The sequence below is a fragment of the Kaistella soli genome, from assembly GCF_019038595.1.
Classification (GTDB): Bacteria; Bacteroidota; Bacteroidia; order Flavobacteriales; family Weeksellaceae; genus Kaistella; species Kaistella soli.
This window is the reverse complement of record NZ_JAHOPF010000002.1, coordinates 346,028-461,370: the sequence shown is the minus strand read 5'-3', so window position 1 is coordinate 461,370 and position 115,343 is coordinate 346,028. Positions and strand designations below refer to the sequence as shown.

General features: G+C 39.3%; 102 protein-coding genes and 1 tRNA gene (2 of these 103 running past the window's edge). 58 read left to right on the top strand and 45 right to left on the bottom strand.

Annotated features, from left to right (window positions below):
* From KSK37_RS05190 to KSK37_RS05180, 3 genes are all read right to left on the bottom strand, one after another.
* On the bottom strand, positions 1-2,303 hold the 5' portion of the coding sequence (locus tag KSK37_RS05190; protein WP_217199837.1) for a phosphatidylglycerol lysyltransferase domain-containing protein. It extends 277 nt beyond the left edge of the window; 2,303 of the gene's 2,580 nt are visible here — the first part of the coding sequence; it begins with the start codon at positions 2,301-2,303; its stop codon lies off the left edge, out of view.
* Positions 2,281-2,925: an MFS transporter gene (locus KSK37_RS05185; RefSeq protein ID WP_217199835.1), complete on the bottom strand. Its 645-nt coding sequence runs from the start codon at positions 2,923-2,925 to the stop codon at positions 2,281-2,283. Before KSK37_RS05185 ends, KSK37_RS05190 begins: the two co-directional genes overlap by 23 nt.
* Before the next feature lie 62 nt (positions 2,926-2,987).
* Positions 2,988-6,425, bottom strand: coding sequence for a trifunctional glycoside hydrolase family 18/polysaccharide deacetylase/glycosyltransferase family 2 protein (locus KSK37_RS05180; protein WP_217199833.1), 3,438 nt, complete (start codon positions 6,423-6,425; stop codon positions 2,988-2,990).
* Between the two features lie 646 nt (positions 6,426-7,071).
* Between KSK37_RS05180 and KSK37_RS05175 the strand changes: the two genes are divergently transcribed.
* Positions 7,072-7,398, top strand: a complete 327-nt coding sequence (locus tag KSK37_RS05175; RefSeq protein WP_217199831.1) for a helix-turn-helix domain-containing protein — start codon at positions 7,072-7,074, stop codon at positions 7,396-7,398.
* A 78-nt stretch (positions 7,399-7,476) separates the two neighbouring features.
* Here KSK37_RS05175 and KSK37_RS05170 read toward each other — a convergent pair whose 3' ends face one another.
* The 9 genes from KSK37_RS05170 to KSK37_RS05130 all read right to left on the bottom strand — a co-directional run bounded on the left by KSK37_RS05170 (position 7,477) and on the right by KSK37_RS05130 (position 17,126).
* Entirely contained in the window at positions 7,477-7,932 is a 456-nt protein-coding gene (locus KSK37_RS05170; protein WP_088360079.1) for a DUF4265 domain-containing protein, read from the bottom strand.
* Positions 7,933-8,023: 91 nt separating this feature from the next.
* Complete coding sequence (locus KSK37_RS05165) at positions 8,024-8,398, bottom strand: hypothetical protein (RefSeq protein ID WP_088360078.1); 375 nt, start codon at positions 8,396-8,398, stop codon at positions 8,024-8,026.
* 116 nt (positions 8,399-8,514) lie between these two features.
* On the bottom strand, positions 8,515-10,305 hold the full coding sequence (locus KSK37_RS05160) for an acyl-CoA dehydrogenase family protein (protein ID WP_088360077.1): 1,791 nt from the start codon (positions 10,303-10,305) through the stop codon (positions 8,515-8,517).
* Positions 10,306-10,325: 20 nt separating this feature from the next.
* Positions 10,326-11,507, bottom strand: coding sequence for an acetyl-CoA C-acyltransferase (locus KSK37_RS05155; RefSeq protein WP_217199829.1), 1,182 nt, complete (start codon positions 11,505-11,507; stop codon positions 10,326-10,328).
* Positions 11,508-11,525: 18 nt separating this feature from the next.
* Positions 11,526-13,919 carry a 3-hydroxyacyl-CoA dehydrogenase/enoyl-CoA hydratase family protein gene (locus tag KSK37_RS05150; RefSeq protein WP_217199827.1) on the bottom strand — a complete coding sequence of 798 codons (2,394 nt, stop codon included), beginning with the start codon at positions 13,917-13,919 and terminating at the stop codon, positions 11,526-11,528.
* Between the two features lie 48 nt (positions 13,920-13,967).
* Positions 13,968-14,426: a MarR family winged helix-turn-helix transcriptional regulator gene (locus tag KSK37_RS05145; RefSeq protein ID WP_088360074.1), complete on the bottom strand. Its 459-nt coding sequence runs from the start codon at positions 14,424-14,426 to the stop codon at positions 13,968-13,970.
* 163 nt (positions 14,427-14,589) lie between these two features.
* A complete protein-coding gene (locus tag KSK37_RS05140; protein WP_217199826.1) occupies positions 14,590-15,513 on the bottom strand; it encodes an ABC transporter ATP-binding protein in 924 nt (307 codons plus the stop codon).
* A 4-nt stretch (positions 15,514-15,517) separates the two neighbouring features.
* Positions 15,518-16,495 carry an iron ABC transporter permease gene (locus KSK37_RS05135; RefSeq protein ID WP_088360072.1) on the bottom strand — a complete coding sequence of 326 codons (978 nt, stop codon included), beginning with the start codon at positions 16,493-16,495 and terminating at the stop codon, positions 15,518-15,520.
* Between the two features lie 58 nt (positions 16,496-16,553).
* On the bottom strand, positions 16,554-17,126 hold the full coding sequence (locus KSK37_RS05130) for a TlpA family protein disulfide reductase (protein ID WP_088360071.1): 573 nt from the start codon (positions 17,124-17,126) through the stop codon (positions 16,554-16,556).
* 32 nt (positions 17,127-17,158) lie between these two features.
* Between KSK37_RS05130 and KSK37_RS05125 the strand changes: the two genes are divergently transcribed.
* From KSK37_RS05125 to KSK37_RS05030, 20 genes are all read left to right on the top strand, one after another.
* On the top strand, positions 17,159-18,283 hold the full coding sequence (locus tag KSK37_RS05125; protein WP_217199824.1) for a 2Fe-2S iron-sulfur cluster-binding protein: 1,125 nt from the start codon (positions 17,159-17,161) through the stop codon (positions 18,281-18,283).
* A gap of 78 nt (positions 18,284-18,361) precedes the next feature.
* Positions 18,362-18,919 (top strand): SanA/YdcF family protein, encoded by a 558-nt coding sequence (locus KSK37_RS05120; protein ID WP_088360223.1) that lies wholly within the window; start codon positions 18,362-18,364, stop codon positions 18,917-18,919.
* Positions 18,920-19,002: 83 nt separating this feature from the next.
* Positions 19,003-19,620 carry a uridine kinase gene (gene udk / locus KSK37_RS05115; protein ID WP_088360069.1) on the top strand — a complete coding sequence of 206 codons (618 nt, stop codon included), beginning with the start codon at positions 19,003-19,005 and terminating at the stop codon, positions 19,618-19,620.
* Between the two features lie 53 nt (positions 19,621-19,673).
* A complete protein-coding gene (locus KSK37_RS05110; protein WP_088360222.1) occupies positions 19,674-20,027 on the top strand; it encodes an FtsB family cell division protein in 354 nt (117 codons plus the stop codon).
* A gap of 3 nt (positions 20,028-20,030) precedes the next feature.
* A complete protein-coding gene (locus KSK37_RS05105) occupies positions 20,031-21,197 on the top strand; it encodes a methylmalonyl-CoA mutase family protein (RefSeq protein ID WP_217199823.1) in 1,167 nt (388 codons plus the stop codon).
* A gap of 4 nt (positions 21,198-21,201) precedes the next feature.
* Positions 21,202-22,356 carry a class I SAM-dependent methyltransferase gene (locus KSK37_RS05100; protein WP_425513999.1) on the top strand — a complete coding sequence of 385 codons (1,155 nt, stop codon included), beginning with the start codon at positions 21,202-21,204 and terminating at the stop codon, positions 22,354-22,356.
* Between the two features lie 149 nt (positions 22,357-22,505).
* Positions 22,506-22,781 carry a hypothetical protein gene (locus KSK37_RS05095; RefSeq protein WP_217199819.1) on the top strand — a complete coding sequence of 92 codons (276 nt, stop codon included), beginning with the start codon at positions 22,506-22,508 and terminating at the stop codon, positions 22,779-22,781.
* A gap of 102 nt (positions 22,782-22,883) precedes the next feature.
* The gene (locus KSK37_RS05090; RefSeq protein ID WP_217199817.1) at positions 22,884-24,263 is read left to right on the top strand and encodes a dipeptidase; all 1,380 of its coding nucleotides are present in this window, start codon (positions 22,884-22,886) and stop codon (positions 24,261-24,263) included.
* Positions 24,264-24,427: 164 nt separating this feature from the next.
* The gene (locus KSK37_RS05085) at positions 24,428-25,354 is read left to right on the top strand and encodes a T9SS type A sorting domain-containing protein (RefSeq protein ID WP_217199814.1); all 927 of its coding nucleotides are present in this window, start codon (positions 24,428-24,430) and stop codon (positions 25,352-25,354) included.
* Positions 25,355-25,431: 77 nt separating this feature from the next.
* Positions 25,432-26,139, top strand: a complete 708-nt coding sequence (locus KSK37_RS05080; RefSeq protein ID WP_217199812.1) for an SDR family oxidoreductase — start codon at positions 25,432-25,434, stop codon at positions 26,137-26,139.
* Positions 26,140-26,280: 141 nt separating this feature from the next.
* Positions 26,281-27,027: an electron transfer flavoprotein subunit beta/FixA family protein gene (locus KSK37_RS05075; RefSeq protein ID WP_217199810.1), complete on the top strand. Its 747-nt coding sequence runs from the start codon at positions 26,281-26,283 to the stop codon at positions 27,025-27,027.
* Positions 27,028-27,057: 30 nt separating this feature from the next.
* On the top strand, positions 27,058-28,005 hold the full coding sequence (locus KSK37_RS05070) for an electron transfer flavoprotein subunit alpha/FixB family protein (RefSeq protein ID WP_088360062.1): 948 nt from the start codon (positions 27,058-27,060) through the stop codon (positions 28,003-28,005).
* Positions 28,006-28,158: 153 nt separating this feature from the next.
* The gene (locus KSK37_RS05065) at positions 28,159-29,529 is read left to right on the top strand and encodes a sensor histidine kinase (RefSeq protein WP_088360061.1); all 1,371 of its coding nucleotides are present in this window, start codon (positions 28,159-28,161) and stop codon (positions 29,527-29,529) included.
* A gap of 87 nt (positions 29,530-29,616) precedes the next feature.
* Positions 29,617-30,210, top strand: coding sequence for a bifunctional nuclease family protein (locus tag KSK37_RS05060; RefSeq protein ID WP_217199808.1), 594 nt, complete (start codon positions 29,617-29,619; stop codon positions 30,208-30,210).
* Between the two features lie 20 nt (positions 30,211-30,230).
* Positions 30,231-31,490: a nucleoside permease gene (locus tag KSK37_RS05055; protein ID WP_088360059.1), complete on the top strand. Its 1,260-nt coding sequence runs from the start codon at positions 30,231-30,233 to the stop codon at positions 31,488-31,490.
* An 89-nt stretch (positions 31,491-31,579) separates the two neighbouring features.
* Positions 31,580-32,758: an acetyl-CoA C-acyltransferase gene (locus KSK37_RS05050; RefSeq protein WP_217199806.1), complete on the top strand. Its 1,179-nt coding sequence runs from the start codon at positions 31,580-31,582 to the stop codon at positions 32,756-32,758.
* Between the two features lie 102 nt (positions 32,759-32,860).
* Complete coding sequence (locus tag KSK37_RS05045; RefSeq protein WP_088360057.1) at positions 32,861-34,345, top strand: MFS transporter; 1,485 nt, start codon at positions 32,861-32,863, stop codon at positions 34,343-34,345.
* 116 nt (positions 34,346-34,461) lie between these two features.
* Positions 34,462-35,388: a mevalonate kinase family protein gene (locus KSK37_RS05040; protein ID WP_088360056.1), complete on the top strand. Its 927-nt coding sequence runs from the start codon at positions 34,462-34,464 to the stop codon at positions 35,386-35,388.
* A 44-nt stretch (positions 35,389-35,432) separates the two neighbouring features.
* Positions 35,433-36,323 carry a UbiA family prenyltransferase gene (locus tag KSK37_RS05035; RefSeq protein ID WP_088360055.1) on the top strand — a complete coding sequence of 297 codons (891 nt, stop codon included), beginning with the start codon at positions 35,433-35,435 and terminating at the stop codon, positions 36,321-36,323.
* Between the two features lie 120 nt (positions 36,324-36,443).
* On the top strand, positions 36,444-37,559 hold the full coding sequence (locus KSK37_RS05030; protein ID WP_217199804.1) for a pseudouridine synthase: 1,116 nt from the start codon (positions 36,444-36,446) through the stop codon (positions 37,557-37,559).
* 88 nt (positions 37,560-37,647) lie between these two features.
* On the opposite strand, the gene rclC is transcribed toward KSK37_RS05030, so the two are convergent.
* The 3 genes from rclC to KSK37_RS05015 all read right to left on the bottom strand — a co-directional run bounded on the left by rclC (position 37,648) and on the right by KSK37_RS05015 (position 41,491).
* The gene (rclC, locus tag KSK37_RS05025) at positions 37,648-38,214 is read right to left on the bottom strand and encodes a reactive chlorine resistance membrane protein RclC (protein ID WP_217199803.1); all 567 of its coding nucleotides are present in this window, start codon (positions 38,212-38,214) and stop codon (positions 37,648-37,650) included.
* Positions 38,215-38,276: 62 nt separating this feature from the next.
* The gene (locus KSK37_RS05020; RefSeq protein ID WP_217199801.1) at positions 38,277-39,113 is read right to left on the bottom strand and encodes a helix-turn-helix domain-containing protein; all 837 of its coding nucleotides are present in this window, start codon (positions 39,111-39,113) and stop codon (positions 38,277-38,279) included.
* A gap of 158 nt (positions 39,114-39,271) precedes the next feature.
* Complete coding sequence (locus KSK37_RS05015; RefSeq protein WP_217199799.1) at positions 39,272-41,491, bottom strand: NADP-dependent isocitrate dehydrogenase; 2,220 nt, start codon at positions 41,489-41,491, stop codon at positions 39,272-39,274.
* Between the two features lie 158 nt (positions 41,492-41,649).
* On the opposite strand from KSK37_RS05015, the gene tpx reads away from it, so the two are divergent.
* The 13 genes from tpx to gcvP all read left to right on the top strand — a co-directional run bounded on the left by tpx (position 41,650) and on the right by gcvP (position 51,565).
* On the top strand, positions 41,650-42,147 hold the full coding sequence (tpx, locus tag KSK37_RS05010; protein ID WP_088360051.1) for a thiol peroxidase: 498 nt from the start codon (positions 41,650-41,652) through the stop codon (positions 42,145-42,147).
* A 157-nt stretch (positions 42,148-42,304) separates the two neighbouring features.
* The gene (locus KSK37_RS05005) at positions 42,305-42,829 is read left to right on the top strand and encodes a DinB family protein (RefSeq protein WP_088360050.1); all 525 of its coding nucleotides are present in this window, start codon (positions 42,305-42,307) and stop codon (positions 42,827-42,829) included.
* Between the two features lie 44 nt (positions 42,830-42,873).
* Positions 42,874-43,233 carry a nuclear transport factor 2 family protein gene (locus tag KSK37_RS05000; RefSeq protein ID WP_217199797.1) on the top strand — a complete coding sequence of 120 codons (360 nt, stop codon included), beginning with the start codon at positions 42,874-42,876 and terminating at the stop codon, positions 43,231-43,233.
* Between the two features lie 62 nt (positions 43,234-43,295).
* On the top strand, positions 43,296-43,712 hold the full coding sequence (locus tag KSK37_RS04995) for an SRPBCC domain-containing protein (RefSeq protein ID WP_217199795.1): 417 nt from the start codon (positions 43,296-43,298) through the stop codon (positions 43,710-43,712).
* 54 nt (positions 43,713-43,766) lie between these two features.
* Positions 43,767-44,108 carry an iron chaperone gene (locus KSK37_RS04990; RefSeq protein WP_217199793.1) on the top strand — a complete coding sequence of 114 codons (342 nt, stop codon included), beginning with the start codon at positions 43,767-43,769 and terminating at the stop codon, positions 44,106-44,108.
* A 43-nt stretch (positions 44,109-44,151) separates the two neighbouring features.
* The gene (locus KSK37_RS04985) at positions 44,152-45,015 is read left to right on the top strand and encodes a VOC family protein (protein WP_217199791.1); all 864 of its coding nucleotides are present in this window, start codon (positions 44,152-44,154) and stop codon (positions 45,013-45,015) included.
* 15 nt (positions 45,016-45,030) lie between these two features.
* Positions 45,031-45,456, top strand: a complete 426-nt coding sequence (locus KSK37_RS04980; RefSeq protein WP_088360045.1) for an SRPBCC family protein — start codon at positions 45,031-45,033, stop codon at positions 45,454-45,456.
* Between the two features lie 19 nt (positions 45,457-45,475).
* On the top strand, positions 45,476-45,916 hold the full coding sequence (locus KSK37_RS04975) for an SRPBCC family protein (protein ID WP_217199789.1): 441 nt from the start codon (positions 45,476-45,478) through the stop codon (positions 45,914-45,916).
* A 265-nt stretch (positions 45,917-46,181) separates the two neighbouring features.
* Positions 46,182-46,736: an RNA polymerase sigma factor gene (locus KSK37_RS04970; RefSeq protein ID WP_217199786.1), complete on the top strand. Its 555-nt coding sequence runs from the start codon at positions 46,182-46,184 to the stop codon at positions 46,734-46,736.
* A gap of 52 nt (positions 46,737-46,788) precedes the next feature.
* Positions 46,789-47,118 carry a hypothetical protein gene (locus KSK37_RS04965; RefSeq protein ID WP_217199784.1) on the top strand — a complete coding sequence of 110 codons (330 nt, stop codon included), beginning with the start codon at positions 46,789-46,791 and terminating at the stop codon, positions 47,116-47,118.
* Positions 47,119-47,299: 181 nt separating this feature from the next.
* The gene (locus KSK37_RS04960) at positions 47,300-47,560 is read left to right on the top strand and encodes a hypothetical protein (RefSeq protein WP_088360041.1); all 261 of its coding nucleotides are present in this window, start codon (positions 47,300-47,302) and stop codon (positions 47,558-47,560) included.
* Between the two features lie 154 nt (positions 47,561-47,714).
* Positions 47,715-48,365, top strand: a complete 651-nt coding sequence (locus tag KSK37_RS04955; RefSeq protein ID WP_217199782.1) for a J domain-containing protein — start codon at positions 47,715-47,717, stop codon at positions 48,363-48,365.
* A 341-nt stretch (positions 48,366-48,706) separates the two neighbouring features.
* Positions 48,707-51,565, top strand: coding sequence for an aminomethyl-transferring glycine dehydrogenase (gene gcvP / locus KSK37_RS04950; protein WP_217199780.1), 2,859 nt, complete (start codon positions 48,707-48,709; stop codon positions 51,563-51,565).
* Between the two features lie 96 nt (positions 51,566-51,661).
* Here gcvP and KSK37_RS04945 read toward each other — a convergent pair whose 3' ends face one another.
* Together KSK37_RS04945 and KSK37_RS04940 are read right to left on the bottom strand one after the other, a co-directional pair.
* The gene (locus KSK37_RS04945; RefSeq protein WP_217199778.1) at positions 51,662-52,579 is read right to left on the bottom strand and encodes a T9SS type A sorting domain-containing protein; all 918 of its coding nucleotides are present in this window, start codon (positions 52,577-52,579) and stop codon (positions 51,662-51,664) included.
* Positions 52,580-52,697: 118 nt separating this feature from the next.
* Entirely contained in the window at positions 52,698-53,444 is a 747-nt protein-coding gene (locus tag KSK37_RS04940) for an endonuclease (RefSeq protein WP_217199776.1), read from the bottom strand.
* Between the two features lie 77 nt (positions 53,445-53,521).
* On the opposite strand from KSK37_RS04940, the gene dgt reads away from it, so the two are divergent.
* Positions 53,522-54,877 carry a dGTP triphosphohydrolase gene (gene dgt, locus KSK37_RS04935; protein WP_217199775.1) on the top strand — a complete coding sequence of 452 codons (1,356 nt, stop codon included), beginning with the start codon at positions 53,522-53,524 and terminating at the stop codon, positions 54,875-54,877.
* A 166-nt stretch (positions 54,878-55,043) separates the two neighbouring features.
* Positions 55,044-55,976 (top strand): SPFH domain-containing protein, encoded by a 933-nt coding sequence (locus tag KSK37_RS04930; RefSeq protein ID WP_217199774.1) that lies wholly within the window; start codon positions 55,044-55,046, stop codon positions 55,974-55,976.
* 141 nt (positions 55,977-56,117) lie between these two features.
* On the opposite strand, the gene KSK37_RS04925 is transcribed toward KSK37_RS04930, so the two are convergent.
* The gene (locus KSK37_RS04925; RefSeq protein ID WP_088360034.1) at positions 56,118-56,744 is read right to left on the bottom strand and encodes a hypothetical protein; all 627 of its coding nucleotides are present in this window, start codon (positions 56,742-56,744) and stop codon (positions 56,118-56,120) included.
* 68 nt (positions 56,745-56,812) lie between these two features.
* On the opposite strand from KSK37_RS04925, the gene KSK37_RS04920 reads away from it, so the two are divergent.
* Positions 56,813-57,433 carry a hypothetical protein gene (locus KSK37_RS04920; protein WP_217199773.1) on the top strand — a complete coding sequence of 207 codons (621 nt, stop codon included), beginning with the start codon at positions 56,813-56,815 and terminating at the stop codon, positions 57,431-57,433.
* Between the two features lie 33 nt (positions 57,434-57,466).
* Here KSK37_RS04920 and KSK37_RS04915 read toward each other — a convergent pair whose 3' ends face one another.
* The 4 genes from KSK37_RS04915 to KSK37_RS04900 form a co-directional block, all read right to left on the bottom strand.
* Positions 57,467-57,778, bottom strand: a complete 312-nt coding sequence (locus KSK37_RS04915; protein WP_217199772.1) for an Mpo1-like protein — start codon at positions 57,776-57,778, stop codon at positions 57,467-57,469.
* 5 nt (positions 57,779-57,783) lie between these two features.
* A complete protein-coding gene (locus KSK37_RS04910; protein WP_217200075.1) occupies positions 57,784-59,472 on the bottom strand; it encodes an APC family permease in 1,689 nt (562 codons plus the stop codon).
* A 269-nt stretch (positions 59,473-59,741) separates the two neighbouring features.
* Positions 59,742-60,077 carry a plastocyanin/azurin family copper-binding protein gene (locus KSK37_RS04905; protein WP_217199771.1) on the bottom strand — a complete coding sequence of 112 codons (336 nt, stop codon included), beginning with the start codon at positions 60,075-60,077 and terminating at the stop codon, positions 59,742-59,744.
* A gap of 130 nt (positions 60,078-60,207) precedes the next feature.
* A complete protein-coding gene (locus tag KSK37_RS04900; RefSeq protein WP_246566240.1) occupies positions 60,208-60,753 on the bottom strand; it encodes a DUF4142 domain-containing protein in 546 nt (181 codons plus the stop codon).
* Between the two features lie 933 nt (positions 60,754-61,686).
* Here KSK37_RS04900 and KSK37_RS04895 point away from each other — a divergent pair.
* The 4 genes from KSK37_RS04895 to KSK37_RS04880 all read left to right on the top strand — a co-directional run bounded on the left by KSK37_RS04895 (position 61,687) and on the right by KSK37_RS04880 (position 70,322).
* Positions 61,687-65,238 (top strand): T9SS type B sorting domain-containing protein, encoded by a 3,552-nt coding sequence (locus KSK37_RS04895; protein ID WP_217199770.1) that lies wholly within the window; start codon positions 61,687-61,689, stop codon positions 65,236-65,238.
* Between the two features lie 200 nt (positions 65,239-65,438).
* Complete coding sequence (locus KSK37_RS04890; RefSeq protein ID WP_217199768.1) at positions 65,439-68,399, top strand: tetratricopeptide repeat protein; 2,961 nt, start codon at positions 65,439-65,441, stop codon at positions 68,397-68,399.
* 60 nt (positions 68,400-68,459) lie between these two features.
* Positions 68,460-70,238 (top strand): porin family protein, encoded by a 1,779-nt coding sequence (locus tag KSK37_RS04885; RefSeq protein ID WP_217199767.1) that lies wholly within the window; start codon positions 68,460-68,462, stop codon positions 70,236-70,238.
* Positions 70,239-70,248: 10 nt separating this feature from the next.
* Positions 70,249-70,322: transfer RNA gene (locus KSK37_RS04880), tRNA-Arg, on the top strand.
* 134 nt (positions 70,323-70,456) lie between these two features.
* Here KSK37_RS04880 and fsa read toward each other — a convergent pair.
* Positions 70,457-71,110: a fructose-6-phosphate aldolase gene (fsa, locus tag KSK37_RS04875; protein ID WP_217199766.1), complete on the bottom strand. Its 654-nt coding sequence runs from the start codon at positions 71,108-71,110 to the stop codon at positions 70,457-70,459.
* 293 nt (positions 71,111-71,403) lie between these two features.
* Between fsa and KSK37_RS04870 the strand changes: the two genes are divergently transcribed.
* Positions 71,404-72,657 (top strand): YCF48-related protein, encoded by a 1,254-nt coding sequence (locus KSK37_RS04870; RefSeq protein WP_217199765.1) that lies wholly within the window; start codon positions 71,404-71,406, stop codon positions 72,655-72,657.
* A 70-nt stretch (positions 72,658-72,727) separates the two neighbouring features.
* On the opposite strand, the gene KSK37_RS04865 is transcribed toward KSK37_RS04870, so the two are convergent.
* The 17 genes from KSK37_RS04865 to KSK37_RS04785 all read right to left on the bottom strand — a co-directional run bounded on the left by KSK37_RS04865 (position 72,728) and on the right by KSK37_RS04785 (position 90,529).
* A complete protein-coding gene (locus KSK37_RS04865) occupies positions 72,728-73,168 on the bottom strand; it encodes a hypothetical protein (RefSeq protein WP_088360024.1) in 441 nt (146 codons plus the stop codon).
* Between the two features lie 319 nt (positions 73,169-73,487).
* Positions 73,488-73,742 (bottom strand): acyl carrier protein, encoded by a 255-nt coding sequence (locus tag KSK37_RS04860; RefSeq protein ID WP_088360023.1) that lies wholly within the window; start codon positions 73,740-73,742, stop codon positions 73,488-73,490.
* A gap of 14 nt (positions 73,743-73,756) precedes the next feature.
* Positions 73,757-75,031, bottom strand: a complete 1,275-nt coding sequence (locus KSK37_RS04855; RefSeq protein ID WP_217199764.1) for a beta-ketoacyl-[acyl-carrier-protein] synthase family protein — start codon at positions 75,029-75,031, stop codon at positions 73,757-73,759.
* A gap of 7 nt (positions 75,032-75,038) precedes the next feature.
* Positions 75,039-75,467, bottom strand: coding sequence for a 3-hydroxyacyl-ACP dehydratase FabZ family protein (locus tag KSK37_RS04850; RefSeq protein ID WP_217199763.1), 429 nt, complete (start codon positions 75,465-75,467; stop codon positions 75,039-75,041).
* On the bottom strand, positions 75,467-76,264 hold the full coding sequence (locus KSK37_RS04845) for an SDR family oxidoreductase (protein WP_217199762.1): 798 nt from the start codon (positions 76,262-76,264) through the stop codon (positions 75,467-75,469). Before KSK37_RS04845 ends, KSK37_RS04850 begins: the two co-directional genes overlap by 1 nt.
* Positions 76,258-77,310 (bottom strand): type III polyketide synthase, encoded by a 1,053-nt coding sequence (locus tag KSK37_RS04840; protein ID WP_217199761.1) that lies wholly within the window; start codon positions 77,308-77,310, stop codon positions 76,258-76,260. The genes KSK37_RS04845 and KSK37_RS04840 overlap by 7 nt, the downstream gene beginning before the upstream one ends.
* 43 nt (positions 77,311-77,353) lie before the next feature.
* Positions 77,354-78,064 (bottom strand): methyltransferase domain-containing protein, encoded by a 711-nt coding sequence (locus KSK37_RS04835; RefSeq protein WP_217199760.1) that lies wholly within the window; start codon positions 78,062-78,064, stop codon positions 77,354-77,356.
* Between the two features lie 2 nt (positions 78,065-78,066).
* Positions 78,067-79,203, bottom strand: coding sequence for an NAD(P)/FAD-dependent oxidoreductase (locus KSK37_RS04830; protein WP_088360017.1), 1,137 nt, complete (start codon positions 79,201-79,203; stop codon positions 78,067-78,069).
* Between the two features lie 133 nt (positions 79,204-79,336).
* A complete protein-coding gene (acs, locus tag KSK37_RS04825) occupies positions 79,337-81,268 on the bottom strand; it encodes an acetate--CoA ligase (protein ID WP_343216977.1) in 1,932 nt (643 codons plus the stop codon).
* A gap of 173 nt (positions 81,269-81,441) precedes the next feature.
* Positions 81,442-83,343 (bottom strand): AMP-binding protein, encoded by a 1,902-nt coding sequence (locus tag KSK37_RS04820; protein WP_088360016.1) that lies wholly within the window; start codon positions 83,341-83,343, stop codon positions 81,442-81,444.
* A 46-nt stretch (positions 83,344-83,389) separates the two neighbouring features.
* Positions 83,390-83,752, bottom strand: a complete 363-nt coding sequence (locus KSK37_RS04815; RefSeq protein WP_088360015.1) for a response regulator transcription factor — start codon at positions 83,750-83,752, stop codon at positions 83,390-83,392.
* Positions 83,749-86,403 (bottom strand): ATP-binding protein, encoded by a 2,655-nt coding sequence (locus KSK37_RS04810; protein WP_217199759.1) that lies wholly within the window; start codon positions 86,401-86,403, stop codon positions 83,749-83,751. Before KSK37_RS04810 ends, KSK37_RS04815 begins: the two co-directional genes overlap by 4 nt.
* On the bottom strand, positions 86,396-86,590 hold the full coding sequence (locus KSK37_RS04805) for a hypothetical protein (protein ID WP_088360013.1): 195 nt from the start codon (positions 86,588-86,590) through the stop codon (positions 86,396-86,398). The genes KSK37_RS04810 and KSK37_RS04805 overlap by 8 nt, the downstream gene beginning before the upstream one ends.
* Positions 86,591-86,670: 80 nt before the next feature.
* On the bottom strand, positions 86,671-86,898 hold the full coding sequence (locus tag KSK37_RS04800) for a DUF6814 family protein (RefSeq protein WP_088360012.1): 228 nt from the start codon (positions 86,896-86,898) through the stop codon (positions 86,671-86,673).
* Between the two features lie 85 nt (positions 86,899-86,983).
* Positions 86,984-88,579 carry an MFS transporter gene (locus tag KSK37_RS04795; protein ID WP_246566236.1) on the bottom strand — a complete coding sequence of 532 codons (1,596 nt, stop codon included), beginning with the start codon at positions 88,577-88,579 and terminating at the stop codon, positions 86,984-86,986.
* 54 nt (positions 88,580-88,633) lie between these two features.
* The gene (locus tag KSK37_RS04790; RefSeq protein ID WP_217199758.1) at positions 88,634-89,953 is read right to left on the bottom strand and encodes a hypothetical protein; all 1,320 of its coding nucleotides are present in this window, start codon (positions 89,951-89,953) and stop codon (positions 88,634-88,636) included.
* A gap of 159 nt (positions 89,954-90,112) precedes the next feature.
* Positions 90,113-90,529, bottom strand: a complete 417-nt coding sequence (locus KSK37_RS04785; RefSeq protein WP_217199756.1) for an IS1/IS1595 family N-terminal zinc-binding domain-containing protein — start codon at positions 90,527-90,529, stop codon at positions 90,113-90,115.
* Positions 90,530-90,900: 371 nt separating this feature from the next.
* Between KSK37_RS04785 and KSK37_RS04780 the strand changes: the two genes are divergently transcribed.
* From KSK37_RS04780 to KSK37_RS04750, 7 genes are all read left to right on the top strand, one after another.
* Entirely contained in the window at positions 90,901-91,791 is an 891-nt protein-coding gene (locus KSK37_RS04780; RefSeq protein ID WP_217199754.1) for an aspartate carbamoyltransferase catalytic subunit, read from the top strand.
* Positions 91,792-91,839: 48 nt separating this feature from the next.
* Positions 91,840-92,916, top strand: coding sequence for a glutamine-hydrolyzing carbamoyl-phosphate synthase small subunit (gene carA / locus KSK37_RS04775; protein WP_217199752.1), 1,077 nt, complete (start codon positions 91,840-91,842; stop codon positions 92,914-92,916).
* A gap of 17 nt (positions 92,917-92,933) precedes the next feature.
* Positions 92,934-96,116 carry a carbamoyl-phosphate synthase large subunit gene (carB, locus tag KSK37_RS04770; protein ID WP_217199750.1) on the top strand — a complete coding sequence of 1,061 codons (3,183 nt, stop codon included), beginning with the start codon at positions 92,934-92,936 and terminating at the stop codon, positions 96,114-96,116.
* A 112-nt stretch (positions 96,117-96,228) separates the two neighbouring features.
* The gene (locus KSK37_RS04765) at positions 96,229-96,828 is read left to right on the top strand and encodes a DUF2911 domain-containing protein (RefSeq protein WP_217199749.1); all 600 of its coding nucleotides are present in this window, start codon (positions 96,229-96,231) and stop codon (positions 96,826-96,828) included.
* A gap of 18 nt (positions 96,829-96,846) precedes the next feature.
* Positions 96,847-97,278, top strand: coding sequence for a lipocalin family protein (locus KSK37_RS04760; RefSeq protein WP_144264873.1), 432 nt, complete (start codon positions 96,847-96,849; stop codon positions 97,276-97,278).
* A gap of 114 nt (positions 97,279-97,392) precedes the next feature.
* Positions 97,393-98,436 carry a bifunctional transcriptional activator/DNA repair enzyme AdaA gene (locus KSK37_RS14145; RefSeq protein ID WP_217199748.1) on the top strand — a complete coding sequence of 348 codons (1,044 nt, stop codon included), beginning with the start codon at positions 97,393-97,395 and terminating at the stop codon, positions 98,434-98,436.
* 64 nt (positions 98,437-98,500) lie between these two features.
* Positions 98,501-99,031, top strand: coding sequence for a GNAT family N-acetyltransferase (locus KSK37_RS04750; protein WP_217199747.1), 531 nt, complete (start codon positions 98,501-98,503; stop codon positions 99,029-99,031).
* Here KSK37_RS04750 and KSK37_RS04745 read toward each other — a convergent pair.
* Positions 99,028-99,189: a hypothetical protein gene (locus KSK37_RS04745; protein WP_217199746.1), complete on the bottom strand. Its 162-nt coding sequence runs from the start codon at positions 99,187-99,189 to the stop codon at positions 99,028-99,030. The genes KSK37_RS04750 and KSK37_RS04745 overlap by 4 nt on opposite strands.
* Positions 99,190-99,379: 190 nt before the next feature.
* Here KSK37_RS04745 and amaB point away from each other — a divergent pair, with 190 nt between their 5' ends.
* The 3 genes from amaB to KSK37_RS04730 all read left to right on the top strand — a co-directional run bounded on the left by amaB (position 99,380) and on the right by KSK37_RS04730 (position 102,746).
* The gene (gene amaB / locus KSK37_RS04740; RefSeq protein ID WP_088360002.1) at positions 99,380-100,930 is read left to right on the top strand and encodes an L-piperidine-6-carboxylate dehydrogenase; all 1,551 of its coding nucleotides are present in this window, start codon (positions 99,380-99,382) and stop codon (positions 100,928-100,930) included.
* A 103-nt stretch (positions 100,931-101,033) separates the two neighbouring features.
* The gene (gene lat, locus KSK37_RS04735; RefSeq protein WP_217199744.1) at positions 101,034-102,368 is read left to right on the top strand and encodes an L-lysine 6-transaminase; all 1,335 of its coding nucleotides are present in this window, start codon (positions 101,034-101,036) and stop codon (positions 102,366-102,368) included.
* Between the two features lie 126 nt (positions 102,369-102,494).
* The gene (locus KSK37_RS04730; RefSeq protein ID WP_217199741.1) at positions 102,495-102,746 is read left to right on the top strand and encodes a putative signal transducing protein; all 252 of its coding nucleotides are present in this window, start codon (positions 102,495-102,497) and stop codon (positions 102,744-102,746) included.
* A gap of 93 nt (positions 102,747-102,839) precedes the next feature.
* Here KSK37_RS04730 and KSK37_RS04725 read toward each other — a convergent pair whose 3' ends face one another.
* Entirely contained in the window at positions 102,840-104,489 is a 1,650-nt protein-coding gene (locus KSK37_RS04725) for a helix-turn-helix domain-containing protein (protein ID WP_217199739.1), read from the bottom strand.
* 276 nt (positions 104,490-104,765) lie between these two features.
* On the opposite strand from KSK37_RS04725, the gene KSK37_RS04720 reads away from it, so the two are divergent.
* The 6 genes from KSK37_RS04720 to KSK37_RS04695 all read left to right on the top strand — a co-directional run bounded on the left by KSK37_RS04720 (position 104,766) and on the right by KSK37_RS04695 (position 112,642).
* Complete coding sequence (locus tag KSK37_RS04720) at positions 104,766-104,996, top strand: hypothetical protein (protein ID WP_217199737.1); 231 nt, start codon at positions 104,766-104,768, stop codon at positions 104,994-104,996.
* 158 nt (positions 104,997-105,154) lie between these two features.
* Positions 105,155-107,584: an alpha-ketoacid dehydrogenase subunit alpha/beta gene (locus KSK37_RS04715; protein ID WP_217199735.1), complete on the top strand. Its 2,430-nt coding sequence runs from the start codon at positions 105,155-105,157 to the stop codon at positions 107,582-107,584.
* A gap of 84 nt (positions 107,585-107,668) precedes the next feature.
* Positions 107,669-108,274, top strand: coding sequence for a DUF305 domain-containing protein (locus KSK37_RS04710; RefSeq protein ID WP_217199733.1), 606 nt, complete (start codon positions 107,669-107,671; stop codon positions 108,272-108,274).
* Between the two features lie 98 nt (positions 108,275-108,372).
* Positions 108,373-109,764, top strand: a complete 1,392-nt coding sequence (gene lpdA / locus KSK37_RS04705; protein ID WP_217199732.1) for a dihydrolipoyl dehydrogenase — start codon at positions 108,373-108,375, stop codon at positions 109,762-109,764.
* Between the two features lie 86 nt (positions 109,765-109,850).
* Positions 109,851-111,794: a S9 family peptidase gene (locus tag KSK37_RS04700; RefSeq protein WP_217199731.1), complete on the top strand. Its 1,944-nt coding sequence runs from the start codon at positions 109,851-109,853 to the stop codon at positions 111,792-111,794.
* A gap of 71 nt (positions 111,795-111,865) precedes the next feature.
* Positions 111,866-112,642, top strand: coding sequence for a patatin-like phospholipase family protein (locus KSK37_RS04695; RefSeq protein ID WP_246566234.1), 777 nt, complete (start codon positions 111,866-111,868; stop codon positions 112,640-112,642).
* Here the strand turns inward: KSK37_RS04695 and KSK37_RS04690 are convergent.
* The 3 genes in view from KSK37_RS04690 to KSK37_RS04680 are tightly spaced (at most 50 nt apart) and all read right to left on the bottom strand, a layout consistent with a single transcriptional unit that may run on beyond the window.
* A complete protein-coding gene (locus KSK37_RS04690; RefSeq protein ID WP_217199729.1) occupies positions 112,639-112,992 on the bottom strand; it encodes a diacylglycerol kinase in 354 nt (117 codons plus the stop codon). The two genes, KSK37_RS04695 and KSK37_RS04690, sit on opposite strands and share 4 nt — an antisense overlap.
* Complete coding sequence (locus KSK37_RS04685; protein WP_217199726.1) at positions 112,992-114,356, bottom strand: M20/M25/M40 family metallo-hydrolase; 1,365 nt, start codon at positions 114,354-114,356, stop codon at positions 112,992-112,994. The genes KSK37_RS04690 and KSK37_RS04685 overlap by 1 nt, the downstream gene beginning before the upstream one ends.
* Positions 114,357-114,406: 50 nt before the next feature.
* Positions 114,407-115,343, bottom strand: the 3' portion of a protein-coding gene (locus KSK37_RS04680) for a DUF1015 domain-containing protein (protein WP_217199724.1). It continues 308 nt past the right edge of the window; the window shows 937 of its 1,245 coding nt (coding positions 309-1,245); the start codon falls outside the window, past its right edge — the gene reads right to left on this strand; it ends in the stop codon at positions 114,407-114,409.

Here is a 115,343-nt window from a genome sequence, read left to right as displayed (position 1 = left end):
GCATCCATGCTGCCGTTCGGTGCATTGGCTGTTCTGCGGATTAAATCATAAGTGCATTCGTCAGCTGCAAAATCCGGGATAATATTGAGGAATGCTTCGATTTCACCATTTTCGTTTTTTAGAATAATTAAATCCTGACCGCTAATTTCTTTGGCATCGAACATTCCCTGTGAGAAAACCATTTCCTCCTTGTCAAATTCCTTCAGCCATTCCTCCGAAATTTTTTGGATCTGACTGATGACACCGCTTTTCTGCGGATGAAAGAGAATTTCAGTAGTGTATCCTTTTTTGGATAAAGAATTTAAGCCGTTGCGCAGCGATTTTTTCTGTTTTCCTTCCAGCGTGAAGTTTTCCACGTTCATAATCGCTTCCTGACCGATAAATAAATGTTGTTTTTTAAAAGATTTAAAATAAAAAAGACTGTCTCTGTCAATTCTGTAATAGGCAGATTTCAATCCGTTCTTTTTACAGTAATTTTCAAATTCGGCGATAACGGTTAATTTATTTTCTTCGGCGCACACCGGTTCTTCCAATGCCACCGCGAAATTATTAGCGATACGGTAAGAAACAAAACCTTCCGCTTCTTCAGAAAAATACAGCAGCTTTTCCCTGGAAATTTTAAAAAAGTCCAAAGCGGAATCTCCGTACATTTTCACCAGGTTTCCGGCTTCTTCAAAGTCTTCCTCATCTTTATCGTCAGTGACCAGTTTTCTTACATTGAACAGCGAAAAAATCAGCAAAAGCCAGGAAGCAATTCCGAGGAAATAATTGATGTATTCAAAATCGCGGGCAAAACCGGTTTTTGCGTTCAGGCCATTATCTGTAAAAAGCAGAAAGTTCTGAAGGGTGTAATAAATGGCTTCGTGCCAAGTAAAATCAATTCCGAAATGCCTTTTGTCAATGAAATAAAAACTTAAGAAATTAAAGATAAAGATGGCAGCTAAAGTTCCCAAAAGCCATGAAAACCCTGTTCTTAAAAATTTTCTGTTCGACTGTAAAATGTATTCTTTCCGGCTGTAAATCAACAGTGCAATAATACTCATCGAAATGAGTGCTTCTTCATAATCAAGTCCTTTCAGCAGATTACCGAAAAGAGATACGATGGCGAGTCCGAGTGCAAAATACCAGCCTCGTTTTAAACCGCGAATCAGATAGGCGGAAGTAACGATCAATAAAATTCCTGCAATCAGTGTTAAAATTTTTGACAGATGCAGCGTGCCGTCCAAAAAATAACTTTTTTCGAGGTGAAGTCTTGCGGCAAGCGGAGGAGTCATGACGGAGATAATATTGATGATTCCCAGAAAAAAGATTGAAATTGCCGGAAGAATTCTGGTGATAATTTTGCGGCCGTTCCATAAAAAGGCGAAAATACCGAATACCAAAGGCAGCCAGAATTCAAAAGTCCTGTAAAGAAGGGTAATTCCCAAGCCTTGAGTGTGGCTGTATCCGAAATTGGCGAGAATGTAGATCAGGGAAAATTCCACCGCTCCCAAACCTCGTAAGAACGGGGAAACCAGCATCAGCAGAACTGAAATTGTATATCCGATTGCCGCGGCCGAAAAAGAAGGTTCCGCACCGAAGGCATACATTGCAATAAGCAGGTGAAAAATCCCGCAGAATTCAATAAGTACAGAAATAAAGATGGTGAGATAAAAATATTTTCTGTCGATTTCGCCGCCGAAAATTTCGTCAATCTGCGGAATCTTTTTTGGAAAGTATTTTTCCAGCACTTTAAAAAACATTCCTTTCTGACGGAGCGAATTCATCATCCAGAAAATGAGAGCGATAAAAATTCCGACAGCTAAAAGCCAAAGGCCGGAATTTCCTAAGTTTTTATTGAATACCGCAGCATAAGCAACTACCGGAATGCCGACTAAAAACACCGTTAAAATTCCAATGAACCCGAAAATTGCACTTGCTTTATGAATACTCTGTTTGCCGCCGTTTTTGCGCTGAATCTGTTTAGGTGTAAAAGCCAGAGAACTGATGCCGCCCGCAGGAAGAAATACGCTGAGGAAATTTCTTTTCAGAAAAAGTTCCACGGCGTCGGGAAGGGAAAGTTTTGCGCCCACCGTACGGAAACTCGTGATATACATCAGCGCCTGCAGCAGGACATAGACGAAAGTTAAAGCAACTCCTGCGACCACCCAGACGGTTTTGGCGTGTTCGATCTGCGGGATGATGGAAGCCATTTCTTTTCTTTCGCTGCGGAAAAACACGAAAGCCAGGAACAGTATCAGCACTGCTAAAATTTCTTTCCAGCGGATCTTTTTAATTATTTTATTCAGGTTGAGTTTCGTCATCTACGGTTTTTTGAATTTCTGTTTTAGGTTCGGTAATGGAAATAATCATTGAAATTGCTGAAGCAGTGATCATGAAAATTCCGCCGCTCATTATTGTTTTTATCATTTCGCCATGAAACAAACTTTTCGTCATGAATGCCAGCAAAAATGCTGCAATTGCCTGAGGAATGAAGGTGGAAAAATTAAATACCGAATAATACTTTTCGCTTTCTTCATCCGGAGCCATTTCGCCGACCAGCAGATAAGGCGTTGTCGAAATACTGCTCCAGGCAATTCCAATAAAAACAAATGACAGCAGCAAAAGGTATTTTGAATGGATAAAATTCATGGAAATTAAACCAAGTCCGCCAAAAAATAAAGCTACGGAATGTACGGCATATTTTGACTTTCTTTTTAATATTTTATGCAAAGCGAAGGTGAGGCTTGCCCCCAAAACGCTGTACAGTGCGAAGCAGATTCCGACCCATTGTGTTCCTTTTTCGAAATCGATGCTTTCAGCATTTACGGTGTTGAAGAAATATTTGGAAATAACTGGCGTTGCATAAATCCACAGCGAAAATAAACCCAGCCACGTGAAAAACTGCACCAGAAATAAAGGTAAGAGCTTTTTGTATTTTAACATGATTTCAATCCTGTGCGTTGGTGACTGTTAAAAATAATGATTATAAAAAAATCAGCGGACTTTTAAGCTGTTTTTACGTTTCCGGTTCTGTTGAGTACGCCCCAGTTCTGTATTTCGCCCTTCACTGCTTTGCGGACAGATTTGAATAAGATATAATACATCAGCTGCCGGTAAACCAATCGCTGCGGAATCATCCATACCAATTTTCTGAAATCTTCTTTTTCAAAGGCAAAAGCCAGTGATGCTCCGGCAATATCAACCAGGGAGAAGATGAAATAGTAAAGGATAATATGAGTCGGATCTGCCACAATCAGTCCCAATCCCGATAAGATCAAACTTACCACGAGGAGCAGATCTGCGAGCGGTGCCAGAAAAGGAAGCAAAATCTGATAGAGCAAAATATTGGGTAAAGCCACTTTCCCGAAGTTTTTATATTTGGTTCTGAAGATGGCATCGCGGTGTTTCCAGAAGCTCTGAAGAATCCCGAAACTCCATCTGAATCTCTGTTTCAGAAACTGACCGATGGTTTCCGGTGCTTCGGTGTAAGATATCGCATCGTTACAATTTGCGACAATGTAACCCGCTTTGTGAAGGCGCATCGTAAGGTCGCAGTCCTCCGCAAGAGTATCGGTCGTAAATCCGCCTGCTTCCAGAACCGCTTTTCTGCGGAATGCCCCCAAAGCGCCGGGAACTACCGTGATACAGTTCAGTAACGAAAAAGCGCGCCTGTCAAAGTTTTGAGAAGTGATATATTCAATGCTCTGCCATTTGGTGATCATATTGATTTCGTTGCCCACTTTTACATTTCCCGCTACAGCGCCTACGTCCTGAGGATTTCCCTCCAGATAAAAACTGTTCATGAGTTTGGAAACGGCATCGCTTTTCAGTTGCGTGTCTGCATCAATACAGATGACAAATTCAGCGTCGGTATGGGAAATACCGTAGTTTAAAGCGGAAGCTTTGCCGCCGTTCGGTTTGGTGAGAACCTGTACTTGCGGGTTTCCTTCAAATGCTTTTCTTACGTTTTCAAAGGTTTTGTCTTTACTGCCGTCATCCACAAAAACTACCGTAAGATCTCGGTAATCCTGTTTCAGTAAAGAATCCACGGTTCTTGAAGCATTGATCTCTTCATTGTAAGCAGGAACGATCACGGCCACCTTTAAGCCATCAGGAATTCCTTTGAAATCAGCCAGCAGTTTTTTCTCTTTTCTGGTTTGAAGATAGGCGAGAACTGCCATCAGAATCATTCTTCCAATGGAAAGGAAAATCCCCACCAGAAAAAGGGAATAGATGATCTGGCCAAGCCAGTAACTTGCGGAAGCGAAAAAGAAATTCAGATCGTTTTTCCAGTTTCTTTTCACCGGCGGCATCAGCTGAGTTTCAGGAACATTCATTAAGTCGGCTACTGTTGTGAAAACACAGCCTTTATCTTTGAAATATTTAATGATTGCCGGCAGTGCATCCACGGTAGGTTGGCGGGTATCTCCGCCGGAATCGTGCAGGAGAATAATACTCGCGTTGTTTTGAGTGGCAAAACGGATGGTGCGGTTGATGATGGAATCTTTGGTCATTTTCGGGTCCCAGTCGTTCGGATCTATGCTTTCTCCTACGGCGATGTAGTTTTCTTTTTTGCTTCTTGCGAGCGGTTCCAGCTCTTCATAAGTCTGAGGTTCTGAATCGGCATTGTAAGGGGCGCGGAAGAGGACTGTAGATTTTCCCGTAATACATTCGATCAGTGAGCGGGTGGTTTTGAGTTCGAGGGCGGCCCGTTCGGGAGACATTTTCGCTAAATTACCGTGAGTGAAAGTGTGATTCCCGATTTCGAAACCGTCGCGGTTGATCCGCTGTACGAGCGGAATATTCGCTTCGGCATTTTCGCCGATCAAAAAGAAGGTTGCCGGTACTTTCTCTCTTTCCAGAATATCTAAAATTTTCGGCGTGAATTCAGCATTGGGACCGTCATCGAAAGTGAGAATGATTTTGTGGCCGGGTCCTATCTTGGTGCTGTCTTCTGCAAATTTTTCATAAAGAAATCCTGAGGGCAGCTGAGTATAGGTTTCGCCAGCGATCAGATTTTCGGCTTTGTCGGTTTCAATTTTCAGTCTTCCCTGTTCAGGGGAGTAGAGGATGTTGATCATTTCGCCGCTGCCTATTGCCGTGGGTTTTGCATTGAAATTTTGCGGCATCATTTCCAGGATGGAGTACAGGAAAGGTTGTTTCGCCAGTGCTTTTGAACTCAGGTCGCGTCCGTAAAAGCTCCAGATGCGGGGATCTTCGCTGCCCAGACGCCATAATGCGGTTCCGGCGTTGCGGTAGTCATCGGAAAATCTTAAAATATTATAAGCCGTGGCGGCGTCCGTAAACCACACATCATTTTTTGAGGCGAATTCATAGGCGCTTCCGGAGAAGTTGTACATGTAGTGCAGATTGTAGGAATTGTCATCAAAATGGATATTCGATTTCGATATTTTTGCCCTGTCGATCGCCTGGCTGTAGGTAATGTCTTCGGTATGCGTTCCGTTTTCATCGGTGATCCACTGTCTTCCGTACGCACCTACGCCGAGAATGAGTTTTTCGGAAGGGATGTCCTTCGCAATCTGATCCAGCTGTTTTTCAATCCATTTCTGGTCGCTGATGGGGCCGGCCTGTGAAGAATCGTTGAACTGGTCATAGGCCATGATGATAAAATAGTCGGTATAATCTTTTAAATATTTAATATTATAATCGGAGTTATCCGCCATTACATCGATGGATACAATAAGGCCGCTGCTTTTGAACTGTGTGTAAAGATTCTTCATGAAAGCGTTCAGATACTCATCCGAATTTTCATTCATTTCCTCGAAATCGATATTGATCCCCTGAAGTTTGTTGGCTTTCAGAGTAGTGATGATCTGGGCAATCAGCTGATTCTGTATTTTTTGATCGTGCAGAACGGTATGCAGCAGATCAGCGTTGAATTTTCCCTGTTTGCCGGGAACCGATATAAAGTTGTTAAGAATCGGCTGAATGCTCAATCCGTAATGTTTCATCACCGAAAGCGCTTCCTTGTCGATCCGGGAATCTAACTGAAAAGTCTTTGGATTGATGAAAAACCATTCCGGATAAATGGTGTTGAGTTTGCCGCCGTTGGTCCGCAGATCCTGCAGGGAAAGCGGGCTCCAAGGAACATAAAATGCCGAACGGATCAGTTTCGCATCCGTTACACTCCGGTTTTTTTCTTCATAGGCAATCCGTTTGTTGAGAAAATCTTTGAAACCTTTGAACTTTTTGTTCAGCGGCGTGGCGAGGGTGAAAGTATTGGAAGGATCCACTTTAGATTTAAACGAACTTCCTATGGATTTCATCGTCGGCATCAGCGGGTTTTTCCCGTTATAAACCGCCACTCCCACAATAAGGAGAATAAGTATTAAAACAGCTGAAACAATACGGATCGTCCATTGCGTGGTTCTGTACCGTGTTGCATTATCGGTTTGAAATACCTGTCTGGAATGATCAGCCATCAAAAATAGTTTTAAACAAATTTAGTTTTATAAATGAATCGGTATCAGATTTCTGACATTAAAATTTTGTTAAAATTTTAAGTTTAAAAACCGCTGTCAGGCAGATTGCTTTGTACACCATCAACCCATGTTGAAATTAAAACGGAAATTTTTGCCTGTTTAATTATCCTCAAAAAATGTTTGAATTTTTGGCGATTCAATAATTAGAGTAGGCATAGGGTGTCTATAAGGTCTGTATAGGGCGTCTGTAAGGGGACATTAGGAAACCTCCATTATGAATATTTAAAAATAAAGTCGGTTTTTTTGCGAACCGTTAAAATAGGGTTGTGGCGGTAGGAGAAGTGGAGATTTGGAGGGGATTTTTGATGAGGCTGGTGCAATTTATATTCATTTAATGGTCCGGATGCTTTGATTAAGGTAATAAATGCATCTCTTTAGAGGTAATTTAATAGGTAAGATTGTAAAATAACAGTCTAAGATGTTAACAAATATCTTCTAAACTGATAAAATGGAGTCTAAAGCTTCTATTGATTAGTCTAAAATGCAAATGAATAGGTGTAAGATGTAAATGAATAGGTTTAAGATCTATATTTATTAATCTTAGTTATATATTTATTATCTTTAAACCTCATTAAATCATTGAGTTATGATGTCTTCACACACTTACCTGAAACCCGGTGCCCATCCTTACCCGCATATTGGGCAGTTTATCCGGGCGAAACTCCGCGAACTGCATATTTCAACGACTGAAGCGGCAAGAAGACTGGGCGTTACCACCAGCGCGGTGCACGCGTATTATAACCAGCCCTCGCTGCAGTTTGGGATCATCTGGAAACTTTCGATGGCGCTGAATTACGATCTGCTGTCGGATCTTATCGCCCGTTACCCGGAAAATTTCCCCGTAAAGCCCAACCCAAAACTGGCCGAACTGGAAAAGGAAGTGGAGATTTTGAGGGGATTGTTGAGGAGGTAGGCACTTTATTGTTTTCCACGCGAAGGGATTGACTTTTTCGAATTTTATTTCGCGCGTGAGTGGTGATGCTGCTATTTTTCAGTAATAATGGTTTTCAGCTAAATTTGGTTCAGCGTAACCAATTTTTTCTTGCTCTTCTAATTCTACTAATTTTTTTCTAATGGGTTTATAATCTAAATGTTTTGGAACCTCAATTACAAAATACCCTTCACTGAACTTTTCAGATTCGCATCCTAAAGAATTAAAAGTTTCACGCAAATCATTTGTAACAATAGTTTTGTCCATGACCACCACTTGAATCGTGGAGTTTCCAGATTGCTCAATCGTTTTTCTGTAAATTAATCTTTGTTCATCTTCATCATATTCTGCGTAAACTATGTCATCACAAGATACAGAAGCATAAAATGGAATATTCGCAAGTTTGTATAAGCCTTTTTCTGCATCTACGGTCTCTGCCCACATTGTTTCCACTGTCCATTCTTCTAAAACATCGCTAAAAAATCTAAACAATATTTTTACGTTTTCGTCTTTCATTTGCAGGGTTTAAGGTAGTTTCACATGACTGCCAAATATACACAAGTTTATTAATTATGATAGTGGCTGCCTGATTCCGACATGTTAGCCTTTATCTTATTAAATATTTTGAAAATGTATAATACAAGCTGTCAGATTTATATATATTATAATTATTTGTAGTGTATAGGTAATTCTCAAAAATTACCAGAGTTGAACTATTGTATTCTTTATCAAAATCGATTTTATAAGATTTATTATCATTTATGCGAATCAATTCAGTTTCGTGAATCCATGGAAGAAGTGTCTTACTACTTTCTATTTTAAATTTTGCAGGTTCATTCAAATCATAAAATTCATTTTCAAAAATTTTATCCTTTACTTCTCTTGGAAGGTCAGAATATTTAATATCAGATTTAATTAATGTTAAATCATTACATCCGATTAAAATTAAACTTGAAATTGCAATGTAAATTATTGTTTTCATTTTCGAAAAGGTCTCAGCTAACTTCAAATATACACAACTTTACTAATTTTCAAAAAGTTGCTAAAAAAACGCCCCGGTTTCCCGAGGCGTTTCATTTGTATTTTTAGAACTCTATTCTAATAATGACCTTTCTCCACATAATGCGCTGCGATTTTTTCTGTCAGTGCGATTACGTTCGGTTGGTTGGTGTATTTGGTAAATCTTCTGAGACCGGAAAGCATCATGCGCTGCTCGTCGCCTTCCGCGAAAGAAACGATGCCTTCTTTGGCTGCTGCGATGATCTTTTCTGTGGCTTTGTAAAGGTTCAGCTGAGCCATCGCCACTTCCACAGAATCTGCGCTGAAATGCTTTTCGGCTCTCAACACCGCTGATTCTGCCATGTAGATCTGGTTCAGGATTTCAGAAGCATTCAGTAACAGATGCTGCTGTTTCTCGATTTCCATCATGTATTTCTGAAGGGCAGCACCGGAAACCATTAAGAATACTTTTTTCAGATTGCTGATCAAAGCTTTTTCTTCGCTTAACAGTTCGGAATAATCAGGCACCTCGAAAGAAGGGATTCCCATCAGCTCTTTTCCGACTGCCATTGCAGGTTTCAGAAGATCGATCTCGCCTTTCATTGTTTTTTTAATCAGCATTCCTACCGCTAAGAGACGGTTGATCTCATTGGTTCCTTCATAGATCCGCGCAATTCTGGAGTCGCGCCATGCAGCTTCCATCGGTGCATCTTCCGAGAAGCCCATTCCGCCGTAGATCTGGATTCCTTCGTCTGCGGTATGCTGGGTAAGATCTGAAACGAAAACTTTAAGAATAGAAGCTTCCACTGCATATTCTTCAACGCCTTTGAGTTCTGCTTCCTGGTGATTCATTCCGCCTGCCGATAATTCATCGATCTTATCCTGAACGTCTTTTGCAACGCGGTAAGAGCCGGCTTCGGAAACGAAAATTCCTGTTGCCATCTCTGCGATTTTCTTTCTGATGGCTCCGAAAGTGGAAATCGCTACCCCAAACTGTTTTCTTTCGTTGGCGTACTGGGTGGCGTGTGCCAGGATGCGTCTCTGTCCGTCAAGGTTTGCAGCGGCTAATTTGATACGGCCAACATTCAGCGCGTTCAAAGCGATCTTGAAACCGTTGTTTCTTTCTCCGAGAAGATTTTCCACAGGCACTTTCATGTCGTTGAAGAAAACCTGACGGGTAGAGGAGGAGCGGATCCCGAGTTTGTGTTCTTCCTCACCGAAAGTCATGCTTGCGGGATCTTCCAGTTCGGAACGGTTGATCACAAAACCGGTAATGTTTTTGTCATCATCTATTTTGGCGAAGAACGTGAAAGTGTCCGCAAATCCTGCGTTGGAGATCCACATTTTCTGTCCGTTGATGATGTAATGTTTGCCGTCTTCAGAAAGTTTTGCTTTCGTTTTCCCGGAGTTGGCGTCAGATCCTGCATCGGGTTCTGTTAAACAGTATGCACCGAATTTGGTTCCTGCGGCTAAATCGGGAAGGTACTTTTTCTTAAGCTCTTCAGTTCCGTAAAGTAAGATCGGTAAAGTTCCGATCCCGGTATGCGCTCCGTAAGCCGTAGCAAGCGATCCGTTAGCACCGGACGCCATATCGCAGGCTAACATCGTGGTAATAAAACCCATTCCCAGACCGCCATACTCTTCAGGCACCGCAACTCCGAGCACGCCCATGTCGCCAAGTTTGCGCATCATTTCTTCGGTTAGCGCGTAATCTTTATGTTCGAAGCGTTCATGGTTAGGAACTACTTCTTTGTCAATAAATTCTCTGATGGAATCGCGGAGCATTTTCTGCTCATCGCTCAGTTCTTCAAGCGTGAAAATTTCACTTGCCGGAATATCTTTGATGATGAATTCACCACCTTTCAAATTGTTTGTAACTGTATCGCTCATTTTATTTATGTTTTTATGGTTTATAGTAATTCGAAAATTGATGCTGCTCCCTGGCCGGTTCCCACGCACATGGAAACCATACCGTATTTGTTGCCGCGCTTTCTCATTTCGTCCAGCAGCTGCACGGTAAGTTTGGTTCCGGTACAGCCCAGCGGGTGGCCCAATGCGATGGCACCGCCGTTGACATTCAGAATATCAGGATTCAGGTTTAATTCTTTTTTAATCGCTACTGACTGAGAGGCGAAAGCTTCGTTCAGTTCAATTAAGTCGATATCTTTTAATTCTAAACCTGCCTGTTTTAAAGCTTTTGGGATCGCATAGATAGGACCCATTCCCATGATTCTTGGTTCTAAACCTGCTGCAGCGTAGGCAACCAGTCTTGCTTCAGGTTCCAGACCTAATTCTTTTACCATTTCTTCGGACATCACGATCACGAAAGCCGCACCGTCACTCATCTGTGAAGAGTTTCCTGCGGTCACTGATCCGCCGTTTGCAAAAACGGGACGAAGCTTGGCTAAGCCTTCAATTGAAGTGTCTTTTCTCGGACCTTCATCTACATTAAAATCGAATTTCTTCGTCTGCATTTTCTGGTTTTCATCCAGAAAATTATATTCTACCGGAATGGAAACGATCTGGTTCGCGAATTTCCCTTCTTCATTGGCTTTTAAAGCTTTCATGTGGGATTCGAAAGCGAACTGATCCTGCTCTTCACGGGAAATTTTGTACTGGTTCGCAACTTCTTCTGCAGTGTAACCCATTCCCCAATAATAATCAGGGTTTGTTTTTGCGATTTCAGTTTCCGGAACCGGTTTGTAACCGCCCATTGGAATGTAGCTCATGGATTCTGTTCCGCCTGCGATGATACAGTCGGCCATTCCCGCCTGAATTTTCGCTGATGCGATTGCGATGGCTTCAGAACCTGAGGCACAGTAACGGTTTACCGTAACTCCGGGAACTTTGTCAGTATTTAATCCCATTAAGGAAATTAAACGCGCCACATTTAAGCCCTGTTCAGCTTCCGGCATGGCGTTTCCTACGATGAGGTCATCGATTCTGTCTTTGTCGAGTTGCGGAACTGCAGCCATTAATTTTTCAATGACTGTTGCAGCCAGAACATCGGGTCTTGTAAATCTCAGACTGCCTTTTGGCGCTTTGCCTACAGCCGTTCTGAAACCTTTTATGATATATGCTTGTCTTGACATTTTTCTTAAATTTTAAAATTAGTTTCTCAACGGTTTTCCATTCTGTAACATGTACTGAATTCTTTCCAGTGTTTTTCTTTCACCACAAAGCTGAAGGAAAGTTTCTCTTTCAAGGTTCAGTAAATACTGCTCGGTAACCACGGTTGGTTCGGAAAGATTTCCGCCTACCAGAACGTTGGCAAGTTTGTCGGCAATCTTTTTGTCGTGCTCAGAAATGTATTTTCCGGTCAGCATTTGATCGGTTCCAACATAGAACATTCCGAGTGCGTCTTTTCCAAGAACTTTTACTTTCTGTTCGATCGGCTGGGTATAACCCTGATCTGCCATAAGTTTAGCCACTTTTTTAGCTTCCAGAATCTGAGTGTTTTTGTTCACGACTACAATGTCTTTATGGTTTTCTAGAATACCCATATCGTAAGCTTCGTAAGCTGAAGTTGCCACTTTACCCATTGCGATATTCATGAAAGCATCTCGCAGACGGTTGTTTTTAACATCATCGCTGTGGAATTCCCTTGAAGTTCTGATCGCGAATTCTTTGGTACCGCCACCGCCAGGAATTACACCAACTCCGGTTTCAACCAGTCCGATGTAAGTTTCTGCAGCTGCAACCACTTTATCTGCATGCATGGTCATTTCGCAACCGCCTCCTAAAGTCATTCCGTGAGGAGCAACAACGACAGGAATTGAGGAATAACGAACTCTCATCATGGATTTCTGGAAGTAGGCGATTGCCATGTTCAGATCATCCCAATCCTGTTCGATGGCCATCATTAAAATCATTGCTAAATTCGCTCCCACGGAGAAATTTGCGCCCTGATTTCCGATGACCAATCCATCATATTCTTTCTCAGCTAAATCGATTGCTCTGTTTAATCCATCGAGAACTTCTCCTCCCAAAGAATTCATTTTGGAACGGATTTCAAAATTGATGATTCCGTCACCTAAATCCTGAATCGCAGAACCTGAATTGCTCCAAAGGGTTTTGTTTTTTCTGATATTGTCTAGAATGATAAATGCTTCCTGACCCGGAATATTATTATAATTTCCTGAGTTTTTATCGAAATAAATACTTTGGCCTTCGTCGTTAACTTTATAGAAGGTTTCAACTGTTTTCACCCAGTCGGAAACTTCATAACCTGCTTCTTTAGCCAGATCGATTCCTTTCTGAACGCCCACTGCATCCCAAATTTCGAAAGGACCGTTTTCCCAGCCGAAGCCGGCGCGCATTGCGTCATCGATTTTGTATACTTCGTCAGAAATTTCAGGTACTTTGTGCGAAACATAGGCGAATAAAGCTCCGAGGGATTTTCTGTACAATTCGCCTGCTTTATCTTTTCCGCCAATCAGAACTTTGAAACGGTCGATTGGTTTGTCGATATTTTTAGTCAGTTCAAGAGTAGGGAAGCTTGATTTGCCCTGAAGTTCGTACTCCATGGTATCCAGATTCAATCCGTGAATTTCAGATTTACCCTCAACGTTTTTAGTTTTCTTGTAGAATCCCTGCTGAGATTTTGATCCCAACCAGTTATTATCCACCATTTTCTGGATGTAATCAGGAAGCGCAAAAACATTGTTGAAATCATTGGCTTCAGCGCCGCTCTGACGGACACCGTTTGCCACGTGAACCAAGGTATCTAACCCCACAACATCAGCTGTTCTGAATGTCGCTGATTTCGGACGGCCGATTACCGGACCGGTTAATTTATCAATATCGGTAACATTCAGTCCTAAACCTTTTACCTCGTGCAAAAGATTCATTATCGAGAATACACCGATTCTGTTGGCAATGAATGCAGGAGTGTCTTTGGCTAAAACAGTTGTTTTTCCTAAGAATTTCGCGCCGAAATCCATATAGAATTTCACGATTTCAGGATCGGTTTCCGGAGTCGGAATGATTTCTAAAAGCGGTAAATATCTTACCGGATTGAAGAAGTGCGTTCCGGCGAAGTATTTCTGGAAATCATCGCTTCTGCCTTCTATCAGAAAGTGAATAGGGATTCCGGACGTGTTGGATGAAACCAAAGTTCCTGGTTTTCTGAACTGCTCAATTTTTTCGTACACCGATTTCTTGATGTCGAGTCTTTCCACAACCACTTCGATGATCCAGTCGGTCTTTTTGATTTTTTCCAGATCGTCATCGAAGTTTCCAACGGTGATTCTGTCGGCAAATTTCGGGGTGTACAAAAGAGCAGGGCTTGCTTTTTTAAGCTTTTCGAAATTTTCGGAAGCTATTCTGTTCCTTACTGCTTTGTCCTCCCGTGTTAATCCTTTTTTCTGCTCGGTTTCATTGAGTTCAAACGGGACGATATCGAGGAGAAGAACTTCAATGCCAATATTGGCAAAGTGCGCTGCAATACCTGTTCCCATTATTCCTGAACCAAGAACCGTAACGTGTTTGATTCTTCTTTTCATCTGCTGATTTTTTAGTTAATTTTTAGTTGTCAGAGGTAACCTTTCGGCTCATGCTTTATTTTTATTATTCAGTTCATTGGCAATTTTCAGAATGTCGTGCATTACTTCTTTGAAAATTTCCATTTTTTCGGGCGTTACTTTTTCAACCACTTTTCTGTTGAAATTCACCACTACTTCTTTTGATAAATTCCGGCTGTTCAGCCCTTTATCGGTAAGCTTAATGATAACCTCCCTTTTGTCATTGGGTGTTTTTTCCTTGTAGATATAGCCATTGTCTTCCAGGAGTTTAATAATCCTTGTTAAAGAGGTCGGCTCGATCGCCATTTTAGGACCCAGGTTTGTACTTCTTGTACCTTCCTTAGGATCGATTTTCAACAGGGTAAGTGCCTGAACTGCAGTTGCATCGTGATCCTGTGCGAACTCGGAATACATTTTAGAAACGGCCAGCCAGGTCGATTTCAAAATAAGGTCAATATTATCGACCCTCTCCACAATTTTGTTTTCCATAATTTTTCGGTGATGTGATTTACACAAATATAACAAAAAATACTATGCATGCATAGTATTTTTAAGCTATAGTGTAATGTATTGAATATCAATGTAATAATTGATATGAACTGCATAATACTATGCATGCATAATAAATTAAACGATTTCTGGGAATGCTGAATTAATGAAGGTTTTCAATTAAATCTGAAATCTCTTCAAAGGAATTGCATTTCTGTTGTAAATCAGCTGCAGAAACCTCCCAAAATTGATCTTTAAACTCAAATTTAAGTTGAGAGAGGTTTTTGGAGAAGTTTTTTTGAAGAAAAGAATAAAGCATTTCTTTCTCTAAAACCGGCGCGGTGATTTTTGGAGGGACAAATTCAGCATTGAAATGAAAAAGCTGAGGATTGAGCAGTTCATTATGTTTTAACAGTATTTCTTCGGTAATTCCGGCATCCAGTTTTGAATCGTTTACCAGCCAGATTTGATCCGCGAATTCCTTTGAAAGCCGCCAGTCGTGGGAGGAGAACAGGATGAGCTTGTTCTGTGTTTTAGCTAATTTTCTTAATAATTTAAGAATAATGATTTTGTTTTCCTCATCCAGATGCGTTGTAGGTTCATCAAGAATAATCATCGGTGAATTCTGCGCCAAAGCCCTGCCGATAAATGCTTTCTGAAGATTTCCGTCAGAGAGTTTCTGCAGGGGAAAGTTTTTATATTGGGAGAGATTTAAGCTTTCAATAATCTCTTCAACTTCCTGCTGATCGCTTTGTGACAGTTCAAAATAATAAGGATAGTGAATGTATTTTCCTAGGGAGACCAAATCGGTCAGCGTATAATTTGCCGGAATCTGAGATTTGGAAAAAACCACCGCAACCCGTTCTGCGATTTCTTTATTGGAAAGTATTTTAGCTTTTTTGTTCTGAAGGAAAATTTCCCCTTCCAGAACCGGAATCTGGTTGAGGAGGCTTTTGATTAACGTCGTTTTGCCAACGCCGTTATTTCCGATCAGAAGACAGATTTCGCCCGGCTGCAGAGCAGTTGAAACACCTTTTATTAAAGGGGTTTTATAGCCGAAAGTTGTATTTCTTAGTTCTAAAAACATTGCTTTACACGGTTCTTTTATTGCTAAGCATCATTGCCAAAATTACCGGAATACCAAATAATGAGGTAATCACATTTAAGGGAAACTGCGATGTTTCTGAAATAATCGAGAAAAACTCCATGATGAAAATTCCGAGAATCATGTTCAGAATCCATTGCTGCCAGAGTTTCGCGGGATTATAAATCATCCGGCAGAAGTGGGGAACTACAATTCCGATAAACAGAATGGGTCCCAAAAACGCCGTCACAGAAGCCGAAAGCAGGGAAGAAGTGATGATGACCAGAAACTTCAGCTGTTTTAAATTAACGCCCAAACTTTGGGCATACGATGTTCCCAGAGAATTCCCGATCAATGGTTTTATGGATTTGAATCCCAAAATTAATCCCAAAATTACGATAATACTTAAAACCCAAATCTGGTTCGTTGAAACCTGATTGTTCGCGCCAAAACTCCAAAGGATATAATTTTTTAAACTCTGGTTTTCTGCGTAAAACTGTAATATTGAAACCACTGCTCCTGCTAAGGCAGAGATTAAAAATCCGAAAATAATCAGGAAAGATTTATCCTGAAACCGGCTGGAAAAGGCGAGTAAAATCAGCATTAAAACCAAACTCCCGCCAATCGCCGAAATGCTCAGGAAGCTGTTCTGCAGAAACTCGGGAAGCACTAAATCCTGAGAAAAAAAGATATAAAAGGCAACACTTAAACTCGCCACAGAAGTAATTCCCAAAACTGACGGCCCAGCCAACGGATTCTGAAAATATTCCTGCAAAAGAAAACCTGAAGTAGGAATTGAAATTCCCGCCAAAAGCATTGCTAAAACCCGGTTGACGCGGAGTTGTGCGATTTGGGAGTTTTCAGATCCGGAAGAAATAAAATCAATGATGTTCAGTTTTAGAAAACCAATATTCAGGTTGATAAGGACCGAAATAATGATTCCGATTATAATACTCAGACAGATAAATTTAAAGCTGTTTTTCACGGAATGCCGCCAGAATTATTACTCAAGAACACAAAAAACGCTGCGAACTGTGGAGATCTTATTTAAATGAATTAATCTTTTCGCTCAACATTTCTTTGCTCATCATTCCCACCGTTTCATCGGTTTTGTCACCTTTTCTAATCAAAGTAAACGGAATAGAGCCGCCGTCCCACTGCTTGAAATTCGCATGGAAAAATTCTGGCGTCAGTTTTTCGCCATCTACGAGCACGATGTTTTTGGACAGGTTATTCTTTTCAGCAAAGTCTTTTACTTTCGTTCCCCAATCTTCTTTCGGATCCAGATTCACAAAAGTGAATTTTACCGGCTGAGTATTCAGCTCTGCCATTTTTTCTTTAAAATGAGGGATTTCTCTCATGCACGGGCCGCACCAGGTAGCGAAAAAATTAGTGACGTATAAGGTATCGCTGTTTTGCTTTGCGAGAATTTTTGAAGTCTGATCAGTATTGAGTTCAATCTGTTTAAACGGAATCACCGCTTCCGAAACTTCGTTGGACTCAGGAACAGTAACGGAATCAGTCTGCGTGCTGTCCTCGTTTTCTGAGATTTTGGCTTCTTTCGTACAGGCGGAAACCGCTGCTAAAACCATGATACTTAAAACTAATTTTTTCATTTTATTTTTATTATTTTTGAATCATATTTGATATGGAAAATCTTTTACCCAAGGCAAGACAAGCCGAATTTCACCTGCTAAAATTAGCGAAAAAGCAACAACTGACCAAAAACACCTTCGCTTTGGAATTCGAAATTCCCGAATTGCTGAAAGGGAATTATAAGTTTCAGGCAGGGCAGTATGTTACTGTAAAATACCTTTCCAAAGGAGAAGTTTTTCAGAATGATTTTTCCATGACTTCCGCGCCATTTGAAGGGAAAATTGCTCTGGGAATTAAGATCAATAACGAGGAAAGTTCCACCAAAGATCTATATGATGGCTTTGAAGTAGGCGATGAAGTTGAAGTTTCGGAACCGAAAGGCCGTTTTACCTTAATTTCGAAACCGCATGAATTCCGTACCATCATTGGTTTTGCAGGCGGAATAGGAATTACACCTCTGATTAGCCATTTTAAAAATATTCTTCATACAGAACCGCGGACAAGGCTTTTCCTGTTCTACGGCAACCGGAAAACAGAAGAAATTGCTTTTAAAAACGAACTCGATGCATTGGCCAAGAAATATAGTGAAAGGCTGCAGATCTTTTATTTCTTTTCGCAGGAACCTACTACAGATAATCTGTTTCACGGCAGACTGGATGAAAGAAAACTGAAGTTAATCATCAACCAGATTCTGCATCTGGACGATACGGATGAAGAAAGTACGATTTGGGACGCCGTGGATGAAGTGCTGATCTGCGGAAAAGGGGACATGATAAAATCCCTTGCAAATGCCTGTTATAACAACGGAATTAGAAAGAAAAATATTCATTTTGAGCTTTTCGAAGAGTATAATGAAGATATTTATCCTCAGGAAAAAGACTTTCCTTTGGTGGAAGATATCGAAGTAGACTTTAAGCTGTTCAGCAAAAATTATTCAACACAGCTGAATGATAACAGAATAAAACTTTTACAGCAGCTTTTAATTCAGGGTTTTCCTGTTCCTTATTCCTGTAAATCGGGGATCTGCGGCAGCTGTGAATGTATCCTGGAGGAAGGCGAAGTGGAACTTCTGGAAAATGAATATTTAACAGAAAAAGAAGAAAAATCGGGGAAAATCCTCGCCTGTATGTCGGTAGTTTTGAGTAAAAAAATAAAAGTTAATTTTGATTTGATTTAAATTCAACACCAATTGCTGAAAAGAATTTTAGACATATTAAAATCATTTTTCACCTCGGTTGAAATTGCTGTTTTGCTGATGATTTTGGCAAATGTTTGGGTTGTTGCGTTAACCAACGGCCGTACATTTACCCGTATCTCTAAAATTCCGCCTCGGGAAACCGCGCTTGTTCTGGGAACTTCGCCGAGAATGAAATCGGGAATTTCCAATCCGTATTTTACCAAAAGAATGGAAGCTACGGCATTGCTTTATCACCACGGAAAAATTAAGAAAATCATTGTAAGCGGGGAAAAAAGTAAAGGATATGATGAACCTTCGGCGATGAAAAACTATCTTGTTTATCAGGAAGGTGTTCCGGAAAATATTATCACAGAAGATCCCAAAGGCTTTAAAACTCAGACGAGCATCAGCAACTGCAAAAATGTTTATCACCAAAATAACGTCATTATCGTTTCCCAGGGTTTCCATAATTTGCGAGCACTTTTTTATGCACGTAATAACGATATGAATGCTTTAGGCTTCGATGCTCAGGACGTTCTGAGTAACCAGAGTTATTACAGAAATCAGTCGCGGGAATTTTTAGCACGGGTGAGTGCAGTAATTTATTTTGTACTTGGGATCGAGAAAAAAGGTTGATTTTTAAAATTTAACACTGAAATTCCCTGCCGAAATTTTCTGAGGATTCGCGCAAAACTCTATCTTTGCACAAACAAAAATTTATGCTCGTTATCGGAATTGCAGGCGGCACAGGCTCTGGAAAAACTACTGTTGTAAACAAAATTCTTCAACAACTTAATGCCGAAGGCGTTAATGTTCTCTCGCAGGATAATTATTATCATGATAATCAGCAGCTTACTCTTTCCGAGAGGGAGGTTTTGAATTATGATCACCCGAAATCCATCGATTTTGATTTGCTGATTAAGCACGTAAAGGCTCTGAAAAACGGAGAAAATATCGAGCAGCCGCTTTATTCATTCGTTACGCATTCCCGAACCGGTGACCATGTTTTAATTGAACCTAAAAATGTTTTAATCGTTGAAGGAATTCTGGTTTTAACCAATTCCGAACTTTTAAAGGAATATGATTTAAAGGTATTTGTGCATGCTGATTCCGACGAAAGATTAATCAGAAGAATCCGTCGCGATACACAGGAAAGAGGCCGCGATCTGCAGGAAGTTCTGCACCGTTACCAAACCACTTTGAAACCGATGCATCAGGAATTTATAGAACCTTCAAAAAACGAAGCCGACCTTATCGTTCCGAACATGAAGCAAAATACCGTTGCAATTGATTTTCTTTCTACGGTGATTAACAATACGCTGAAAAAAACGCATTAATTGCATATAATTCAGGAATTCCGTTTATCTTTAAAAATTATAATCACATGGAAATGAAAGATTTAATTAAAGACATTAAACCTAAAACCCCGGCGTTTAAATTTTTTCAGAAATATGTGCTGAACAAATATTTTATTACGGTTTTTCTGTTTTTGGTTTGGATGGTATTTTTTGATAATACCTCTTTTCTGGTTGTAAATGAACTGAACGGCGAAATAAAAAAGTACGAGCAGCAGCTTGCTTATTATAAGGAAGAATACCGGAAAAATGATGATTTTTACAAAAAACTGATGAACAACAAATCTGAGAAAGAGAAATTCGCGAGGGAAAACTATTTCATGAAAAAACCGAACGAAGAAATCTTTATCCTAGTTGTAGACAGTACAAATCTGAAAAAAGCACAATAAGAAATGTTTGCAAAAGTATCAGTCAAAGAGTGGGAGAATTTGGTTCAGAAACAACTGAAAACAGAAGATATTTACGAAATTCTGTCCAAAGAGAATCTGGAAGGGATAGAAGTGAAGCCTTATTATGACGCTGTTCCCAAGTCTTTAAAAAATCTGCCGAAAGTTGAAGAATCAACCCATTTGGTGGCGCAATATCAGGAAAATTTGGAAGAGAATGTTTTTGCATTTTTGCTGAATGAAAATGTAGAAAATTTAGAAGAGAAAATCCTTTTTATCAATAATAAAGATTTGGCTGAACATATTTCGGTGGAGGAAAGCAACCGGTATTTCAGTTTGATCGATATTTTTTCTGAGGATAAAAACGGAATTATAAATGAACAGCTCGGGAAAGAACTTTTAGCAAAAAATTTCGACCGAAATATCTGTGTTGATGTCTCACTTCATCAGAATGCCGGTGCTGCAATTTATCAACAACTGGGAATTGCGTTGGCAAAAACCAAAGATTTAACCGAACTTTTTGGTGCAGAAATTCTGAAAAAATTAATTTTTAAATTCGCTGTCGGCGCAAATTATTTCTTTGAAATCGCTAAAATCAGAGCTTTTAAACTGTTATTCAATCAGCTTTCGAAAGAATATCGAATGAACGATATTCCATACATTTTTGCCGAAACGTCTTTGAGAAACAAATCGACAAAAGATCCGGAAAATAATTTAATCCGTTCCGCATTAGAACTTTCCGCAGCCATGATTGGCGGTGCCGATGCGGTTTTCAGCAATGATTTCCGAATCGAAGATTCCGATACACTTTCGGAGGAAATATCTTTCAAACAGCAGATTGTTCTGGCGTATGAAAGCATCATCAATGTGTTTGACGATGCGGGAAACGGAAGTTATTATATTGAAAATATTACGCAGCAGTTTTGTGAAAAATCCTGGAAATTATTTCTTGAAACTGAGGAAGCCGGAGGATATTCAGCATTGCTGAAAAGCGGTTTAATACAGAACCAAATCTACGGTCACGCTGTTGAAGAACAGAAATGGACAGAAGAAGGAAAGCTGAAATTAATCGGTGTGAATCTTTATCCCAAACTGGAGAAGACCAAATCTGTCGAAGAAATGTATGATTCATCAGTGATTAAAGCTGTGAGACTTGCGGAAATGTTCGAATAAAATTGTGACTTTGAAAGAAATTCTCAATAAAGACATCCAGAACTATATCAATGCAAATCTAAATACCGATTTGCATTCTTTGTTATTAAAGAAACCGCCTTTTCCTGAGTTTACAATGGCTGAAATTGTTCAGCAGATCAAAGGGAAGAAAGTCGCGCAGAAAAAGTTTCCTTTCTTAAATAAGGAGAATGTCGTTTTTCCGCCGAATCTTAATTTGGAGCAGGCTTCTTCGCAATCTACAGCTGAATTTAAAGCCCGGTATTTAAAAGGCAGAAAGTTTGTTGATCTTACTTCCGGTTTTGGGATTGACGCTTATTTTCTGTCTCAGAATTTTGAAGAAGTTACTTTAGTGGAACAGAATACGGAGCTTTTGGAGATTGTAAAACACAACTGGGAAGTTTTGGGAAGAAATGCATATTTTATAAATTCGAATTTAGAGACATTTTTAGAAGAAAACACAGAGAGATTCGACTTGGTTTATCTCGATCCTGCGAGGCGTGACAGTCAAAAAAACAAAAAATTCCTACTTGAAGATCTTTCTCCAAACCTGCTTGAAATTCAAAATAAATTAAGTGAAATTTCAGACCGGATTATGATTAAACTTTCGCCGCTAATTGATATTTCTTACCTGATTTCGGTGTTGGATGATATTTCCAAAATTCAAATCATTGCGGTTAAAAATGAGGTGAAAGAGCTTTTGGTCTTCATTAGTTCAACAGCAAAAACTGAAGGTGTTGAAATTTCCTGCGTTAATCTTGAAAGTGGAGACTCGGAATTTAACTTTAATTTTAAAGAAGAAAAAGCGGCCGTCTCGGAATTTTCGGAGCCTTTGAAATTTCTTTATATTCCAAATAATGCCGTTCTGAAATCGGGAGGTTTTAATTTGGTTTCCGAAAATTTCAATGTAAAAAAACTTCATCCGAATTCTCATTTTTATACTTCTGATGAACGTTTGGAATCATTTCCCGGAAGAGTTCTGGAAATTGAAACTGTTGAAGCGAAACAGATCAATAAAGGAGAAAAGTTCAATATCATTTCAAAAAACCATCCTTTGTCGCCGGAAGAAATCAAGAAGAAATATAAAATTTCTGATGGCGGAAAAGAGTATTTGATTTTTACCCAAACCAAAAAGGGAAAAATTATTTTGAAATCTGTTTAGAAATGATTCAAATTCTTTGTGGCAAATCGTAATATTTCTTACTTTTGGGCAATCAAAAATTTATATGAAATCGCCACAATATATAAAAGCTAAAAACTGTGGAAATTCAGCGATTGCATATGACCTGTAAAAAACAATAGATTTTACTTATGAAAAAAATTATTTTAGGTGTTGCGCTTGCAAGTTTGGTAATCAGCTGTAAAAAAATTCAGGCCGGTTCAAATAAAGGAGTTCTTAAAATGGAAGAAGGTGCAGAAAGATACAGCGATGATGTGATTCATGGTGATGGAATGCTTGCTGCAACTCACGAAACTACGGTTGCGGAAAACGATTCTGTTAAATTGGCAGGAGCAAAAGAAACGGCTGTGAAAACTGACACTGCGAAAGTGGAAGCAAAACCTGCTGCTGCAAATTCTGGAAAATAAAAAATCAAGTTGAATATAAACTGCTAAAATGTCTTGCTTCTGCAGGACATTTTTTTTATTTTTACAAGATTCGATTTTTAATAATTTTTAATAAAAAATAAAATGCAAGAAACGTTAAATTACATTCAGGAAAACAAACAGCGTTTTGTTGATGAACTTTTTGAACTCCTGAAGATTGCGTCGATTTCCGCTGATCCAGCCTATAAAGATGAAGTTTTGAAGTGTGCAGATGCAGTGGCAAAATTCCTGAAAGATGCAGGAGCTGATCAGGTGGAAGTATGTGAAACAAAAGGCTATCCCATTGTTTACGGAGAGAAAATAACAGATAAGAATTTGCCGACTGTTTTGGTGTACGGGCATTACGATGTACAGCCGCCGGATCCTTTGGAACTGTGGACCAAACCGCCTTTCGAACCGTATATTGAAAAGACCGAAATTCATCCCGAGGGCGCTATTTTTGCCAGAGGTTCAGCTGATGACAAAGGTCAGTTTTTCATGCATCTGAAAGCTTTTGAAGCGATGATGAAAACAAACACTCTGCCGTGTAACGTGAAATTTATTATTGAAGGAGAGGAAGAAGTAGGCTCAAAAAGGCTTGAAGCTTTCGTGAATGAAAATAAAGAAAAGCTTTCCTGCGATGTAATCCTGATTTCTGATACACACATTTATTCCAACGAACAGCCTACTGTTACTACCGGTTTAAGGGGGTTGAGTTATGTAGAAGTGGAAGTGGAAGGTCCTAACCGAGATCTGCATTCCGGGCTTTACGGTGGTGCGGTTCCGAACCCGATTCATGTGCTTTCACGCATGATTGCCAACTTAATTGACGAAGACGGACATATCACCATCGACGGTTTTTATGATAATGTAGATGTGGTTTCTGACGAAGAAAGAGCAGAAATGAACAAGCTGAAAGACGATCCCGAAGGTTTCAAAAAATCGATCGGTCTGAATGGAGTTGAAGGTGAAAAAGGATATACTACATTGGAACGAACGTCTATCCGTCCGACTTTAGACTGCAACGGAATTTGGGGCGGTTATACAGGTGAAGGCGCTAAAACAGTGATTCCTTCAAAAGCATTCGCAAAAATTTCAATGCGTTTGGTGCCTTATCAGACTCCGGATGAAATCACAGAGAAATTCACGAAATATTTCGAGAAAATTGCTCCGACAAACGTAAAAGTGAAAGTAAATCCTCATCATGGTGGAATGCCTTACGTTCTGCCGAGCGATACTAAAGAATTCCGCGCTGCAAAGAAAGCCATGGAAACCGCTTTCGGAAAAGAAGTTCTTCCGTACAGAAGTGGGGGAAGTATTCCGATCACAGCGATGTTTGAGCAGGTTTTGGGAGCGAAATCTGTACTGATGGGATTCGGTCTTGATTCTGATGCAATACACTCGCCGAATGAACATTACGGATTATTTAATTTCTATAAAGGAATTGAAAGTATTCCGCTTTTCTTTGAGAATTATTCGAAATAGTTTTAATAAAATATAAATTCCGCTAGTGAGCGGAATTTTTTTTGAAATAGCATCTTGCAACTATTAATAAAATCAATAGTTAACAGTATAGATTTTGGGTTTTTTGACTTGTGAATTTAATACGGAAGTAATGTAATTTTGTTCTGTAATTAAAAATAAAAGTCATGAAATTACTTTATTTTTTTGCAGTAATCTTCTCAGTAAATTTAAATTCTCAGATTATATATCAGGAGAATTTCGATACTTTAAATACTGGACCAATTGTCGGTCAGGGAAGCTACGTAAATTATCTTTCCGCTGGTGGAGAAGACGATTTTAATTATGAAATTATTAATTCATTAAATGGAAAAGCTTTGAGTCTTAAAGGATTTGAGGCAGAAATAAGTAAGGAAAAACTGACGCCAAATAGAAATCCAGGAAATGATTTTATTCAGATTGAATATGATTATTACACAGGTTCCCCCAGCGACAATACTTCCAAAGGCGGAGTAATGCTTATTGATGATTATTATGATTCCAGGATAGGTCTTCAAATGGAGATTGGCTCGAAAAGAATATTTGCAGCAGCGAGATATTGGGGTGTACCTACAGGGGAGAATCCTATAGGCGCTGGAAATAATGAAGTTTTTCTTCCGGCAGATTCGTGGGTCCGCTTAGGCTTTGCCTGTAAAATAGGAACCAATGCCTGTACGTTTAAAGGTCCCGGATTTTACAAAACCATTTCATGGGGTTCAAATCCATTATATCAGGATTTATACATTGTGTATTGGGTGACGAGCGCAGCATCAAATCCTGCTCATATATTTGATAATGTGGTTGTTAGGGCAGTCGCCAATGAGTCGCTACTGAAAACTGATGAAACTTTTCAAAATTTGCAAATAGAAATATACCCCAATCCCGTTGAAGATTATATATATGTCAAAGCCAAAGAAAGGATTCTGAATGTGTACATCTATGACACTTCAGGAGTCAGAAAATCTTCAGATATTATTGGTGGAAAGATTAATATGAAAGATTTTCCGGCAGGATCTTATATATTAGGACTTAAAACAAGCGGTGGCTTCTATTCAAAAAAGGTAATTAAAAAATAATTCTAAACTGCTAAAATTCTAAAAAAAACGCTCAAATAGGGCGTTTTTTTTTATCTTTATACGCAAAATAAATAGTGATGAATGATTTAAAAGTAGCTTATATTACAGGCGGAACCAAAGGTATTGGTTTTGGAGTTGCACAGGTTTTACTGAAAAACGGAATCAGAGTTGCGGTTTCAGGAAGAAAACAGGAAGATGCGGAAGAAGCAGCAAGAATTTTATCGGAAGATGACACAAAGGTTTTCGGAATTGCTTCTGATGTTAAGAATTTTGATGATGAAAAAAATGCTGTTTCAGAAATAATAAAAAAATTCGGAAGGTTAGATTATGTCATTGCCAATGCAGGATTAGGCGTTTTCAAACCGGTAGATGAACTTGAACTGGAGGAGTGGAATGATATGATCGACACCAATCTTAGCGGGGTTTTCCATACTTTAAAAGCGTCGGTTAAGGAACTGAAAAAATCTGAAGGATATTTTATCAGCATTTCAAGTTTGGCCGGAACGAATTTCTTTGAAAACGGTTCGGGTTATAATGCTTCAAAATTTGGGGTAGTAGGCTTTACCCAGGCCGCAATGATCGACTTAAGGAAATACAATATTAAAGTTTCCACCATTATGCCGGGCTCAGTTTCCACCAATTTCGATGGAAATGAACCGTCAGAAAAAGACGCCTGGAAAATTCAGCCGGAAGATATCGGAGAATTGGTCATCGACCTTTTTAAAATGAATCCACGGACGCTTCCGAGCAAAGTAGAGCTTAGACCGTCGAAACCAAACAGTTAAATTATGTATAAAATATAAAATCTGAATAATACTATGCATGCATAATATTTAATTTTTTATCTTAGCAAAAATTAAAACAGCAAATTTTATCACATCAAACCAAAGGGTGAATGTGAATGTAATTATAAAAATAAATTAAACATGAAAATATTAGTTTGTATCAGTAGTGTTCCGGATACTACTTCAAAAATTAATTTTACGGCGGACAAATCCGCTTTCGACAAGAACGGAATCCAGTGGGTAATCAATCCGTTGGATGAGTTTGCTTTAACAAAGGCAATTAAACTACAGGAATCTCAGGGAGCTACAGTAACAGTGGTGAATGTTGGAGATGTTGCCACTGAAGCTGTGATCAGAAAAGCTTTGGCAATCGGAGCAAATGATGCAGTAAGAGTAAATGCTGAACCTAAAGACAGTTTTTCTGTTGCAAAAGAAATCGCAAACATCGCTCAAACCGGAGGATACGATTTAATCCTTTGCGGAAAAGAATCGATTGATTACAACGGCGGAGCGGTTCCGGGAATGGTAGCTCAGCTGCTGAACCAGCCTTTTGTAAATGCGTGTGTAGGCTTGGATGTTAACGGTTCTGAGGCGACTGCAGTACGTGAAATCGAAGGCGGTAAGGAAACAATTTCTGTAAAACTTCCGGCAGTGATTGCGGGACAGAAAGGAATGGTGGATGAAAAAGATTTAATCATTCCGAATATGAGAGGAATTATGTCCGCAAGAACAAAACCTCTGCACATACAGGAAGCGGTGTCTTCTGAGGTAAGAGTAGAAGGAGTTTCTTATGATTCTGTGCCGGCGAGAGCGGCTGTGAAAATGGTTGCTGCTGATAATCTTGACGAGTTGGTAAGATTACTACATGAAGAAGCAAAAGTGATTTAATTTAAAATTCAACATTTAAAATTTCAAAAAATGGCAGTATTCGTATACGCAGAAAATATAAACGGAATTTATAAAAAAGCAGCTTTTGAAGCCGTTTCTTATGCAAAAGCAGTTGCTGAGAAAATGGGGGAAAAGGTGAGTGCTATTACCGTAAACCCTTCAGACTCTTCAGATCTTTTGTATAAATATGGCGCAGACAATGTAATCAGTATTAAAGATGACGGTCTGAAAAACTTCAGTGCAAAAGCCTATGCACAGGCGGTAAATGAAGTGGCAAACGGAAATATTATTGTTTTTCCTCACACCACGGATGCTTCCTCTATTGCTCCAATGCTGGCGATTATGAACAATTATTCATTAATTACCAATGTATTGGAAGCTCCGGAAAGTATTTCTCCTTTCCAGGTGAAAAGAAGAGCGTTTTCCGGAAAAGGATTTATGCATGCAAAAGCTGATGCGCAGGGAGTAATTATAACGGTTTCTCAAAATGCTTTCGGGGTGAAAGAAAATCCGGTCGCAGGAACTGAAGAGGTGAAAAACCTGTCGGTTGCCAATGAGGATACCAAAGTGATTTCTCATGAGCAGAGCTCAGGAAAACTGGATCTTAAGGAAGCGGAAATTGTAGTTTCCGCAGGCCGTGGAATGAAAGCTCCTGAAAACTGGGGAATGATCGAAGATCTTGCCGGTCTTTTGGGCGCGGCAACAGCCTGTTCAAAACCGGTTTCAGATATTGGCTGGAGGCCGCACTCAGAACACGTTGGACAGACCGGAAAAGCAATTTCTCCGAATCTGTATATCGCAGTGGGGATTTCCGGAGCGATACAGCATTTGGCGGGAGTAAATTCCTCCAAAACAATTGTGGTCATCAACAGTGATCCTGAAGCACCGTTCTTCAAATCTGCCGATTATGGCGTAGTTGGAGATGCTTTCCAGATTATACCTGAACTGACTCAGAAAATCAAAGCACTGAAAGGATAGTTTAATATCTTTTTACAATAAACTGAAAGGCCGGAATTTTTAATTCCGGCTTTTTATTTTTTAAGTCATTTTTAGGGAAATTAAAATAATAACCGAATCAATCGAAAAAAAGACTAATTTAGTATAAACCAAATGTGAATTAAAATTTTAGTGATGGAAATGTTCGTCTGGAACATGGCAATCTCATTTCAGCTGCTCTTTATTATTATAAGCAGTGTGATTTTTATCTACCTGAGAGCCAACAGTTTCAAATATTACGCGCTGTACAATATTTTCCTCATTATTTATGTACTGAGCCGAAGCGACGGTATTTATGACAGTTTTGAAGGCTTCATGATGCGGTTTTTAGGGCACGCCAACGCTATTGTTTTCACACAGATTGTGAATTTCTTAATACAGATCGTTTTCTATACTTTCTATACCATTTTTGCACTTTATTTTCTTGATTTGGACAGGCGTACAAAGAAATACTTCGGCCGGGTGATGTTGTTTCTCAAATTTATTTCTGTGCTGTTTTTGGTTTTCGCAGTTTTGAGTTATATCCTGAAAAATTCAGATCTTTTTGTGTCGCTGTATCTTTATATTTTTGTACCGTTAATGCTTTTGGTTTTTGTTCTGTCTGTGGTAAAAACCATCACGCATTCAGGTAAGCACAAATATTTTTTTCTCACAGGGGTTTTCGCTTTCGTGGGATGTGCGCTGGTTGCATTAGTAGGAAGTTTTGTTCCGTCACTGCATATGAAGAACCCGATTATATTCTTCTTTATCGGAAATATTATTGAAACCATTTTTTTCAGTCTTGGTTTAGCCTATAAAATAAAGCTCATTAACGATGAAAAGAATAGAATAGAACATCAGGTGATCAAGCATAAACACAGACAGCAGATCGGCAAACTGCACGGTTTGCTGGAAGGCGAAGAGAAAGAAAGAAAAAGAATAGCTGAAGAACTTCACGACGGTATTGCGGGAGATTTATCTGCAATAAAATTCAACCTCGCGTATTTAAATCTGAAGAACCGAAACCCCGAAAATGTTGGAATTTTAAAGGAGTTAACCGAAATTATTGATAAATCGAGCCTCCAGATCAGAGAAATTTCCCATAATCTTTCTCCTTCTTCCATTACTAATTTCGGCCTCATTACCGCGCTGAAAAATATGTGTTTAAAGGTTGAAAACCTTTATGGAATAAAAATCAAGTTCGAATTTTCAGGGGACAGCATCGAACTCAGCAAAACTGCCGAAACCCATATTTACAGAATCGTACAGGAACTGATAAATAATGTGGTAAACCATGCTGAAGCGACGCAGGCAGAAGTTGATATTGTACACCATGCGCCTTGCATCAGTATTATGATTAAAGATAACGGAAAAGGTTTTGAACTGGGCAAAAGTTACCACGGAATTGGCTTAAGCAATGTCGATTCCCGGATCCGTTATCTGAATGCCGAATTAAAAAAAAGCAGCTCCGAAAAAGGCTGCCAGTTTCACATTAATATCAATACCCATCGAATTCCGCAAACATAGATGATAATTGTCGTTTTTAGAGAAATATTTTCAATTTATAATTAAAAATAAAATGTTGAATCTAAAAAATCAATTATATTTGTAGCTATGGATTACAAAAGATTAATCATACGCGGAATTTCGTACAGCCAAACACAATCCGGAGCTTATGCACTCCTTTTGGAACACGAGGAAACCAACGTAAAATTACCCGTAGTAATAGGAAATTTCGAAGCGCAGTCAATTTCTTTAGGTTTGGAGAAGGACATACATCCGCCCAGACCGTTAACCCACGATTTATTTTCAAAATTTGTGGTTTCTGCAAACTTCACCCTTACATCCGTTATCATTTATCAGATCATTGACGGCGTGTTTTTTTCAAATATCAATTTCAAAAATAATTCAAACGGCGAAGAACTTATTCTGGATGCCCGCACCTCGGATGCTGTGGCAATGGCAGTACGTTTTGATGCGCCCATTTATACCACTTCTCAGGTCCTGAGTGAAGCAGGAATCCTTCTTGAACTTGATGAGCCTGCGACCGCTGAGGAAAGTTTCGAAGCTGCGTCAGAAGGAGATTTGGCTTCTTTGACTTTGGAAGATTTACAGAAATTACTGGAAGATGCCGTAAAAGATGAAGACTTCGATGCCGCGATGGAGCTGCAACAGGAAATCAAAAGACGAAATAAAAAAATAGAATAAAAAATTATTATAAATAAATTATGAATTTGAAATTACGACTTACCATTGTAAGCTTCCTGCAGTTTTTTGTTTGGGGCGCATGGCTGATTACCATCGGTGTTTACTGGTTCGGCACAAAACAATGGGGCGGTGAAGAATTTGGAAAAGTTTTTGCCACGTTAGGAATTGCTTCCATCATCATGCCTGCTCTCACAGGAATTATTGCAGACAGGTGGATTAATGCAGAAAGGCTTTATGGGATCCTCCATATTCTTTACGGGATTACACTCTTTTTTCTTCCTCAAATTACAACACCTGAAAACTTCTTCTGGGTAATGCTCATAGCGATGATGTTTTATATGCCTACCATTTCGCTTTCGAATTCCATTGCATATTACATCCTGAAAAACAATAATTTTGACGTAGTTAAAGTATTTCCGCCTATCAGGGTTTGGGGAACAATTGGCTTTATTGCAGCCATGTGGATCACCAATCTTTCAGGAAATAAGGATTCCGGAAACCAGTTTTATATTGCAGCAGTTTTTGCCATCATATTAGGGATTTATGCCTTTACATTACCAAAATGCCCGCCTCAGAATTTAATTTCAAAAGATGCAACCTTATCCGAGAAATTGGGTCTCAATGCCTTCTCCCTTTTGAAGGATTATAAAATGGCTCTTTTCTTTCTGTTTTCACTTTTCCTTGGTGCGGCTTTACAGTTAACCAATATGTATGGTGATACTTATCTTTCAGATTTTGGTAAAATTCCCGAATACGCTGAGAGTTTTGTCGTAAAAAGGTCAACGCTGATCATGTCGATTTCGCAGATCTCGGAAACACTTTTCATTCTTGCAATTCCGTTCTTTTTGAAAAAATACGGTATTAAGAATGTGATGCTCATCTCCATGTTCGCCTGGGTATTGCGTTTCGGATTATTTGCCTACGGAGTTCCGGTTGGTCTTGGTTTAGGAATGATCATTCTTTCATGCATCGTGTACGGGATGGCTTTTGATTTCTTTAATATTTCTGGCTCCCTTTTCGTTGAGACCACTACAGATTATAAAATCCGTTCCTCTGCTCAGGGCTTATTTATGATGATGACCAATGGTTTCGGCGCTATCATGGGAAGTTTGGCAAGTGGCTGGATGATTCAGAAATATTTTACGCATGCAAACGGAGACAAGATGTGGCATGAGATATGGCTTGTTTTTTCGGTTTATGCATTAGTTGTTGCGGTATTGTTTGCGATAATGTTTAAACACAAGCATAATCCGGAAGATGTTGCCGATTTGAAACATTAAAAATTCCTTTTATAATAAATGAAAACACAGTTCCCCGAAACTGTGTTTTTTTTTGTAATTTGCAGTATTAAAAATATTAAAAACATAACATGCAAGAAGTATTCATCGTATCCGCAGCGCGAACTCCTATGGGAAGCTTTATGGGAAGTCTGTCCACGGTTCCGGCTACAAAATTAGGTTCAACAGCCATCAAAGGTGCTTTAGACAAAATAGGTCTTGATCCGAATTTGGTTCAGGAAGTTTATATGGGAAATGTTTTGCAGGCAGGTGAAGGCCAGGCTCCGGCACGTCAGGCAGCATTGGGGGCAGGTTTATCAAATGAAACTCCGTCTACAACCATCAATAAGGTTTGTGCTTCCGGAATGAAAGCTGTGATGATGGCAGCCCAGTCAATAAAATCTGGCGATCAGGATATCATCGTTGCCGGCGGAATGGAAAATATGTCTTCTGTTCCGCATTATTTTAACGCCAGAAACGCTACAAAATTAGGTGACGTTAAAATGTTGGACGGAATGCTGGTTGACGGATTAACCGACGTTTACAATAAAGTTCACATGGGAGTTTGCGCAGAAAAATGTGCTGCGAAATATGAAATAACAAGAGAAGATCAGGATAACTTTGCCATTGAGTCTTACAAACGTTCTGCGAAAGCCTGGAGCGAAGGTAAATTCAATGAAGAAATTGTTTCGGTAGAAATTCCGCAGAGAAAAGGTGACCCAATAATTTTTTCGGAAGATGAAGAATATAAATCGGTAAACTTTGACAGAATAGGTACTTTACCAACTGTTTTCCAGAAAGAAAACGGAACAGTAACGGCAGCAAATGCATCCACCTTGAACGACGGCGCTTCAGCTTTGGTCTTAATGTCTAAAGAAAAAATGGAAGAACTGGGCCTGAAACCTTTATCAAAAATCGTTTCTTACGCCGATGCGGCACAGGAACCGGAATGGTTTACGACAGCTCCTTCCAAAGCATTGCCAATCGCTTTAAAAAAAGCAGGTCTTGAAATTTCAGATATTGATTTTTTCGAGTTCAATGAAGCTTTTTCGGTGGTGGGTTTAGCGAACAATAAAATTTTGGGCCTTGATGCAGGAAAAGTGAATGTTAACGGAGGTGCAGTCGCCCTTGGTCATCCGCTTGGAAGTTCAGGTTCTAGGATTATTGTCAGTCTGATCAACATCCTTAAACAGAACAACGGAAAGTACGGCGCTGCTGCAATCTGTAACGGTGGAGGCGGAGCAAGCGCGATTGTGATCGAGAATGTTTAAAACCAAATAACTTTTAAATCAGCCATTAAGAATTATTAATGAATTTTTTCATCAGATTCTTAATGGTTTTTTTATTTTTGTTCCACTAATTACATTTTTCAAATGCCTGAAAACGAAAATTTACAGACTCCAAACATCAAGAACAACCCGAAAATCATGAAAGCATGGGCTTTGTATGATTGGGCAAACTCAGTATATTCCCTTGTTATAACTTCCACTATTTTTCCGATTTACTATTCTATTCTGACGACAGCTTCCGAAAAAAGCGAGTATGTAGAGGAAACCGGGCAATGGATCAAAGTGCCTGTGAGACACATGATCACCATTTTTGGAAAAGAATATCAGCCCGATGCGATTTACGGTTATTCACTTACGATTTCTTTCTTAATTGTCGTTCTGCTTTCGCCGATTCTGTCATCTTTGGCGGATACGATCGGTAATAAAAAATCGTTTCTTCAGTTTTTCTGCTATCTGGGAGCTACTTCATGTATGGGGTTAGCGATGTTTACAGGCATGCAGAATGTTTTTCTGGGACTTCTTTTCAGCATTACAGCGAGTGTGGGTTTTTGGGGCAGTTTGGTTTTCTATAACTCCTTTCTACCCGATATTGCCACACGCGACAAACAGGACGCACTTTCAGCCAAAGGTTACGTTTATGGTTATATAGGTTCTGTAGTATTGGTGGTCATTTGTCTTGTGCTGATTCAGGTATTCGCGCAGACTCCCGAGGAAGCTAAATTATATACCAGAATTTCTTTCTTACTCACAGGTGCGTGGTGGTTTGGGTTTTCTCAGTATACCTTCAAACATTTGCCTCAGTTCGGGAACGTAAAAGAGCAGCTACCGAAAGACCTGGTTTTGCTGAACTATAAAAATATTTTTAAAAAACATGAGGATCAAGGCGGATTTTGGGTGGTTTTTAAAGATAATTTTAACTTTTACCGCGATATAGCCAAAGAAAGTTTCCACGAACTTTTCAAAGTGGGAAGAACCCTTTTTGCAGACCGTAATCTGAAGTTCTTTCTTTCGAGTTTTTTCTTTTACAGTGTCGGAATGCAGACGATTTTCTTAATGGCAACGCTGTTTGGAAAAAGTGAAATCAATCTTCAGCAGGACAAATTGATTTTAACCCTTTTGCTGATTCAGATCGAAGCGATTATTGGGGCATTATTTTTCTCGTGGCTGTCCAGGAAAATCGGAAATAAAAATGTGATTTCGATCGCAATTTCGCTTTGGATTGTAGCTTGTCTTTCCGCATATTATCTCAACAAGGAAAACCCGAATGTGGAATATCAGTTTTACGGAATAGCAGGGATTATCGGTTTGGTAATGGGCGGTTTACAGGCGATGTCGCGTTCCACTTATTCCAAACTTTTACCGGAAGATTCCATGGATAATACCACATTCTTCAGTTTTTATGATGTTTTGGAAAAACTGGCAATTATTTTAGGAACTTTTATTTTTGCAACAATGATAGAGAAATACCATAATATGCGTTTTGCAGCACTGTCAATGTCGCTGTTTTTCTTCCTGGGATTGGTATTGATCAGGTTTTTGAAAGTAAAAATGGGAAAAGAAAAGGCATAAAAAGCTATTAAAAAATTCAAAATAAACTGGCTTAAATTTTGTTAATACTTAAAGGTTGTAAGTCCGTTAAATATTTAATAACTTTGCAACTGAAAATCAACGGATTAAATTAAACTATGACCAATCCATTATTTTACGCAAAAATCCTTCTGTTCGGTGAATACGGCATTATTGAAGATTCACAGGGTCTTACCTTGCCTTACAGTTTTTACAAGGGAACGCTGAAGTTTTCTGATCTGGAGAGCGATTTCGAAAAGAAATCCAATCTTTCGCTTCAAAAATATTCAGCTTATTTAATGGATTTGGAATTGCCGGAAAATTTTAAAATCAATATTGCTGATTTTCAGAAAGACATCAAAAGAGGACTTTTCTTTGATTCTAACATTCCTCAGGGTTATGGAGTAGGAAGTTCAGGAGCTCTCGTGGCTGCGATTTTCGAAAAATACTCGCTTAAAAAATATACTCCGGAAAATATTGCTAGAAACGAACTGAAGGACCTCAAAAAGGTTTTCGGCTTGTTGGAAAGTTATTTTCATGGGAAAAGTTCAGGCATAGATCCTTTGATCTGCTACATGAATCTTCCGATTCTCATTGAAAATAAAGAGAACGTTGACCGGGTTTCGATCCCTAAAAGTGAGGAAGGAAAAGGCGCGATTTTTTTAATTGATTCCGGAATGACAGGCGAAACCGGACCTATGGTTCAGATTTTCTTTGAGAAAATGAAGACTGAAGGTTTCCGCAAAACGCTTAAAGAGGAATTTATCCGTTACAACAACGCCTGTATCGACGCCTTCCTGAAAAAAGAAATGAATCCTTTTTTCAGAAATCTTAAAAGTCTTTCCGTTTGGGCTTACGAACATTTCAAACCGATGATTCCGGAAAGCATCTACAATGCATGGAAAAACGGACTGGATACCAATGCGTATTATCTTAAACTCTGTGGCAGCGGTGGCGGAGGTTATATTTTAGGCTTCACGAAAGATTACGAAAAAGCAGAAAAAATGCTTGAAGGCTTTCACAAAGAAGTCATTTACAGATTCTAAAAATTAAGTCGGGAAATTTAAACTGTTTTAGTTCGGCTTAATTTATGAACAATCCCATCCTTTACAGAATTTCGCAGTTTGTCGGTTTCCTTTTGGGAGCGCGCGTCTTCGTTGGATTACTGCTCACATTTGCATTGTATGTTTCTACGTTTTTTCTGTTTAATCAGGAAGAAAGTTTAAGAAATTTTGTTTTCGATTTTAAAGTACACGGCATTATTTTCTGTACGGTTTTAAGCATTTTTGCCGGCGGAATTATCAATCAGTTTTACGACCGCGAAAAAGATCAGCTTACAAAGCCTTTCCGCACAAAACTCCAGAGTTTCTTAAAACAGAAATATTTTCTTTACGCGTATCTTACGTTAAACTTAATCTCCTTGGGAATTGCTTTTCTGATCTCTCCGCGGGTTTTTGTTTTTTTTCTCACTTATCAGTTTTCCATGTGGTTTTACAGTCATAAACTGAGTAAGATTCTCATTTTAAATAATTTAACTTTTGTCAGTTTAACGCTGTATCCCTTTTTTGGGATGATGGTTTATTACCGTACTTTTTCGGTGCGTCTTTTTCTGATGGCTGTTTTCCTGTTTGTGATCCTTTTAATCATTGATATTACCAAAGATTTCCTGACCAAAAACGCTGATAAAATTTTCGGTTACGTCACGATCCCGAATTTTTTCGGAACTGCTATTTCTAAATTTGTTATCGTTTTTCTCTCTATACTTTTACTGATTGTTTCAATGCTGATCGTAAATAAAACCGGAATTCACAGCATCCTGAATCTCTATTTTGCTGGCGGATTATTTGTGATCATACTTTCCGTCTATTTAATTCTAAGCACTCTGAAAAAATCGAATTTTTTCGTTCTGAATATTTTAAGGGTCTGGGTTTTTATAGGAATATTGGCGATGCTACTCGACGGAATTATTAAAAGATTTTAATAAATCACGAAACTTTTCCTCACCGATAAAATACATAATTAAGTTCGAAAAATGGCGGTTTGAAAAGAATTGTCGATATATCAGCGAATTAGTTTTATCTTTGCAAAAATTTTTCAGACAATGAGCCGAGACAGAAACAGCAACGACAAACCTAAAAAAGTACGAATTTCAAAAATTTCCAACTCCGGAAGTTCAAGACCTGCTCCTTCCCGTGCACGCGCTCCAAAACCTGAAAATTCCGAGAAAAAAGCTCCCAAAGAACCGAAAGCACCAAGAGAGCCAAGATTAATGTCACAGTCTGAAGCGAAATCTTACGAGAAAACTTTCGACAGACCCGCTTCAAGAAAACCTGCAGGAAAAAGAACCGGAAAATCCTTTGATAAAAGCGCTAAGTTTGTGAAAGGTGGCGGTAGTTCGCGTCCTACAAAGCTTTTCAAAAATTATGAAAGACCGCAGGATGACGGTGAAAAGACACGTTCTTATGTTCAGAAAAGAAGATTGGAAAAGCTGTCCAAAGAAGTTCCGAAAGAAACCATCCGTTTGAATAAATATATCGCCAATTCCGGAATCTGTTCCCGAAGAGAAGCGGACGAACTGATTACTCAGGGTTTGGTAGAAGTAAACGGAAAAGTGGTGACCGAAATGGGGTATCAGGTGCAGAAAACCGACAGAGTAATCTTCGACGGTCAGGGAATTACCCCGGAAAAACCGGTTTACGTTCTTTTAAATAAACCTAAAGGGTATATCTCCACAACAAAAGATGAAAAAGCAAGAAAAACCGTAATGGATCTGGTGGCAAACGCTTCTCCGTACAGAGTTTTCCCTGTAGGAAGATTGGACCGTTCCACAACAGGTGTTATTTTGTTGACCAATGACGGTCACATGACAAAAAAACTTACGCATCCATCTTTCAACATGAAGAAAATATATCATGTAACTTTAGATAGAAAACTTGACAGGGCAGATCTAAACGCTATCGCTGAAGGAATCCGTCTTGAAGAAGGTGTTGCAGAGGTGGACAGCATCTCCTACATCGAAGGAAAACCTAAAAATGAAGTTGGTATTGAAATCCATATCGGATGGAACAGGGTAGTGCGCAGAATTTTCCAGAGATTGGGTTATGAAGTGGAAGCTCTGGACCGGGTTATGTTTGCAGGTTTAACAAAGAAAAACATCAAACGCGGACACTGGAGAATCCTTACCGAGTTAGAGGTGAACAACCTTAAAATGATGTAATAACATTTTTATACAGAAAAATCAAAACTTCCCAAAGTGATTCACTTTGGGAAGTTTCTTTAAACATAAAAAACACAAACTATGAAAACTATTTATTTTTAAGCGTAAGAAGCCGTTTGGCTGAGTCTGAAGCGATAACCAAACCGCCTGCAAGCATGATAACATCTTTTACAACGAGTCTTCCGGCAGCAGAAAGAAATGGAAATCCGAAATCAGGTCCGCCGAGATTAGGTACCCACGTTTCGGGTGTTGTGACCAGAAAACTTAAAGTGACGATAGACATTCCGAACGTTAGAATTCCTCCGGCAAGGCCAATTTTGGGAAACCAAATTCCAAGCAATACCAGCATTCCAATGGTGAAGATCACGGTTCCCAAACCGTAAGAAAACACATAAGTTCCGTTCGATTCATGCCATTTGATGTTTTCGGGAACCACTTCTCCTTCTTTGTTTTTGTGAAGTTTATAGTTGTCGGCATCCGAAACGTCATGCTTTAATAAAAAACTCATAAAGGGCGAATTTGCCACAAAAGGAATAATTCCGTCCGCTTCATACTGGAAAGCTTTTAAACCGCCGATCCAGGCCATTACAATAAAAATACTGATTCTGAGAAGGTGAATGAACTTCCTTTGTGAGTTCGCTAAAAATTCTAACATAAATATTTGATTTACAGGCAAATTTAAGTCAGAAAGAAAGTTGGTGAAATGGAAATTTCCGGCTATTGCTTGTACAGATCTGCCACAATTGAAATTCCGGCCTCTTCACGGAACTGGGTCGGGGAAATTCCGGTGTGCTTTTTAAAATATTTGCTGAAATAATACTCGTCTTCAAAATGGAGTTCTGCAGCGATTTCTTTCATCGTTTTCCTCGTCAGATGAATCTGTTTCTTGGCTTCCAGAATCACCCTTTCCTGAATGATTTGCGAAGGTGTTTTCGAGAATTCGGTTTTAATTTTCTTGCTTAAAGTATTGGGCGAAATGTGAAGTAAATCAGCATAAAAAGCCGGACTTTTTTCCTCAAGAAAGTGCTGCTCCACAAGATTCTGAAAATCTTTTAGTCCCGTAAAATCTTTCTCTATCAGTCCTTTTTCAGGAAGAAATTTACTTTTTACCTTACTGCTGATCGCCAGAATCAATTGCAGGTAAGAACGTAAAACTGCGACTGAGAAATCTTCTGAAAGATTGATGCTTTTGATCTTTCTAAAATATTCCGCGATTTCGTCATAAGTACTTTCAGCTAAAGAAAAATGCGGGAAAAGATAAATATTGTTGAACAGCAAACCGTTGCAGGCCACTTCTTTTTTATGAAATTCAATGCAGTAAAAATCGCCGTGGAAACTCAGCATTTGGATGTCAATCGTGTTTTTGCTAAGAATCTGGATATTCTGAAAAGGTGAAGTAAAGAAAACGGTTTTGCCCTTGAACTCATATTCTACAAAATCGACCTGAATTTTTCCTTCACCATCGAACAGGAAAATATGATAAAAAGCGTCACTGAACACCTTTTCAAAATCGCTGTTTAACTTTTGAAGGACTGAAAAATTTTTGTTTTCCATTCTGTAAAAATACGAATTTGATAGGTTAATGAATTTGAAATATTTTGTTAAAACTGTTGAAATAGTTAAGAGTTCAAAGCAAAAAAAAACTTCCCGAAGATTTCCGGGAAGTTTTTATGAATATAAGTTTCTTATTTGAAAATTAAAAAACTTAAATATTAAATAGAATTAATAATTCCGTTCAGCGTTTCTGAAGGTCGCATTGCAGCATCAGTTTTACCTGAATTTGGCTGATAATAACCGCCAATATCCTGAGGTTTTCCCTGTGCACCGATTAATTCTTCATTAATTTTTGCTTCGTTTTCAAACATTGCTTTTGCAACAGGTTTGAAGGTATCAGCAATGTCGGCATCTTTAGTCTGATTAGCCAAGGCTTCAGCCCAATACATGGCCAGGTAAAAGTGCGAACCTCTGTTATCGATAGATCCTACTTTTCTTGCCGGAGATTTGTCTTCTGCTAAGAATTTCTCGTTAGCTACATCCAGAGCATCAGCTAAAACCTGTGCTTTTGCATTGTTTTGGGTTTGAGCCAAATGTTCCAGACTCGCCTGCAGAGCCATGAATTCTCCTAAAGAATCCCATCTTAAATATCCTTCTTCAATAAACTGTTCGATATGTTTTGGTGCAGAACCTCCCGCGCCGGTTTCGAAAAGTCCGCCTCCGTTCATCAGTGGAACAATGGACAGCATTTTTGCCGAAGTTCCAAGTTCTAAAATCGGGAAAAGATCGGTTAAATAATCTCTCAAAACGTTTCCTGAAACTGAAATCGTATCTAATCCTTTTCTTATTCTTTCTAAAGTTAAAGTCATCGCATCTTTTACACTCAGAATCTGAATATCAAGTCCGTTAGTATCGTAATCTTTAAGGTATTTTTCTACTTTCTTGATCATTTCGCGGTCGTGCGCTCTTTGATCATCAAGCCAGAAAATAGCCGGAGTGTCAGAAAGTCTCGCTCTGTTCACCGCTAATTTCACCCAATCCTGGATTGGCGCGTCTTTAACCTGACACATTCTGAAAATATCTCCTTTCTGAACGTCCTGTTCCATGAAAACATTTCCTTCAGCATCTGAAACTTTTACTTTTCCGTCCGCGGCGATCTGGAATGTTTTATCGTGGGAACCATATTCTTCAGCTTTTTGGGCCATTAAACCGACGTTCGGGACAGATCCCATTGTACGCGGGTCGAGCGTTCCGTTTTTGATCATGTCATCAATAGCAGCCTGGTAAAAGCCTGCGTAACTTCTGTCCGGAATCATCGCGATGGTATCTTCTTCCTGTCCCGCTTTGTTCCACATCTTACCGCCGCCTCTGATTAAAGCTGCCATAGAAGCATCTACAATCACATCCGAAGGCACATGGAAATTGGTAATTCCTTTATCTGAATTTACCATGGCAACGGCTGGTCCGTTTTCCAAAGCTTTTTCGATATCGGCTTTAATTTCTGCTTCTTTCTCATTGCCTGAGATTTTGTCGAATAAATCCTGAAGACCGTTATTTGGATTAATATCTAATTCATCGAATAAACCGGCATATTTTTCAAAAACGTCTTTAAAGAAAACCTGAACAATTGCTCCGAAGATAACAGGATCAGAAATTTTCATCATTGTCGCTTTCAAATGGGCTGAAAGAAGAACGTTTGCAGATTTAGCTTCAGCAATAGCATCTGCAGTAAAACTTTTCAGTGCTGAAAGGCTCATCACAGAAGTATCTATAATTTCTCCTGCTTTTAAAGGAGAAAGACCTTTCAGTTCTTTCACCGAACCGTCATTTCCAAAAAGCTCTATTTTAAACTGAGAATCGTTTTCTACAGTGACTGATTTTTCCGTTCCGTAGAAGTCGCTGCTGCTCATGTGAGCTACTTTTGTTTTTGAATCCGGGCTCCAGATACCCATTTTGTGAGGGTTTGCTTTCGCGTAATTTTTTACGGCTTTTGGTGCTCTTCTGTCAGAGTTTCCTTCACGGAGTACCGGATTTACGGCACTTCCCAAAACTTTTGCGTATTTTGCCTTGATGGCTTCTTCCTCTGCATTTTTCGGTTCAGCAGGATAATTCGGAACAGCGAAACCGTGTTTCTGCAGTTCAGCAATTGCTGCATCCAGCTGTGGTGCGGAGGCTGAAATATTAGGTAATTTGATGATATTTGCTTCAGGAGTGGTGGCTAATTTTCCAAGTTCGGCCAAAGCGTCTTCCGTTTTTTGGTCCTCTTTCAGAAATTCCGGGAAATTGGCTAAGATTCTTCCCGAAAGTGAAATGTCTTTAGGCGAAATTTCAATCGCTGCGGTTTTGGTAAAAGCTTCAACAATCGGTAAGAAAGAATGGGTTGCCAACATTGGCGCTTCGTCTGTCAAAGTATAGACGATTTTGGATTTTTCTGCCATTATATAATTTTTTATTTTTTGAATTCGGGAAGCACAAATTTAAGGAATTTAATAGGAGTATGAAAGAGCGCAGCGGCTAACTTTAAGATTAATTTAACCTTTATTTAAAATGAAATTCAGCTTTTAATCGCTATTTTTGAGAAACTAAAAAATAAATTATGGCAGATATTACACTGAAAGGAAATGAAATTCATTCCATAGGTCACTTACCTGAAATTGGTTTAACAGTAAAGGATTTCGCTCTTGTGAATGATAAGCTTGAAGTAAAAACGCTTTCAGATTATGAGGGCAAAAAAAAGATTTTCAATATTTTCCCTAGTATTGATACCGGTATCTGTGCAGCGTCTGCCAGAAAATTCAACTGGGAAGCGGGTAACCTCGAGAATACAGTCGTGATCAATGTGTCCAAAGATTTGCCGTTTGCATTGGGCAGGTTCTGCGCAGCAGAAGGGTTGGATCATGTGGAATCTTTATCAGATTTCCGTGGTTCTTTTGGCGATGATTATGGAGTGACTTTAGTAGATTCCCCAATGAAAGGGCTGCTGAGCAGAGCGGTGATTGTGACTGATGAACACGGTAAAGTAATCTATACAGAACAGGTACCGGAAATTGTTCAGGAACCGGATTATGACAAAGCTTTAAACGCTTTAAAATAACTCTTGAAAAAAAAACGCAAAGCAATTTGCGTTTTTTTTTGAATATATTCAAGCCGGATACTGCAAGAAATTTCAGTAAAACAATATACGATCTTAGAAAAGATTTACTTCATATTTTTGCCTTAACTTTGGATAACTGTCTCAAATATAAAACGTTATGGATAATTCAAAATCTCAAAAACTCGAAATCGTCATTCCTGCCTACAGGATGCATTCCCAAAGTTTTAAAAACGCTTTGGACGGAATTTCAGAAGCTGACGCGCTGAAAAGAATTGACAACAACACCAACCATGTGATTTGGATGGCAGGTAATATAGTAAACTGCCGGTACTGGATTGGAGGTTTGCTCGGAATTGAAGATAAAGATCCGCACGAAGAACTTTTTAAAGAAGGTAAAGCACTGGACCAAAATCTCAATTATCCCTCGCTTGAAACGCTGAAGAAAAATTTTGCACAGATTTCCCCCAAAGTATACCAAAAACTTTTGGATGCTACCGATCAACAATTGGAAGAACCCATTTCTTTTGGAATGAATATTCCTTTCGTTAAAGAAAATGTCCTAAATATGATTGGGATGTGTATTGGCCGTGAAGACTATCTTTTGGGACAGATCGGTTTGATGCGGAAAATTCTTGGTTTAAAGGGAATGAGTTATGAACTGGATGGAAATTTACAATATTAATGAACTTCCGGTGAAAGTGAAACTTCTAAAAAACCAAAATTACCATGGATAACAAACAATTGGCAAAACAGTTTTTCGAAAATCTGTTTGTAGATAATGACAAAGCTTACGAAGTTTTGGCTGACGATATAAGGGTAAACTGGCCGGGTTTCGGGATGGATGACATTGTAGGAAAAGAAAGTCTGCGCAAATTTCTTGATGAAGGCGGACCGGACCGGGTGTTAAATCTGAACATCCACAACCTTATAGAAGAAGGAGATACGGTAATCGCGGACGGAAGGATCATTACCGAAAAAGATGGGAAGGAAGAAACCTCCCATTTTGCAGATGTTTACAAAATAAAAGAGGGCAAGATTGGATCTCTCAGCAGCTATATGGTTTTTGATAAATCAAAGGAAAAGTAGTATTAGCAGCGGGCGGATTTTTAAAATCCGTTCTTTTTCATTAAATTTAAAAAAAAATGAAAATGAAAGATCCTTTAACCATCAAAATTACCATTCTAAAGCCTATCAACAAAGTCTGGGACTGTTTTTATAATCCGAAACATATCGTAAAGTGGAATTTTCCTACCACCAATTGGCACTGCCCAAAAGCGCAAAGTGATTTCCGGGAAGGAGGAAGGTTTAATTACCGCCTGGAATATAAAGACAAGAGTTTTGGTTATGATTTTGCCGGTTATATTGACGAGATCAAGCTTTTGGAATCGGTGAAAAGCCATCTGGATGACGGAAGAAAGATCGAAGTTTTCTTTAATAAAATTGACGAAAACACCACAGAGGTAGTTGAAGTTTTCGAGCCCGAAGTTCAGAATTCCGTAGAAATGCAGCGGGTGGGCTGGTACGCGATTTTAGACCGTTTTCATAAGTACGTTGAAAATAATTAGTCTGTTTTAGCAGTCATTCTGAAATAAAGGGTCGCAATTTTTAATTATTTTAAAATGAATGCGGTAGAACAATATATTGAACAGTTCCCCGAAAATGTTCAGCACATCATGCTGAAGATCAGAACTGTGATTCTGAGCGAAGTTCCCGATGCAGAAGAGAAAATCAGTTACGGGATGCCGGGTTATTTTCTGAATAAGAAACCTTTAGTTTATTTTGCCGGATATAAAAATCATATCGGTTTTTATGCAACTCCAAACGGACATGAGCAATTTGCAGAAAAACTTTCTGTTTATAAACAGGGTAAAGGTTCGGTACAGTTTCCTTTGGATAAAGAGATTCCGTATGATTTGATTGCGGAAATCGTGAAATTCCGGAAAGAAAGCAGTTTCATTTAAAATTAAATTCAGCTACTTTTACTTAAATTTTAAAACTAAAAATATGAATAACGATATTTTCCCCTGCCTTTGGTTCAACGGCGACGGTACAGAGGCTGCTAAGTTTTACACCGATACTTTCGGTGGGAAAATTACGGTAGACACTCCGGTGGTCATCAATTTTGAACTGTTTGGCCAGAAATTAATGATTCTTAATGCCGGTCCTCAGTTTGAAAAAAATGCATCTGTTTCTTTTATGGTTTTATGCGAAACCGAAGAAGAGGTAGAAAAATACTGGAAAACACTGTCGGAAGGCGGAATTGTTTTAATGGAACTCGGAGAATATCCGTGGAGTAAAAAATACGGCTGGGTTCGCGACCGTTTTGGGGTGACTTGGCAGCTTTATCTTGGAGAAAGGCAGGGCGACCAGAAAATTGTTCCGACCTTGATGTACATCCACGGAAATAATGGCAAAGCTAAGGAAGCAATGGAGCTGTACACCGGAATTTTCCCGAACTCCAAAATTGGCGGCGTGATGAAATACGGTGACGGCGTAGGAAATGAAACCCATGAAGTTCCCGAAAATGTGCAGCACGCGCAGTTCGAGCTTGATGGATACACTTTTTTCTGCATGGATAATTCTTATGACCATCAGTTTGATTTCAGCGAAGGAATTTCAATGGTGGTGATGACCGATAATCAGGAAGAAACAGATCATTTATGGAATTCGTTGACGGCAAATGGCGGCAGGGAAAGTATGTGCGGCTGGCTGAAAGACAGGTTTGGATTCAGTTGGCAGATTGTTCCCAAAAGACTTATTGAACTAATGAATGATTCTGACCCGGAAAAGGCACAGAAAGTAATGGAAGCCATGATGAAAATGCAGAAAATTGTCATCGCAGATCTTGAGAAAGCTTATTATGATTAAAAAAAACAAACACTTATGAAATTATTAGAATTTACAAAGCAGATTAACGCAGCGCCTGAGAAAGTATGGGAAGTCCTTTTTACTCAGGATGGTTATAGAAAATGGTCATCTGCAATGAACGAAGGAACTTACTTCGAAGGAAATTGGGAACAGGGAAGCATTATGCGGTTTCTGGATCCTAAAAATAACGGAATGTACAATTTGGTAGAAGAAAATATTCCCAATAAGGTTTTAAAAATGAAACATTTAGGTTGGATTTTAGATGGTGAACTCAGCCCGCAGGGATGGGAAGATTCTACAGTACATTACCTGCTTGAACCAAACGAAAACGGTACACTTCTGACTGCGCAGGTGAATTCCTTAGACGAATTTGTTGATTTCTTTAACACCAAATATCCTCAGAATTTCGAGAACATCAAAAAACTCTCGGAATCTGAATAACATTTAAATTCTACTAACCATGGAAACATTAGATTACGAAGTAATGATCAACGCGCCCATTCAGAAAGTATGGGATCTGCTTTGGAGTGACGAGACTTATGGGCAATGGACACAGTTTTTCAGCCCGGGTTCACAGCTTAAAACCGACTGGAAAGTTAACGGCAAAACCTATTTCTTTGATGCAAGCGGCGAAGGAATGGTTTCTACCATTAAGAGTCTGCAGGAACCAAATGAGGTGGTTTTCAGTCATTTGGGATTCTTAAAAGACGGAGTTGAAAATATCAAAGGTAAAGATGTGGAGGAATGGAGCGGCAGTGAAGAATCCTACTTTTTAAGAGCTGTAGACGAAAATACAACGGAGCTCCGTGCGGTAGTTCATACGATGAAAGATTATTCGGAAATGATGAATAACGGCTTTCACAAAGGCTTTGCACTTCTGAAAAAATTGGCTGAAGAATAAATCCTGTCAAAGCTTACAATGAAAAAACGGAAACTATTTCCGTTTTTTTATTTCAGTGAGAGGTGCCGGCGAAGAATATAGATACTTAAATTATAGCCCGGATTGCAGTGTAAATCCTGCCATTGCAAAATGGCAGATTGCAACGGAAAGCCGGCCTGCAAGTGGGAAGACAAACAGACTGATGTTGCTCCTAAAAAAAATAAAAAATTTAAAGTAAAATGAAGCTCCAAACGTCATCCTTTGTATGGAGCTGGAAATAATACCGATGTCTCAAACCGAAAAAGACAGCCTGATTGCGCAAACCGTAAAGAATTACGGAGGAAAGCTGCTGTCTTTTATCCGGCCGAAAGTGAATAATACGGAAGATGCGGAAGATATTCTGCAGGAAGTGTGGTATCAGTTCACCAACCTGACCAATATTTCGGAGATCCTGAATGTGGGCGCCTGGCTTTATCAGGTCTCGCGAAACAAAATCACCGACAGTTACCGGAAAAAGAAGACTGAAAATCTGGAAGATTTCGTATACGAAGATGAGGACGGCAGTTTTTCGGTAAAAGATATTTTGCTTTTGGACGATTCTGAAAATCCTGAGCTGCTGGCTTTCCGGGAGGAAGTTTGGAAGGAGCTGTTTGCAGCTTTGGAAGAATTGCCGGAGAAACAGCGGTCTGCATTTGTAGAAAACGAAATTGAAGGAAAGAAACTGCAGGAAATTGCTGACGCACAGGGCGAAAACATAAAAACCATTATCAGCCGGAAAAATTATGCGGTGAAACATTTAAGGAAAAGAATGAACGGCTTATATCTGGATTTAAAAAGTTAACCGCAGATCAAAGAAAATCCTGTGAAAACGGGAATTAAAAGTAATAAAAGTTATGAGAAATAAATTGAAAGGGAAAATTGCACTTTTTGCGTTGGCGGGGATCGCCATGGTTTTTGCAGTTTCCGGTATTGTAATGTGGCTCTGGAACTGTCTTCTGCCCGAAATTATCGGCGTGAAAGCCATCACATTCTGGCAGGCAATGGGAATTTTGGTGTTGAGCAAAATACTGTTCGGAGGTTTTGGAGGAAAGGGTTTCCATAAAGATAAATTCAGAAGACTGAAGGAAGAAAGAATGAGCGCAATGTCACCCGAGGAAAAAGAGAGATTTAAAGAAATTTGGAAACAGCGCTGTGAACGCGGTTTTTTCAGGGACAAATGTTAATGAAACAACGGTAAAAATGAAAGGAGCGGGCTTTAGCCCGTTTTTTTTTTGAATTTTCAAAAAGTTTATTTTGGGGTATTATTTTTCAGCTAAATCTTTTTCTTTTTTAAAGTAAAACTAACGCTGCTTCGTCTACCATAAAAAGAACGTTGGTTCAAAGTAAAATTTAAAAATTTAAAAAATGAAAAATTCAGGTTTAAAAGGTGCATTGGGTGCACTTGCAGTAGTAGGAGTTGCTTTGGCAGCAAGAAAGATTTCCGAAAAGAGAAAATTCATGAAAGGAATTTTCGAAGAATACGACATCAAAGAAAGAACACCTTTCGGCTTTGCAGATAAAATCAGAGAAATGGATGATGAGAAGTATGCAGAACTTAAAAACAAAATGAAAGAAAAATTCGCCTCAAAATGCTGTCACAACAGTTGTAGAAAGGAGAATGCTTAAGAAAATTCAACTCAACTAAATTATTGTTCAAAACGGAAAGGATCTATTCTTTCCGTTTTTTTTATTTTAAGTAATTGAAAAGTTTTGACTGAATGTAAAATTTAAAAATCATTACTTTTGTTACCCTAAAAGTTCGAATCCGGAATCTCCAAGAATGAAAAACTACTATTACTTTCTCAGCCTGCAGGAAAATGCTTCTGAAGAAGACATCAAGAAAGCCTACAGGAAACTGTCGCTGAAATATCATCCGGATAAAAACGATAATGATGAGTTTTTTGCCCACCGTTTCCGGGAAATTCAGGAGGCATACGAAGTGCTGAATGACAAAGAGAAGCGCAGGATTTATGATGAAAATTTAGGACATCAGCAGAGGTCTTCACGGTCTACTTTGCCGCCTTCCATTAAAACCTTCACGGCCAGTAAAATTCACGCGGTAAAAGGCGAAGAAGTGATTATTACCTGGCAAACCAATCAGGCGGATATTGTGAAAGTTTTGCCTTTCGGTCTCGAAAAAAGTTACGGGGAAAGAGCTTTCAGGATTACTGAATTTAAAGACGGAAAGTTTCAGCTGCTGCTGCACGCCACCAATTCTTTGCTGAATAAAACTGTAGTTCGGGGCATTACCATCACTGAGGTTTTTGAAAATGACAAAGAAAAATTCCGAAGTGAAGTGGAGGAACTCTTTAAACCACAGAAACCTTCCAGATTAAATCCTGGCGGTCAGCCAAAATTTTTAAGAATAGTTCTGGCGGTTCTTTTTCTTGTGATTGCGGTACTTCTTTTGGTGAAGAGTTTTTCGCACTGAAAAATTCCAGCCGAAGATTGAGGATTAAAAAAAACAGCTTTTACACTACGCCATTTTCAGCCTTCCCGGGCATTTTTTGCAGCGTTTTCCTTTCTTGAATTTTTTGCAGCACTTCTTTTTATCGCATAACATTTCCTCTGTTGGTCTGTAGAATGGCGTTAATGGCGCAATTTTAAAAGGGATGATTGGTGAATTCATGCTGCAAATATAAGCTAATTTAGAATAAATCAAAATAATAAAATAGCTTTTTGTTGCAGAACCTGAGAAGTATCAATTGTACTGTTGCTTAAAAATTTGTATTTTTACGAACCTTTATTTCTAAATAAATCTAGTAAAATTATATGAACACAACACAGTTTGTAAACCGTCACATTTCTTTAAACGAAGCCGACAAAAAGGCCATGTTACAGAAGATTGGCGTTGCGGGTATTGACGAATTAATTGCCCAGACTATCCCAAATTCAATCCGCTTAGAAAAAGATTTAAACATCGCTGATGCTCTTTCGGAATATGAAATGCTGGCGCATTCGAAGGATTTGGTTTCAAAAAACTTATTGTTTGACAATTACATCGGTTTCGGTTATCACAACACCATTTTACCGAGTGCGATTCAGAGAAATATTTTAGAAAATCCGTCTTGGTACACGGCATATACTCCTTATCAGGCTGAAATTGCGCAGGGAAGACTGGAGGCGCTGCTGAATTTCCAGACGGTAGTTTGTGATTTGACAGGCTTTAAACTGGCGAATGCCTCGTTGTTAGATGAATCTACAGCAGCTGCTGAGGCGATGCATATGTTTTTTGAAAGCAGAACAAAAGACCAGAAAAAGTCCGGAGCAAATAAGTTTTTTGTTTCAGATCTGGTACTTCCGCAAACTGTTGCTGTTTTGAAAACAAAAGCGGAAGGTTTAGGAATTGAAATCGTTGAAGGCAGCCATCAGAATCATCAGCTTGATGAGTCGTATTTTGGAGTGTTGCTTCAGTATCCCGGAAAAAATGGGGTAGTTTTTGACTATACCGAGAATATCAAATCGTATAAAACCTTCAGTCTTCAGGTAGCTGTTGCCTGTGATCCGATGGCTTTGGTAAAACTGAAATCTCCGGCAGATATGGGCGCTGACTGTGCTGTTGGAACTACACAGAGATTCGGAATTCCGATGGGGTATGGCGGTCCTCACGCAGCGTTTTTCGCATGTAAAGACGATTATAAAAGAGATATCCCGGGAAGAATTATCGGGGTTTCCCAGGATGCTTACGGTAAACGTGCCCTGAGAATGGCTTTGCAAACCAGAGAGCAGCATATTAAAAGAGAAAAAGCAACTTCCAATATCTGTACCGCGCAGGTTCTTCTTGCGGTAATGGCAGGGATGTATGCCGTTTATCATGGACCGAAAGGTTTGAATTTTATTGCCGAACAGATTCACTTTAAAGCAAACGCACTTCATAACGGACTGAAAGCGCTAGGATACGACATTGTGGAAGATCCTATTTTCGATACCGTAAAATTCAGATTGAATGAAGAAGATAAAAAAGCATTGATGTTTTTAATGCTTGATCATAAAATCAATCTTAATTATTATTCGGAAAACATCGTCAGTATCGCTATCAATGAAACAACGACCGACGAAAAACTTCAGTTTCTGTTTGATGCTTTTGCTCAGTTTAAAGACAAACAGAGTTTCAAATTAGTAATCAAGGAAGAAGTTCAAATTCCGGCTGAATCTTTAAGAACAGATAAAATTTTACAGGAAGAAGTTTTCAATAAATACCATACGGAAACAGAATTAATGCGTTATATCAAACGTTTGGAGCGAAAAGATCTTTCGTTAACCCATTCGATGATTTCACTCGGTTCTTGTACGATGAAACTTAATGCTGCTACCCAGATGTTGCCGATTTCGTGGCCGGAATGGGGAAATGTTCATCCGTTTGTACCGGTTGATCAGGCAGGTGGCTATCAGATTTTAATTGATCAGTTGGAAAAAGATTTAGCAGAAATTACCGGTTTTGCAGGAACTTCACTTCAGCCGAACTCCGGTGCTCAGGGAGAATATGCAGGATTGATGGTCATCCGAGAATATCATAAATCACGAGGAGAAAGCCACAGAAATATCGTTCTTATTCCGCAGTCCGCACACGGAACAAACCCTGCTTCAGCGGTAATTGCCGGAATGAAAGTAGTGGTGGTGAAAAATCTTGAAAGTGGTGAAATCGATTTTGCTGATCTGAAAGCTAAAGCTGAGGAACACAGTGCAAATCTTTCCGCAGCGATGATTACTTATCCTTCAACTTATGGATTTTTCGATGACAACATCAAGGAAATCACCAAACTGATTCACGACAACGGCGGACAGGTTTATATGGACGGTGCCAATATGAATGCCCAGGTTGGGTTCACTTCTCCCGGAAATATCGGCGCAGATGTTTGCCACCTGAATCTTCACAAGACCTTCGCAATTCCTCACGGAGGCGGAGGTCCTGGTGTTGGTCCGATCTGTGTTGCAGAACATTTGGTGAAGTTTTTACCTTCCAACCCGAATATTAAGATTGGTGCTAAAGAATCGATCGAAGCAATCTCTGCCGCTCCTTACGGTTCCAGTTTGGTCCTCAATATTTCTTATGCCTACATCAAAATGTTGGGAACTGAAGGTCTGAAAAGATCTACGGAACACGCTATTTTAAATGCAAACTATCTGAAAGCGGTATTGGCGGAACATTTCCCTATTTTGTATGCGAACGCTGAAGGAAGAGTTGCACACGAATGTATCGTAGATTTCCGACAGTTTAAACCGCTGGGAATTGAAGTTGCTGATGTGGCAAAACGTCTGATGGATTATGGTTTCCATGCACCAACAGTGAGTTTCCCGGTTGCAGGAACTTTAATGATTGAGCCGACAGAATCAGAAAGCAAAAGAGAGCTTGACCGTTTTGCGGAAGCCCTGATTTCCATTAAAAAAGAAATCGAAGAAATTGCAGAAGGAACTGCTGATGCAGCAAACAACGTTTTGAAAAATGCGCCTCATACTGAACAGATCGTCATTTCCGATTCTTGGGACAAGCCTTACAGCCGTGAAAAAGCTGCTTATCCTTTAGATTGGGTGAGAGATCACAAATTCTTCGCAACGGTTTCCCGTGTTGATGAAGCGTATGGTGACAGAAATTTAGTGTGTACCTGCGCACCGATTGAATCGTACATGTAAATTTTACAGAGACGCGATTGCGTATCACATCAATAAAAAAATTCCCGAACATCCGTTCGGGAATTTTTTTATTCTTTAAATAAAGGAATGTTTAATTTATTCTTTAATGAATTTTGATGAATAAGAAGCTCCTTTGGTATTGGTAACCGTGATTATATAAGTGCCGGCTTTTAAATTCTCAAGATTAAGAGAGGTGGATCCGTTATTGGTCAAAACGTTTTGTCCTGCCATATTGTAAATCTGAATTTGTGAAACTTTTTCCCCGTTCGGAAGATTCAGGTTCAGGTTGTTTTTTACAGGATTTGGGTATACGGCAACATTTCCTTTTTTCACGTTGCTTACCGCCATATTTACTTCATTGATTTTAATGTTGTCAATATAAGCATCACCGGCAAAGTTATCATGGAGGAAGTTCATCCCTAACAGATCAATCTGGGTGAAGTTCGGCGTAGTGTAAATTAACGCTCCATCAACGAAATATTTAATTTCTGTTGCAGAAACCTTCACTTTTATAGCGTACCATCTGTTCGCTTCCCATGCAAATCCTGTATCTTCCATATCATAATCGATGTTGCTTACTACTTTCAGGGTTCCTTCCCAATCGAAAGCCAAATCAAAAACAGGGTAATACTCCTGAGTGGTGCTGATTCCGTACGCTGCCATCTCAAAATTGGAACCTTCGGTTTCAGTCACTAAAACATCGAATGAAACAGTAGCGTCGTTATAATCCAGTGGCTGATCAAAATCCTTCTGAGCGCCGATAATAGGAAAGAACTGACCTCCATATTCATCGGTATAGCCATTTTTAAAGGAGAAAGTACCGTTACTGGATTTCTCATCTGTAACCATCTGGTTTTGAACAAAATTACCTTCACCATCATCGGTAATCTGCCAGGCATTCTGTCCCTGTATGCTGCCTAACTGGTAACCTTCAGCATTTTCAAATGAAATTTGGTTTTGGGCAGAAAGGGTGTTGCAAAATAAAGCTGCAGCGAGAAAATATAAATTCTTCATAAATAATTTTTTTTGCAATAATAACGCAACAAAGGTGGATATCCAACTGTGATATAAAAGAAAAATTGCTTATAGAGAAGGGTTTTTGTGGTAAAAATGTGAATCACTGAAAATTAAATTATTTCTTTTCAGTGTAAAGGACCTGGTCTTTTTCACAGTAAAAACTTCTTCGGTGAGTTAAACCAAGATGTTTCTTGGTGAGAATTTCACCGCATTTCGGGCAGGTTTTTTTGGTGTGGACCAGCCAGTTTTTCTTCAGGACGTATTCTTTTTTCCATCTCAGGAAATCAAAACTGTAATTTCTGGCTTCAAAGATGAGCGCGGACAGTTTTTTGGACGGAAGATTTCCGACGAGGCTTTCGGGATGTACGCCAATTCTGAAAAGCACCTCGTTTTTAATGATGTTACCTACTCCGGAGAAAATGTTCTGGTCAAGAAGAGCATCACAAACCATCATTTCCGGATGTGCTTTCAGCTTTTTTCTTGCTTTTAAAGGTTTCCATTCGTCGCTTAGTACATCGGCATTCCAGTCGATTTCTTTGAGCACTGTTACATCCAGAAGTTTTACGGAGCAGCTGTAAAAATACAGATCACCATTATCGAACTTCAGATGCAAACGGAGCTGCCTGTCAGGCTTTGTCTGCTCATCGACCGAATAACTGCCGAACATCAGCAGATGAATGCGTATCGTAAAAGGCTTACAGACCAGATAGGACTGTTTGCCAAAGGTCTTGTATTCCTCAAAAATAAGACTGGGAAGCTTTTCCATTTCAATTTTTGCATTGCCATTTGCAGCAATGATTTGCTTTCCGATAAATTTCTGAGTCAATTCTTTGAGAATCAATATGGAGGGACCTTCGGGCATGACTTGTTGGATTTTCCTTACAAAAATCAAAAGTCAAACCATTCCTTAAAATTCAATAAAAAACGTATTTTTGAAAGATGGATTTAAACAAGATTTTCACCAGCCAGCGGACCGGACAGAATGCAGTAACCGCAGCTTCCAGAACAGATTTCCAAAGAGATTTTGACCGTATTATTTTTTCAGCCGCTTTTCGGAGACTGCAGAATAAGACTCAGGTTTTTCCGCTGCCGGGAAGTGTTTTCGTCCATAACCGTTTAACCCATTCACTCGAAGTTTCGTCTGTAGGCCGGAGTTTGGGAAGCGCGGTAGGTGAGTTTATTTTTAAAAATTTTAAAAATGATCTGGATGAAAATGCACAGAATTTTTACCTTCATAATCTTCATAATGTGATTGCGGCGGCATGTCTCTGTCACGACGTTGGAAATCCCGCTTTCGGGCACTCCGGGGAAGATGCTATTGCGAGTTATTTCGAGAAAAACGAAAACGGTTTAAAACCGAAATTCACTGAAAAAGAATGGGCAGATCTTGTAAATTTTGAGGGAAATGCTAATGCAATACGGGTTTTAACACACCAGCAGAACGGAAAAGATGAAGGCGGAACGCAGCTTACACTCACTACGTTAGCGAGTATTGCCAAATATCCGTGTGAAGCAGTTGCAAAGAAAAAAGGAGTTATTCACCGCAAAAAATTCGGGTTTTTCCAGAATGAAAAAGAGACGTTTCTGGAGATTGCAAAATCGGTGGATCTTGTTCAGGAAAGTGAAGATCCTACCATTTTTAAACGCCATCCTTTCGTGTGGCTTGTGGAAGCTGCAGACGATATCTGCTACAATATCATCGATATGGAAGATGCGCACCGTTTAGGAATTGTTTCGACTTCCGACTGCGAAAATCTGTTTTTTGATTTGATTAAATCAGAAAATCAAAATACAAAAAGGGTAGAGGAGAAGCTCTCGATTCTTACCAACGCCAACGAAAGAATTTCTTATTTAAGAGCGAAAGTGATCAATGCATTGATCAATAAATCCATTGAACTTTACCAGACCAATTTTTCTGCTATTTTAGATGGAAATTTGGACAGCGCGCTTCTTGATATGTACAAGTCAGATAACAGATCGCTGCAGGAGATAGAGAGTTTTTCCATTGATAAGATTTACAATCACAAAAACGTGATCGAGATTGAAAATGCCGGTTATAACGTAATGTACGAACTGCTGAATCATTTTATTCCGCCTATTTTAAAGGAAAAATCTGAAAGAAAATCATATGATAAAATGGCCCTGAAGCTTCTGCCGAAACAGTTTTTATACGAAGACGGCACCGATTATCAGAAAGTGCTGGGCGTGATCGATTTTGTTTCTGGAATGACCGATAATTTTGCCACAGATCTGTACCGGAAAATCAAGGGAATCGAAATAGGAATGACGGTGTAATTAAAAAATAAAACCGGTTCATAGAAATTGGTCAATTCTTAACAAAATCTCCTGAAAACGCTGTCGGGTGGTGCTGTAGCTTGGATTTGCAAATATTTTTCACTATCTTTATAAAATCAGCAAAAAGGTGCTGACATATTATTAACTATTAATAAAAAATTAAACAATGGCTTTTTTAGGAATTCTTATTTTTTTTGGACTTATAGTCCTTTTCGCCTCATTTTTTACGGTCACGCAGGAAACTGCAGCGATTGTGGAACGTTTCGGGAAATTTCTTACCGTGAGACAGTCGGGTCTTCACCTGAAAATTCCTTTCATCGATCAGGTGGCAAAACGTCTCAATCTCCGTATTCAGCAGCTGGATGTAATTATTGATACCAAAACACTCGATAACGTATTTATCAGAATGAAAGTATCTGTTCAGTATCAGGTAATCCGCACCCAAGTTGGTGATGCGTACTACCGTTTGGAAAATCCGGAAAATCAGATTACTTCCTACGTTTTCGATGTGGTGCGTGCAGAAGTTCCTAAACTTAAACTGGATGATGTTTTCGTGAAAAAGGATGATGTGGCGATCGCCGTGAAAGGTGAGCTTCAGGAAGCTATGCAGAGTTACGGATATGATATCATTAAAGCATTGGTTACCGATATTGATCCGGATGAACAGGTAAAACATGCAATGAACAGAATCAACGCTGCTGAAAGAGAAAAAACTGCCGCAGAATATGAATCTGAAGCTCAGAAAATCAGAATCGTGGCGGTTGCAAAAGCAGAAGCCGAATCTAAAAAACTGCAGGGACAGGGTATTGCTGACCAGAGAAGAGAAATTGCAAAAGGGCTGGAAGAATCCGTTAAGATGCTGAACGATGCGGGTATCAATGCCCAGGAAGCTTCTGCGCTGATTGTGGTCACCCAGCATTATGATACGCTCCATTCCATCGGAGCTAACAACAGAAGTAATTTAGTCTTGTTGCCGAATTCCCCAAGTTCTGCAAGTTCCATGCTGAATGATCTGGTGATTTCAATGGCAGCCACGCAGAAGATGGATGAAGTTCAGGGCGGAATTTATCCTCCGGCACCGGGAAAACACTCTCATTAATTTTTATTGAGCAGATTTCAGCGAAATCAAATATTAAATAAAAAGACTGCTATACTGATGTTGTGGCAGTCTTTTTTATGTGAAACAGGACAGCTGGAAAAAGTAACTAAGATTAAACTCCCGAATGAACGGTAGTTTTTTTTATTTTAAATCTTTTGTCTTGTAGGGAAACTTATATGCAGCTGACTTCATCAAAGAATTGGTAAGTTTTTCTGTGGAGATAAATGTACCTCCGGTTTGCCAGTTGTAGTTCCAGAACATTTTCCCCGTTGTTTTATCGGTGATGGATAAATCGACTGTGGTTATTTTGGAGGGTGCAGCATACCCCGTCAGTAAACTGGTGAAAAATGCTTCTCCGTTGGTGAGCGGCTTGGCGAGGGATACCCTTGAACTTACTACTGCATCAACTCCCAATAGAGTTGCAAGATCCTGATAGCTCCGTCCTGCCAGGCTGCTGATATTGTTATCGGAAAGAATTTTATTGGTTTCCTCCGTGTTCTGAGCTTTTATGAAAACGTTGTTTTTGCTGTGGTGCTCATTGAGATATGAAACAAGGGCATTTTGAAATCTTTCGCTTTCAACTTTTTCCTGTTTCCTGATGGCTTCGGCTTCTTTAGCAGATTTAATTTCAATAATTACTTTGGGCGGTAATACAGCAATTACACGATGAGAATTAGCTGTCTCCTGAAAGTTTTTCGCTTTATATACGGGTTCACAGCTTTGCAGGATTGTTGTAGCGGCAATTAAAATGAATAATATTTTCTTCATAAATTTTCTTTCTCTAAAAATACTCTATTTTCTCAGAAATTTATATATTTAGAAAAAATATTTTCCATATGAAAAAAATAATTACTTTGTTATCCCTGGCAGCTTTTGCGGTGGGATTTTCTCAAAACTTTACTCCAAATCAGTATCCCAAAGGAGTTTATGAAACTTATGAAGATTTTCGGACTAAAACTCCAACTTCAAATCCAAGTCTCTCTGCAGCGATGACTGAAGACCAAATTGCTTATAGGTTTAATAACCTGGATGATAAGGGGAAAAAACTGAAAAAAGCATTTGCCATTTCTGATGGGGAAAATGTGTATCTGCATGTGGTAAATCTTATTAAAAAATTCAATTCCGAAGATAAAGGGCAGGGATATGATGGCGGAATTTATTATCTGAAAGCTGAAAACAAAGGAGGTTATCTTTTTGTAAGAGATTATTTTACCAGTAACAGTGCTGCAATATGGGGAGGAATAATTGCTGCAGCGGCCGCTAGAAGAACCAAAGGGGTTATTTATGAAGAGGAAAAAGAGTCTTTCAATCTTTTTAGAAATATGGAGGAATTTAAGACCTTCATGCAGGTAAATCATCCGAGTGTAGTACTTGATTTAGAAAAAGGAAAAGGCGATGCTAAACTGGACGAAGGTGAAATAGAAGCGAAGAATCTGGCTTTAATCAAAAGCGCTTAGTTATAAAAAACTCCCGAATAAACGGGAGTTTTTTTATGCTTTAAATTTTTGTTTGCCGGTCAGCAGCTCAAAAAACAATTTGAAATCAGAAAGCAGACTCCACAAAGGATATTTAAATGTCGCAGGTTTATTTTTCTCAAAAACCGCATGGCTGAACCACGCAAATCCGTATCCGAAAATCGGCACATACCAAAGAAATCTTTCTTTCCCGGACTGTATTACATAAAATAAAACAGCAAAAACAAGAAGAGTCCCAGCGAAATGGAAAACTCTTGTCCAGGTTGTGCGGTGTTCTGTTAAATAGAACGCGTAGAATTCATTGAATGTTTTTATTCGGTCGGACATTATTTTTAGTTTAGATCACCATTCAGATCATTATTCAGCTTACTGTTTTTGTATCCGTACGAGAAATAAATAATCATGCCAATGGCAAACCAAAGCAGAAACCAGAACCAGTTGTTATGGCTCATTCCCGTCAGAAGATAAAGACACGAGCTTAGCCCTATAAGCGGAATTAATGACAGATTCCTTACAAATGCCAAAACGCAGAGTACAAGATTCACAATAATAAATACAATAATCGAAATTCTGAATTCACCTTCCAGCGGATCGTGCCAGTCGTTTAGATTATGGAAAAATTCCGGCTGCCAGAAGTAAAAAAATGCTAATCCTCCAAGGAAAATTACAGGGAAGATAAATCGGGCATTAATATAAGGCAAGTGAAATCTGCCTTTCAGTTTCTCTTTCGCAGGAAGCAGCAATACTCCGCCACACACCAGCACGAACGCGAATATCGTTCCGATGCTTGTAAAATCAAGAATAAACGATTTATCCGTAAACAGAATAGGTATTCCGACCACAATTCCTGTGACAATGGTGGCGTAGGAAGGAGTTTTATGTTTTGGATGAATGGTCATGAATTTTTTCGGCATCAGACCGTCACGGCTCATGGCGTACCAGATTCTCGGCTGCCCCATTTGGAAAACCAGTAAAACAGTAGTAATCGCGATAATGGCACCCAGAGAAACCACAAACTCCATCCAGGCAATATTGGCATTGGACTTTTCGAAAATAAACGCCAGCGGATCGCCTACACCGTCAAATTTTCTGTAATCTACCATCCCGGTTAGAACTAAGGTCAAAACAATATAAATGGCAGTACAAAGCACGAGCGAAATAATCATTCCCCGTGGCAGATTTTTCTGTGGATTTTTGGTTTCCTCAGAAAGTACACTTAATGCATCAAAACCGATATAGGCAAAGAAAACTCCCGAAACCGCGCTCATTACGCCGGTAAAACCGTTAGGCATAAAAGACTGTACACCTGTTTCTGTACTTACCGGAAACCAGTTGTCAGTATTGATATAAGCTATTCCAACTGCAATAACGAGCAGGATGATAAAAAGTTTTAAAATAACAAAAAGGTTGTTGAAGTTTTTTGATTCCTTTACGCCAACGTAACATAACCAGGTAATAAGTCCGTTGATCACTAACGCAGGAATGTCAACGATGAATTTTAAGTTTCCTATCAGTGGCGCGCTTTTCCAGGCGTTAATTAATTCCTTGTTTTCCGAAGCGCCAAAGAAGGCTTTCTTTGCTTCGGTGTAGCTGCAGGTAAGATAATCTGGGATATGAATGCCGATCCGTCCCATAAAACTGGTGAAATAATCACTCCAGGAAAATGCGACATAGATATTTCCGAAAGAATACTCCATAATGAGTGCCCAACCGATCACCCAGGCGATCAGTTCCCCAAAACTCGCGTAAGCGTAAGTGTATGCGGAACCTGCAGTCGGAATCCGGCTAGCAAATTCAGCGTAACAAAGCGCCGTAAAACCACAGGCAAAACCACAGATCACATAAAGAACGATAACACCGGGGCCGCCGCGGAAAACTGCTTCACCCAAACTGCTGAAACTTCCGGCGCCTATAATAGCGGCAATACCGAAAAAAACAATATCCCACACTCCTAAAACACGCAGTAAGCCCGAAGGAGCATCCTTTTCGCTGTATAGTTTTCTTCTGAAAAGCTGGTTCATAAATAGTTTAATTTCCACAAATGTAAAAGAAAATTTGAAATATGTGGTTTTTTTGTCTGTGGTAGGTGATGTTTTTTACCTGTTAACTTAGTTTTCTGGGGAATAAAAAGGCACAGAAAAGAAGGTCCTTTTAGAGTAAATTAAAAACCAACTCAAGTAAAGTTCGTTTTTATTACAAAATACAAAAATGATATATTTAAAAAATTCGGAGATTCCAGAAGTGTTGCAGGACCGGCTAATTCCGGTCAAAGGTTATAAATATAGAACCCTCATTTTACAATAATCTCACCTTTCATCACCTGATGCACAGTGCAGTAATACTCTGAAGTCTTTTCGGGAGTAAAAGTCCAGGACTGGCCTGTCTGTAACAGGGTAGATGCCCATGCATTATGTACTTCTGTTGCATTGTGTGCTACGATATCTTTATTAATAAATGTTACCTGATCTCCTTTTTTAACGGTAATTGTTGCCGGATTAAATTTCATGTTTTCTATGGTTACAATCTGCGCTGTGGTTTTATTAGTGTTTGTATTGCCTGCTGCAGAATCAATTTTTGGAGACGTTGCAGGTTTTGAAGATGGGCTTACACTTTTTTCGGTGCTCATGGAATTGTCATTCAGAACGGGTACTGTGTCCTTGGATCCCGAATTACAACTTGTTATGCTGCACAGACCCGCGATTGCAGCAGCAGAGCATCCTGTCTTTAAAAAGGCCTTAAGCGGAATCATTTTTCTGTTATTTGAATTCTTTCTGGATCATTTTTGCATGCTCAAGGTGCGTTTTAAAAATTGGAAGTGCTTTTTCAAGTAAAGCTTTCAGTTCTGCATTTTTCGATTGTGGGATCAGGATCGTTTCCACTGCTTTGATAGTGGATTCGTGATAAGCAACCTCATTATCCACATATGCTTTATCAAAAGCTTTCCCTTTTTTTGCATTCAAGACGGCTTTTTCTTTAGTTGCAGCATCTAATAAAGATTTGGTAACGGCATTTGTTTTTGGAGTTACTTTTAATTTTGTAACCAGATCTACGGCCATTTTAATCACAGCAGTATGGTCTTTTTTCATGGTTGTTGCAAAATTTTTAATGTCTTTATGATGGGACTTTTTCAGTGCGATTTCAGCATAACCTATGTCAATTTTATTGGCTGTTACCGCTACGGAGGCAATTTCCGGATCAGTAAGCTGAGGCGTTTTTTGTTCCTGTGCAGAAACATTAGTGGAAAATAACACTGACGACAAAAGCATCGTACCGGATAAAGTCAGGCTTTTTAGAGTTTTCATTTTTTCATGTTTTTAGTTAATAGATGATATTATTTAAATTCAAACGGAACTTGGTGTTTCGCCTGAAAATAATTTCTTATTTATTTTAAACTTGGATTATTTTTTTAAAGAAAACTTTTACGAAGTTACAATTTTTTTACATGTTAAAATACGTTTATTGTGAAAAATATAAAATAAATCCTTTTTGAAAAATGTAAACTTAATATTTGTAAACGGTTGAATTTCAATGGTGAATGTAAATTAGGAAGCATACTGATGCAGGCGAGTTTCCAGTAAAATGAAATTTGGAAGCAGATATTGGGTTAACTTTTAATATTAGCTTTTTTCATCTCATTAATGAACCCAATCGTCTGGGAAACCTCTGAGGCAAGTAGAAAGAGATTTTATTAACCTGTAAGGCTATTTCAGGGCGGGGCAGCTTGCACTTCAATCCCAGCCATCTCCCAATCATCCCCGCGTCATCTTCGGAATAGGTCCAATAAAACTCCAATAAAAGTCCATTATAAGTCTAATAAAACATTGGATAAATAATGGTTTTAGTATGAGTTTCGGGCGAAGTGTTAAAATGAATCAAACGGTTTACATTAAGCCCGACCAACTTTGGATTTTTGATTCCTTCTGCGCCCGTGCAGCTGTTCTGAATGAAAATCCGATAGCGTCTGTTCAGGATTTTTTATTTAGTCAGTGTAAAGTTAGCACAACTTTTGCACATTTCATTTTTTTCTTAAAATGATAAGCAAGTCCCGAAATTGGAAGGCTTAACAAAGAATTTACAGCAGCGTAATAAAGAGGTCTTGGGATCATCCAAAAAAAGAATTGAAGTTAAGCTGATTTTTCTTAAAAAGAACCTTATTTCTTTTTGAAACCGGATACTAAATACTGCTGGATTTCAGTTTTAAGATAAAATCGTATTTTTGACCAAACACATATTTGATGCGGAAGATTTATTTTTTACTGTTTATTTTTTCTTTTATTTCAGGCTTTACCCAAACGGTAAACCTTTACAATCCGGCAACCAATATGAGTTATCCGGCGCAGCAGTATTTTTGTGCAGGGAACAGTTTTAATCTGAAAGTAGATGCAGTGGCAACTTCTACCGGAGATTATGCCATGACAAAAGATCTGCCTTCCAATTACCCGCTATCGGCAGGTTCTATACCGATTAATTTTTCGGCAACCGGAGCCAATAAATTCAGTGAGTCTTTTCCGATTGGTTTTACATTCAGTTTTTACGGAAAAAATTACACCAAAGCAGTGATGGGAAGCAACGGAAGACTTGTCTTCACCAATGATCCTGAGCTTGACAATTTAAAAGATACCAACACGTATACTGATAGGACTTACAGCGGCATTCCGGGCTATAATACCTATTCAATACTGCCTTCCGCAGATTATAACAAAGTATATAAAAATAATCCGAGTCAGGAACTTAATCTTGCACAGATATTTTTTGGTTATACCGATTTAGTTCCGCGTTCACAGAATTCCAGTGTGACATATCTGTACAAAAATATAACCTTTGGTGGAGTAAATGGACTGCTGGTTTCCTTTCAGAATCAGATCAGATCAAACGGAACTGGAGGTATTTCGAGCACTACTTATTACAGCAATATTATTTTATTTGAAGACGGAAGGATTATTACCTACGTAAACAATAAGACTGAGGACTCCTATAATGCAATTCTGGGGATTCAGAATGATGACGGGTCGAAATTTAAAGTGCCGGTTCACAGTAATACAGCAAATAACTATAATAACGGAAAATGGAAAAGTGAAGGCGTAGCATGGGTTTTCACTCCAAACCAAAATCTTACCCCACATTTCAAATGGTATCGCAACGGAACATTAATTACAGGAGCGACTGCCGACACCCTCTTAGGTTTTTCACCTAATGACGGCGACGTTCTGAAAGTGGAGGTAACTTACCACGATCCTTCAGGAGCGCAGATAGGAGCGGCTGTTTCAGATCAGATTAAATTTTCTGAACTCCCAACTCCTTCAGTTTCTATAAAAAGCGCAGCCTGCTCTCAGTCAGTATTGGAAACTCCCTTAGTGTCTGATATGACCTATGAATGGTTTCAGGTCGGTAATCCGGCGGTTATTTCTACCACAAATCAGGCAGCTGTGTCGGTTACCGGTTCTTATTTTGTAAGGATGAGGCATACCAGCAATGTAGCTTGTTTTAAAGATTCTGGACCCATATCAGTAAATTTCACCAACAGCTTCCCGCCGTTTAACAACAGCCCGAAATACATCTGTAAAACCGACGGAAGTACTTCTGCAACCGTAAATCTCTACGATTATTATCCTGCAAACCCCTCACAGTACAGTTTGGTGTTTCAGGAGAACGGAGTAAATATCCCAAATTACACCAGTTTCCCGATTTCGGCCAATACCACCAGAACTATAACCGTCACCGCCCAGAATACTGCAGGTACCTGTACCTTTAATGATTCTTTCGATATTGTCTTTGCTTCCCTGCCGGTTAACGGAACATTGTATTCTCCTGATAAAACCTGTACGGTGCTTACCAGTTACAAGGCTGCTGATTTTAAAATCAAATTTGTCCCTTCACTGAATGTTAATATTTTGTTCTCCACTGACGGTATTAATTATAATTTAAATGAAGTAAATCCATCAGTTAATAATCCGGTGTACGTAAAAATCCAACATCCGAATTTTACCTGCGAAACCACAGGAAGGGTAGACTTTACCACTTATTCTCAGGTCACTGCAAATACACCCAATCCTAATAATCCAGATCTGGTGCAGTGCGCCAGTTCTACCCAGACCTATAATCTGCATGCGCTGTTCGATAATGAGGTAAATCCCGGAAATGTAACGGTTACTTACCACACAACACCGGCAGGAGCACAGGCTGGTGATAATTCCGTGCCGAATTCCTCCGCGTTCAGAAGCGGACTTGGAAACACGGTTTTATACATCAGAGTGGTGGATAACGCGACCGGTTGTGCAGCCCAGAACTTTCCTACAGTCACGCTTGTGGTCTATCTAAAACCCCGCATCGTTTCTCCCAATCCGATTATTCTTAAGAATTGCGTGGGAAACAGCGTGTTCAATTTAACGCAGACGGTTTCAAATCTTACCGATGCTCAGCCGCCGGTTGTCCCTTCTATACAGTATTATTCCCAGAACGGAACACTGCTTACAACGGCTCAGGTGGCCAATTATGATTCATCCGTTTTAGGGACCAGACCTTATATTAAAATCACCTACAATTCTACCTGTGATGATGTGATAAATTTTGATCTGCAGTTCAATCCAAAACCGGCATCACAGATTTCCCAAATCCTGATCTGTAACGAAGTAACATATTCATTACAGAATTTCCAGAATGCGGTAATCAGCAATTCATCACAGTATATCTTTTCTGATGTGTCCGGAAATCCGCTTCCTGCTGATTTCGATGTATCGGTATTGCCGAAAACGGTGCAGTTTCTGATGAAAGATAAATCGACTGGATGCGTTTCAAATGTTGAAACGGTTACTTTTACTAAAGGCGCAGCTTCTGTATTATTGGCCAATGAAACTTATTATACTCTTTGTGATTCAGATTTTGACGGCAAAACTTCGTTTGATTTAAATTCCAGAAAAACAGATTTCACCAACGATCCTGCTGCCCTTTTTGAATATTTTAAAGATCAGGCTCTTACTCAGACTATTCCTGCGGTTTATACCAATGAAACGGCTTTTGCACAGACAGTATATTTAAAAATTACGCGTCCCGGTTTCTGCCCGGCGCTGGCTAAAATCAACCTGAAGGCAAATTCACCGACTAAATCCTCAACACTTTTAGATAAATACTTCATCTGCTACGGAGAGACTTTAAATATCGATGCGGGACCGGAAAACGTTTCCCGAAAATGGAGTACAGGTGAAACTTCACCAACCGTCAACATAAGTAAAGAAGGCAATTATTCGGTAGAACTTACCAATTCGTTTGGATGTACCTACACGCATCAGTTTATTGTTTCCGACGAAAACCAGCCTAAAATTGAGGTAGTGAACCAAACCAACAATTCTATTGAAGTGATTGCGAACGGCGGGGTGAAACCTTATCGCTATTATTTCAATGGTGTGGCGCAGTCTTCAAATGTTTTAATGAATCCGACAGCAGCATCCTACACCATTCAGGTTGAATCTGCGACGGGCTGTTTTGGCGAGCCGAAAACCATTTATTTTATTAAAATCAACAATGCATTTACGCCCAATTCAGACGGAATTAATGATTTCTGGAGCATTGAAAATTTGGATAAAATGGAAAATATTTCTGTAATGATCGTGGACCGTTACGGAAATAAAGTCTTCGAAACTCAGGATAAAAACAAGGTTTCCTGGGACGGAACTTCCGGCGGACATCCACTGTCAACGGCATCGTACTGGTACACGGCTTCATGGTTTGATCCCGTAACAAAAAAGAACGAACAGCGCCAGGGCTGGATTATGCTTAAAAACAGAAATTAAATGTCGGTATAACACTTTATCACTGACTGGATTAAAGTTTAAAACCAGACTTATTAACATTTCCACAATATCTCAATTAACTTGTACAGACAATAAGTTTTCTTTATTTTCGTTGAATAAATGTGGAAAGCTTTTTTGCGGCTTAAAGCCATAAAAAACGTTCTAATTCAGTTCAAAACATTTCTGAAAAACAGGATTAAATGAATTCAAAAAAAATCATCATTGCAACCGCAATTTTCTATTACGGACTTTCCGAAGCTCAACAATCCCAATACTTCAGCGACCGCGAAAACTACCGGTTCAGTCTCGCTGAAAACCTTTATCAAAACAAAATTTACAATGCTTCCCAGTTTGAATATGCAAGACAGTATTTCTACAACGGATCGCTGTCCAATTCCCGCAAAGAAGCCTCACAGTTTTTTGATAATGTAATTGGCGTTATCTTAAGGAAAAACCATGCGGAACAGGGTTTGGAAGCTTTTATTAAAGAATATCCCAACTCGGCATATTTTGCACAGGCGAATCTTCCGCTGGCTGATTATTATTTAGCTCAGAAAGATTTCGAAAAAGCACTGGAAACATTGAAAAACGTAAATCAGTACCAGCTTTCCAAAGAAGAAAACACGCAGTACATCACGAAACTGGGATATGCAAAATTCATGACCGGAGATTCTGCCGGGGCGATTGAAGCATTGGAAGAAGCATATAAAAATGCAGGCGATACCGATAAAAACGACATTGCTTATATGTTGGGACATTTATATTATGCCGACGGTCAGAATGACAAAGCTTTTTCTTTTTTCGACCAGATTAAAGACAACGAAAAGTACGCACATCTGGTAAAACCGTATTATGTGCAGATGTATTTCAATCAGAAAAATTACGACAAAGCCATTACCGAAGGAAATTCTTTGCTGGCTGAACCTATTTCTTCCGAATATAAAGCTGAGGTTCACAAAATTATTGGTGAAAGTTATTTCATGAAAGGCGATTACGCTTCCGCTTATCCTCATCTTAAAAATTATCTGGAAAGTAAAAGCACTCCTTCTGAAAGCGATTTGTATGAGATGGGTTTTGTCTCTGCACAGCTTAAAAAATATGATGAAGCCGTTTCTTATTATAACCAGCTGATCAACAGCAATTCTGCGACTTCCCAAAATGCGTATTACCAATTGGGGAACGCCTATTTAGCGGTGGGCAAAAAGCAGGAGGCGCTTTCAGCATTCAGATCTGCGTACCAAATGAGTTATGATGCGAAAGTGCAGAGATTGGCACATTTGCAGTATGCAAAACTAAGTTACGACATCGGAAATCCTTTCGAATCGGCGCCTGTCGTGATTCAGAGTTATATCAGCAAATATCCGAAAAGCGCGGAAACAGCAGAAATGAAATCACTGTTGGTGAAATCTTATCTGTATTCAGGTGATTATAAAGGAACATTGAGCGCGATTGATAAAATGCCCAATTCGACTCCGGAACTGAATAAAATCGATCAGGAAGTTTCATTTTTATTGGGAACAGAAGAATTTAATAAAGGAAATTTTGATACCGCTGAGAAATATTTTCTGAGAAGTCTGGAATTTAATATCAATAAAGAGTTCAATACCAGAGCGACTTATTGGTTGGCTCAAACCTATTATCAGAAAGGAAATTACCCTTCAGCGATTGTACGTTATGAAAAACTGACCGGCGAAAACTTCCCTGAAAAGCAGCAGTTGCCTTACGATTTGGGTTATGCTTATTTCAAATCAAAAAAATTTGACAAAGCAAAGCAGTATTTTTCTGAATATTTAAAAAATCCTAAAGCTGAGTTTAAGAATGACGCAGAACTCCGTTTGGCAGATACTTATTATGCCGACAATCAGTTAAATGAAGCCATCGCGATCTATGACAAAGCTGAAAATGCTGACGATTATACCTTGTTTCAGAAAGGAATGGCGCTCGGTTTCAAAGGAGATACTGAAGCGAAAATTTCAACTTTGAAAAAGCTGATCACACAGTACAGAAATTCAGAATATGTTGATGATGCGCAGTATGAAATTGCCACAGCTTACGCAGCGAACGACGATTTCAGCAACTCAAATGATTACTTTGGTCAGGTCATCAGAAACAGTTCAGATAAAGATTTGGTTGCCAATGCACAGATTTACCGTGCGCAGAATTATATTGATCTGAACCAGAATGACAAGGCGCTTTCGGAATTCAAGTCGCTTGGAAACCAATACAGAAATACGGCTTATGCGAGTAAAATCGTTCAGGCTTCCAGACCTGCTTTTATCAAAAATAATGATATTGCGGGTTACCAGAGTTTTGCGCAAAGTTTAGGAGTGAAAATTGATGCTTCAGAACTTGATGAAATCAACCTGAATGCTGCGAAAAACTATTACGCAGCGAAAGATTACAGCAAAGCAATTCCGCTTTACGAAAAATATTTAACGCAAAATCCAACAGGCGACGGACTTTATCAGGCTCAGTATGAACTGGGGGAAAGTTATTACCAAACCAAAAATTCTGCAAAATCGTTGTTGGTTTTACAGGAAGTTGCGAATGTCCAGAATGATTATCAGGAAGACGCTCAAACCAGAGTCGCGCAGATTTATCTGGATCAGAACAATACAAACGAAGCTAAAAAATATCTGGAACCGCTAGCCAATTCAGCGAATGTGAATGTAAAAAACTTCGCGAATCTGGAACTGATGAAAATCTATGCGGAAGAGAAGAATTTCAGTCAGGCTGAAAATTATGCAGATTTGGTATTGAAAAATGCTAAAAACTCAGCGTCCGTCATTGAACAGGCCAAAGTAATAAAAGCCAGAAGTTTGATGAACAAAGGAAAAGATACTGATGCAAAAGCAGCTTACGCCGCTTTGGAAAAATCTTCAAATACCGAAGTTGCAGCGGAATCTTTCTATGCAAAAGCATTTTATCAAAACAAGGCAAAAGCGTTTAAAACTTCCAATGAAACCATTTTCAAACTGGCTAACAATTACGCTTCTGAAGAATATTGGGGCGCAAAAGCTTTAGTCCTGATGGCGAGGAACTATATCGGACTGAAAGATAATTATCAGGCGAGTTATACGGTTGATCAGATAATTGCCAATTACCAGGATTTCCCGGAAATTGTTTCAGAAGCGAAAGAGGTGAAAAAGCTGATTAAATAAGAAAAATATCAAATTAAACATGATGAAACGCGTTGTCGCAAAATTTAGATAAAAGAATTTATGAAAAAGAGAGTTCAGGTATTATCGATATTGTTTTTAGGGTTTTCTCAGGTCGCATTTTCTCAGATTAAAGAAGAAAAGCTGATCCTGGACCGCAAACGCGAACCCGAAGTAAAGAAAATAGAAAAGAAAAAAACATCCGTTGCCGCGGAAAAAAATTATCCGCCCAAAGAAAAGAAAACTCAGGATTCGCTGAATCTCAAATATGATATTACCGATGTTCCGGCGGCTTCTGATTTTAAAACTTCTACCATTCAGGGGGAAGATATTTCACCGAAATTCAATGCGGATTATCAGAATAACTATTTCCAGCTCGGAATGGGAAATTTCGGCAAGATTCTCGCTGACGGAAATATTTCAACCACACTTGAAAACCAGCTGGAAGTTGGCGGAGACGTGCATTTCCTTTCAACAACTGGTTTGAAAAAGGAATATGACTGGAATTCAAAACAAAGTTCGGCGAATGTTGGCGCTTATCTGAATTCTTTTGGGGAAAAAGGAAAATTCAATATCAACGCTGATTATGGTTTGAATGATTATAATTATTACGGAATTTATGCGCTAAAACCTGATTCCAACGTGGATTTACAGCAGAAAACCAACCGTTTTAAGCTGAACGGATATTATGATTTCTATTCCAACGAAATCCTGAATGATGTCCGTTTGAAATCTTCAATTTTAAGTGATCATTTCAATGCAAAAGAGACACAGGCAGAAATTTTGGTCAATCTTTCCAAACATGCGGTGGAACTTCCGGTAAATGATTTAACGATGAATGCTGATTTGGGCGTGAATCTGGAGACTTTAAAGTCTGAATTCGCACTGCTTGATCAGAATTCTTCCAATTTCTTCAACGCCACTTTATCACCTAAGCTGACTTTCTTTCAGGGGAAATCTTACATCATGATCGGTTCGGATTTTTCATTTTTAAATGCTAAAAACAACAGTAATCTTCTGACCGAAGAAAACCAAAATAATAAAACCTATTGGTTCCCGAAAGCAGAAGTGCAAATCGCTGCAGCAGACGAATTTAAATTTTATGGTGGAGTAGACGGCGGTTTGAAACTGAATTCTTACGCTAATTTGCTTGAAGAAAATCCGTATCTGGTTTCCGATCAGGAACTCCATCCAACCGAAACAAAGTATAATGTTTATTTCGGGATTCGCGGTGATATCGATCAGAGTATTAAATACGATGTGAGCGCCGGTTTTGCGAAGATGAACAATATTCTTTTCTTCAAAGCAAACAGTTTGTTTGACAACAGTTTTACGCTGGACAGAGCGCCTTACGACTTTGCAAATACTTTTTCTGCGGCTTATGACAACGGAACAAAAAGTGAAGTGAGAGGAAGCATCCAGTTCTTTCCTTTAGCCAATCTGGTTTTGGACGGCGAACTGAATTTTGAAAAATATCTTCTCGATAATAATGATCATATTTATAACAAGCCATTGGTGAAAGCCAGTTTGGGCGGAAAATATTCACTCCTTGGTAAAAAACTGAATTTGGGAGCGAAAGCGATTTTCAGCTCGGACAGAACGACGAACTCCTTTTCTTTCGAAGAATCAGGTACTTCGCCTAATCTGTTTGTAACTACAGAAGACACGAATGACAAAGTTGGCGGTTTTGCTGATTTAAATCTGTCTGCAGAGTACAAAGTTCACAAAAATTTCAGTATTTTTGCACTCGGAAATAATTTACTGAACACGAACTATCAGACTTTCAAAGGTTATAAAGTTTTGGGAGCACAGTTTTTGGGAGGAGTAAAGATTTCTTTTTAGAATTTAGTGAGGCTCGGTAGTTCAATTGGATAGAATATCAGATTTCGGCTCTGAGGGTTGGGGGTTCGAGTCCCTTCCGGGTCACTAAAAAAAACTATTCCTGCAGAAATGCAGGATTTTTTTTTGGAGTAAAACCGACACAAATGGGGTGACCTTTTTTAAGAACAAAAAAACCGTCCGGAATTTCCGGACGGTTTCTTTTATTTAAGATTAAAAAATTAATCCATTTTCTTTGCATCTGCAACAAATTGGGCCAAACCGCTGTCTGTAAGCGGGTGTTTCAATAAATTAAGGATGGATGCCAAAGGTGAAGTCACTACGTCAGCGCCGATTTTAGCACAGTTGATAATATGCATAGGCGAACGGATTGATGCTGCAAGAATCTCAGTATCAAATATATAATTGTCAAAAATAATTCTGATTTCTTCAATTAAATTCATTCCGTCTACAGAAATGTCATCTAATCTTCCAAGGAACGGAGAAACATAGTTTGCACCTGCTTTTGCAGCAAGTAACGCCTGTCCTGCAGAGAAAATCAAAGTACAGTTGGTTTTGATACCTTTGTTGGAGAAATATTTTAAAGCTTTTACGCCGTCTTTAATCATCGGGATTTTCACCACGATGTTGGGGTGAATCGCTGCAAGTTCTTCACCTTCCTTAATCATTTCTTCATAAGTGGTGCTTAAAACTTCAGCGGAAATATCGCCGTCAGCAATTTCACAGATGGTTTTGTAATGGTTCAGGATCGCTTCTTTCCCGCTGATTCCTTCTTTTGCCATCAGTGATGGATTGGTGGTAACACCGTCTAAAATTCCAAGGTCCTGTGCTTCTTTAATCTGCTCAAGATTGGCTGTGTCGATAAAAAATTTCATGTGTATATTTTATATTTTATTTACTGTCAGAAGGAAATTTTACTGGTTTGCGGTTTATTTTAAGCACGTAAGTTTCCTGCATTTCTTTATTTCACAAAGATAATATTTTAAGAATCAATTGGAAAATGATTCATGTATTATTAAAATAAGGTTGATTTTTCTCATGAATTGCTGCGGCGGTTTTCGTTTATTGTAAATAAAAAACAGCACTTCATTCAGAAATGTGCTGAATATGATAAAATACCTGTCAGGATAATCAAAAAAAGTAGCATATTTGCTTCAAATTCAAAAATATGCATAAAGTTTTATCAGCTTTTCTTTTCCTCAGTACTTTGGTCTTTTCTCAGCAGCATAGCTGGAGCACTTATTCCTATCCGCCATCAACTGTCGGTAGATATGATGATGTTTTTTTTCTGAATGAAAATTTGGGCTGGGCTGCCAGAGGCGGAACCGGAGCGGTTTTTAAAACGGTAAACGGCGGAACATCCTGGGCGCAGATGCCGTTGCCAAATCCTAATAATGAGTATTACCGGAATATTGAATTTTTGAATGAAAATGTCGGATTTTTAGGAACACTGAATAACAGTTTCTACAAAACGGTTGACGGTGGAAACTCCTGGCAGAGGGTACAGAATATTTCTCCCTATCCGCAGGCTATCTGTGGTTTGGACACGGTAGGAACATCGACCGTTTATGGCTGCGGTGCGTGGTTTCATCCCGCGTATATCATTAAATCTACCGATTCCGGCAATACATGGCAATACATCAACATGTCTGCTTATGCAACAGCATTGGTTGAAATTTTATTTGTAGACGAAAATGTGGGATTTGTTTCCGGAACCGATTCTCAGGGAGCGGTAATTTTAAAAACTTTAAACGGCGGAATTTCCTGGACAAAAATTTATGGCGGAAATATACCCGATGAATATGTATGGAAAATGCAGATTCTTGATAATATGATGTTCTGTTCCATCGAATCTGTTGCACCGAATACCGGCAAATTACTGAAGAGTGCGGACGGCGGTGTAACCTGGGAGACCAAAAATTTCCCTGATGTGGATGTGCAGGCGGTTGGTTTTGTTTCGCAGACAAAAGGCTGGATGGGAGGTCATCATACCGGCTTTTATGAAACCAATGATGGCGGTAATACCTGGACGGAACTTGGAATCGGTGGTTCGCTGAACAGAATATTTTTTCTGAGTAAAACACTTGCTTATGCTTCAGGAAACAATATTTATAAAATGACAACCACAGGCCTGTCAACGGTGGAAAGTAACGACAGGTCGGTTAAAGAGCTGAAAGTAGAAGTCGTACCAAATCCTGTAAACGATTTTCTAAAACTCAAAATATATTTCGAACATTCCGACCATGTTTTAGTCGGATTATATGATGCTTCAGGAAAGTTTTTAGAGTATATCCTGAAAGATGATATTGCAGACAAAGGCATCAAAAACTACACGTTGCCTTTTAAATATCCTGCAGGAGCTTATTTCCTGAATGTCCATTCCAATCTCGGAAGGCAGAGTATCAAAATCATTAGGAAATAAAGTTTCAGCAAAAAAATACTTTACAGAAAACTGTAAAGTATTTTTTTTAACTGTTATAAAGATTGAATTTTTAAGTCATCATTGACATACCTTCGTGATAAATATGATGTTTTATTGAAGGTGTTTGCTGAATTTCAGATTTTGCACGAAGTCCTATCATTTTCATGATGAAAGCTTTTGATTTTGATTCTGCTTTGGACATATTTTCAAATGAAAATACATGTATCGCGCCGGAATCATTTAAGATACGTTTTGCATTTTCTAATTTTTCAACATTTTTTGAGAAAATTCCTGCAACTAAATTTTCGGAGCTGTCGTCAGTTGGCTGTTCTGTTTTTAAACCAAATGAAGTACTGAATGAACCGAAAAACTCCTCAAATAGGCTTTTTCTTTTGGCGGACAAATCTTTACAGGCAAGTTTTAAAATTTTATAACCTTCGTTTTTTAAATTTTTTGCTGCTTTGATCGCCTCCTCACAACTTGAGAATAAACCTACAACTGTTGTTTTCATTGTAAACTGATTTATTATTAGCGGCTTTTGCCTACACAAATGTATGCATAACATAATTACTTAAAAACAGTTTTATCACCCATTTTTATTGGCAAATGAAGAGGTAATCAGTGCAAGTTTTACTGCGGTTTTTTTTAATAAAAAATGAAACTTCAGTAAGGCTTTATTAAATTTTAACTGATTCTTAATGCTCATAATCTGAAATTCTGATAAAATATTGATTGTGAGTGAAAATAGAAACTCAGATTTATTTTTACGTGGTCAAATTAAAGAGACCAATGGGAGGTTTTCCAGTGAAAATAATCTACACAGATCAAAATTAATTTTCAGCAAGTTTCCCTTCAATTACCGCTAAAGCAGATTTTACGTCGCGCATTTTTTCCATGGATTCGTTGTCGATTTCGATGTCAAAAACTTCTTCTACATCCAGAATCACGTCCACAAGATTTGCAGAATTGATATTCAAATCGTTAATAAAATCGGTGTCTTCCGTAAGATTTTCAAGTGCCGGTGCATCCTTTACATAGGGTTTTACAATCTCTTTGAGTTTGGCAATGTTTTCTTCTCTGCTCATGGGTTTAATAAAATTTATTGAGAATATTTTTTAAAGATAATACATCCGTTCACGTCGCCAAAACCAAAACTTACTTTTGCGGCAATATTGATTTCCTTTGTAATCAACTGCTGCGGAATACATTCAGGATCGATCACCGCCGTGATTTCAGGATTCAGATCTTCACAATTGATGTTGGGAGCCACAAAATTTTCAGCCAGCTGCAAAACGGCAGCCACAGCTTCGATACTTCCTGATGCTGACAGACAGTGTCCGGTTAATGCTTTTAATGAATTGATGTAGGGGAAATCTTTTCCATACCGGTTTAATGCCTCCGCGAGATTTTGAATTTCAGTGCTGTCTTTGGAAGTCGCGGTGAGATGCCCGCTGATATAGTCGATATCTTCTGCACGAATTCCGGCATCTGAAAGGGCATCTTTAACGCATTTCTGAACTGCCCCAGAATTGGGTGCGGTCATGCTTCCGCCGCCGCGCTGTCCGCCGCTGTTCAGATTTCCTCCCAATATTTCGCAGTAGATTTTTGCTTTCCGCGCCAACGCAGATTCCAAATCTTCGACCACGAATGCACCGGCACCGCTTCCGGGAACAAAACCTGCAGCGGAAGCGCTCATTGGTCGCGATGCTTTTTCAGGTTCTTCATTCGATTTAAAATTGCATACTTTAATCGCATCAAAACCCGCCCAGATATAAGGTCCGGAATCGCTCGTACTTCCCGCAAGCATGCGTTTTGCTTTACCTGATTTAATTCTTTCAAATGCCATCAGCAGGCTTTCTGTGCCCGTTGTACATGCAGAAGAATTGGTCGTAACCTGATTTCCCAATCCTAATTTTCCGCCCAGATAAGCACTGATTCCGCTGTTCATCGTCTGTGAAACGGCAGTGCTTCCCAATTTTCGGGTCTGTAAAGCATCAATTTTATAAATACTTTCCCTGAATTTTTCAATTCCCGAGGTTCCGGTTCCAAAAACGGTTCCGCTTTCCCAATCAGGATTTTCATCCTGAGAAGGTGATAACCCCGCGTCTTTCCAGGCATCCAAACCTGCGATAACGCCATACATTATTCCGGTGGAACTGAAATTCCGCAATTCTAAATCTGTGAAATACTGAGTTAATTTTTCCGGAACAATGGGCGGTGTTCCTGAGACCTGACAGGAAAACTGCAGATCAGCTAAGTTTTGATCAAAACGGATCCCGGAGCGGCCTTCTTTTAAAGCCGTTCTGAAATCTTCCAGACCGATTCCGATGGGAGATGCAACGCCTAATCCGGTGATAACGACTCTTCTTTCCATTTTTAATCTATTTAATAATGCCCGCAATCGTACCTTCACAAACCGTTTCTTTCCTTTCATTCAGCATCTTCACTTTGCATTTCAGTTTATTGAAGCGGAAGTAGATTTTTTCAGAAATCACGGTGACTTTTTCATTGGGAAAAACAGGTTTTAAGAATTCAATTTCGGTGGATGTTAACCCGATTTGAGTTTCAGGATTTACCTTATTTCCGCACAAAAAAATACCTAAGCAGACCACGCCGATCTGGGCCATAGTTTCGGTTAAAATAACGCCCGGTGTGACTGGATGATTTTTAAAATGACCTTTATAAAAGTCTGAATTTTCATCAAACCGGAACGTTCCCGTTACGCCGTTTTCGTCAACGCTGAGCAATTCATCCACAAATAAAAATGGAGTGCTGTAGGGGAGTTTATAAAAAATTTCTGCGGTATTCATCAGTTTAAATGTTCGCCGCCATCCACAGGAATGACACAGCCGTTAATCCACGAAGCTTCGTCCTGACATAATAAACTTACAACGTTCGCAACGTCTTCCGCTTGGGTTAATCTTTTGAACGGATTTCTTTTTAAGGTAAATTCTTTAATTTTTTCACTTCCGGGAATCATCTGTAAAGATCGTGTATCAGTAACGCCAGCCTGAATACAGTTCGACCGTATTCCGAACTGCGCGAATTCCAGAGCAATATTTCTCGAGATAGCTTCCAAAGCAGTTTTCGCAGCAGAAACGGCAGCGTAATGAGTCATGGGTTTGGTGCTTCCTTCGCTGGTAAAAGCAAGAATCCGGGCATCTTCAGCAAAAAACTTTGCGTTAAAAATAAGTTTCGTCCATTCGTACAGACTGGTAGCCATGGCGTGGAGTGTTATACTGAAATCATCGGCTGAAAGACTTTCGGTTTCAGATCCGGTCATCGGTTTTAAATTTCCTTTGGCAATGCTGTGCAAAAGACAGCGAATTTTTCCGTCAGATCCTAAAGCAGTTTTCAGTGCTGTGATAATTTCCTGCTGATGATTGGGATTTAAAATATCTTTATTCAGACTTAAAAATTGAATGCCTTCATTTTTAATTAAAGAAAATTCATTATTAATTAATTCCATTTCTGCACGGGAATTTCTGTGAATAATACAGATATTCATGCCTTCGGAAGCCAATTTTTTTGCAGACGCCAAGCCAAGTCCGGAACTTCCGCCCAGAATCAGCGTCCAGTAGTTTTTATTTTCAAATCTTCTCACCATTGCAGTAAAACTCTTTGTGCAGAAAATCCGGGACCGAAACTCAACATTAAACCTTTCTCGCCTTTCTGCGGTTTTTGATTCATTATTTCTTCCAGAACATAAAGCACCGTTGCACTCGACATGTTGCCGTAAAGGCGCAAAATCTCTTTGGTAGCATCAATGTTTTTATCCAAATCCGCAAAAAGGGATTCTACCATCTGCACAATTTTTTTTCCGCCTGGGTGAAAAATAAGGTGATTGATATCTTTAATTTCTAAATTTTGTTTGGCTAAAAAAGGATGAACAATATTAGGGAAATGTTCAGCGATGGTATCCGGAACTTCGATATCCAGAATCATCTGCAGTCCGGAATTGGTGAGTTTAAAACCCATCATGTGTTCGTTATGATAGAAATGATACATTTCTTCGGCTAGAATTTCCGGACCTTCAGCGTTTTCATCAGAAGAAAGAAGCACACATGCAGCACCATCACCGAAAATAGCGGCACTTACTACATTCGCCATCGAAAAATCATCCAGTTGAAAAGTAGCGGTCGGGCTTTCCACGGCGACAACTGCAGCGCGCTTCCCTGGATTGGCCTGAAGGAAATTTTTCGCATAAATAATTCCCGAAACTCCTGCAGCACAGCCCATTTCTGTTACAGGCAAACGGACAATATCCTGGCGCAAATTCAATTTGTTAATCAGATAGGCATCGAGGGAAGGAATCATAATGCCGGTGCAGCTTACGGTGATAATATAATCTAAAGTCTTGGGATCCCAGTTTGCTTTTTCCAGGGATTTCTGTAGAACCTGTTCGCCAAGAATGACGACTTCGCGGACATAAATTTCATTTTTATCTTCGAAAGAAGTGGCAGTGAAAACTTCAGCCGGATCCATAATGGAGTATCTTTCGTCCACCATCGCGCCTTCAAATATTTTTTTCACTTTCCTGACAAACCGGCTTTCCTGCCCATCAAGCCACAGATCTAAAAACGGTAAGATTTCTGCCGTTTTACGCGAATATTTTGGAAGTTGCTTAGCAACCGAAATTATTTTTACACTCATAGATCATTGCGAGGTAGGAAGCTTTTCCTCTCATTTTTTGATTTTATTTTTCGATAATCCACTGGTAGCGGAATGCCCATTTCCAGGCAATCCGGTACTTTTTTAAATTTAATGCTGAAGCATATTTTTCGAGATCCGCTTTTTTGAAACCTCTTAAAATAGATATTAAACCGTCATCAGCTGTCATTTTGTCAAGCCTGAAGATAAAGATAATCAGCTGAAAAAGCCGGTACGCAACTTTGCTTCTCTGTAAATCATTCACGACGGTGCCTTTTGTTACCAGATTATTGACCGTTCCAAGGATTTTTAAAATATCCTCGTCTTTAAAATGATGTAACGTAAGCGTCATCACCGCAATATCGATTTTGTACTGGGAGAAATCATATTTAAATATATCTTCCGCCAGATAGATGATGTCGTTATAATCTGCCGAACAGTTTTCTGCATGCCGAATAGTTGCTTCATTGGCATCAATACCAATTAAATTAAATTTCAAATTGTTTGCAGCACCATATTTTGAAAGCATTCTCAACATGTCACCGCTTCCGCAGCCAAAATCCATAATGGTTATTTCGGAACTTTCAGGAAGTTCTTTCAAAAGATATTTTACTCCATTTAAAGTTACAGCATTCCCACCCAGAAACCGGTTGATTTTTGCAATATCATCCAGAGCGGTTGTTAAGTCGTCGTTATCCAACGAAAAATCATCCATGGATTCCTCCAGATCTGTTCTGTAAGTAGTGTCTAATGCCATCGTTATTTCATCACAATTTCATTCCCATGCGTTTTTCTGATAATTAAAGGTAACATAAAAGGAATAAAAGTAATCATTTTGGTTAAAATTTCCGATAAAACGGAATGCTCCAAAATTTTGCCCAAAAACCTGCCGTAGACCAATCTTTTTTTAAAATTTGCATTCCAGAAGGTTTGATATTGTTTTTCCATTTCTTCTCTGGAAATTTTTTGATTCAGAAAATCCGAAACACATTCGGAAGCCAGTTTTGCACTGTGGATCGCCATTGCCATCCCGTTTCCGCAAAGCGGATGAATTAATCCGGCCGTATCGCCAGTCATCAGAATATGGTTTTCAACATTGTTTTTCTTTTCAAAAGAAATTTGGCTGATGGTTAAAGGTTTTTCAAAAATGGAATCTGAATTTTTTAAAATATTTTTCAGATGAGGATTTCTTTCCAGTATTTTTCTCTGAAAATCTTCAATGTTTTTGAATTTTTTAAACGATTCAAAACTGGTGAGATAACAAATGTTGAGGACGTTGTTTTCCACTTTGGAAACGCCGCAGTAACCGCCTTTAAAATTATGTAAGCCAACAGCATCATCCGGAAAATCACCTTTATAATGGGATTTCACCGCTAACCATGGTGATTTTTGATGGAAAAAATCTCTATTCATTTTTTGATCTAAGTTGGATCTTTTTCCAAATGCACCCAAAACCGTCGGTGAAGTAAGTATTTTGCCTGATGAAAGATGAACAGTAAAAAAATCATGATTAAAATCGACCTCATTCACCTGATCTTCCAGGACGATACAATCTTGTGAAACAGCTTTTAAATACAGCGCATGATCCAAAGTAAAACGGCTCACTCCGAAACCGCCAAGCGGCAGTTTTGTTTTCAGAGATTTCCCTGACTGAGAAGAGAAATGCAGGAAATTGATGTGTGTGGGATTTAAACTTTCAATATGAAGTTCCAGCCATTTGAAATAGGGCAGTACTTCATTGGAGATATATTCGCCGCAGACTTTATGTTTCGGGTAGGAGTTTTTTTCAATAACAATGACGCGAAACCCTGTTTTGGAAAGGTGAATCGCTGCTGTTAAACCTGCCAAACCTCCACCAATAATGATGACGTCCGCATTAAAATCTGGATTTTTCAATGAAATAAATGTAGTGAATTACTGTAAATCAGCAATATAAAATAGTTAAAAATGTAATTCACCTTTTGCCATTTCAAAAGAAAAACCTCACGTTTCCGTAAGGTTTTAGTTATTGATGAAATCTTTTGGATGATTAAATTTTCTCGTTCTTAATTTCCTCCACAATTTCAGGATTCAAAAGGGTAGAAGTATCACCGAAATTCGCGAAATCTCCCTCCGCAATCTTCCTCAAAATCCTTCTCATGATTTTACCTGAGCGGGTTTTCGGAAGTGCAGACACAAACTGAATTTTATCGAGTTTGGCGATAGGTCCCACTGTATCGCTGATCACCTGATTGATTTCTTTTCTTAAATTTTCGCGGTCGCGGCTTTCACCGGTGTCTTTCAGAATGACGTACCCGTAAAGCGCACTTCCTTTGATGTCATGCGGATAACCAACGATCGCAGATTCTGCAACGGCAGGATGCTGGTTGATGCTGTCTTCAATCGGAGCTGTTCCTAAATTATGACCGGAAACAATAATAACGTCGTCTACACGGCCGGTAATTCTGTAATAGCCCACTTCATCACGCAACGCACCGTCGCCTGTAAAATATTTTCCGGGGAACGCCGTAAAATAGGTTTCTTTATACCGCTGATGATCTCCCCAAATTGTTCTGGCAATTCCCGGCCACGGAAAACGGATACATAAATTTCCGTCCACCTGATTTCCGGTAATTTCATTACGTTTGTCATCCATCAAAACGGGTTGAATTCCCGGAAGCGGAAGTGTTGCATAGGTCGGTTTTGTCGGCGTTACAAAAGGAATTGGGGAAATCATAATTCCACCGGTTTCGGTTTGCCACCAGGTATCAACAATCGGGCATTTTTTCTTCCCGACATGGTCGTTGTACCAGTGCCAGGCTTCGTCATTAATTGGTTCACCAACAGAACCAATGACTCTCAAACTCGATAAATCGTGCTTTTCAACCCATTCATAAGATTCTTTCGCTAAAGAGCGGATCGCTGTTGGAGCTGTATAAAACTGGGTTACTTTATGTTTTTCAATCACTTCCCAGAAACGGTCGGGTTCAGGATAAGTAGGTACACCTTCAAAAATAACCGTCGTTGCACCGTTTGCCAGCGGACCGTACAGAATATAGGAATGTCCTGTGATCCAGCCAATATCTGCGGTACACCAGTAAATATCGTTTTCTCTGTAATTAAATACATTTTTAAAAGTGTAGGCCGTGTAAACCATATAACCTGCTGTTGTATGCAGCATACCTTTAGGTTTTCCGGTGGAGCCTGAAGTGTAAAGGATAAAGAGCGGATCCTCAGCATCCATAATGACCGAAATAAAATCTGCCGGTGCCTTTTCATACAGCGGTTCCAGCCAGAAATCGCGGCCTTCCTTCATTTTCACTTCGCCGCCGGTTCTTTTTACCACCAAAACTTTTTCAACTGTTGGGCATTTTTCTACCGCTTCATCAATGATTCCTTTTAAATCAATCGCTTTGTTACCGCGGTAACTTCCATCGGAACAGATAATCAGTTTTGCCTCACAGTCGTTAACCCGCGAACTGACCGCAGAAGCCGAAAAACCTGCAAAAATGACGGAATGCACCGCTCCAAGTCTTGCACACGCCAACATCGTTACCGCGAGTTCAGGAATCATCGGTAAATAAATACAGACACGATCGCCTTTTTCAATACCCAAATCACGGAGTACATTGGCCATTTTACAGACCCTGTCGCGCAGTTCGGAATAGGAGATGTGTTGCGCCTCTTCTTTAGGATCGTTGGGTTCCCAGATAATTGCGGTTTTGTCGCCGCGGGTATTCAGATGCCGGTCAATACAGTTTTTGGTGATGTTGAGTTTGGCATTTTTAAACCATTTGATTTTGGCTTCCTGCATGTCATAATCCACCACTTTGCTCCATCTCTGGTACCAGACAAAATTTTCGTCCGCAATTTTATCCCAGAATTTTTTCGGGTTTTTAATGGATTTTTTATACTGTTTGAAATAATCTGGAAGATCATCAATGAAATAATTCTTCATAATATTTTTAGTTTTATTATTAATTTTTTTTTGGAGCTTAATCCTGCTTTTCGTTGCAATTCCTCGCTCCCGGGCTTTTGCCAGCGCTTGCTGTGGGATTTCCACTTCAATCAGGGCTAGTTACGTTTCGGGCTTCCGTTGAAAATTGGTGGTTTAAATTTAAAATAAAATTACCCTGTTTAAAAATTTTACAGTTATTAAATTTTCTCTTTTTTATACACATCCATCATCAGCTGCAGTTCTTCTACAATACTTTCGTCATCAATGGTAGAAGGCATCTGATATTCCTTTCCGTCTAGCATTGTTCTGATGAGTTTTCTTAAGATCTTACCTGAACGTGTTTTGGGAAGACGGTTCACTACCATCGCGTTTTTCAGACAGGCGACGGCTCCGATTTTTTCTCTTACCAACGCAACTATATCTTTTTCCAGCTGTTCCTGATCCGCTTTGGATCCGGATTTCAGCACCGCGATTGCAAAAGGAACCTGACCTTTCAGTTCATCATCAATTCCGACGACGCAGCATTCGGCAACGTCTTTATGTGCAGCTACGACTTCTTCCATTTCTGCAGTGGATAGCCGGTGCCCTGCAACATTGATCACATCATCCACGCGTCCGGTGACAAAAACATAACCGTCCTCATCTTTAATGGCCCCGTCTCCGGAGAAATAGTAACCTGGAAACCTTGAAAGATAACCAAACTTGAAACGTTCAGGATCGCCCCAAATGCCGGTCATCGCTCCCGGCGCAAGCGGAAGTTTAATCACAAGGTAGCCTTCATGGTGCGCTTCAAGTTCGTAGCCTTCTTCACTGAAAATTTTAATATCATATCCCGGAATGGGTTTTCCCGCAGATGCTCTCTTAATTTTTACGTCTTCTACACCAGGCATCAAACCGAGCATTGGCCAGCCTGATTCGGTTTGCCACCAGTGATCAATCGCCGGCACTCCAACAAATTCCTCATACCAGTCCAGTGTTGCCACATCGCATCTTTCTCCGGCAAGAAACTGAGTCCTTAAGGATGACAAATCATATTTCTTGACGAATTCGCCATTGGGATCTTCTTTCTTTATCGCCCTGATTGCTGTAGGAGCCGTAAACATGACCGAAACCTTATGATCCTGAATAACCCGCCAGAAAGTTCCTGCATCAGGCGTTCCGATGGGTTTTCCTTCGAAGATGACGGTGGTGTTTCTGTTGATCAAAGGTCCGTAAACCGTAAAGCTGTGTCCTACTGCCCAGCCGATATCGGAAGCTGCCCAGAATGTTTCACCTTCCTGTGCACCGTAAATGTTTTTAATGGCAAACTTCATTGCTACCGCGTGACCGCCGTTGTCGCGCACCACGCCTTTAGGTTTTCCCGTAGTTCCGGAAGTGTAAAGGATGTACAGCGGATGCGTGGATTCTACGGGAACACAGTCAGCCGGCTCCGATTCTGTGATCAGTTTTTCGAAATCGGTTAAATCTTTTTCGTTTTCAAAATCTATTTTATTTCCCAAAAGCTTTCTGTCATAGGCCACGATATGTTCGGGTTTATGTTCTGCAATCGCGATGGCTTCTCTTACAAACGGCAGGTAAGGAATTCTGCGTGAAACTTCCATCCCTGAACTGGCGGTGATAATGGCTTTCGGACTGCAGTCATCAATTCTTATCGCGAGTTCCGTTGGCGCAAAACCTCCAAAAACTACAGAATGGGTAATTCCTAACCTTGCACATGCGAGCATCGCAAACACAGACTGTGGAATCATCGGCATATATATGATCGCTGTATCGCCTTTCTGCAGGCCTAATTTCTTTAAGCCTCCTGCCAGTTTTGCAGCCTGGTCTCTCACTTCATTATAAGTGAATTTCAAAATTCTGTCGGTTACCGGTGAATCATAAATAATAGCAACCTGATCGCCAAACCCGTCTTTGATATGTTTGTCCAGTGCTAGATAACAGGTATTGAGTTCGCCGTCAGCAAACCAGGTAGGGTAATTTTCTCCGTCGTCGGAAAGAATTTTTGTGGGTTTTTTTAACCATTCTATATTTTCGGCTTGGTTTGCCCAAAACTGTTCTTTGTTTTCCACACTTTCGCGGAACATTTCTTGCGCTTTCATTGTTGTTATTGATTTATTTGTTTTTTTGGATGAGCTTCTGGTAATGTTACTGTAGCAGTTCTTCTACTTTTTCCGTCAGCTTTTTAATGGAATACGGTTTCGTTACATAAGCATCAGCTCCGGCATCCATTCCTTTTTTTATGTCGTTTTCACCGGTTTTTGCCGATAGAAAAATAACTTTCACATTCTCTAAACTTTTGTTTTTTCTGATTTCAGAAAGGGTAGTGTAGCCGTCCACATTGGGCATCATAATGTCGAGCAGGATAATGTCCGGAGTTTGAGTTTTTAAAATCTCAAGAACTTCAGAACCGTCTCTGGCAATGAAAATTTCGTAGCCTGCTTTTCGGAATGCATATTCCAGAGTCATTACAATTTTGTGCTCGTCATCAGCAATTAATATTTTTTTCATTTTTCTAAATTTGTGTGAGGTAAAGAAATCTCAAATGTTACCCCGATTTCCTTGTTTTTTACAGTGATGTTTCCGCCATGGGCATTGATTATTTTTTTACAGATGGCCAATCCCAGACCACTTCCGAGCGGTTTTCGGATATTCTGGTTTTTACTCTGATAGAATTTTTCAAAAACATACGCCAGGTCTTCCTCAGGTATCGTTTTTCCGGTATTGAACACCGATATTTTCAGTCCGCCGTCTTTGTCCTGAAATTTAGTCTGAACCATTCCCTGATCGTTGGCGAATTTGAGGGCGTTTCCAAGAATATTCTGAAAAACCTGTATCATTTTCATCTCATCGAATTCAAAAATTTCGGTCTGGAGCAAATTCACTTCAGAATGATGAAGGTGTTTTTGGCCGAAAAGCTGGAGCAAAGGTTTCAAAGCCTTGTGATAGGTCTCGAGAATGTTTTTCTTCTCCATATTTAAAAGCGTTGTCCCGGCTTCCAGTTTGTCGAGGTAAAGAATGTCGTTGATGATCTCCGCCAGCCTGTCGCTTTCGGAAATAATGTTTCCAAGAAAATCTTTTTTAATTTCAAGCGGCATTTCTTCGTCATCCAATAGCAGTTCACTGGTTGCACGGATCGCAGTAATCGGTGTCCGCAGTTCGTGCGCGACCGAATCGAGGAAGTCGTCTTTCTGTCTGTCTTTAATAATGAGTGTTTCGTTGGCATTCTGAAGCTCCTCCGAAAGTTTCCTCAGCTGTTGCGAATGTTCCGTAAGCTGTTTGTTCATCGAAATATTTTCCTTGGATTCCTCAAGGATTTTCAGTACTTCGGGAAGGGTAATTTTATCTTCTTTGGTAACGCCTTCGATTAAGATTTTTGCTGAAGCCGTTCCTATTCGTCCGCTCAGCAGGTTTTCGGAAAATTTAATAAAACGGGAATCTGCGGAATTATTTTCATCCGTAATATTGTATTTAAGATTGAAAATTTTCAGCGCCTGTTTTGTTTTCTTTTCTCCTAAAAATCTGGTTAAAATTTTCTGGATATCAGAAATATTGGCCGTTCCTTTCCAGATATAAGCGTTTTCATGATTTTGGATATAATCATCGATATCTACATATATTTCGGCAAAATTTCTTTCCCGGTAATGTCCGGCAGAGAAGGAAGAGACAATAAGGAAAAGTACTGTGTTGACAAGCAGACTCCAAAAGAAAACGTTGGCAACCGGGGACAGATAAGTGAGTTTGAAGAAATTAAAAATCTCTGAGTTTTGATAAGTGGTTTCAAAATAATTAGGAATAATTAAATTGATATAACAGATGAAAGTACCGACGATAATCCCAGTGACTGAACCTGTAAAACTTCCGCGTCGCCAGAAAACTGCCCCGAAAAATGACGGCGCCAGCTGCGCAATCAGGACAAAAGAAATAAGTCCCACAGAAAATAATGTAGATCCCGTGATTAAATATTTATAGAAAACAAAGCCAAGAATAATGAGGGAGAAAATACTGAGTTTTCTGATGTTTACAATGGTTTTACTGTTGGAGTTTTCGGTTTCTGTTTTGAAATTATTCAGCCAGCCGTAAGGAATAATAATGTTATTGGAAAGCATTACGGACAGGGAAATACTTGAGATGATCATCATCGAAATACAGGCGCTCAGTCCGCCGAAAAATACCATCGCTGATATAAAAATATTGCCAAATTTCTGAGGAATAAGGATGGAAAAAAACTCCGGATCGACGTTCTGGCCGGCAAAAAGAATCTTCCCGCCCCAGGCGATGGGAAAAACGAAGAAATTGATGAGTAAAAGATACAGCGGAAATACCCAGATCGCGGTTTTCAGATGTTTTTCGGTGCGGTTTTCAATAATAGTCGTGTGAAACTGTCTTGGCAAAAGAAATATTGCGCTCATGGAAAGCATACACATCAAAAACCAGTTGAAACCTCCTTCCAACCCATTAAATGTATTTTTTTGAGCGAAATCCGGGAGTTTTGAAGCCTGTTCATAAATATCATCAAAACCGTTGAAAACGCCGTAAACAACGAAAAGTCCAAGAATCACGAAAAAGATAAGTTTGAGAAAACTTTCGAAAGCTACTGCAGAAATAATCCCGAGTCTTTTTTCTGAAGCGTCCACGTATTTTGTTCCATAATAGGCCGAAAACAGTGCTATAATCAATACCACATAAGTAGCGGTATCCAGAAAAATATTATTTGAATTCTCCGTGGAAGTAAGGAGGTGAAAAGTTTCGGAAATAGCTTTAATCTGTAAACCGATGTAAGGAATCACGGCCAGCATGCAAATAATTGCCACCAACGCACCTAAAAACCTGCTGTTTCCGTATCTAAGCGAAATGAAATCTGCAATGCTGCTTATTTTATTGACGCGGGAAATCCTCACAATTTTAGAATTGATATAAATCCACGCCGGAATGATGATTACCGGACCGATGTACACCGCGAGATACTCCAAGCCCTGATTGGATGCAACGCCGATACTGCCGTAATAGGTCCATGCTGAGCAGTACACCGCCAATGAAAGAGAGTAGATGTACGGATTGTTCACCCAGAAACTGCTCTTCTTTTTTTCTGCCCGAAAAGCAATAAAGAACAGCAATCCCAGATAAAGAATTACCAGTAAAAATAAAAGCGGACTACTCATCGAATTTTTTAAAAATTAAAAAGGAAGCAATACCCGAAGCAAACCAAACCAGAAATATATAAGTATAAATCACCGGTAAGCCCCATAATTTCTCTGAACCGTTAAACAGAAACAAAACCGGCACATTAAACATCATCAATAAGATAATGCTTAAAATAACCAGTTTTTGTTTGTGCCGTTTTTTCATTTTTATTAAATATTTTTGGAAAGAAGGTGACTGAAATAAATTGAAAATCTCTCGCTCTCAGCCACCCTTATCAATTGATCTTAAAGTTTTTCGTCAGAATATTCACCGGTCAGCGAATACCATCCGAACATGCCCAATCCGCCAACAATAATCGGCATGAGGATAGTAAGGATAATCCATCCGAAGACATTGTCTTCCTGCTTGTCTGATATAATTTTGGGAATCCCGAAGACGGTAAGTCCCAGATAGGCTACAACGACTGCCAAAATCAGCCAGACCACCCCTAATATTTTTTTAATTGAATTCATTTTTTTGTTTTTTAAAGTTAGTAAAATTTGATAGAGAAGAACTTACAGAGTTTAAAGCGGTAAATCATATTTCTATTTATTTGCTTTATTCATCTTCTGCAAGACTTTTGTTTTTTGTTTTCAGATATATAGTCCCGATGACCACACAAACACCGGCAACCACGATGGGGTACCAAAGTCCCTGAAGAAACCACTCTGCATGACCTGCTTCTTTTCCTGAAGTTACCATATACGTCGCCACCGCCGGAAGCAATCCTCCGAAAATACCGTTTCCGATATGATAGGGCAGAGACATCGAAGTATAACGGATCCGGATGGGGAACATTTCCACTAAAAATGCGGCAATAGGTCCGTAAACCATCGTTACAAAAACGACCTGTATAAACACCATTAATACCAATAACCATCGGGTATCCGGATTTACTGTGATGCTCTCTTTGATGAGCGGAGCTTCTGTTTTTCCGTTCTGCATTACAGGTCCTGCGGCCGCCCAGTGTACGGTACTGTCCTTTTTCAGCAATGTTCCGTCGGTAAATACTTTTTCTGTATGGAAAGTGACAAGGCTGTCCGTAGCGATTTTTCCGTGTACTTTTGCGGTTCTTTTTTCTGTAAGACCTTTGTCTGCCAATGTTTTACTTTCAATATTGACGGAAGTGTACATGGTTTTGTAGATCGGCCGGTACGCAATAATGGCGAGCAGCATCCCGATCATCATAATTGGTTTTCTTCCTACTTTATCAGAAAGCCAACCGAAAAGGATGAAAAGCGGCGTTCCCAAGAATAATGCAAGTGCCATCATGGAATCTACCTGCGCAGAATCGATATTCATTACTTTCTGCATGAAACTCATTGCGTAAAACTGTCCTGTGTACCATATAACTCCCTGTCCCATAACAGCGCCGAAAAGTGCGAGCAAAACGAATTTGAAGTTGAATTTGTTCCCGAAACTTTCTTTAAGCGGATTCGTTGATGTTTTCCCTTCTTTTTTTGCTTTTGCAAATAGGGGTGATTCCTTCATATTTCTGCGGATCACGTACGAAACCCCAACCATTAAGATCGAAATCCAGAAAGGAATTCTCCATCCCCAGCTGTCAAATTCTTCGGAGGAAAGTGATGTTTTGGTTACAAGAATTACAATTAGAGAAATGAAAAGACCTGAGGTTGCGGTTGTTTGAATCCAGGAAGTCCAGTAACCGCGGCGGTGGGGCTGTGAATATTCTGCTACATAAGTTGCAGCGCCGCCATATTCTCCTCCAAGGGCAAGTCCCTGTAATAGTCTTAAAATTAATACCAAAACCGGCGCAAAATATCCAATGGTTTCAAAACTCGGTACACAGCCAATCAGGAAAGTGGAAAAACCCATGATCAGCAGCGTCACTAAAAAGGTATATTTTCTCCCGATAATATCACCAAGTCTCCCGAAGAATAATGCTCCGAAAGGTCTTACCACAAAGCCTGCGGCAAAAGTGGCTAAGGTTGAAAGAAATGCTGCAGTGGGATTATCTGCCGGAAAAAATTTGGTGGCAAGTACGACAGCTAAACTTCCGAAGATGTAGAAATCGTACCATTCAATCAGGGTTCCCAAAGATGAAGCCATGATAACGCCCCAAATAGTTTTGTTTTTTTTCTTTTCTTCAACATAAGCGTCATGCTCCTGCTGAGTTTTAAATTTTCTACTCATATTAGTATTTGTTTTGTGGTTTAAAATGTAAAATATCGCTTTGACAGAATGAAATTAGAAAGAATACATTACCCTAACCATTCCGCGGAAATTGCCAACATCCTTAATATTAGGTCCTGCAGTGGCTTCCGGAGTTAAATCTCCCCATTTTGCTGCAGTGTATTCTATTTCAGGAGAAATACTGAATTTATTCTGTTTGAAATCTACTCTTGCAGAAGCACGCCACACATCATCCAGAATTCTCGTTCCCGAAACTCCTCTGGCATAAAGATTTTTAAAACCTGCATCCGTTCCTGAATTTTTAGTGTATCCGAAGAAAGCGCCCGGCGCAATTTTAGGATTTGCACTGGCAATATCTACCCAAAAAGCAGAGGTTTTGGTGGGTTTGTAAGATTCCGGTCCGTTAGGATTTTCATATCCAGCAAAACCGCCAATCATTACCAGGTGATGCAGATTTCCGCCGGTGATTCCGTATAGTTTTGCAATAATTTTTTCGTTGGAATATTTAAAATATCCAAAAAACATTTCCGAATTTACTTTTTCGTCGGAAGATAAACCTCCGGATTCGATAACAGGTTTCAGCGACTGGTATTCTGCACCTGCACCGGCAGTTATAAATTTGTTTCTGTACTGAAGTTGACCATGAAATGTGGGCAGATAAGAATTGAATGTGGCTGAATTGGGAGAAGCGCCGGTTGCATTGGCAGTTTGAAATTCACGGTCTTTGTAAGCAACCGCGCTGAAAGATAATTCGGGAGTGATTTTTTGAGTCACTTTAATCTGACCGGCCCATCCAAAAGGATTAAAGAGAATTCCCGTGTTGAAATTGGCTACCCCGGGAAAAACGTCAGGAATAAAAGATGGGTACCACGTTTGCCCAAAAGTGACCGCGGTCTTTGGCCAGGTGAGCGTTGCCGTTGCGTGGCGGAGTCGTAAAAGGCCTGTACTGCCGCTACCTGCTGAGGTTTTGTTGACTTCTGTATTTCCGAAAAAATCGGCTTCGATATTACCGCTGGCTTTTGCACCCCAAACGTCCGGCCCTTTAAATTTAATTCCAACTCGCGATGTGATCGCTAAAAAATTACTTGCCCCGGCATCATTAATGTCTTTTCCCGCAGCATCAAGTTTTTTATCGAGAGGATAAAGATTCAGCTGGTATTCTCTTGAGTAAGCTGACTGCCGGCTGTCAAAGTTATATTCTGCTCTTACCCAGCCATAAAGGGAAGCGTCCCATTCTTTTGGTTTGTTCTTCTCGGCTTCCAGAGCTTCAATTCTCTTTAAAAGGTCTGCATTAGATGGCGTTTCCTGTGCCGTGATATAAATATTAAAGAATAGGGAAGAGAGTATTCCTAATGAAAATGATAATTTCTTCATGGTTTGATAATTTTTAGCAGTTTTTTTTATCGGAACGAAAATGAAACTAAAAATTTATCTGAAGAAATTTAATATATATTTATGCTAAGAGTATAGTCTTGTAATTATAAAAGTAAAATTAAAGGATTTTTAAATCAGTGAATCTGGTGTTTTATCCATTTACTTCTTGAATCTTTCCCATTTGATCATCATGTATTTATCGCCGAATTCTGTAATGATAAGTCCGGAACCTTTGATGTTTTCTTCACTTTGCATGAACGTAATCAGTTCGCTTTGTTTGAAAACTTTATAGGTCGTATGAAATTCTGCATGGGGAGGTCTTTTGATGTTGTATTTTTTGATCCAGGAACTTACCGTAACATGAGAAACACCGATAATTCTTTCTATCTCCCGAAATGAAAGACCTTCAAGATATAATTGGAGTGCTTTGGTGACGTAGTAGTCATCAATCTGTTTGCCGAGTTTTTTTACGGTAAAATAGTAGTTGCATTCGCGGCAGAGAAACCGCTGGCGTTCCTTCACAATTCCACTTTTCACCACATTCTTTTGCTGGCATTTCGGACATGAATTAGGCATAACTATACTTTTTTAGCAAATATATATTAATTTAGCACATGTACAATATGTAGAATGAGTAAGATTTGATTTGGATGTCTTTCGTGAAAAAACTAATTCTTTTATCAGAATATTTTTCAACTCTTTTTTTGGAAGATGCTCTCTATTTATATTGGACTGTTCTGTATTTTAACTGAATATAAGATTCCTAATGTTCACATTTTTAAAAATTGATTTTTCATGTTCAAAATAAATTTCTATCTTTGCACCTAATGAAAGGAACATTCCCATTAGACGATTTACAGGTAGGTAGCGATGCCGACATCAACAATATTTGTTTTATTTAACGAAGCCTTTTGGCTTCGTTTTTTTTTGATTTAAACTGAAAAACTATGTTAACAACCACAGATTTAACCGTAGAAAAAATTAATTCTTTATTGAAAGCTGCAGATGAATTTTCCAAAGGAAAAATTCTCAAAGCCAAAGAAGAGATTTATGTGTCCAACCTTTTTTTTGAAGACAGCACGCGAACCAAAACCAGTTTCCATATTGCTGAGCGTAAATTGGGATTAAATGTAATACCGTTTGATATCAGTGCAAGTTCTGTAAACAAAGGAGAATCCCTTTATGATACGGTGAAAACGCTTAAAAGTTTAGGCATGAATCTTTTAGTTATCCGTCATAAACAGGATAAATTTTATCAGGACCTGAAAAATATCGGTATCCCAATCATCAACGGAGGCGACGGAACAGGCAATCATCCTTCGCAGACCCTTTTGGATCTAATGACTATTCATCAGGAATTCGGGAAATTCAAAGGATTGAAAATCGGAATTGTAGGCGATGTAAAACACAGCAGAGTAGCAAATTCCAATGCTGAAGCTTTGCGAAAATTAGGAGCTAAAGTTTATTTTTCCGGTCCCGAAAAATGGTTTGATGAGGGAACAATTATCAATGGAACTTATCACTCTATCGACGAACTGGTAAGAGAAGTGGATGTTTTGATGCTGCTGAGAATTCAGCATGAAAGACATGATGAAAAAATGAATATTTCTCTGGACAGTTACCATAAAAAATTCGGTTTGACGCTGGAACGTGAAAAAATAATGCAGAAAGATGCCATCATCATGCATCCCGCGCCCATCAACAGAGGCGTAGAAATACACAATGATTTGGTAGAATGTTCACGGTCCCGGATTTTCAAACAGATGGAAAACGGCGTGTTCGCAAGAATGGCCATTTTAAAACACACCTTGGAAAAATCAGGATTTGAATTTAAATAAAATTGAAGGAATCTGCCTTTTGCGAATCTAAAAATGAGTGAAATAAAAATGAAAAAGAAACTAGTATTAGAATCTGGTGAAGTGTTCCACGGCGAAGGTTTCGGAGCCAATCTGGAAACCGACGGGGAAGTGGTCTTCAACACCGGAATGACAGGCTATCAGGAGCTTATTTCCGATCCGTCTTATTGTGGGCAGATTGTCTGTATGACCTATCCGCTCATCGGAAATTACGGCATTAACCGGGACGATTACGAAAGCCTCGAACCCGCGATTAAAGGTTTAATTGTAAAAGAACTTTGCGATTTTCCGTCGAATTTTCGGAATCAGCTTACGCTTGACGAATTTTTTCAGAAAAAGAAATTGTCCGGAATTTCCGGAATTGATACCAGAAGGCTGACCAGAGTTTTACGGAGCAAAGGCGTGGTAAAAGGTAAAATCGTCGATGAAAATGCTGACGAAAATTCAGTAATTGAAACGCTTAAATCAACCGATTTTCCTATCAATCAGGTGGAAATGGTTTCCACAAAAACCGCCTACGCAAATCCAGGACGGGGATTGAATGTGGTCTTGGTAGATTTCGGTTCGAAACTCGGTATTCTGCGCGAACTTGCGCAAAGAGACTGCGATGTAAAAGTTGTTTCCCAAAATGTTACTGCAGAAGAAATTTTACTCATGAATCCCGACGGAATCATGCTTTCCAACGGTCCCGGAGATCCGGAAGATGTGAAAGGAGCTTCTGAACTGATCAATGGTTTGCTCGGAAAAGTACCGATTTTTGGAATCTGTCTGGGTCATCAGCTGATTGGTTTGGCATGTGGCGCAAAAACATTTAAACTTAAATTTGGTCACCGTGGCGGAAACCATCCGGTTTTGGATTTAGAGAAAAACAAAGTCGCCATCACTTCCCAGAATCATGGTTACGCGGTAGATCAGGAGTCTCTGAAAAATACAGATCTGGAGGAAACGCATATCGCACTTAATGACAGAACCAATGAAGGTTTGAGACACAAAATTCATCCGTGTTTTTCCGTACAGTATCACCCGGAAGCAAGTCCAGGACCGGAAGATGCCAATTATCTTTTTGATGATTTTGTTGAGTTGATGCAGGAATTTAAAGCAAAATAAATCTTAGGAATTAAAAAATGAAAAGAAACGACATAAAAACAATCCTCGTTATCGGTTCCGGTCCCATTATTATCGGACAGGCAGCTGAATTCGATTATGCAGGAACACAGGCTTGTCTGGCGCTTAGAGAAGAAGGTTATAAAGTGATTCTGATTAATTCTAATCCTGCCACCATTATGACTGATGTCGAAATTGCCGACAAAGTTTATATTGAACCTATTTCACTTCAGTTCGTAAGTCATATCATCAGAAAGGAGCGTCCCGATGCGCTTTTGCCTACTTTAGGCGGACAGACCGGATTAAATATGGCAGTGGAACTTCAGAACTCCGGGATTTTGGAAGAATGTAAAGTGGAAGTTTTGGGTACAAAACTTTCTGCGATCAATCAGGCTGAAGACCGTGATTTGTTCCGTGAACTGATGAGGGAACTCAACGAACCTGTTCCGGATTCTGATATTGTAAATACCGTTCAGGGAGCTTTGGAATTTGCCCATAATATTGGTTACCCTATTATTGTGCGTCCAGCTTTTACAATGGGAGGAACCGGTGGCGGAATTGCAAACAACGACGATGAACTCAAAGAAATTGCAAGTTTCGGTCTGAAATATTCACCAGTTACTCAATGTCTGATCGAAAAATCAATCGCCGGTTTCAAAGAAATCGAGTACGAGGTAATGCGCGATAAAAACGACAACGCGATCGTCGTTTGTAATATGGAAAACATTGATGCGGTCGGAGTTCATACCGGAGATTCCATTGTGGTGGCGCCTTCGCAGACTTTATCAGACCGGGAATATCAGATGTTGCGAAATTCTTCTTTAAAAATTATCCGTGCATTAGGAATTGAAGGAGGCTGCAACGTACAGTTGGCTTTGGATCCGCATTCTTTTCAATATTATATCATTGAGGTTAATCCACGGGTTTCGCGTTCATCAGCTTTAGCGAGTAAGGCAACCGGATATCCGATTGCTAAAATTGCAGCTAAAATTGCAGTAGGTTTAACCCTGGATGAAATCATGAATCCGGTGACAGGTAAGACTTACGCTTGTTTCGAGCCGGCTCTGGATTATGTGGTAACGAAATTCCCGAGATTTCCGTTCGATAAATTTGAAACAGCAGACCGCCGACTTTCCACCCAAATGAAAGCGACCGGAGAAGTAATGGCTATCGGAAGAAATTTCGAAGAATCTTTACAGAAAGCCATCCGTTCTCTGGAAACAGGTTTAAGACATATCGGATTAAAAACCAAACAGGCAGAAGCGTTAACCGACGAAGAAATTGAAAGAAGAATCCGCGTTTGTGACGATGAGAGACTTTTCATTATTGGCGATGCGCTAAGAAGAGGTTACGATTGGGAAAAAATAGTGGAGTGGAGTAAGATCGACAAATTTTTCATCTGGAAAATCAAGAAACTCATTGATTTTGAAAACATAATTGCTGAGAATAAATTCGATAAAGAAATATTGTTGCAGGCCAAAAAACTTGGGTTTGCAGATCTGCATATCGCGCATCTTTGGGAATCAGATCAGAAGACCATCTTTGATTTCAGGAAAAATAATGCAGTAATGCCTGTTTACAAGATGGTTGATACCTGCGCTGCGGAGTTCGAAAGCGAAACACCCTATTTCTACGGAACTTACGAAGAAGAAAACGAAAGTATTCCATCTGACCGCGAAAAAATAATCGTTCTCGGTTCCGGCCCGATCAGAATTGGACAAGGAGTTGAATTTGATTATGCGACCGTTCACTCGGTTTGGGCGATTAAAGAGCTCGGCTACGAAGCCATTATCATTAATAATAATCCGGAAACGGTTTCCACCGATTTCTCGATTTCTGATAAACTTTATTTCGAACCTTTGACGGAAGAAGATGTAATGAACATCATCGAACTTGAAAAACCAAAAGGTGTTGTGGTGCAGTTTGGCGGACAGACAGCAATAAATTTAGCTGATAAATTAGCTGCACACGGTGTTCAGATTCTTGGAACTTCCCTGGAAGATTTAGACCGCGCTGAAAACCGGAATAAATTTGAAGCCGCGCTTCAGGAAATGGGAATTCCGCAACCTTTGGGAAAAACCTGCTTTACCAAAGAAGAAGCTTTGGTTATCGCGAACGAAATTGGGTTCCCGGTGTTGGTTCGTCCGAGTTATGTTTTGGGTGGAAGAGCCATGGAAATCGTTTACGACGAAAAAGATCTCAGCCATTATATGACGAATGCGGTGAAGGAAAGTTCGGAACATCCTATTTTGATTGACCGCTATTTAACCGGAAAAGAAGTGGAAGTTGATGCGATTTCTGATGGCGAAACAGTCGTAATTCCTGGAATTATGGAACATATTGAGAGAGCCGGCGTTCATTCGGGAGATTCAATCGCGGTTTATCCTCCTCAGAATATTTCAGAAGAACAGATTGCAACACTGGTTGATTACACCGAAAGACTCGCGAAAGGCTTGAATGTAATTGGTTTAATGAATATTCAATATGTCCTTTCTGAAGGAAATGTCTACGTAATTGAAGTAAATCCAAGATCGAGCAGAACCGTTCCTTTCCTTTCTAAAATTACCGAAATACCGATGGCAAATCTTGCAACAAAGGTAATTCTCGGAAAAAAATTAAAAGACTTAGGTTACAAAAACGGTTTGGCTCCGAATAAAGAAGGAATTTTCGTAAAAGTTCCGGTATTTTCCTTCTCAAAATTAGCCAAAGTAGATATTTCTCTCGGACCGGAAATGAAATCCACAGGAGAAGTGATGGGGAAAGACACCACTTTGGAAAAAGCCCTTTATAAAGGTTTAATTGGCTCAGGACGCAAAATGCCGCTCCACGGTGCGATACTTTTCACCGTTGCGGATAAACATAAAGAAGAAGCCTGTGAACTGGCAAGACGTTTTCAAGAAATTGGTTTTAAAATCTGGGCAACCGAGGGAACTGCAAAGTTCTTCGAAGAAAACGGAGTCCGAACAAAAATCGGTTACAAAATCGAAGAAAATCCTGAAATTAATCTGATCGATCTCATCCAAACCGGGAAAGTTCAGTACATTGTAAATACGATGACCAAAGGAAAACAGTCAGAAAGAGACGGTTTCCAGATCCGCAGAACTTCCGTAGAAAACGGGGTTCCTTGTCTGACTTCGATGGATACGGTGGAAGCAATTTTAAAAGTCATTGAAAGTATGAGTTTTAAGATGGAGAAGATGTAATTCTATAATTACATAATTTATATTGAACGCGCCTTAGGGCGCGTTCTCTGTATTAATAAAGCTGTTTTTCATTCATCAATTTTTTTTATCTTTAAAAAATTAAAATTGTAAAATGAAAAAACTATTATTTACTGCGCTTTTAGCGATTTCTGTTTCAGCTTATTCACAGTTCACGATTCCTGCCTCAAGTCCGCGCCAGAAAGTGGAACAGCAGTTCTCTATGTCCAAAATCACCGTTGATTACGGCAGACCGGGCGTAAAAGGAAGAAAAATTTTCGGCGAACTCGTTCCTTTTGGAAAAGTGTGGCGTGCGGGAGCAAATTCTTCTACAAAATTAACTTTCGAGCAGTCTGTCACTTTTGGCGGAAAAACAGTTCCGGCCGGAACTTACGGTTTGTTTGTGATCCCAACTGAAAAAGAATGGAAAATCATTTTGAATAAAGACGCTCAGCAATGGGGAGCCTATGAATACGATGAAAAATTAAATGTGACTGATATTGTGGTGCCGGTTCAGAAACTATCCGAAACACAGGAATGGTTCGCAATTGAACTGAATCCTGTGGATGACAGTTCATTAGATTTGGTAATGAAATGGGATGTCACAAAAGTAACCGTTCCTTTGAAAACCGCTAAACCGGACACCGTTACAAAAATTGTAGAAAAACTGAAGGAAATTAAGCAGATTGAAAAAGATGCGGCCGCGAAAAAATAATTAAGAAATAAAATAAATATGTCAAAATTTTTAAAATCAGGTCTGTTGCTTTTATTGATGTCTTTTTTGGTCATTTCATGTTCAAACCATGTTAAAACTTTAGAAAACGGTAAGAAAATTGACAGCCGTTTGGTTGGCGTTTGGTCAGGTTCCGAAAAAGATCAGCAGATTGAAGGTGTTGAAAAAAAATGGGATATGACCCGAAATGCTGACGGAACTTTCATCTTAGATTTTGTATTTACTCAAAACGGCCTAAGTCAAAAAACTCAGGAAACCGGAAACTGGTGGGTTGAAGGTAATAAATTTTATGAATTTCACGAAGAATCTGAACAGACGGATGTTTATACCTATTCCGTACTCAATAAAAATCAGGTGAAGTTCAAATCGCAGAGTATAAGCATAAGCATGAGCAATGACTCTTATGAATTTATTGATACCCGCAAAAAGTAAAACTGAATGTCTCAAAATTTTGAGACATTTTTTTATTGAGGAATTAAAAATACTTGTCAATTTTTCGGTTGCAAAGCTTTTTATCCAAACATAAATTTGCATTAAATTTACACAATGGAACTTTCAACCGAAATCATGTATCAGGCTTCACTCGACAAAAACCCCGATTTTGAAGGTGTTTTTTGGATGGGTGTAAAAACCACCGGAATTTTTTGCCGCCCTATCTGCCGCGCCAGAAAACCAAAACCGGAAAATGTGGAATTTTTCCAGTCGACAAAAGCTGCAATTCTTAAAGGTTACAGACCTTGTAAAGTTTGTAAACCTCTGGAAAACCCTGATGAAACTCCGGAATATATCCAGCAGATTCTGCATGAATTAAGGGAAAATCCGGCGCAGAAGTTTAAAGATTACGATCTGGTAAAACGCGGTATCGAACCGGCTACGATGAGAAGATGGTTTCAGAAAAATCACGGAATGACTTTTCAGGCCTTTCAGAGAATGTTCAGATTAAACACGGCTTTTAAAAAACTGCAGCAGGGTGAAAATATTATCGAAACTGCTTATGAAAGCGGTTTTGAAAGCTTAAGCGGGTTCAGCGAAAGTTTCAGAAATATATTTGGTGTGTCACCGAAAAATTCTAAGGAGCAGAAAATTATCGACCTTAAAAGAATTGAAACTCCGATCGGAACCATGTATGCAGCCGCCACTGAAGAAGGAATCTGCATGCTCGAATTTACAGACCGTAAAATGCTGGAAACAGAATTCAAAGATTTGGCAAAATCACTGAACGGGACCATTGTTTTAGGTGAAAATAGACATTTTAAAATTCTCGAACAAGAACTGAAATTATATTTTGACGGAAAACTCAAAGAATTTACCGTTTCTTTAAGTCCTGTAGGAACTGAATTTCAGAAAAGCGTCTGGAAAATACTGCAGAAAATCCCTTACGGCGAAACCTGGAATTACAGAAAGCAGTCGGAGGTTTTGGGTGATGCAAAAAAAGTCCGTGCGGTGGCCAATGCGAACGGAATGAATAAGATTTCCATTTTAATCCCATGTCACAGAGTAATCGGGAGCAACGGAACATTAACCGGTTATGGAGGAGGAATCTGGCGAAAACAGAAATTACTCGAACTTGAAAATGCGATCCTTTTTTAATTCTGAAACTCATTTTTAAGAATTCTGTATTTCATCAAAACTTATTTATCTTTAAAAAAATATCATGGATTTCTCTGTTCAAACCATTTTAGAAAACGAAAATTTTAAATTGATTCCCTTACAGGAAAACGATTTTGAAAGGCTATACGATGTTGCGTCCGATCCGAAAGTTTGGGAACAGCATCCAAATAAAGAGCGTTATAAAAGGGAAGTCTTCGAGAATTTTTTCAAAGGAGCTATCGAAAGCAAAGGCGCTTTTTTGGTGGTGAGTAAAGATTCCGGCGAAGTTTTAGGATGTACAAGATTTTATGATTTCGATGAAGAAAACAGTTCTATTCTGATAGGTTACACTTTTTACGGAAGAAATTCGTGGGGGAAAAATGTAAATCCTCAGATTAAAAAAGTGATGCTTGATTATATTTTCCAGTACGTAGAAACCGTTATTTTTCACGTCGGTAAAGATAATATCCGCTCGCAGATTGCGATGGAGAGACTTGGAGCGGAAAAAATGCGGGAAGAAGAAATCGCCTATTTTGGTGAATTGCCGAAGATAAATGTGGTTTACGAGATCAAAAAAGAAGACTGGATTAGTTAATTTCCTGAACAATCCTGAAACATTTCAGCCCCGAAATAAAAAATAAAAAGCCACGCAATTCCTTTAAGCGTAAAAAATATCAAACCGCCTACTCCTACGCGTTTGAACCACATTTTCATTTTCCCGTTTCTGTCGTTTTCCGGCTGTTTATTTTCCATTGCTATACTTTTGCCAAAATTACTTATTTATTTTTAATCTAAATTGAATATCAGATCAACACACTATTTCCCAATCAAGTGACATATCCATTAAAAAGCTTGTGATAACATGATTTATTTTAATTAATTCTAGAAGTTTTCCAGATTTGCCTAAAATTCATATCTTTAAACTCAACTCAAATTTAAATATATGTCTACAAAAACCGATGTTTTCGGAATTGAAAAAACACTTAGAAATTTAGGAATCTCAAAAGAAAATAAAGGAGTTTCATCTGGCGGTAATTACTTTGGTAACGGCGATTTGCTTGAAAGCTATTCCCCAACCGACGGCCAGTTGATCGCAAAAATACAGACAGCAAGTTCAGAAGATTACAATACCGTTATCGAAACGGCAAAATCAGCTTTTAAAGAATTCCGGATGATTCCGTCCCCGAAAAGGGGAGAACTGGTACGTCAGTTTGGGCAGAAACTCCGTGAATATAAAGATGATCTGGGGAAGCTGGTTTCCTATGAAATGGGAAAATCCTTGCAGGAAGGTCTGGGCGAAGTTCAGGAAATGATCGATATCTGTGATTTCGCAGTAGGACTTTCGCGGCAGCTTCACGGTTTTACGATGCATTCCGAAAGACCTGGCCACCGCATGTACGAGCAGTATCATCCGCTGGGAGTGGTAGGAATTATCTCTGCCTTCAATTTTCCGGTTGCAGTTTGGTCTTGGAATACTGCTTTATCGTGGATTTGCGGAAACGTAACCATCTGGAAGCCATCAGAAAAAACTCCGCTTTGCGGTATTGCCTGCCAGAATATCATTGCTCAGGTTTTAAAAGAAAATAACCTTCCGGAAGGAATTTCTACAATGATTGTAGGCGACCATAAAATTGGCGAGCAGCTGGTAAACGATAAAAATGTAGCGTTAGTTTCCTTTACCGGTTCTACAAGAGTCGGACGTATTGTTGGGAAAACCGTAGCGGAAAGATTCGGAAAATCAATTCTTGAGCTTGGCGGAAACAATTCGATTATCATCACTGAAAATGCAGATCTGGATATGTCCATTATCGGTGCAGTTTTCGGTGCCGTGGGAACTGCTGGCCAAAGATGTACTTCAACACGACGTTTAATTATTCATGAATCTGTTTATGACGAAGTGAAAAACCGTTTGGTAAAAGCTTATGGTCAATTAAAAATTGGAAATCCTTTGGACGAAAATAATCATGTAGGTCCTGTGATTGACAAAGATGCGGTAAAACAGTATTTGGATTCTATCGAGAAATGTAAAGCGGAAGGCGGGAAATTTGTGGTTGAAGGCGGTGTTCTTGACGGAGAAAAATATGGGTCAGGATGTTACGTAAAACCGTGCATTGCAGAAGTGGAAAATTCTTTCAAAATTGTTCAGCACGAAACTTTTGCCCCGATTCTTTATATCATGAAATATAAAAATCTTGAAGAGGCGATCGATATGCAGAATGATGTTCCGCAAGGACTGAGTTCAGCAATTATGACCCAAAATCTTCGCGAAGCAGAACTTTTCCTTTCACAGGCCGGTTCCGACTGTGGAATTGCCAATGTGAATATCGGTACTTCCGGTGCGGAAATCGGTGGTGCTTTCGGCGGCGAAAAAGAAACCGGGGGTGGTCGCGAATCAGGTTCAGACGCATGGAAATACTACATGAGGAGACAGACCAATACTATTAATTATACTGCAAGTCTGCCTCTGGCACAGGGAATTAAATTTGATTTGTAAAATGTTTTCCTGATGTAATTTCTAAAATTAAATAATCCTGTCGGACTTTAAAATTCGGACAGGATTTTATAAAACTTTAATCCTCAAATCTTAAACAAAATATATGAACGACGCAATTGCTTCTCACCCTCAGACTACAAATAAAGTAAAAGAAATCCTAGGCAGACACTTGCTTGCTGATGGTTTCGATTTCGTGATGGATATCGAAAAATCCCACGGAACCTGGATTCATGACCGAAATACCGGCAAAGAATTTCTCGATATGTTTTCCATGTTCGGCTCAGCATCGATCGGCTACAATCATCCTTATTTAATGGAAAGATCGGCATGGCTGGGAAAAATGGCGGTCAACAAACCAACTTTAGCTGACGTATATTCTCAGGAATTTGCTGACTTTATGGAGGTTTTTGAAAGAGTAGCCATTCCGAAAGAACTGCAGTATGCTTTTTTCATTGAGGGCGGAACAATGGGCGTCGAAAATGCAATGAAAGCCTGTTTTGACTGGAAAACCCGCAAAAATTTTGAAAAAGGTTTAGATCTGGAAGCAGGAATCTGTATTCATTTCCAACAGGCGTTTCACGGTAGAAGCGGTTATACTTTGAGTTTAACCAATACTTCAGATCCTCGAAAGTATCAGTATTTCCCAAAATTCGACTGGCCCAGAATCATCAATCCACACTTAAATTTCCCAATTACTGAAGAGAATTTAGAGGAAACCATTAAAAATGAACAGCTGGCTTTGCTTCATATCCAGGAAGCAATTCTTTCAAATCCAAATAAGGTGGCATGTATCATTATTGAACCTATCCAGGCTGAAGGTGGTGATAACCATTTCCGTGACGAGTTTTTGGTAGGATTGAGGAATATCTGCGACGAAAACGAAATTCTGTTAATTTTTGACGAAGTTCAAACAGGCATCGGAATTACCGGAAAAATGTGGGCTTTCGAGCATTTTACAGCCAAACCTGATATTATTTCCTTCGGAAAAAAAGCACAGGTTTGCGGGGTTTTAGCAAATAAAGAAAAATTTGATGAAATTCCTCAAAATGTGTTCAGAGAAAGTTCAAGAATTAATTCCACATTCGGAGGTAATTTTATTGATATGCTTCGTTTTCAGTTGGTTTTGGAAGTAATAGAAAAAGAAAACCTGGTTGAAAATGCAAGAATCGTAGGCGAATATCTTCTCGAAGGTCTTCAAAAATTACAGCAGCAATTTCCTGACAAGATTTCAAACGCCAGAGGAAGAGGATTAATGTGTGCGATCGATTTGCCGAGTGGAGCTGCCCGCGATAAAATGCGTGAGGTGCTGTACGATGACGGGTTAATTATTCTTGCGTGCGGAGACCAATCCATCCGTTTCCGTCCACATCTTAACGTTACAAAGGAAGAAATTCAAATCGCTCTGGATAAAATTGCCCGGGGTATCAGTCATATTTAACTGAAGTTTTGTGCGCCTGGATTTGAGAAATTTTAATGGTGATTAATATCTTGTAAATTTTATGAAAAGTTAACAGATATTTTCGGTAAATATTTAGTAATTTTAAAACTCAAAACCGAAATGAATATGGAAAGAGAAACAAGAGTGTCCGTTTTTGAAAGTGAAAACCCATCTGAAATTCAATTGATAAAGTCTAAACTGGATGCTCAGGATGTGACCAGTTTTTTAAACGACAAATACATGTCTTTTACGACAACCCCCACTGCAAACACGATAAGACTGATGGTGAATCTGCAGGATGAACAGAAAGCATTTGATATTATTGATGCTTATATAAAGGAAACAGATCTAGACTTTAATACTAACCTTAAAAATTAAATTCATAATTTAAATTTTACGTTTTACAGAAATCGGAGCCAATTAGGCTCCGATTTTTTATGTGATTAAAACAATAAATTAACAGTAAGATTTTTAAACAGAATCCGGTTTGTAATTATTTTTCATCATTTTAATAAATACGGAGGGTTTTAAATCAAATTTTCTGCGGAAATTATCTGAAAAGTTTTCAGTACTGGAGAACCCGGAGATACTGGCCAATTCTTTTACATCCATATTGATATATTTTACATCATTTTTGAGATGGTCAATAATATAATCCAACCGGAGATCATTTATATAGAGTGTGAAATTCTTTCCTTTATAGGAATTGATAATTTTGGAAAAGTAAGTAGAGTTGGTGCCGAGTTCCTCACTCAGCATTTTTTGGGAAATCTGCGGATCAAGAAATTTATTCTCGCTTTCAAAAATTTCAAGCTGCTTTAAGATGTTTTCAACAAAAATAGGGTTGAGTCCGGGGATTTTATTATAATAATCATAATCGAAAGTCTGTTTGTACTCCGTCTCAGCCGGATCGGTAATAAGGTTTTCCTGTGCCGGATGTATTTTGTTCTGTCTGGCAATAATCTCTTCAAACCTCTTTTTGTAATTCTGTTTTTCGCGATAAATGCGGAAACCGAAAATCAGAAACCCAAGTACGAGTAAGCTCGATACCGTTAGGAAAACAGTTCTTTGATTTTCCAGTGTATTTTCAATTCTGTTTTTTTCAGCGATCAGTTTTGTGGTGTCATATTCTTTTACAATCCTTTGATACAGATATTTGAAGTTTTTTTCATAAGACCGGTCAAGGAACATCAGTTTATTAATATATTCAAGCTGCTTCTGGGTATCGCCGATAGAATGGTAATATTTAATTAAAATCTCATAGGCAGACCGGAACTGGGGATCGAGTTTTTTAGTTTTATTGTAATGTTTATCAATTTCCTCCAGATATTTAATAGCTAAAGTCTTTTTGCCGATATTCCAGTAAGAAAGTCCAAGGTAGAAAACTTCTGTATTATGTTCCCACTGATCATTGTAAAGTCTGATGGCTTCAGATAATTTGGAGATTGCAGTTTGGTAATCTTTCGAATAATATGCGTTAGTGCCTTCAGACGAAATAAAGTATGGGACATATTGCGGTAGTTTATTTTCCTGAAGATAATCAAAAGCCTCTTTTAATAGTGCTTTATTCTCACTAAACTGCCCAAGTTTTGTATTTGAATCGATAAGACTCATTAAAGAGTAGACATAATACATCTGGTAGTTTTTTCCCAATGATGTCTGTTTCTGCAGATTGTCCTTAAAAAATTTCAGACATATAACCAACTCTTTCTTCGCATCTTCATATTGCCCGAGATATATTTTGTTTTGGGCGATGATGTAAATTGTTTTGTTGAAGATGTATTCATTCCCATATTCCTGTGAAAGTTTATTGGCAATCAAAATATCATCAAGGGCTTTTTGATAAAATTCCTCGGCCATATTGATGTTCCCACGGTTAAGATAGCCATCAAGCAGAATCTTTTTAACATTTGCCTTTTTGGCGATAACTAATGCACTGTCTGCATAATTTATGTTTGAAGGATAAGTGCTGCTCATGCTTGCATAACGGTAAGCATAGAACAGTGCTTCATTATTTTTCTCTTTTTTTGATTTTTTAATATATAAATTAATCAGCTCCCATGCTTTAGTATGATCATTACTGTAGTAATCTATCTTTTTTTCTATTTCTTCATTGCTCAAATTGGCAATTGCTGAGCTTTGGGCACGCAGATTTGTAAAAAAAAACAGGAAAAAGATAAAAAAAAGCGATGTTAAAAATTTCAACTGCATAAAGCCCTAATAAATTGGTTAATAAGGATATAAGATATTTTTCACCATTTATTTTACAATATTACTGCAATTTTTTTAAAAAAACAGCATAGATTTTACAATATGCTTGTGATTTTTTATAAACTAACGGTTGTTTTTTTTGCGGTGTATGGGTCAGCCGCGATACATTTGTAAAAAAATAAACATATGAAAAAATCAGCCTTTATCGCAGCAGCAGTTATTACTATATTAACAGTACAATCTTGCAGACAGTCAGACGATGTAATGTCACCGGAGGAAATGGCAACATTACAAAAAGTACAGGATTCTTCCAATAACCTGTCAGGTAAAAATGCAACTGACGCTTTAGAAATAGAACAGCCAACTGCTCCTATAAGTGAAGTTGACGGAGAAATCTTACCTCCACCAAAAAAGTAACCCCTTAAACTAAATATTTTTTTTCATCATTTGTGTTTGGTCCTTCCGCGGTATATTCGCGGAAGGGCCTTTTTATAGATACACCAAAATAACAGCTTTGTTGTTTGGTGTTATATTAAGTTTCCTTATTTTCGTATCTTTGTAAAATACCACTTGTTATGGAAGAAACCTATATAGAAACTCAAGAAATCTCATTTCAGGATTTTAAAAACAATGTTTTAGAAGATTATAAGCTTGGAAGAATTTCCCGTGAAATGTCCTATCTCGGAAGACGGGAAGTGCTGACAGGAAAGGCGAAGTTTGGGATTTTCGGTGACGGTAAAGAATTGCCCCAGCTTGCGATGGCAAAAGTTTTTAAAGATGGTGATTTCCGTTCCGGGTATTACCGGGACCAAACATTTGCAATGGTGATTGGTGCGGTAACCGTGGAAAGTTTTTTTGCACAATTGTATGCCGATACCAGCGTAGAGCGCGAACCTGCCTCAGCGGGCCGACAGATGAACGGGCATTATGCTACAAGAAGTCTGAATGAAGACGGAAGCTGGAAAAACTTAATCGCGCAGAAAAATATCTCTTCTGACATTTCACCTACTGCAGGACAGATGCCGAGGCTTTTAGGATTGGCTCAGGCATCTAAAATTTATAAAGATGTAAAATTTGAAGGCTCTGAAAAATTCTCCAACGGAGGTAATGAGGTCGCTTTCGGTACCATTGGTGATGCATCTACAGCTGAAGGTCATTTCTGGGAAACACTGAATGCAGCTTGTGCTCTTCAGGTTCCGATGATTGTTTCTATTTGGGATGACGGTTACGGGATTTCTGTTCCCACCCATAATCAGCGTGCAAAAGCGGATATTGCTGAAATGCTTTCAGGTTTCCAGAGAACGGAAGGTCAAAATCAGGGTTGCGAAATCATTCAGGTAAAAGCCTGGGATTATCCGTCACTTCTAGATGCTTATGCAAAAGCAGAACATTTTGCCAGAGTTGAAAGCGTTCCCGTCGTTGTACATGTTGTTGAAGTTACCCAGCCACAGGGACATTCCACGTCAGGTTCGCATGAAAGATATAAAAACCATGACCGTTTAGGTTTTGAAACTGATTTCGACGCATTAGAAAAATTTAAAGAGTGGATACTCAATTACTCAATCGAAATTGAAGGAAAAGATGAACTCCTTGCAACTGCAGAAGAATTGGAAGCGATCGAAGCAGAAGCAAAAAAGCGTGTTAAAGACGGACAGAAAGCTGCCTGGGATCATTATCAGAAAAGTATTCAGGATGTAAAAAGCAGTGTGCTGCCTTTAGTGGAAACTTTAAAAACGGTTCAGCCGGAAATCGCTCCGGAAATTGAAAAATTCAGTAAAATAATTTCTGTTTCCAAAAGAGATATTTTCCACTTGGTGAGAAAGTCTTTATTGCTGACTCGAGGAAAGGATTCTGCTGAAAGACAAAGTCTTCAGAGCAAATTTGACGAAATTTATGCGGTTGAAAAAGACAATTATTCTTCCCATTTATATTCTCAGTCTCAGTGGAAAGCTACTAATGTAAAAGAAGTACCGCCTGTTTTTTCTGACAGTTCAGAAACCGTGGACGGTAGAGTGGTTGTCCGTAATAATTTTGATAAAATTTTCAGCAAATATCCTGAAACTTTGGTTTTCGGTGAAGATACGGGAAATATTGGTGATGTAAACCAGGGCCTGGAAGGTCTTCAGGAAAAATACGGCGAATTAAGAATCGCAGATACCGGAATCCGTGAAGCCACTATTTTAGGACAGGGAATCGGAATGGCAATGCGCGGTTTAAGGCCGATCGCAGAAATCCAGTATCTCGATTATATCCTGTACTGTCTGCAGGGAATGAGCGACGATCTGGCAACGGTTCAGTACCGGACAAAAGGAGGGCAAAAAGCACCGGTAATCATCAGAACGCGCGGTCACAGACTGGAAGGTGTTTGGCACTCCGGATCTCCGATGGCAGGGATCATTAATCTTTCAAAAGGAATTTTGGTGCTGGTACCAAGAAATTTAACCAAAGCGGCAGGATTTTATAATACTATGCTTCAAAGTGACGAACCGGCAGTTATTGTCGAATGTCTGAACGGTTACCGTTTGAAAGAGAAGCAGCCGGATAATTTAGGAGAATTCACTGTTCCTGTAGGGAAAATTGAAGTGACGAAAGAGGGTGAAGATGTTACTCTGGTTACGTACGGATCTACATGGAGAATCGTCATGGAGGCGGCAGAAGAACTGGAAAAAATCGGAATTTCAGCGGAAGTGATAGATGTTCAGTCTTTAATCCCGTTCGACCTTAGTCATGATATTGTGAAAAGTGTGAAGAAAACCAACCGTTTGGTCGTTATTGACGAAGATGTGGAAGGCGGAACTTCAGCTTTCATTCTTCAGCAGATCCTTGAAAAACAGAAAGCATTCAGATATCTGGATTCCGATCCGCTGACGATTTCTGCAGAAAACCACAGACCGGCGTATGCAAGTGACGGCGATTATTTCAGCAAGCCAAGTGTTGACGATATGGTAGAGAAAGTATATGCAATGTTCAATGAGAGCAACCCAGCAAAATTTCCAAAGATTTAATCTTTAAATAATAACAAAAAAAGCAGACTCCGGTCTGCTTTTTTTATGCACAGTTTTTGCATCTGAAAGAGAAATTTCAGACTTATGAGAAAGTTATTATTTACAATATCGCTTGTATTATTAAGCATGGCCTGCAATAAAAAGGAAAATAAAACATCCGAATCACATCCAATGCAGACACAGAACAAAAATGAAATGACCGCTCTGATGACTGGAATGATGGATGAAATGCACAGTGATAAACCCTCAGGAAACAACGATGCAGATTTCGCTAAAATGATGATCGAACACCACAAAGGTGCTGTGGAAATGTCCGAACTGCTTCTGAAAAAAGGAAAAAATGAGGAATTGAAATCTTTTGCCCGGAAAGTGATTACTGCACAAAATCAGGAGATTAAATTGATGGAAAAATTCGCGGAGGATAAAGAAGTTTCAGCGGACAGCAAAAATTTTCAAAAGGAACTCAACCAATCAATGTCAGTGATGATGAATAAGGAAATCAAAATTTATGACGATATCGATAAGGATTACGCTCAACAGATGATTCCCCATCACCAGAGTGCCGTAGATATGGCCAAAGTTTATCTTAAATATGGAAAACAGAAAGAGCTGTTAAATTTATGCCGGGAAATCGTAACGAGTCAAACTGCTGAAATTGCCCAGCTTCAACTTTGGCTTAAAAACAGTTGACACCAGATTGGCCGCTCTTATCAAACCTCTTTCTAAATAAGAATGGGATAATAAAATCATGAGAAATTTTCCGTAAATTCGCATAAATTTATTAATTCATGAACTACGATATTATTGTCATCGGCAGTGGTCCCGGTGGATATGTGACGGCCATCAGAGCTGCACAGTTAGGTTTCAAAACCGCCATCATTGAAAAGGAAAATTTAGGCGGAATATGCCTGAACTGGGGATGTATCCCAACCAAAGCTTTGCTGAAGTCGGCTCACGTTTTCAATTACCTGAAACATGCGGATCAGTATGGTTTGAACGCCGTGGAGAATCCCGGTTTCGATTTCTCTAAAGTAATTCAGAGAAGTAGAGGAGTTGCTACCAAAATGAGCGGAGGAATTTCTTTTCTGATGAAGAAAAATAAGATCGATGTGATCATGGGAACTGCAAAAGTTCAAAAAGGAAAAAAAGTAAGCGTTACCGATAAAGAAGGTAAAGCCACAGAATATTCAGCAGAACATATTATCATTGCAACAGGAGCGAGATCCAGAGAATTGCCAAATATACCGCAGGATGGTGTAAAAGTAATCGGATACCGACAGGCACTTGCGCTTCCTGAGCAGCCAAAATCAATGATTATCGTTGGTTCAGGAGCTATCGGTGTTGAGTTCGCTGATTTCTACAATACGATGGGAACGAAAGTTACCGTTGTTGAATTCATGCCGAACATTGTTCCGGTAGAGGATGAAGAAGTTTCAAAACATGTTGAAAAATCTCTGAAAAAATCAGGAATTGAAATCATGACCAATGCTTCCGTAGAATCTGTGGATACCAGCGGAAACGGCGTAAAAGCCAACGTGAAAACCGCCACCGGAAATATTACTCTGGAAGCCGATATCTTATTGTCTGCAGTTGGAATTGCCGCCAATATTGAAGGACAGGGCTTTGAGGAAGTTGGAATTCAGACCGACAAAGGAAGAGTTTTGGTGAACGAGTGGTATGAGACTTCAGTTCCGGGATATTACGCAATCGGGGATATCCTTCCGACTCAGGCCTTGGCTCACGTGGCTTCTGCAGAGGGAATTACCTGTGTGGAAAAAATTAAAGGCATGCATGTTGAAAAAATCGACTATGGCAATATTCCAGGCTGTACTTACTGTCACCCGGAAATCGCGTCTGTCGGTTTAACTGAAAAACAGGCAAAAGAAAAAGGATACGAAATTAAAGTTGGGAAATTCCCGTTCTCAGCTTCAGGAAAAGCTACTGCTAACGGTGATACCGACGGATTCATCAAAGTGATTTTCGATGCGAAATATGGAGAGTGGCTGGGATGTCACATGGTAGGAGACGGTGTAACTGATATGATTGCGGAAGCAGTGGTTGCAAGAAAACTGGAAACTACAGGACACGAAGTTTTAAAATCAATCCACCCGCACCCAACCATTTCGGAGGCGGTAATGGAAGCAGTTGCTGCAGCGTATGGCGAGGTGATTCACATCTGATCAAATTGATATTTAAATAATTAACCGCAGAATTTCTGCGGTTTTTTTTGTGCAGAGAAATTCATATCTTAACAAAAAATTAATCTATGAATTGTAAGTACATCTTCCCGGTACTGTTGTTTTCGGGAACCGTGGTGTTTTCTCAAAGTAAAAATGACAATGTTCTGCCCAATGAAAATTTAATCGCAGAAAATATTCCTGTCATTCCAAAAAGTCTGAATGAAAAAATCAAGAAATATTCAGAAAGCAGAGGTGCAAATTTTACCTCCATTCATCCCAACGGAAAGGAAGTGATTATGGTAACGCGGTTCGGATCAACCAACCAGCTTCACAAACTGTCTCAGGCAATGGGAAACAGAAAGCAAATCACCTTTTTTGATGAGCCTGTAAATTCTGCCGATTATGAACCTGTAAAAGGTGAATATCTCGTATATTCTAAAGATATTGGCGGAAATGAATTCGGTCAGCTTTTTAAACTTGATTTAAAAACGATGGAATCTAAACTGCTCACTGACGGAGGAAGATCTCAGAACGGCGGAATGGTGTGGAAAAAAGACGGCAGCGGCTTCTATTTTTCTTCCACGAAAAGAAACGGAGGTGACCGTGATATCTATTATATGAATCCTTTAAAACCTGATGAAACCAAACTTGTTCTTGAGGTAAAAGGCGGCGGCTGGGGAATTAATGACATTTCCAGTGACGGTAAAAGATTAATCATCGGTGAATATGTGTCTGCAAACGAGTCTTATCTCTACCTTTTCAATACGGATACGGGAAAACTCGAACCTATTACTGACAGAAGTGAAAAGCAGATTGTTCAGGGCAGCGCAAAATTTGGCAAAAATCCTGATGAGATTTGGTACGTAACCGACCGAGACAATGAGTTTGACCGTCTGGCAACATTCAATCTGAAAACGAAGAAAATCAGCTATTATACCAGCGATATTCCGTGGGAAGTTTCCGGTTATACTTTATCGAAAGATAAAACTAAAATTGTTTTTGAAACCAATGAGAGCGGCGTGAACAAAATGTATCTGATGGATACCGCGGCTAAAAAATACAGCGAAATTAAGGGTCTGCCGATTGGTTTAATTAATAATTTCGACTTTACGGATGATGGAAAATCCCTTTTCTTTTCACAGTCCACATTTGATTCTTCCGCGGATATTTACCGTTTGGATCTGGCTTCCAAAAATATTGAAAGATGGACGGAGAGCGAACAGGGCGAAATGCAGAAAACCGATATGTCCCAACCCAAACTCATCGAATGGAAAAGTTTTGACGATATGAAGATCACTGGTTTTTATTATCCTGCATCTAAGAAATTTACAGGAAAAAGACCGGTACTGATTAATATTCACGGTGGTCCCGAAGGGCAGTCCATGGCGTCATCTCTAGGCTCAGGAAATTACTATACCAATGAAATGGGTGTAGCCCTTATTTATCCGAATGTCCGCGGTTCTTCAGGTTTCGGTAAAACCTATATTGCGAGCGACAATGGATTTAACCGGATGAATTCTGTAAAAGATATCGGCGCTTTACTCGACTGGATTGCAAAACAACCAGAACTCGACAAAGACCGGATTATGATTATGGGAGGAAGTTACGGCGGATTTATGACTTTGGCTACCGCATACGAATATGCTGATAAGATCAGATGTTCCGTAGATATTGTTGGAATTTCAGACTTTAATACCTTCCTCAAAAATACGGAAGAATACAGAAGAGATCTAAGAAGAGTAGAATACGGAGACGAACGCGATCCCAAAATGAGTGAATTTTTCACAAAAATTGCACCTCTAAATAATACTGACAAAATTAAAAAACCAATGTTCATCATTCAGGGGACCAATGACCCAAGGGTTCCGGTTACAGAGGCTACCCAAATGAGAGATAAACTGAAAGCACAGGGCAATACCGTTTGGTATCTTGAGGCGAAAAACGAAGGCCACGGTTTCCGTAAGAAAGAAAATATCGATTTTCAGAGGCTTGCTGTGATCCGTTTTATGCAGGAATTCCTTCTGAAATAAAAAACCGGATAATTTATATTTTTAAACCACGTCTTTTTGGACGTGGTTTTATTATTTTTGAGGAAATTTTGATGATGGAAAAATACAGTCTTGGTTTGGTGCTTTCGGGAGGCGGAACAAAAGGAGTTGCGCATGCGGGAGTGCTGAAATTTCTTAAGGAAAAGAACATCCGTCCGGAAATACTTTCTTGCTGCAGCGCAGGTTCAATTGTCGGAAGTCTGCACGCAGTCGGAAAAACGCCCGAGGAAATCCTGGATTTTTTTAAATCGGTGTATTTTTTCCATTGGAAGCACTTTGCTATCAACAAACCGGGCTTGGTGTCTTCCATGATTTTTTCTAATTATCTGAATCCGGTTTTCAGGGAAATGACTATCGGTGATCTGGATTTAAAAGTAAAAATCATCGCTACCGAACTGGTTTCCGGTGACCAGAAAATTTTTAAAAATACCGATAAAATTGTGGATGCCGTGATCGCTTCATGCTCTATCCCCGGTATTACAACGCCTTATATAGTGGGAAATGAAATGTTCAGCGATGGCGGTGTTCTGAATAATTTTCCGGCAGATATCATTCATCAGGAGTGTGAAAAACTCATCGGCGTATACGTTTCTCTTCCTCAGGATGTGGAAGTCTCTGATCTTAATTCTATTAAAGCCGTTACATCCCGGGCTTACGAACTCCTTTCTCACCGGACGGAAATTCATAAATTTTCCTATTGTGACTGGCTGATCAGTTCCAAGAAACTCTCTCAATACGGCACTTTCGAACGGAAAGCAAACCGGCTGGAAGAAATTTTCGAAATCGGTTATCAGGCAGCTAAAGATTCTTATGAAAATGTTATGATTTAGAACAGGTATTTCCAGTACACCAAAATCCCTACAAACACAGCGGCCATTGCCATTAAAACCACAGAACCCGCAGCAATGTCTTTGATGATTTTTATCCTCTCATCATATTCTGGATTAATAATGTCACAAATTTTTTCGACGCAGGTATTTACAATTTCCAAACTTAATACCGAAAAACAAACGGTTAATATCAGCGCGGTGTCAGTCGCACCGAGTTTCAGATAAACAATAAGAAACAGATTGACGAGCAGTGCTAATACTTCCAGCTGGAAATTCCTTTCAGATTTCAACATCCAGATCAATCCATTTACGGAATTCAGGACGCTTTTATGAAATGGTGGTTTTCTCATTACCAGTTTTTATCGATCATGTAAATAAGCTGTCCCATTACAACAGCGCCTAACAGCAGTTCGCGGCGGTTTACTTTATCGAAAGTGTCTTCCTCAGAATGGTGAATTTCGAAATAGCGCTGGGAATCGGGAACGAGTTCTCCTAAAGGCACTCCCAGTTTTTCCATGGGTTCGATATCGGTTCCGGCATACTGCAGCTCAAAATTATGAACGCCATACGGAAGAAAAAGATTTCTCCAGGACTGTACTTCTTTGCGTTTCCCGGCATCCATCAGCAGCGCAATTCCTCTTGGCGTGAAGCCGCCGCCGTCACTTTCTATACCGAAGATATGTTTTTCATTATTTTTACGGATGTTATCAGCGTAAGTATTTCCGCCCCTCACGCCGTTTTCTTCATTGGCAAAACATACGACGCGGATGGTGTGGTTATTTTTAATGCCGAGTTTTCTGAAAGTTCTCAGGACTTCAATGCTCTGAACAATTCCTGCTCCGTCGTCATGCGCACCTTCACCAACGTCCCACGAATCAAGATGACCACCCACTACAATTACACTCTGATCTTTAATTCCGGTAATTTCTCCAATTACTGAATGCGAGAGTTTTTCTCCTTTCATGCCGCAGTTCGAATTGAGCCGCGCGAAAATTTTCTCAGTTTTTAAAACTTTTTCCAGTTCATCAGCACTTTTCGGTCCAATGGCAACAGCAGGAATTTTGGTATTGTCATCCTGGTCATAACGCATCATTCCGGTATGGGGTACATCATCAAAAGCAGAAGAAAGCGACCGGATGATCACCGCTTTCGCTCCTTTTTTGCCCGCCCATGAAGCTGCAGAACGGCGGTAGATTCCGGCGTCACCGTATGCCTGACCTGTAGAAATGAATTTCTGGTTAAAAGCGTAATTGAAGAACACAATTTTTCCTTTAACAGCACTTTCAGGAAGCAGATCGAACTCTGCTTTGTTTTTTACAAAAATGATTTCAGCTTCTACGTTTTTCCCTTTTGTCCCTTCCGAGTTTCCTAAAGAAAGCATTTTAAGCGCTTTCCAGTTTCCTTTTCCGGTTTTGATATGAAGAGATTCTTTTCCCCGCTCCCATACCGGAACCATTACTTCCTCTTTCCAGACTTTATCAGCGCCGGCTTCCTTTAATTTCTGAACAGCCCAGTCCGTAGATTTTTCATAAGCTGCGGAACCGCTTAACCGGTGACCGATGTTCTGCGTTAAATCCCTTAAGTTTTCATAGGCTGCACCATTGGTTAACATTTCATCAGAAATGTTTTTGAACTGCAGAGAATCGCGGCCGGTTTGGGAAAATAAAATTCCGCCCAGAAAGAGCGGAAGTATTTTAATGAGAATCTGTTTCATGAATTGTTTAATTGATTCCCAAATTTAAACAAATTAATTTAAAAAAATAGTTATTGTTTCATATCGTACATTACTAAAGCCGTTACTAATTTAGGTTCGATATAGGTGCATTTTGGCGGCATCTTTATGTTTTTGTTAGATACTTTCAGCAAGTCATTAAAACTTACCGGATAAATACCGAAACCGACCTTATACTTCCCGGAATCCACGCTTTCCTTAATGGCTTTGATACCTTCAATATTTGAACTTCCCTTGATATAAGTAATTTTATCGGTGGTTTTGGGATCTTCAATTCCTAAAATGTCCTTAATGATAAACTCTTCCAGAAGGAAATGATCCAGATCGTTCATTTCGCTCTGCTGTTTTCTCAGATCGTGTTTTACGTGCAGGGAATAGAATTTTCCGCCCAGATACATTGATATATGGAACTTCTGCGAAGGATAATATGGTGTTTCCCCTTTATCATGAACGAGGAAGTTTTCTTCAATTTTCTTTAAAAACTCCGCTTCGGAAAGTCCGTTCAGATCTTCCAGAAGTCTGTTGTAATCGTTGATTTTGATGGACTGATTCGAAACAAGGAAACTGAATACGTAGTTGTAATGCTCGGTTCCGTTATGTTTTTTATTTTTGTTCCGAAGATTCTGTGCATTTAAAGCGGTGGACCCAATTCTGTGGTGACCGTCCGCAATGTAAAACGAATCAATCTGTTCCAGAACTTCTTTGAACTGCATCATTTTTAGGCGGTTATCAATCCGCCATACTTTATGCCGCGTGCCGTTATCATCAAGATAATTCAGAACAGGAACATTCTTTTCTTCATGATTCATCAGCAGTTCCACTTTCGGATTCGCCATATAGGTCAGCAGCACCGGTTCAGCCTGGATATTCACTTTCTCCAGATAATAAGCGAGCTTTTCTTTCTTGTGAGTAAGCGTTGATTCATGTTTTTTAATCTTCCCGTTCCGGAAATCATCCACACTTACCAAG

What these genes read in the sequence shown, in the direction of transcription:
- KSK37_RS05185 (WP_217199835.1), bottom strand. Translation starts at nt 2,925, where the DNA reads ATGTTAAAATACAAAAAGCTCTTACCTTTATTTCTGGTGCAGTTTTTC.
- KSK37_RS05180 (WP_217199833.1), bottom strand. Translation starts at nt 6,425, where the DNA reads ATGGCTGATCATTCCAGACAGGTATTTCAAACCGATAATGCAACACGG.
- KSK37_RS05175 (WP_217199831.1), top strand. Translation starts at nt 7,072, where the DNA reads ATGATGTCTTCACACACTTACCTGAAACCCGGTGCCCATCCTTACCCG.
- KSK37_RS05170 (WP_088360079.1), bottom strand. Translation starts at nt 7,932, where the DNA reads ATGAAAGACGAAAACGTAAAAATATTGTTTAGATTTTTTAGCGATGTT.
- KSK37_RS05165 (WP_088360078.1), bottom strand. Translation starts at nt 8,398, where the DNA reads ATGAAAACAATAATTTACATTGCAATTTCAAGTTTAATTTTAATCGGA.
- KSK37_RS05160 (WP_088360077.1), bottom strand. Translation starts at nt 10,305, where the DNA reads ATGAGCGATACAGTTACAAACAATTTGAAAGGTGGTGAATTCATCATC.
- KSK37_RS05155 (WP_217199829.1), bottom strand. Translation starts at nt 11,507, where the DNA reads ATGTCAAGACAAGCATATATCATAAAAGGTTTCAGAACGGCTGTAGGC.
- KSK37_RS05150 (WP_217199827.1), bottom strand. Translation starts at nt 13,919, where the DNA reads ATGAAAAGAAGAATCAAACACGTTACGGTTCTTGGTTCAGGAATAATG.
- KSK37_RS05145 (WP_088360074.1), bottom strand. Translation starts at nt 14,426, where the DNA reads ATGGAAAACAAAATTGTGGAGAGGGTCGATAATATTGACCTTATTTTG.
- KSK37_RS05140 (WP_217199826.1), bottom strand. Translation starts at nt 15,513, where the DNA reads ATGTTTTTAGAACTAAGAAATACAACTTTCGGCTATAAAACCCCTTTA.
- KSK37_RS05130 (WP_088360071.1), bottom strand. Translation starts at nt 17,126, where the DNA reads ATGAAAAAATTAGTTTTAAGTATCATGGTTTTAGCAGCGGTTTCCGCC.
- KSK37_RS05125 (WP_217199824.1), top strand. Translation starts at nt 17,159, where the DNA reads ATGGAAAATCTTTTACCCAAGGCAAGACAAGCCGAATTTCACCTGCTA.
- KSK37_RS05120 (WP_088360223.1), top strand. Translation starts at nt 18,362, where the DNA reads ATGATTTTGGCAAATGTTTGGGTTGTTGCGTTAACCAACGGCCGTACA.
- udk (WP_088360069.1), top strand. Translation starts at nt 19,003, where the DNA reads ATGCTCGTTATCGGAATTGCAGGCGGCACAGGCTCTGGAAAAACTACT.
- KSK37_RS05110 (WP_088360222.1), top strand. Translation starts at nt 19,674, where the DNA reads ATGAAAGATTTAATTAAAGACATTAAACCTAAAACCCCGGCGTTTAAA.
- KSK37_RS05105 (WP_217199823.1), top strand. Translation starts at nt 20,031, where the DNA reads ATGTTTGCAAAAGTATCAGTCAAAGAGTGGGAGAATTTGGTTCAGAAA.
- KSK37_RS05095 (WP_217199819.1), top strand. Translation starts at nt 22,506, where the DNA reads ATGAAAAAAATTATTTTAGGTGTTGCGCTTGCAAGTTTGGTAATCAGC.
- KSK37_RS05090 (WP_217199817.1), top strand. Translation starts at nt 22,884, where the DNA reads ATGCAAGAAACGTTAAATTACATTCAGGAAAACAAACAGCGTTTTGTT.
- KSK37_RS05085 (WP_217199814.1), top strand. Translation starts at nt 24,428, where the DNA reads ATGAAATTACTTTATTTTTTTGCAGTAATCTTCTCAGTAAATTTAAAT.
- KSK37_RS05080 (WP_217199812.1), top strand. Translation starts at nt 25,432, where the DNA reads ATGAATGATTTAAAAGTAGCTTATATTACAGGCGGAACCAAAGGTATT.
- KSK37_RS05075 (WP_217199810.1), top strand. Translation starts at nt 26,281, where the DNA reads ATGAAAATATTAGTTTGTATCAGTAGTGTTCCGGATACTACTTCAAAA.
- KSK37_RS05070 (WP_088360062.1), top strand. Translation starts at nt 27,058, where the DNA reads ATGGCAGTATTCGTATACGCAGAAAATATAAACGGAATTTATAAAAAA.
- KSK37_RS05065 (WP_088360061.1), top strand. Translation starts at nt 28,159, where the DNA reads ATGGAAATGTTCGTCTGGAACATGGCAATCTCATTTCAGCTGCTCTTT.
- KSK37_RS05060 (WP_217199808.1), top strand. Translation starts at nt 29,617, where the DNA reads ATGGATTACAAAAGATTAATCATACGCGGAATTTCGTACAGCCAAACA.
- KSK37_RS05055 (WP_088360059.1), top strand. Translation starts at nt 30,231, where the DNA reads ATGAATTTGAAATTACGACTTACCATTGTAAGCTTCCTGCAGTTTTTT.
- KSK37_RS05050 (WP_217199806.1), top strand. Translation starts at nt 31,580, where the DNA reads ATGCAAGAAGTATTCATCGTATCCGCAGCGCGAACTCCTATGGGAAGC.
- KSK37_RS05045 (WP_088360057.1), top strand. Translation starts at nt 32,861, where the DNA reads ATGCCTGAAAACGAAAATTTACAGACTCCAAACATCAAGAACAACCCG.
- KSK37_RS05040 (WP_088360056.1), top strand. Translation starts at nt 34,462, where the DNA reads ATGACCAATCCATTATTTTACGCAAAAATCCTTCTGTTCGGTGAATAC.
- KSK37_RS05035 (WP_088360055.1), top strand. Translation starts at nt 35,433, where the DNA reads ATGAACAATCCCATCCTTTACAGAATTTCGCAGTTTGTCGGTTTCCTT.
- KSK37_RS05030 (WP_217199804.1), top strand. Translation starts at nt 36,444, where the DNA reads ATGAGCCGAGACAGAAACAGCAACGACAAACCTAAAAAAGTACGAATT.
- rclC (WP_217199803.1), bottom strand. Translation starts at nt 38,214, where the DNA reads ATGTTAGAATTTTTAGCGAACTCACAAAGGAAGTTCATTCACCTTCTC.
- KSK37_RS05020 (WP_217199801.1), bottom strand. Translation starts at nt 39,113, where the DNA reads ATGGAAAACAAAAATTTTTCAGTCCTTCAAAAGTTAAACAGCGATTTT.
- KSK37_RS05015 (WP_217199799.1), bottom strand. Translation starts at nt 41,491, where the DNA reads ATGGCAGAAAAATCCAAAATCGTCTATACTTTGACAGACGAAGCGCCA.
- tpx (WP_088360051.1), top strand. Translation starts at nt 41,650, where the DNA reads ATGGCAGATATTACACTGAAAGGAAATGAAATTCATTCCATAGGTCAC.
- KSK37_RS05005 (WP_088360050.1), top strand. Translation starts at nt 42,305, where the DNA reads ATGGATAATTCAAAATCTCAAAAACTCGAAATCGTCATTCCTGCCTAC.
- KSK37_RS05000 (WP_217199797.1), top strand. Translation starts at nt 42,874, where the DNA reads ATGGATAACAAACAATTGGCAAAACAGTTTTTCGAAAATCTGTTTGTA.
- KSK37_RS04995 (WP_217199795.1), top strand. Translation starts at nt 43,296, where the DNA reads ATGAAAGATCCTTTAACCATCAAAATTACCATTCTAAAGCCTATCAAC.
- KSK37_RS04990 (WP_217199793.1), top strand. Translation starts at nt 43,767, where the DNA reads ATGAATGCGGTAGAACAATATATTGAACAGTTCCCCGAAAATGTTCAG.
- KSK37_RS04985 (WP_217199791.1), top strand. Translation starts at nt 44,152, where the DNA reads ATGAATAACGATATTTTCCCCTGCCTTTGGTTCAACGGCGACGGTACA.
- KSK37_RS04980 (WP_088360045.1), top strand. Translation starts at nt 45,031, where the DNA reads ATGAAATTATTAGAATTTACAAAGCAGATTAACGCAGCGCCTGAGAAA.
- KSK37_RS04975 (WP_217199789.1), top strand. Translation starts at nt 45,476, where the DNA reads ATGGAAACATTAGATTACGAAGTAATGATCAACGCGCCCATTCAGAAA.
- KSK37_RS04970 (WP_217199786.1), top strand. Translation starts at nt 46,182, where the DNA reads ATGTCTCAAACCGAAAAAGACAGCCTGATTGCGCAAACCGTAAAGAAT.
- KSK37_RS04965 (WP_217199784.1), top strand. Translation starts at nt 46,789, where the DNA reads ATGAGAAATAAATTGAAAGGGAAAATTGCACTTTTTGCGTTGGCGGGG.
- KSK37_RS04960 (WP_088360041.1), top strand. Translation starts at nt 47,300, where the DNA reads ATGAAAAATTCAGGTTTAAAAGGTGCATTGGGTGCACTTGCAGTAGTA.
- KSK37_RS04955 (WP_217199782.1), top strand. Translation starts at nt 47,715, where the DNA reads ATGAAAAACTACTATTACTTTCTCAGCCTGCAGGAAAATGCTTCTGAA.
- gcvP (WP_217199780.1), top strand. Translation starts at nt 48,707, where the DNA reads ATGAACACAACACAGTTTGTAAACCGTCACATTTCTTTAAACGAAGCC.
- KSK37_RS04945 (WP_217199778.1), bottom strand. Translation starts at nt 52,579, where the DNA reads ATGAAGAATTTATATTTTCTCGCTGCAGCTTTATTTTGCAACACCCTT.
- KSK37_RS04940 (WP_217199776.1), bottom strand. Translation starts at nt 53,444, where the DNA reads ATGCCCGAAGGTCCCTCCATATTGATTCTCAAAGAATTGACTCAGAAA.
- dgt (WP_217199775.1), top strand. Translation starts at nt 53,522, where the DNA reads ATGGATTTAAACAAGATTTTCACCAGCCAGCGGACCGGACAGAATGCA.
- KSK37_RS04930 (WP_217199774.1), top strand. Translation starts at nt 55,044, where the DNA reads ATGGCTTTTTTAGGAATTCTTATTTTTTTTGGACTTATAGTCCTTTTC.
- KSK37_RS04925 (WP_088360034.1), bottom strand. Translation starts at nt 56,744, where the DNA reads ATGAAGAAAATATTATTCATTTTAATTGCCGCTACAACAATCCTGCAA.
- KSK37_RS04920 (WP_217199773.1), top strand. Translation starts at nt 56,813, where the DNA reads ATGAAAAAAATAATTACTTTGTTATCCCTGGCAGCTTTTGCGGTGGGA.
- KSK37_RS04915 (WP_217199772.1), bottom strand. Translation starts at nt 57,778, where the DNA reads ATGTCCGACCGAATAAAAACATTCAATGAATTCTACGCGTTCTATTTA.
- KSK37_RS04910 (WP_217200075.1), bottom strand. Translation starts at nt 59,472, where the DNA reads ATGAACCAGCTTTTCAGAAGAAAACTATACAGCGAAAAGGATGCTCCT.
- KSK37_RS04905 (WP_217199771.1), bottom strand. Translation starts at nt 60,077, where the DNA reads ATGAGCACCGAAAAAAGTGTAAGCCCATCTTCAAAACCTGCAACGTCT.
- KSK37_RS04900 (WP_246566240.1), bottom strand. Translation starts at nt 60,753, where the DNA reads ATGAAAACTCTAAAAAGCCTGACTTTATCCGGTACGATGCTTTTGTCG.
- KSK37_RS04895 (WP_217199770.1), top strand. Translation starts at nt 61,687, where the DNA reads ATGCGGAAGATTTATTTTTTACTGTTTATTTTTTCTTTTATTTCAGGC.
- KSK37_RS04890 (WP_217199768.1), top strand. Translation starts at nt 65,439, where the DNA reads ATGAATTCAAAAAAAATCATCATTGCAACCGCAATTTTCTATTACGGA.
- KSK37_RS04885 (WP_217199767.1), top strand. Translation starts at nt 68,460, where the DNA reads ATGAAAAAGAGAGTTCAGGTATTATCGATATTGTTTTTAGGGTTTTCT.
- fsa (WP_217199766.1), bottom strand. Translation starts at nt 71,110, where the DNA reads ATGAAATTTTTTATCGACACAGCCAATCTTGAGCAGATTAAAGAAGCA.
- KSK37_RS04870 (WP_217199765.1), top strand. Translation starts at nt 71,404, where the DNA reads ATGCATAAAGTTTTATCAGCTTTTCTTTTCCTCAGTACTTTGGTCTTT.
- KSK37_RS04865 (WP_088360024.1), bottom strand. Translation starts at nt 73,168, where the DNA reads ATGAAAACAACAGTTGTAGGTTTATTCTCAAGTTGTGAGGAGGCGATC.
- KSK37_RS04860 (WP_088360023.1), bottom strand. Translation starts at nt 73,742, where the DNA reads ATGAGCAGAGAAGAAAACATTGCCAAACTCAAAGAGATTGTAAAACCC.
- KSK37_RS04855 (WP_217199764.1), bottom strand. Translation starts at nt 75,031, where the DNA reads ATGGAAAGAAGAGTCGTTATCACCGGATTAGGCGTTGCATCTCCCATC.
- KSK37_RS04850 (WP_217199763.1), bottom strand. Translation starts at nt 75,467, where the DNA reads ATGAATACCGCAGAAATTTTTTATAAACTCCCCTACAGCACTCCATTT.
- KSK37_RS04845 (WP_217199762.1), bottom strand. Translation starts at nt 76,264, where the DNA reads ATGGTGAGAAGATTTGAAAATAAAAACTACTGGACGCTGATTCTGGGC.
- KSK37_RS04840 (WP_217199761.1), bottom strand. Translation starts at nt 77,310, where the DNA reads ATGAGTGTAAAAATAATTTCGGTTGCTAAGCAACTTCCAAAATATTCG.
- KSK37_RS04835 (WP_217199760.1), bottom strand. Translation starts at nt 78,064, where the DNA reads ATGGCATTAGACACTACTTACAGAACAGATCTGGAGGAATCCATGGAT.
- KSK37_RS04820 (WP_088360016.1), bottom strand. Translation starts at nt 83,343, where the DNA reads ATGAAAGCGCAAGAAATGTTCCGCGAAAGTGTGGAAAACAAAGAACAG.
- KSK37_RS04815 (WP_088360015.1), bottom strand. Translation starts at nt 83,752, where the DNA reads ATGAAAAAAATATTAATTGCTGATGACGAGCACAAAATTGTAATGACT.
- KSK37_RS04810 (WP_217199759.1), bottom strand. Translation starts at nt 86,403, where the DNA reads ATGAGTAGTCCGCTTTTATTTTTACTGGTAATTCTTTATCTGGGATTG.
- KSK37_RS04805 (WP_088360013.1), bottom strand. Translation starts at nt 86,590, where the DNA reads ATGAAAAAACGGCACAAACAAAAACTGGTTATTTTAAGCATTATCTTA.
- KSK37_RS04800 (WP_088360012.1), bottom strand. Translation starts at nt 86,898, where the DNA reads ATGAATTCAATTAAAAAAATATTAGGGGTGGTCTGGCTGATTTTGGCA.
- KSK37_RS04795 (WP_246566236.1), bottom strand. Translation starts at nt 88,579, where the DNA reads ATGAGTAGAAAATTTAAAACTCAGCAGGAGCATGACGCTTATGTTGAA.
- KSK37_RS04790 (WP_217199758.1), bottom strand. Translation starts at nt 89,953, where the DNA reads ATGAAGAAATTATCATTTTCATTAGGAATACTCTCTTCCCTATTCTTT.
- KSK37_RS04785 (WP_217199756.1), bottom strand. Translation starts at nt 90,529, where the DNA reads ATGCCTAATTCATGTCCGAAATGCCAGCAAAAGAATGTGGTGAAAAGT.
- KSK37_RS04780 (WP_217199754.1), top strand. Translation starts at nt 90,901, where the DNA reads ATGTTAACAACCACAGATTTAACCGTAGAAAAAATTAATTCTTTATTG.
- carA (WP_217199752.1), top strand. Translation starts at nt 91,840, where the DNA reads ATGAAAAAGAAACTAGTATTAGAATCTGGTGAAGTGTTCCACGGCGAA.
- carB (WP_217199750.1), top strand. Translation starts at nt 92,934, where the DNA reads ATGAAAAGAAACGACATAAAAACAATCCTCGTTATCGGTTCCGGTCCC.
- KSK37_RS04765 (WP_217199749.1), top strand. Translation starts at nt 96,229, where the DNA reads ATGAAAAAACTATTATTTACTGCGCTTTTAGCGATTTCTGTTTCAGCT.
- KSK37_RS04760 (WP_144264873.1), top strand. Translation starts at nt 96,847, where the DNA reads ATGTCAAAATTTTTAAAATCAGGTCTGTTGCTTTTATTGATGTCTTTT.
- KSK37_RS14145 (WP_217199748.1), top strand. Translation starts at nt 97,393, where the DNA reads ATGGAACTTTCAACCGAAATCATGTATCAGGCTTCACTCGACAAAAAC.
- KSK37_RS04750 (WP_217199747.1), top strand. Translation starts at nt 98,501, where the DNA reads ATGGATTTCTCTGTTCAAACCATTTTAGAAAACGAAAATTTTAAATTG.
- KSK37_RS04745 (WP_217199746.1), bottom strand. Translation starts at nt 99,189, where the DNA reads ATGGAAAATAAACAGCCGGAAAACGACAGAAACGGGAAAATGAAAATG.
- amaB (WP_088360002.1), top strand. Translation starts at nt 99,380, where the DNA reads ATGTCTACAAAAACCGATGTTTTCGGAATTGAAAAAACACTTAGAAAT.
- lat (WP_217199744.1), top strand. Translation starts at nt 101,034, where the DNA reads ATGAACGACGCAATTGCTTCTCACCCTCAGACTACAAATAAAGTAAAA.
- KSK37_RS04730 (WP_217199741.1), top strand. Translation starts at nt 102,495, where the DNA reads ATGGAAAGAGAAACAAGAGTGTCCGTTTTTGAAAGTGAAAACCCATCT.
- KSK37_RS04720 (WP_217199737.1), top strand. Translation starts at nt 104,766, where the DNA reads ATGAAAAAATCAGCCTTTATCGCAGCAGCAGTTATTACTATATTAACA.
- KSK37_RS04715 (WP_217199735.1), top strand. Translation starts at nt 105,155, where the DNA reads ATGGAAGAAACCTATATAGAAACTCAAGAAATCTCATTTCAGGATTTT.
- KSK37_RS04710 (WP_217199733.1), top strand. Translation starts at nt 107,669, where the DNA reads ATGAGAAAGTTATTATTTACAATATCGCTTGTATTATTAAGCATGGCC.
- lpdA (WP_217199732.1), top strand. Translation starts at nt 108,373, where the DNA reads ATGAACTACGATATTATTGTCATCGGCAGTGGTCCCGGTGGATATGTG.
- KSK37_RS04700 (WP_217199731.1), top strand. Translation starts at nt 109,851, where the DNA reads ATGAATTGTAAGTACATCTTCCCGGTACTGTTGTTTTCGGGAACCGTG.
- KSK37_RS04695 (WP_246566234.1), top strand. Translation starts at nt 111,866, where the DNA reads ATGATGGAAAAATACAGTCTTGGTTTGGTGCTTTCGGGAGGCGGAACA.
- KSK37_RS04690 (WP_217199729.1), bottom strand. Translation starts at nt 112,992, where the DNA reads ATGAGAAAACCACCATTTCATAAAAGCGTCCTGAATTCCGTAAATGGA.
- KSK37_RS04685 (WP_217199726.1), bottom strand. Translation starts at nt 114,356, where the DNA reads ATGAAACAGATTCTCATTAAAATACTTCCGCTCTTTCTGGGCGGAATT.